This is a genomic window from Rhodoferax lacus (assembly GCF_003415675.1).
GTDB classification, from domain to species: Bacteria; Pseudomonadota; Gammaproteobacteria; order Burkholderiales; family Burkholderiaceae_C; genus Allorhodoferax; species Allorhodoferax lacus.
The window spans coordinates 1-96,682 of record NZ_QFZK01000013.1; the positions used below are offsets into that span (position 1 = coordinate 1).

The 96,682-nt window shown below is 63.2% G+C and carries 84 protein-coding genes and 3 pseudogenes; 38 read left to right on the forward strand and 49 right to left on the reverse strand.

Translation table 11 applies throughout. From position 1 onward, the window contains the following. Positions 1–126: 126 nt before the first annotated feature. The 3 genes and pseudogenes from DIC66_RS16825 to DIC66_RS16835 form a co-directional block, all read right to left on the reverse strand. Positions 127–423, reverse strand: a pseudogene (locus DIC66_RS16825) (response regulator); the annotation flags it as partial. 158 nt (positions 424–581) lie between these two features. Next, complete coding sequence (locus DIC66_RS16830; protein WP_117179262.1) at positions 582–1,334, reverse strand: NRDE family protein; 753 nt, start codon at positions 1,332–1,334, stop codon at positions 582–584. Between the two features lie 9 nt (positions 1,335–1,343). After that, positions 1,344–1,808 carry an Lrp/AsnC family transcriptional regulator gene (locus DIC66_RS16835; RefSeq protein ID WP_117179263.1) on the reverse strand — a complete coding sequence of 155 codons (465 nt, stop codon included), beginning with the start codon at positions 1,806–1,808 and terminating at the stop codon, positions 1,344–1,346. A 291-nt stretch (positions 1,809–2,099) separates the two neighbouring features. Here DIC66_RS16835 and DIC66_RS16840 point away from each other — a divergent pair, with 291 nt between their 5' ends. Then, positions 2,100–2,588 carry a HugZ family pyridoxamine 5'-phosphate oxidase gene (locus DIC66_RS16840; RefSeq protein WP_117179264.1) on the forward strand — a complete coding sequence of 163 codons (489 nt, stop codon included), beginning with the start codon at positions 2,100–2,102 and terminating at the stop codon, positions 2,586–2,588. Between the two features lies 1 nt (position 2,589). On the opposite strand, the gene DIC66_RS16845 is transcribed toward DIC66_RS16840, so the two are convergent. Continuing rightward, positions 2,590–3,312, reverse strand: a complete 723-nt coding sequence (locus DIC66_RS16845) for a glutamine amidotransferase-related protein (protein ID WP_117179265.1) — start codon at positions 3,310–3,312, stop codon at positions 2,590–2,592. Positions 3,313–3,621: 309 nt separating this feature from the next. On the opposite strand from DIC66_RS16845, the gene DIC66_RS16850 reads away from it, so the two are divergent. The 3 genes from DIC66_RS16850 to DIC66_RS16860 all read left to right on the forward strand — a co-directional run bounded on the left by DIC66_RS16850 (position 3,622) and on the right by DIC66_RS16860 (position 5,359). Then, positions 3,622–3,828 (forward strand): hypothetical protein, encoded by a 207-nt coding sequence (locus DIC66_RS16850; RefSeq protein WP_117179266.1) that lies wholly within the window; start codon positions 3,622–3,624, stop codon positions 3,826–3,828. Between the two features lie 33 nt (positions 3,829–3,861). Continuing rightward, the gene (infA, locus tag DIC66_RS16855; protein ID WP_117179267.1) at positions 3,862–4,116 is read left to right on the forward strand and encodes a translation initiation factor IF-1; all 255 of its coding nucleotides are present in this window, start codon (positions 3,862–3,864) and stop codon (positions 4,114–4,116) included. An 82-nt stretch (positions 4,117–4,198) separates the two neighbouring features. Next, positions 4,199–5,359, forward strand: coding sequence for a Gfo/Idh/MocA family protein (locus DIC66_RS16860; protein WP_117179268.1), 1,161 nt, complete (start codon positions 4,199–4,201; stop codon positions 5,357–5,359). 10 nt (positions 5,360–5,369) lie between these two features. Here DIC66_RS16860 and DIC66_RS16865 read toward each other — a convergent pair whose 3' ends face one another. Continuing rightward, on the reverse strand, positions 5,370–6,461 hold the full coding sequence (locus DIC66_RS16865) for a 3-deoxy-7-phosphoheptulonate synthase (protein ID WP_117179269.1): 1,092 nt from the start codon (positions 6,459–6,461) through the stop codon (positions 5,370–5,372). Positions 6,462–6,483: 22 nt separating this feature from the next. Further along, positions 6,484–6,861 carry a hypothetical protein gene (locus tag DIC66_RS16870; RefSeq protein WP_117179270.1) on the reverse strand — a complete coding sequence of 126 codons (378 nt, stop codon included), beginning with the start codon at positions 6,859–6,861 and terminating at the stop codon, positions 6,484–6,486. 240 nt (positions 6,862–7,101) lie between these two features. Here DIC66_RS16870 and DIC66_RS23495 point away from each other — a divergent pair, with 240 nt between their 5' ends. After that, entirely contained in the window at positions 7,102–7,755 is a 654-nt protein-coding gene (locus DIC66_RS23495) for a CDGSH iron-sulfur domain-containing protein (protein WP_117179271.1), read from the forward strand. Next, entirely contained in the window at positions 7,752–8,333 is a 582-nt protein-coding gene (locus DIC66_RS16880; protein ID WP_117179272.1) for a TMEM175 family protein, read from the forward strand. Before DIC66_RS23495 ends, DIC66_RS16880 begins: the two co-directional genes overlap by 4 nt. Positions 8,334–8,354: 21 nt before the next feature. Here the strand turns inward: DIC66_RS16880 and DIC66_RS16885 are convergent, their stop codons facing one another. Continuing rightward, positions 8,355–9,296 carry a GlxA family transcriptional regulator gene (locus tag DIC66_RS16885; protein WP_117179273.1) on the reverse strand — a complete coding sequence of 314 codons (942 nt, stop codon included), beginning with the start codon at positions 9,294–9,296 and terminating at the stop codon, positions 8,355–8,357. A 159-nt stretch (positions 9,297–9,455) separates the two neighbouring features. On the opposite strand from DIC66_RS16885, the gene ald reads away from it, so the two are divergent. Next, positions 9,456–10,568 carry an alanine dehydrogenase gene (gene ald, locus DIC66_RS16890; protein WP_117179274.1) on the forward strand — a complete coding sequence of 371 codons (1,113 nt, stop codon included), beginning with the start codon at positions 9,456–9,458 and terminating at the stop codon, positions 10,566–10,568. 10 nt (positions 10,569–10,578) lie between these two features. Here the strand turns inward: ald and DIC66_RS16895 are convergent, their stop codons facing one another. Next, positions 10,579–10,911, reverse strand: coding sequence for a rhodanese-like domain-containing protein (locus DIC66_RS16895; protein ID WP_199534782.1), 333 nt, complete (start codon positions 10,909–10,911; stop codon positions 10,579–10,581). A gap of 96 nt (positions 10,912–11,007) precedes the next feature. Beyond that, complete coding sequence (locus tag DIC66_RS16900) at positions 11,008–11,652, reverse strand: FMN-dependent NADH-azoreductase (protein ID WP_117179276.1); 645 nt, start codon at positions 11,650–11,652, stop codon at positions 11,008–11,010. Between the two features lie 175 nt (positions 11,653–11,827). Here DIC66_RS16900 and DIC66_RS16905 point away from each other — a divergent pair, with 175 nt between their 5' ends. Beyond that, complete coding sequence (locus DIC66_RS16905; RefSeq protein WP_420820501.1) at positions 11,828–12,955, forward strand: patatin-like phospholipase family protein; 1,128 nt, start codon at positions 11,828–11,830, stop codon at positions 12,953–12,955. Here the strand turns inward: DIC66_RS16905 and DIC66_RS16910 are convergent. Both DIC66_RS16910 and DIC66_RS16915 read right to left on the reverse strand, forming a co-directional pair. Further along, complete coding sequence (locus DIC66_RS16910; RefSeq protein ID WP_117179278.1) at positions 12,943–14,820, reverse strand: sensor histidine kinase; 1,878 nt, start codon at positions 14,818–14,820, stop codon at positions 12,943–12,945. The two genes, DIC66_RS16905 and DIC66_RS16910, sit on opposite strands and share 13 nt — an antisense overlap. Next, on the reverse strand, positions 14,820–15,497 hold the full coding sequence (locus tag DIC66_RS16915) for a LuxR C-terminal-related transcriptional regulator (protein WP_420820502.1): 678 nt from the start codon (positions 15,495–15,497) through the stop codon (positions 14,820–14,822). Before DIC66_RS16915 ends, DIC66_RS16910 begins: the two co-directional genes overlap by 1 nt. A 204-nt stretch (positions 15,498–15,701) precedes the next feature. Between DIC66_RS16915 and DIC66_RS16920 the strand changes: the two genes are divergently transcribed. Continuing rightward, positions 15,702–16,739, forward strand: coding sequence for an endonuclease/exonuclease/phosphatase family protein (locus DIC66_RS16920; RefSeq protein WP_158558933.1), 1,038 nt, complete (start codon positions 15,702–15,704; stop codon positions 16,737–16,739). Positions 16,740–16,926: 187 nt separating this feature from the next. Here the strand turns inward: DIC66_RS16920 and DIC66_RS16930 are convergent, their stop codons facing one another. Both DIC66_RS16930 and DIC66_RS16935 read right to left on the reverse strand, forming a co-directional pair. Next, a complete protein-coding gene (locus DIC66_RS16930) occupies positions 16,927–18,933 on the reverse strand; it encodes a GGDEF domain-containing response regulator (protein ID WP_117179281.1) in 2,007 nt (668 codons plus the stop codon). Continuing rightward, on the reverse strand, positions 18,875–24,013 hold the full coding sequence (locus DIC66_RS16935) for a CHASE domain-containing hybrid sensor histidine kinase/response regulator (protein ID WP_117179282.1): 5,139 nt from the start codon (positions 24,011–24,013) through the stop codon (positions 18,875–18,877). Before DIC66_RS16935 ends, DIC66_RS16930 begins: the two co-directional genes overlap by 59 nt. Positions 24,014–24,233: 220 nt before the next feature. On the opposite strand from DIC66_RS16935, the gene DIC66_RS16940 reads away from it, so the two are divergent. The 4 genes from DIC66_RS16940 to DIC66_RS16955 are packed head-to-tail and all read left to right on the forward strand — an operon-like array spanning position 24,234 to position 27,446. After that, on the forward strand, positions 24,234–25,208 hold the full coding sequence (locus DIC66_RS16940) for an ABC transporter substrate-binding protein (protein WP_117179283.1): 975 nt from the start codon (positions 24,234–24,236) through the stop codon (positions 25,206–25,208). Positions 25,209–25,214: 6 nt separating this feature from the next. Beyond that, positions 25,215–26,039, forward strand: a complete 825-nt coding sequence (locus DIC66_RS16945) for an ABC transporter permease (protein WP_117179284.1) — start codon at positions 25,215–25,217, stop codon at positions 26,037–26,039. Position 26,040: 1 nt separating this feature from the next. Further along, positions 26,041–26,835 carry an ABC transporter ATP-binding protein gene (locus DIC66_RS16950; RefSeq protein WP_117179285.1) on the forward strand — a complete coding sequence of 265 codons (795 nt, stop codon included), beginning with the start codon at positions 26,041–26,043 and terminating at the stop codon, positions 26,833–26,835. A 2-nt stretch (positions 26,836–26,837) separates the two neighbouring features. After that, a complete protein-coding gene (locus DIC66_RS16955; protein ID WP_117179286.1) occupies positions 26,838–27,446 on the forward strand; it encodes a carboxymuconolactone decarboxylase family protein in 609 nt (202 codons plus the stop codon). Here DIC66_RS16955 and DIC66_RS16960 read toward each other — a convergent pair. Together DIC66_RS16960 and DIC66_RS16965 are read right to left on the reverse strand one after the other, a co-directional pair. Then, positions 27,443–29,584, reverse strand: coding sequence for a putative bifunctional diguanylate cyclase/phosphodiesterase (locus DIC66_RS16960; protein ID WP_117179287.1), 2,142 nt, complete (start codon positions 29,582–29,584; stop codon positions 27,443–27,445). The genes DIC66_RS16955 and DIC66_RS16960 overlap by 4 nt on opposite strands. 78 nt (positions 29,585–29,662) lie before the next feature. After that, on the reverse strand, positions 29,663–30,088 hold the full coding sequence (locus tag DIC66_RS16965; RefSeq protein ID WP_117179288.1) for a hypothetical protein: 426 nt from the start codon (positions 30,086–30,088) through the stop codon (positions 29,663–29,665). A gap of 179 nt (positions 30,089–30,267) precedes the next feature. Between DIC66_RS16965 and DIC66_RS16970 the strand changes: the two genes are divergently transcribed. Both DIC66_RS16970 and DIC66_RS16975 read left to right on the forward strand, forming a co-directional pair. Further along, a complete protein-coding gene (locus DIC66_RS16970; protein ID WP_117179289.1) occupies positions 30,268–30,765 on the forward strand; it encodes a DUF3429 domain-containing protein in 498 nt (165 codons plus the stop codon). After that, on the forward strand, positions 30,758–31,984 hold the full coding sequence (locus tag DIC66_RS16975; RefSeq protein ID WP_233505971.1) for an FAD-binding domain-containing protein: 1,227 nt from the start codon (positions 30,758–30,760) through the stop codon (positions 31,982–31,984). The genes DIC66_RS16970 and DIC66_RS16975 overlap by 8 nt, the downstream gene beginning before the upstream one ends. A gap of 37 nt (positions 31,985–32,021) precedes the next feature. On the opposite strand, the gene DIC66_RS16980 is transcribed toward DIC66_RS16975, so the two are convergent. From DIC66_RS16980 to DIC66_RS17000, 5 genes are read right to left on the reverse strand one after another with little or no spacing between them, the layout of a single operon-like run. Next, on the reverse strand, positions 32,022–32,723 hold the full coding sequence (locus DIC66_RS16980) for an SDR family NAD(P)-dependent oxidoreductase (protein WP_117179290.1): 702 nt from the start codon (positions 32,721–32,723) through the stop codon (positions 32,022–32,024). A gap of 39 nt (positions 32,724–32,762) precedes the next feature. Continuing rightward, on the reverse strand, positions 32,763–33,584 hold the full coding sequence (gene iolB / locus DIC66_RS16985; RefSeq protein WP_117179291.1) for a 5-deoxy-glucuronate isomerase: 822 nt from the start codon (positions 33,582–33,584) through the stop codon (positions 32,763–32,765). Positions 33,585–33,595: 11 nt separating this feature from the next. Beyond that, a complete protein-coding gene (gene iolE / locus DIC66_RS16990; RefSeq protein WP_117179292.1) occupies positions 33,596–34,522 on the reverse strand; it encodes a myo-inosose-2 dehydratase in 927 nt (308 codons plus the stop codon). Between the two features lie 51 nt (positions 34,523–34,573). Continuing rightward, on the reverse strand, positions 34,574–36,445 hold the full coding sequence (iolD, locus tag DIC66_RS16995; RefSeq protein ID WP_117179293.1) for a 3D-(3,5/4)-trihydroxycyclohexane-1,2-dione acylhydrolase (decyclizing): 1,872 nt from the start codon (positions 36,443–36,445) through the stop codon (positions 34,574–34,576). 23 nt (positions 36,446–36,468) lie between these two features. Beyond that, positions 36,469–38,421, reverse strand: coding sequence for a bifunctional 5-dehydro-2-deoxygluconokinase/5-dehydro-2-deoxyphosphogluconate aldolase (locus tag DIC66_RS17000; RefSeq protein WP_117179294.1), 1,953 nt, complete (start codon positions 38,419–38,421; stop codon positions 36,469–36,471). Positions 38,422–38,774: 353 nt separating this feature from the next. On the opposite strand from DIC66_RS17000, the gene DIC66_RS17005 reads away from it, so the two are divergent. Beyond that, positions 38,775–39,599, forward strand: a complete 825-nt coding sequence (locus DIC66_RS17005; RefSeq protein ID WP_158558935.1) for an HDOD domain-containing protein — start codon at positions 38,775–38,777, stop codon at positions 39,597–39,599. 27 nt (positions 39,600–39,626) lie between these two features. Here DIC66_RS17005 and DIC66_RS17010 read toward each other — a convergent pair whose 3' ends face one another. Continuing rightward, complete coding sequence (locus tag DIC66_RS17010; protein WP_117179296.1) at positions 39,627–40,037, reverse strand: type II toxin-antitoxin system VapC family toxin; 411 nt, start codon at positions 40,035–40,037, stop codon at positions 39,627–39,629. A 13-nt stretch (positions 40,038–40,050) separates the two neighbouring features. Then, on the reverse strand, positions 40,051–40,290 hold the full coding sequence (locus DIC66_RS17015; protein ID WP_117179297.1) for an AbrB/MazE/SpoVT family DNA-binding domain-containing protein: 240 nt from the start codon (positions 40,288–40,290) through the stop codon (positions 40,051–40,053). A 167-nt stretch (positions 40,291–40,457) separates the two neighbouring features. Here DIC66_RS17015 and katG point away from each other — a divergent pair, with 167 nt between their 5' ends. After that, entirely contained in the window at positions 40,458–42,665 is a 2,208-nt protein-coding gene (gene katG, locus DIC66_RS17020) for a catalase/peroxidase HPI (protein WP_117179298.1), read from the forward strand. Positions 42,666–43,271: 606 nt separating this feature from the next. On the opposite strand, the gene DIC66_RS17025 is transcribed toward katG, so the two are convergent. The 10 genes from DIC66_RS17025 to DIC66_RS17070 all read right to left on the reverse strand — a co-directional run bounded on the left by DIC66_RS17025 (position 43,272) and on the right by DIC66_RS17070 (position 53,926). Next, complete coding sequence (locus DIC66_RS17025) at positions 43,272–44,225, reverse strand: ornithine cyclodeaminase family protein (protein ID WP_117179299.1); 954 nt, start codon at positions 44,223–44,225, stop codon at positions 43,272–43,274. 15 nt (positions 44,226–44,240) lie between these two features. After that, positions 44,241–45,293, reverse strand: coding sequence for a proline racemase family protein (locus DIC66_RS17030; protein WP_117179300.1), 1,053 nt, complete (start codon positions 45,291–45,293; stop codon positions 44,241–44,243). Positions 45,294–45,318: 25 nt separating this feature from the next. Next, positions 45,319–46,296: a GlxA family transcriptional regulator gene (locus DIC66_RS17035; protein WP_117179301.1), complete on the reverse strand. Its 978-nt coding sequence runs from the start codon at positions 46,294–46,296 to the stop codon at positions 45,319–45,321. 4 nt (positions 46,297–46,300) lie between these two features. After that, positions 46,301–47,128, reverse strand: coding sequence for an ABC transporter permease (locus tag DIC66_RS17040; RefSeq protein ID WP_117179302.1), 828 nt, complete (start codon positions 47,126–47,128; stop codon positions 46,301–46,303). Then, positions 47,125–47,973 (reverse strand): ABC transporter permease, encoded by an 849-nt coding sequence (locus DIC66_RS17045; RefSeq protein WP_117179303.1) that lies wholly within the window; start codon positions 47,971–47,973, stop codon positions 47,125–47,127. The genes DIC66_RS17040 and DIC66_RS17045 overlap by 4 nt, the downstream gene beginning before the upstream one ends. Before the next feature lie 3 nt (positions 47,974–47,976). Continuing rightward, positions 47,977–49,065, reverse strand: coding sequence for a quaternary amine ABC transporter ATP-binding protein (locus tag DIC66_RS17050; RefSeq protein ID WP_117179304.1), 1,089 nt, complete (start codon positions 49,063–49,065; stop codon positions 47,977–47,979). Between the two features lie 77 nt (positions 49,066–49,142). Continuing rightward, entirely contained in the window at positions 49,143–49,997 is an 855-nt protein-coding gene (locus DIC66_RS17055; protein ID WP_117179305.1) for a glycine betaine ABC transporter substrate-binding protein, read from the reverse strand. An 82-nt stretch (positions 49,998–50,079) separates the two neighbouring features. After that, positions 50,080–51,426, reverse strand: coding sequence for an NAD(P)/FAD-dependent oxidoreductase (locus DIC66_RS17060; protein ID WP_117179306.1), 1,347 nt, complete (start codon positions 51,424–51,426; stop codon positions 50,080–50,082). A gap of 5 nt (positions 51,427–51,431) precedes the next feature. Next, on the reverse strand, positions 51,432–52,937 hold the full coding sequence (locus tag DIC66_RS17065) for an aldehyde dehydrogenase (protein ID WP_117179307.1): 1,506 nt from the start codon (positions 52,935–52,937) through the stop codon (positions 51,432–51,434). A gap of 104 nt (positions 52,938–53,041) precedes the next feature. Next, entirely contained in the window at positions 53,042–53,926 is an 885-nt protein-coding gene (locus DIC66_RS17070) for a dihydrodipicolinate synthase family protein (RefSeq protein ID WP_117179308.1), read from the reverse strand. A 481-nt stretch (positions 53,927–54,407) separates the two neighbouring features. Here DIC66_RS17070 and DIC66_RS17075 point away from each other — a divergent pair, with 481 nt between their 5' ends. From DIC66_RS17075 to DIC66_RS17100, 6 genes are all read left to right on the forward strand, one after another. Then, positions 54,408–55,403 carry a 4-hydroxyproline epimerase gene (locus DIC66_RS17075; RefSeq protein WP_117179309.1) on the forward strand — a complete coding sequence of 332 codons (996 nt, stop codon included), beginning with the start codon at positions 54,408–54,410 and terminating at the stop codon, positions 55,401–55,403. Between the two features lie 13 nt (positions 55,404–55,416). After that, positions 55,417–56,292: a formyltetrahydrofolate deformylase gene (gene purU / locus DIC66_RS17080; protein ID WP_117179310.1), complete on the forward strand. Its 876-nt coding sequence runs from the start codon at positions 55,417–55,419 to the stop codon at positions 56,290–56,292. 52 nt (positions 56,293–56,344) lie between these two features. Beyond that, positions 56,345–57,268, forward strand: coding sequence for a LysR substrate-binding domain-containing protein (locus DIC66_RS17085; protein ID WP_117179311.1), 924 nt, complete (start codon positions 56,345–56,347; stop codon positions 57,266–57,268). A gap of 152 nt (positions 57,269–57,420) precedes the next feature. After that, a complete protein-coding gene (locus DIC66_RS17090; protein WP_117179312.1) occupies positions 57,421–58,677 on the forward strand; it encodes an aromatic ring-hydroxylating oxygenase subunit alpha in 1,257 nt (418 codons plus the stop codon). Positions 58,678–58,685: 8 nt separating this feature from the next. Next, positions 58,686–59,852: an FAD-binding oxidoreductase gene (locus DIC66_RS17095; protein WP_117179343.1), complete on the forward strand. Its 1,167-nt coding sequence runs from the start codon at positions 58,686–58,688 to the stop codon at positions 59,850–59,852. A 63-nt stretch (positions 59,853–59,915) separates the two neighbouring features. Continuing rightward, a complete protein-coding gene (locus DIC66_RS17100; protein ID WP_117179313.1) occupies positions 59,916–61,496 on the forward strand; it encodes a trimethylamine methyltransferase family protein in 1,581 nt (526 codons plus the stop codon). A gap of 118 nt (positions 61,497–61,614) precedes the next feature. Here the strand turns inward: DIC66_RS17100 and DIC66_RS17105 are convergent, their stop codons facing one another. Then, positions 61,615–62,565, reverse strand: coding sequence for a LysR substrate-binding domain-containing protein (locus DIC66_RS17105; protein WP_117179314.1), 951 nt, complete (start codon positions 62,563–62,565; stop codon positions 61,615–61,617). Positions 62,566–63,125: 560 nt separating this feature from the next. On the opposite strand from DIC66_RS17105, the gene DIC66_RS17115 reads away from it, so the two are divergent. The 3 genes from DIC66_RS17115 to DIC66_RS17125 all read left to right on the forward strand — a co-directional run bounded on the left by DIC66_RS17115 (position 63,126) and on the right by DIC66_RS17125 (position 66,407). Beyond that, complete coding sequence (locus DIC66_RS17115) at positions 63,126–63,749, forward strand: tyrosine-type recombinase/integrase (RefSeq protein ID WP_117179344.1); 624 nt, start codon at positions 63,126–63,128, stop codon at positions 63,747–63,749. A gap of 443 nt (positions 63,750–64,192) precedes the next feature. Beyond that, complete coding sequence (locus tag DIC66_RS17120) at positions 64,193–64,591, forward strand: hypothetical protein (protein ID WP_117179316.1); 399 nt, start codon at positions 64,193–64,195, stop codon at positions 64,589–64,591. A 55-nt stretch (positions 64,592–64,646) separates the two neighbouring features. Continuing rightward, on the forward strand, positions 64,647–66,407 hold the full coding sequence (locus DIC66_RS17125) for a methyl-accepting chemotaxis protein (RefSeq protein ID WP_117179317.1): 1,761 nt from the start codon (positions 64,647–64,649) through the stop codon (positions 66,405–66,407). A 351-nt stretch (positions 66,408–66,758) separates the two neighbouring features. Here the strand turns inward: DIC66_RS17125 and DIC66_RS17130 are convergent, their stop codons facing one another. The 10 genes from DIC66_RS17130 to DIC66_RS17175 all read right to left on the reverse strand — a co-directional run bounded on the left by DIC66_RS17130 (position 66,759) and on the right by DIC66_RS17175 (position 78,893). Then, positions 66,759–68,099 (reverse strand): M48 family metallopeptidase, encoded by a 1,341-nt coding sequence (locus DIC66_RS17130; RefSeq protein ID WP_117179318.1) that lies wholly within the window; start codon positions 68,097–68,099, stop codon positions 66,759–66,761. Positions 68,100–68,119: 20 nt separating this feature from the next. Next, on the reverse strand, positions 68,120–68,551 hold the full coding sequence (locus DIC66_RS17135) for a response regulator (RefSeq protein WP_117179319.1): 432 nt from the start codon (positions 68,549–68,551) through the stop codon (positions 68,120–68,122). Further along, positions 68,478–69,620, reverse strand: a complete 1,143-nt coding sequence (locus DIC66_RS17140) for a hypothetical protein (RefSeq protein ID WP_117179320.1) — start codon at positions 69,618–69,620, stop codon at positions 68,478–68,480. The genes DIC66_RS17135 and DIC66_RS17140 overlap by 74 nt, the downstream gene beginning before the upstream one ends. 10 nt (positions 69,621–69,630) lie before the next feature. Next, a complete protein-coding gene (gene cheB / locus DIC66_RS17145; protein WP_117179321.1) occupies positions 69,631–70,728 on the reverse strand; it encodes a chemotaxis-specific protein-glutamate methyltransferase CheB in 1,098 nt (365 codons plus the stop codon). 19 nt (positions 70,729–70,747) lie between these two features. Next, the gene (locus DIC66_RS17150; RefSeq protein WP_117179322.1) at positions 70,748–72,322 is read right to left on the reverse strand and encodes a chemotaxis protein CheW; all 1,575 of its coding nucleotides are present in this window, start codon (positions 72,320–72,322) and stop codon (positions 70,748–70,750) included. Further along, a complete protein-coding gene (locus tag DIC66_RS17155) occupies positions 72,319–74,232 on the reverse strand; it encodes a methyl-accepting chemotaxis protein (protein ID WP_117179323.1) in 1,914 nt (637 codons plus the stop codon). Before DIC66_RS17155 ends, DIC66_RS17150 begins: the two co-directional genes overlap by 4 nt. 169 nt (positions 74,233–74,401) lie before the next feature. Further along, on the reverse strand, positions 74,402–75,079 hold the full coding sequence (locus DIC66_RS17160; RefSeq protein ID WP_117179324.1) for a response regulator: 678 nt from the start codon (positions 75,077–75,079) through the stop codon (positions 74,402–74,404). A gap of 23 nt (positions 75,080–75,102) precedes the next feature. Then, complete coding sequence (locus tag DIC66_RS17165; protein ID WP_117179325.1) at positions 75,103–76,266, reverse strand: PAS domain-containing sensor histidine kinase; 1,164 nt, start codon at positions 76,264–76,266, stop codon at positions 75,103–75,105. 105 nt (positions 76,267–76,371) lie between these two features. Further along, positions 76,372–77,592: an MFS transporter gene (locus DIC66_RS17170; RefSeq protein WP_117179326.1), complete on the reverse strand. Its 1,221-nt coding sequence runs from the start codon at positions 77,590–77,592 to the stop codon at positions 76,372–76,374. A gap of 38 nt (positions 77,593–77,630) precedes the next feature. Then, positions 77,631–78,893 carry a D-alanyl-D-alanine carboxypeptidase family protein gene (locus DIC66_RS17175; RefSeq protein WP_117179327.1) on the reverse strand — a complete coding sequence of 421 codons (1,263 nt, stop codon included), beginning with the start codon at positions 78,891–78,893 and terminating at the stop codon, positions 77,631–77,633. Positions 78,894–79,089: 196 nt separating this feature from the next. Here DIC66_RS17175 and DIC66_RS17180 point away from each other — a divergent pair, with 196 nt between their 5' ends. The 9 genes and pseudogenes from DIC66_RS17180 to iolG all read left to right on the forward strand — a co-directional run bounded on the left by DIC66_RS17180 (position 79,090) and on the right by iolG (position 86,095). Further along, positions 79,090–79,485 (forward strand): DUF3592 domain-containing protein, encoded by a 396-nt coding sequence (locus DIC66_RS17180; RefSeq protein WP_117179328.1) that lies wholly within the window; start codon positions 79,090–79,092, stop codon positions 79,483–79,485. A gap of 243 nt (positions 79,486–79,728) precedes the next feature. Beyond that, a pseudogene (locus DIC66_RS23500) lies at positions 79,729–79,965 on the forward strand (hypothetical protein); the annotation flags it as partial. 148 nt (positions 79,966–80,113) lie between these two features. Next, positions 80,114–80,710: a virulence RhuM family protein gene (locus DIC66_RS17190; RefSeq protein ID WP_199534784.1), complete on the forward strand. Its 597-nt coding sequence runs from the start codon at positions 80,114–80,116 to the stop codon at positions 80,708–80,710. Positions 80,711–80,770: 60 nt separating this feature from the next. After that, positions 80,771–80,941, forward strand: a pseudogene (locus DIC66_RS17195) (type I restriction-modification system subunit M N-terminal domain-containing protein); the annotation flags it as partial. Between the two features lie 216 nt (positions 80,942–81,157). Next, positions 81,158–81,721 (forward strand): alkyl hydroperoxide reductase subunit C, encoded by a 564-nt coding sequence (ahpC, locus tag DIC66_RS17200; RefSeq protein ID WP_117179329.1) that lies wholly within the window; start codon positions 81,158–81,160, stop codon positions 81,719–81,721. Positions 81,722–81,887: 166 nt separating this feature from the next. Further along, positions 81,888–83,483: an alkyl hydroperoxide reductase subunit F gene (gene ahpF, locus DIC66_RS17205; RefSeq protein ID WP_117179330.1), complete on the forward strand. Its 1,596-nt coding sequence runs from the start codon at positions 81,888–81,890 to the stop codon at positions 83,481–83,483. Positions 83,484–83,620: 137 nt separating this feature from the next. Next, on the forward strand, positions 83,621–83,848 hold the full coding sequence (locus DIC66_RS17210; protein ID WP_117179331.1) for an addiction module protein: 228 nt from the start codon (positions 83,621–83,623) through the stop codon (positions 83,846–83,848). Between the two features lie 200 nt (positions 83,849–84,048). Beyond that, on the forward strand, positions 84,049–84,915 hold the full coding sequence (locus DIC66_RS17215) for a MurR/RpiR family transcriptional regulator (protein WP_117179332.1): 867 nt from the start codon (positions 84,049–84,051) through the stop codon (positions 84,913–84,915). A gap of 184 nt (positions 84,916–85,099) precedes the next feature. Then, positions 85,100–86,095 carry an inositol 2-dehydrogenase gene (iolG, locus tag DIC66_RS17220; RefSeq protein ID WP_117179333.1) on the forward strand — a complete coding sequence of 332 codons (996 nt, stop codon included), beginning with the start codon at positions 85,100–85,102 and terminating at the stop codon, positions 86,093–86,095. Positions 86,096–86,134: 39 nt separating this feature from the next. Here iolG and DIC66_RS17225 read toward each other — a convergent pair whose 3' ends face one another. From DIC66_RS17225 to DIC66_RS17235, 3 genes are all read right to left on the reverse strand, one after another. Further along, positions 86,135–88,729, reverse strand: a complete 2,595-nt coding sequence (locus tag DIC66_RS17225; protein WP_117179334.1) for a putative bifunctional diguanylate cyclase/phosphodiesterase — start codon at positions 88,727–88,729, stop codon at positions 86,135–86,137. A gap of 9 nt (positions 88,730–88,738) precedes the next feature. After that, entirely contained in the window at positions 88,739–89,893 is a 1,155-nt protein-coding gene (locus DIC66_RS17230; protein WP_117179335.1) for an FIST signal transduction protein, read from the reverse strand. Between the two features lie 171 nt (positions 89,894–90,064). Continuing rightward, positions 90,065–90,997 carry a LysR family transcriptional regulator gene (locus tag DIC66_RS17235; protein ID WP_117179336.1) on the reverse strand — a complete coding sequence of 311 codons (933 nt, stop codon included), beginning with the start codon at positions 90,995–90,997 and terminating at the stop codon, positions 90,065–90,067. Between the two features lie 73 nt (positions 90,998–91,070). Here DIC66_RS17235 and DIC66_RS17240 point away from each other — a divergent pair, with 73 nt between their 5' ends. Next, positions 91,071–92,321 (forward strand): MFS transporter, encoded by a 1,251-nt coding sequence (locus DIC66_RS17240; RefSeq protein ID WP_117179337.1) that lies wholly within the window; start codon positions 91,071–91,073, stop codon positions 92,319–92,321. 54 nt (positions 92,322–92,375) lie between these two features. Further along, positions 92,376–93,089 (forward strand): YebC/PmpR family DNA-binding transcriptional regulator, encoded by a 714-nt coding sequence (locus DIC66_RS17245; protein ID WP_117179338.1) that lies wholly within the window; start codon positions 92,376–92,378, stop codon positions 93,087–93,089. Between the two features lie 7 nt (positions 93,090–93,096). On the opposite strand, the gene DIC66_RS17250 is transcribed toward DIC66_RS17245, so the two are convergent. From DIC66_RS17250 to DIC66_RS17260, 3 genes are all read right to left on the reverse strand, one after another. Further along, on the reverse strand, positions 93,097–95,409 hold the full coding sequence (locus tag DIC66_RS17250; RefSeq protein ID WP_117179339.1) for a coiled-coil domain-containing protein: 2,313 nt from the start codon (positions 95,407–95,409) through the stop codon (positions 93,097–93,099). Positions 95,410–95,580: 171 nt separating this feature from the next. Next, a complete protein-coding gene (locus DIC66_RS17255; RefSeq protein WP_117179340.1) occupies positions 95,581–95,835 on the reverse strand; it encodes a GlsB/YeaQ/YmgE family stress response membrane protein in 255 nt (84 codons plus the stop codon). Between the two features lie 29 nt (positions 95,836–95,864). Further along, complete coding sequence (locus tag DIC66_RS17260; RefSeq protein WP_117179341.1) at positions 95,865–96,254, reverse strand: DUF3597 domain-containing protein; 390 nt, start codon at positions 96,252–96,254, stop codon at positions 95,865–95,867. 211 nt (positions 96,255–96,465) lie between these two features. Here DIC66_RS17260 and DIC66_RS17265 point away from each other — a divergent pair. After that, positions 96,466–96,682, forward strand: a 217-nt coding sequence (locus tag DIC66_RS17265; RefSeq protein WP_147321345.1) for a biotin carboxylase N-terminal domain-containing protein, incomplete at its 3' end; no start/stop codon positions are given.

Here is a 96,682-nt window from a genome sequence, read left to right on the forward strand (position 1 = left end):
CAGACCGGCTTCAACACGCTTCAAGGCAGCCATGATCTGGCTGTCGGTAAATCTTGACTTCTTCACGTAGAACTTCCTTCTTGGAAAATTCTACTTCTCGGACCTTTGGTTTATCGGGGGGATTACCCGTTCATCTTCCACCTCGGACTTGGCGGTGAGAAAAATAATGGGAATATGTTCAGTCAGCGGGTTGTTGCGAAGCTGCTGGCACACCTCGTAGCCGTCCATGACGGGCATCATCACATCCAGCAGAATCAGGTCGGGCGGGGTTTCTGACAGGGCGATCTTGAGTGCCTTTTCCCCACTGATGGCCACCCGGACCCGGTAATCCCTTTTGAGCAGGTTGCTGACCAAGGTGAGGTTGTCGGGGGTGTCATCCACCACCAGAACAGTTGGTTTTTCCCCTGTGTCAAAGGTACTCATTGCGTGGCCTTCATTTCTATAAAAGGTGCCTGGCAAGGGCACCCGTACTCCCAATTCACATGCATTCCCGAAAAGATTATTAGTCCCGGACTGCTCTTGGGCAACAAAAATGTATTTTTATTCGTACAAAACAGACCGCTTCAACAGGGTGACGGGGACTACAAAACAAAGGAATGCTGTGTGGCTTCAAGCCAGCCTGCTTCGCCATAGCCTTGTTCAAAAACCGAAACTGAATCCCGTTTCCACGTGACGATGCTGCTGGCCCGCGTTCCGTAACCGGGCGAAGCAATCCATGTGGCTGACAGCCGGCGTTCGACTTCCAGGGGTACACCGGTATGTGGCAGCAAGGCATCGGCCACGGTTGTAGTGTCCTGCAGCAGGGGCAACAGTTCCTGTGTTTGGAGCTTTGCTGTAAGGCATTGGTTTTGCAGACCGGTTTTGAGGCGTGTGAGTTTGGGCCAGGGTGTATCAAAATCGGCATTGGACACAGCGCCTATGCCCGGCAAAAGCGAGAACACCCGTCGCCTGCGACTCTCCAGCCCCAGCAAGTACTCGCCGTCAAACAACAACAGATTGAACGGGTTGTAGCAGTCGGCCTTCAGCGCCAGCGCATTCAAATAGTCGGATGCATTCCCATCACCCTTCAAAAAATCCGCCACCAAAGTACCGCGCGAGGGCCTGGGTGCCAGGTCATTCACCGGCATACGGTAGTTGGTGATGGCTGCCAGGCGCCCGCTGCGGCTCACCCCCAGCCAGGTGCCACCAGCCTGCAAATCCTGTCCCGCCAGCACCTGATCGCCAGTCCACCAGTGCACAGGCCGTGCCGCACGTGCGTAATATTCGTCGCGGTTGGCCAACAGCAGGAGCGGCGTCTCGCTGTCGGGCTGCCAGTTCCAGGCAATCAGGCACATGGAGTGCCTTCAGCCCAGCGACAGTGCGGTCTTGTCCACCACGCGGCGTAGCACAAAGCTGCTGTGCACGCCGGTCACGCCGGTGATGCGGGTCAGCTTGTCGAGCAGCAGGGTCTGGTAGTGGTCCATATCGCGCACCGCTACCTTGAGTTGGTAGTCGGCGTCCTGCCCGGTGATCAGCAAACACTCCAGCACCTCTGGCAAGACGGTGACAGAGGCCTCGAAGTTGGCAAAGCGCTCGGGCGTGTGCAGGTCCATGGAGATATGCACAAGCGCCATCAAGGTAAGGCCCAGCTTGCGCGCGTCCAGCAGGGCCCGGTAGCCCACAATCAGCCCGGACTCCTCCAGCGCCCGTACGCGGCGCAGGCAGGGCGAGGGCGACAGGCCGATGCGGTCGGCCAGGTCCTGGTTGTTGATGCGGCCATCGGTTTGTAAAATGTCCAGAATTTGCCGGTCATAGCGGTCTAGCGTCATGTGTGTATTCAGTAATTGGAAAATATTGGCAGAGTATGCCAAATCTACCTAAAACTTGCGCAATAACGCAATCGGCTGCCGGGCCTGTCACCCTACACTGAATGCATCTGTCATCCACAGCCCAAAGCAAGACAGGCCACAAGCCCCGCTTGCGCAACCCCGCCTCACAAGGGCAGGCCATGCACTACCAACCCCCGACGCAATATTTGCTTCGGGGGTTTGTCTTTTGGGGGGTTGAAACTGCGGGGGGTTGCACTGTAAGCTGTGCATTTTCCTGACAGTTTCCGCACCATGACCCACGAACCCCGACTCACTGCCGCCCTGCGCACGCTCCTGAACACGCAGCGCGTGGCCGCCCTGGGTACCCTGGGTGAGGACGGCCACGCCTTTGTCTCCATGGTTCCGTTTGCCATAGATGCAGGCAGTGGCCACTTGATCCTGCATGTGAGCGGCCTGGCCGCGCATGCACGCAATCTGGAACGTACGCCCCGCGTGTCCCTGCTGGTGCTGCAGGCAGAGGTGGCGGGCGAGCCTGTGCATGCCCTGCCGCGCGTCACCCTGGACGGCACCGCCTCGGTGCTGGAGGTGGACAGCCCTGCCTGGAACGCGGCGCGGGGAGCCTATCTGGCGCGCTTTCAGGACGTGGAATACATGACCCAGCTGGGAGACTTCCGTTTTGTGGCCATTGCGGTGAGCGGTGCGCGCCAGGTGGCTGGCTTTGGTGCCGCACGCTCGATTGATGCGCAGGAACTGGCGCAGGTCTTGCGCAGCGCGAACTAGCTTACTTGGCAGGAGCGAAGCTGCCTTCGACAAACGCCATCATCATGCGGGCCACGTCTGGCCCATCGTGCCTGTGCACCAGGCTTTTCACGCCTGCGCCATACAGGTCTTCACCCAGCGTCTCCCGGCGCTTGCCCATCAAAAAGGCGCTGTACTCCTCCACAAATTCCGGGTGCCCCTGTACACAAAACACTTCCTCGCCCACTGCGTAGCCTGCTACCGGGCAGTGCGCATTGCTGGCCAGCAGCACGGCGTTCTCGGGCAACTCCAGTACCTGGTCGCGGTGGCTGACCAGCAGCGACAGGGTCTTGTCTTCCGGTGCCAGCGGCAGGTCGGCGGCATGCCAGTCGTAGGACATGCGGCCCACGCCCCAGCCCTGGGGCGCGCGGCCCACCTTGGCGCCCAGGCAGATGGCAATCAGCTGGTGGCCAAAGCAGATGCCCAGCAGCTTCTTCTTTTGCTCCAGCAGTTCGGTGACGCGGCGGCGCAGTTCCACCACCCAGGGCTCGTCCGAGAACGAATCGGCCTTGCTGCCAGTCAGCAGCACCGCGTCGTAGCTGGCAAAGGACTCCGGGTATTCAAGCGCGGGCGTGTGGAACACATCAAACTGCCAGTCGGTGGCACCGGCATCGCGGAACAGGCGCTCAAACATGGCGCCGTAGCGCGTATAGGTGGACGCAATTTCCGGCGCCAAGTCGTCGTTTTCCAGGATGCAGATTTTCATAGCTGCCTATTTTCGCCGCATTTTGGTAACTGTGTTACATTAGCGAGTCGCTTCATGCGAACTGACTGTGCACATCTGCGGTTTGCCTCCCAGGCAAATGATCACACGCAACGCTGCACCGGCCCCTGGCAGAGGGGTCGTCCGTTTGGCAATTTCAAAGCACGCCGCACAGCACTCTCACGGCCCAGCGGTTATTTCTCCCTTATTTTTTTCTGCACGAAGTCCCTGCCAGCGACCCGTGCCACTGTGTTTTCTATGTGTTTTCCAATGATTCATAACAATAATTTCGCGCTCCTGTCCCCCGTGACCATGGGCAAATACCGCATTGCGGCCTGCCCCCGACCCCTGACCAGCGGCCGCTTTGAGGCCCAGGTTTCCATTGCCAGCGGCAGCGGCAGCGCCTCCACCGACCGCGTCATGCGCTTCTGCGATGACTTCTCTACCCACGATGCCGCAGCCCACTATGCGTTGGCGCAAGGCATCGATTGGGTATTTGAGAAGACACGCACCCACTAAACGTACGATAATCGAGAGCTTAAGGATCTAACCATGGCTAAAGAAGAACTGATTGAAATGATGGGCGTTGTCAACGAAGTGCTGCCAGACACGCGCTTTCGCGTGACCCTGGACAACGGGCACCAGTTGATCGCCTATTCGGCCGGCAAGATGCGCAAGAACCATATCCGCATCCTGGCGGGTGACCGTGTGTCTCTGGAGCTCTCGCCCTACGACCTGAGCAAGGGCCGCATCAATTTCCGCCACATCGAAGGCCGCGGGCCCATGACGCCGCGTCGCCCGCAGTAAACCCTGCCCCAAACGCCGCTCTTCTGGAGCGGCTTTTTTTTGTCCGAAATATGTGCTTCGCGTTGCGCCAGAAAGGCTCCCCATGTCTCTGAACCCCGTCATCGCCCTGCTGGGCCGCCGTCTGCGCCTGGCCGTTGTGGGCGGTGGACCCGGCTCCTTCATCGGTGCCATGCACCGCCAGGCCGCGCGTCTGGATGACCGCTACGAACTGGTGGCGGCCTGTCTGTCGTCGGACGCCGCCCGCGCAGTTCAGGCTGGGCGCGAACTGGGTTTGGCTGCGGAGCGCTGCTATGCCGATGGAGACGCCCTGGTGGCCGGTGAGGCCGCCCGAAGTGACGGCGCCGATGTGCTGGCCATCATGACCCCCAATGACAGCCATTTCCGCTTTTCGATGGCAGCCCTGAACGCAGGCATGGACGTCATCTGTGACAAGCCCATGACCAACACCCTGGACGAGGCATTGGCCCTGATCCAGAAGGTGCAGAGCAGTGGCCTGGTGTTTTGCCTGACCCACAACTACACCGGCTACCCCATGGTGCGCCAGGCGCGCGCCATGGTGGCAGCAGGCGACTTGGGCGACATCCGTCTGGTGCAGGTGGAGTATGTGCAGGGTGGACGTTCCCAGCCCGGTGTGTCGCGCTCGCCCTGGAAGGACGATGCTGCCCGCGGCGGCCCGTCCCTGGTGATGGGTGATATCGGCAGCCATGCCCACAACCTGCTGCGCTTTGTTACCGGCCTGGAAGTGGCCCAGGTGGCGGCCGAGGTGGGCACCGTGGTGCCCACGCGCACCACGCATGACTACGCAGGCGCCCTGCTGCGCCTGTCCAACGGGGCACGCGGCAGCTTCTGGGTCACGCAGGCCGCCGCCGGTGTGGAAAACGCCTTGCGCATCCGCGTCAGTGGTTCCTTGGGGACGCTGGAATGGCAGCAGGAAGTGCCGCAACTGCTGAGCTTCAAGCCGCACGGTGCACCGGCGCAGACGCGCACGCCCAACGGCCCTGGCACCCTGCCTCTGTCAGCGCATTCTTCGCGCATCGTGGCTGGCCACCCTGAAGGTTTTCATGAGGGCTTTGCCAACCTCTATTCGGACGCCGCGCAGGCCATTGCAGCGCGCCGCGCGGGCCAGGCCGCCGATCCACTGGCGCTGCATTTTCCGAATGCCACCGATGGCTTGCTGGGGCTGCAGTTTGTCGATGCGGTGATCCGCTCCAACGCCCAGGACGGCGCCTGGACCCGCGTGTAAAACGCCGCGCTTAGCGCGCGCGCCGTGTGCGCACGGCCGCTGCCAGCTGCTCCAGCACCGGCACGGTCTGCGTCATGCTGATGCAGGCGTCCGTCACCGACACACCGCGCTTGAGCGGCACGCCGGGCACTATGTCCTGGCGGCCTTCTTCCAGATGGCTCTCGATCATCAGGCCGGTGATGCGCGCATCACCCGCTGCAATCTGCGCAGCCACATCCGCAGCCACCGTGATCTGGCGCTGGTGCTGCTTGCTGCTGTTGGCGTGGCTCACATCAACCATCACCTGCTCGCGCAAGCCCGCGCCTTTTAACAGCGTGCAGGCCGCGTCCACATCGGCCTTGGCATAGTTGGTCTGCTTGCCGCCACGCAAAATCACGTGGCAGTCGCTGTTGCCGCGGGTCTCGAAAATCGCCACCTGGCCCATCTTGGTCATGCCCATGAAGGCATGCGCGGCCTGGGCCGCCTGGATCGCATCGCTGGCCACCTTCAGGCCGCCATCCGTGCCATTCTTGAAGCCCACCGGGCAACTCAGGCCGCTGGCCAACTGGCGGTGGCTCTGGCTCTCGGTGGTGCGCGCGCCAATGGCACCCCAGCTCACCAGCTCGCTGATGAACTGCGGGCTGAGCAAATCCAGAAACTCGGTGGCCACCGGCAGGCCCAGGCCCAGAATGTCGAGCATCAGGCGCCGGGCCATCTCCAGGCCTTCGTTGATGGCAAAGCTGCCGTCCAGATGCGGGTCGTTGATATAGCCCTTCCAGCCCACGGTGGTGCGCGGCTTCTCGAAGTACACACGCATGACGATCAGCAGATCATCCTTCAGCGCTTCGGCCTGCACCTGGAGCTGGCGCGCGTAGTCCATGGCCTGGTCGTGGTCGTGGATGGAGCAGGGGCCCACCACCACAATCAGGCGGTCGTCGGCGCCATGCAGCACTTTTGAAATAGCCGCACGGCTGCTCTCCACCAAGGCCTGCGCGGCCTGCGGCACGGGCAGTTTTTCTTCCAGCAGGGCCGGTGTGATCAGCGGCCGCACCGCACCGATGCGGGTGTCGTCAATGCGGGTGGAATCGTGGGTGGTGAGGGGGGCGGCAACAGAAGAGGTCATGCCACGAATTTTAGTGGCAAGGCTATTGTGTGCTGCGCGCCCTGGGCAGGCGCTTGCCGTGTGGCAGGCTCGACAGCTGCCGGAACATGCTGCCGCAGTAGCCCGTGATCTCCAGGCATTTGTTGATCTCATCCACCGGCAGCGGGCCAGAAACCACCACGATGTCATTGGCGCTGTCCAGCGCGCCAGCCGCACGCAGCCTGCGGCGCGTGGTGGTGGCCCAGGAGTGGATGCGCGTAGGCGTTCCGTGCTCATGCAGCAGGCCCGTGCTGGCATCGAAGGCGATGGCTACGGTGTCGGTCTTCAAACGCAAACGGTGCTCGCCGGTGGCCTTGCTGGCAGGCGTGCTGAGGTCGTACAAATGGTAGCTACCCTCTTTGAGTTGGTACTGCAAAGCCATGAAATCTTCTCCTGGTTCCGCAGGATTGTGGAGTTGCGGTCCGAAGCCAAGCCGCAGAACAGCGGGCGAAAAAGCGGCTAAACCGGTGCTTGGCAAGCGGGCTGCCTTTGCCGGCCTCCTCCTCCAATCCATGTGGTGTTTCATAATTCGCACAATTGGGTAACCAAGCTTTCCACATTACGATGAGAAAGCCGCAAAATACATGACCGAGCAGGGAGTGAATCTCATAAGGAAACAACCATGACCCTGGAAGTCGTTACTGGCAAAGAAGCCACCATCCATTTCGATGCGGGTAAATGCATTCACTCACGCACATGCGTACTCTCGCACCCGGACGTGTTCGTGCCCAATGTAGTGGGCGCCTGGATACACCCCGATGCGCAGCCGGTGGAGGAGCTGATCCGCATCGGTCAGAATTGCCCCTCGGGCGCTATCACCGTGGTGCGCATTGCGGCATCTCCCACGGCGTTTGCCGACTCCAATCAGCCGCCCTTGGTCAACACAGTGCGGGTGCGTGAGAACGGCCCGCTGGCCGTGGAGGCCGAGTTGCAGATCCAGGGCCAGCCCCAGGCCAATCCGCGTGCCACCTTGTGCCGCTGCGGACAGAGCCAGAACAAGCCCTATTGCGATGGCAGCCATGTGGCCGCCGGTTTTGTGGCCAGCGGTGAACCGGCCACGGCATCCTTTGAGGCCTTGGCGGTTCGCAACGGCCCGCTCAAGGTGCTGCCCCAGCCCAACGGGCCCTTGCGCCTGACGGGCAACCTGGAAGTGGTCAGCGGCACCGGACGCACCTGCAACAAGGTCACGGATACCTGGCTGTGTCGCTGCGGCCACAGCCAGAACAAGCCCTATTGCGACGGTAGCCACAAGGCTGCAGGGTTTGTTGCCGTATGAACAAGAGCCGCATTGAAGCCTTTAGCGATGGCGTCATCGCCATCATCATCACCATCATGGTGCTGGAGTTCAAGGTGCCGCATGGCGAGCAATGGGAGGACTTGTGGCCGCTGTGGCCGGTGTTTGTGAGCTATGTGCTGAGCTTTGCCAACGTGGGCATTTATTGGTCCAACCACCACCACCTGCTGCATACCGTCAAGCAGGTGAATGGCCCCATCCTGCTGGCCAATCTGAACCTGCTGTTCTGGCTCTCGCTCATGCCCTTCACCACTGCCTGGGTGGGGGAAAACCATTTCGCCGCCACCCCCATGGCTCTGTACGCGGTGGACCTGAGCCTGTGTGCCATCAGCTACACCGTCCTGCAGTTGCAGATCATCCGCAGCCATGGCCCTGAGTCGCTGATCTCGCAGGCCGTGGGCAGTGACACCAAGGGCAAGGTCTCTCTGGCGTCCTACGTGGCAGCAGTGCCGCTGGCCCTGCTGGGCTGGCCCCTGCTGTCGGGCCTGCTGATTTTTCTGGTGGCTTGCATCTGGTTGATACCGGACCGCCGCATCGAAAGAAAGCTCACGCAGGACTAAGGTGCTTCAGGGGACCAGCGCCTATTCCCTGCGGTCATCGCTGGGTGCTACGGCGTATTGGCGCCGGTAGGCGCGCGAGAACGCCGAGGCCGAGCCAAAGCCACACGCCAGCCCCACCTCGATTACGCCCATGCTGGTTTGCCGCAGCAAATGCCGGGCGCGCTCCAGGCGCAGGCGCAAATAAAGCTGCAGTGGGCTCACCGCCAGATGCTCCTGGAACAGGCGCTCGAGCTGGCGCCGGGTCACCCCCAGCGGCTCGGCCAGCGCGTCGCTGGACAGCGGGCTCTCCAGGTGCTGCTCCATGCGCCCAATCACCTGCACCACCTTGGCGTTGTGCACCTTGTAGCGCGCTGCAATCTGCAGGCGCTGGTGGTCGGCGCGCTCGCGCACCCAGCCGCTCACCAGTTGTTCGGACACCTGCAGCGCCAGCGCGTTGCCGTGGTCGCGGGTGATGACTTCGAGCATCAGGTCCACGCTGGCCATGGCGCCGGCCGAGGTCATCAGCGTGGGCGACAGGGTAAAGCGCGCCTCGCCCTGCACCGCAACCAGCGGGTAGCGCTCCTGGAAGGCGGGCACCGCCTCCCAGTGCAAAGTGATGCGCTCTCCCTTGAGCAGATGGGCCTCGGCCAGCACAAAGCAGCCGGTGTCGATGGCACCCAGTGTCATGCCCTGCTGCACGCGCTGCTGCAACTGGCGACCCAGCGCCGGGCTGTAGTCGGCCAGCGGGTTGAAGCTGGCAATGGCAAACACCACGCTGGCCGCACTGGCATCTGAAAGCCGGGCCTGCGGGTGCAGCGCAATGCCGTTGCTGGCAACCACTGGCAGGCCGTCCTGCGAGACCATGCGCCAGTCGTAGGCACCGGGCTTGAAGCGGTTGGCGATGCGCAGCGGCTCCACCAGGGCAGCAAAGCCGATGAAGGAAAACTCGGGCAGGAGCAGGAAATCAAAGACGTGGCACTTCATGCCCCAAGTAGGCCACGGCCGTGGCCGCCTTGTCGATGCAGGCCCACAGGCCTGTGTATTAGCGCCGCTACTGCGCAGCCAAACCGCCTCATCCCGATTGGCGTCTGGCCGCGCCGCGCGCGCACTGCGCTCCACCTAAAACCCCTTCAGGAGCACAGCATGCGCATCGGCCTACCCCAGGAAATCAAGAACCACGAATACCGCGTCGGCCTGACCCCGGCCAGCGTGCGCGAGCTCACCCACGCGGGCCACAGCGTGCTGGTGCAAAGCGGCGCGGGTGCGGCCATTGGCCTGTCGGACGAACAGTATCTGGCTGCAGGCGCTACCCTGGCTGCCGATGCCGCCGAGGTGTTTGCCAAGTCCGAGATGATCGTCAAGGTCAAGGAGCCGCAGCCCCAGGAATGCGCCATGCTGCGACCGGGCCAGATTCTCTACACCTATCTGCACCTGGCCCCCGACCCCGAACAGACCGAGGCGCTGATCCGCTCAGGCGCCATCTGCATTGCCTATGAAACCATTACCGGCCCCGGTGGCGGCCTGCCCCTGCTGGCACCCATGAGCGAGGTGGCCGGGCGCATGGCGGTGCAGGCGGGCGCCGCACACCTGGAAAAATCCAAGGGCGGCATGGGTGTGCTGCTGGGCGGTGTGCCCGGCGTGCCGGCCGGCCACTGCGTGATTCTGGGTGCCGGTGTGGTGGGAACCCATGCCCTGCAAATGGCCGTGGGCCTGGGCGCCCGTGTGACCGTGCTGGACAAAAACATCGACCGCCTGCGCCAGCTCGACCTGGTGTTTGGCAACCGCATCCACACCGTGTATTCGAACGTGCAAAGCGTGGAAGAAGCCGTGCTGGATGCTGACCTCGTCATTGGCGGTGTGCTGATTCCGGGTGCTGCCGCACCCAAGCTGGTCACACGTACCCTGGTGGGCCGGATGAAGAAAGGCGCGGTGCTGGTGGACGTGGCTATCGACCAGGGCGGCTGCTTCGAGACCTCGCACGCCACCACGCATGCCGAGCCCACTTTCATGGTGGACGGCGTGGTGCACTACTGCGTGGCCAATATGCCGGGCGCCGTGGCCCGCACCTCCACCTTTGCCTTGAACAACGCCACCATAGCCCACGCGCTCACGCTGGCCAACAAGGGCTGGAAGCAGGCGCTCAAGGACAATGCGCACCTGAAGAATGGCCTGAATGTGGCCGAAGGCAAAGTCACCTATGAGGCCGTGGCGCAGGCCCTGGGCCGGGCCTACGTGGGCGCTGACACGCTGCTGTGAACCGGCAGGCTTACTTGTCCGTGTGGACGGGCAGCTGCAGGCGCTTGCTGGCTTCTTCCAGGCCGCCGAAGTTTTCGACGTTGGAATAGCCCAGGCCCTTGAGGGTGTCAGAGGCCAGGGTCGCGCGCCGGCCCGATTTGCAATACACAATGAGGCGGTCGTCCTTGCTCACCCGGGCGTTGGCGATTTCCTCGCCTATCGACGTGTGCGGCATGTTGATAGCGCCTTGCAGGTGGCCGCTCTGGAACTCCTGCGCGGTTCGCACATCAATCAGCACATCACGGGCAAAGGCCGCACCGGCCAGCAGCATGGACAGGCCGGCCAGGATGAGTTTTCTTTTCAAATACAAAATAGGGCTCCGCAGATTTCCGGTGAGCCCTTTTGTACCACGTCGGCACCTGTGCCGCGATGACACAAGTCCGGCAAGGTGTAAAGAAGTTCAGGCGGCCTGGACCTTCACCGCTGCGTTGGCGGCTTCGGTCACGGTCTGGATGTCGGTGTGTGCCGAAGCCAGGGCCTGCGCCTTGCCCGCTTCACCCATGCTCAGGCCTTCGGCGCGCACGATGCGCACATCGCTGATACCAAAGAAGCCGAACACGGTTTGCAAATAGCTTTCCTGGTGTTCCATGGCGCGGCCCCCTTCGCTGGTGGAGTACATGCCGCCACGGGTGGAGGCCACGATCACCGTTTTGCCGCCAGCCAGGCCCACCGGGCCCTTGTCGGTGTACTTGAAGGTGCGGCCCACTTGCGCCACGCGGTCAATCCAGGCCTTGAGCTGGCTGGGGATGGAGAAGTTGTAGAGCGGCGCGCCCACCACGATCACATCGGCTGCCAGGAACTGCTGCACCAGCGCTTCGGAGATGGCGTTCTCGGACTTCTGTACCGCGCTCAGGTCGCTGCCTGCGGGCAGGCGAAAGCCCAGGGAGTCGGCCGACAGGTGGCTGGGCGCCTGTTGTGCCAGGTCCAGGTAGTCCACCGTGGTGCCGGGATGGTTGGCAACCCACTGGGCTACGGTCTTGGCAGTCAGGGCGCGCGATACCGAGCTGTCAGCCAGTACGCTGGAGTCAATGTGCAGGAGTTTCATGGTGGTGTTCCTCAAAAAGGGGGCAGGTTTGGGTGGCGCCTTGTGGTGCGCCTTACAGGTGCCCCAACTTTAAAATTTCTTATCCAATAGGGAAATGGTCCAAGGCACACTGATGCATTGCGCATGCAGCAATAATCAAAGCCTTGAATCTCCATAAAGTGTTGCCATGAGCCGTTTGAACCCTACCCCCACCGCAGGGCCAAGCCACGGTCCGGTGAATCTGGCCCTGCAAGGCGGCGGCTCCCATGGTGCCTTCACCTGGGGTGTTCTGGACGCCTTGCTGGAAGACGGACGGCTGGGCTTTGAGGGCATCAGCGGCACCAGCGCCGGTGCCATGAACGCGGTGGCCATGGCCCATGGCCTGGCCCATGCCGAGGGCCAGTCCAGCCTGGCCATGCGCGAATCGGCACGCGCCTCGCTCAAGGCCCTGTGGGACGGCGTGGTGTCCATGGGCGCCTTGCAAACCAGCCTGTCGCATGCCCAGCGCGTGCCCTTTGACCTGCTGTTTGGCGGCCTGGCTTCCATGGCCGGGCAGCAGTCGCCCGGGCAGATGGTGAGCGACGCGCTGACCGGCTTTTGGGCCAACTCGTTCTCGCCCTACCAGACCAATCCGCTGGACATCAACCCGCTGCAGGATTTTCTGGAGCGCCTGGTTGACTTTGACCGGCTGGCCGCCTTCCGTGGCGTGAAGGTGTTTGTGCTGGCCACCAAGGTCAGCACCGGCAAGGCGGAAATTTTTTCCGGCAAACGCCTCACGGCCAAGGCGGTGATGGCCTCGGCCTGCCTGCCCACGGTGTTCCGTGCGGTGGAAATCGAAGGCGAGCAATACTGGGACGGCGGCTATTCGGGCAACCCGGCCATTCATCCGCTGGTCTATGAATGCAAGAGCCGCGACGTGGTGCTGGTGCAGATCAACCCACTGCGGCGCAACACCGTGCCCACCACGGCGCCCGACATCCTGGACCGTCTCAACGAGATCACCTTCAACTCGGCCCTGATCGCCGAGATGCGCGCCATCGACTTCGTCAAACGCCTCTTGGCCGAGGGCAAGCTCGACCCCGCGCACTACAAGAACGTGCTGATGCACCGCATTGACGGTGGCCGCGAACTCGACGCCTACCCCGCCTCCAGCAAAGCCCAGACCGATGCCGGGCTGATCTACAAGCTGCGCGACCTGGGCCGCCAGTGCGCCAGCCACTGGCTGGGCAAGACCTTGCCGGAAGTGGGCGTGGTCTCCAGCATCAACATCGCGCATGACTACCTCGACGACATGCGCGTGCCGGTGGACCATCAAGCCAGCTGAATCTCCACCACCGTTCTGCCTGGCTGGCTGCTGATATGCAGCTGCGCACCAATCGCCATTGCCCGTTCGCGCATGGCCGACAGGCCTTTGCGCTGCAGCTGGGCCGCATCAAAGCCGCTTCCGTCATCCACCACCCGCACGCAGACGCGCTGGTCGTCAGTGCCCACATGCGCCTCCATGCGCACCTGGCTGGCGCGGGCATGCTGCACCACGTTGGACAGCGATTCAAACAGCATGAACTGCAGCTGCCGCATGGCAGCGGCGTCCAGCCCCCCCACCACCGGCAACAGGTCCACATCCCACACCAGCGCAATGCCCGAGGCCACCAGGCGCGGCTCCAGCCGGTAGCGCAAGTTGGCCAGCAGGGCCGTGATGTCGCCGGGCGGCAGGTGAATGGCATCGATGGTCAGCTTGAGCTGGTCGAGTGCATCGCCCAGCGTGTGCAGCACCTCGGAATGATCGGCCTCGGAGCGGCTTTGCACATCGGTCTGCAGCTGGCGAATCGCCAGGCTGATGTGCGAGCCCACTCCATCATGCATGTCACGCAGGATGCGTGAGCGCTCCGACATGCGTTCCTGCTCGCGCGCCTGCCGCTCCAGCAGGTTGTAGCTTGCGCGCAAGTCGGCTTCCCGTTCGGTGATGCGCTGCGAGAGGGTGGTCAGCATTCCGTTGGCCGCGTGGTTGGCCGTGCGGAAACGCGCAATCACAATGGCCGCCAGCGAAAGGCCGAACAGCAAAGACGAAAAGCGCAGCAGCGAGTTGTCGGGAAAGGTGGGGAAGATGCGGAAGTTGCACAAGTCCACGATGCCCACCAGCAGGTTGAGCAACAGCGCCAGCGCCACCAACCGGTGCGAGCGGCGGCGGGTGTGCAAGGCACTCCAGACAAAAACAGCACCAAAGCCCAGAAAGGTGATCGCCAGTGCGCCATGCCAGGCGGCCAGCGCCAGCGGCAATTCCCAGGCCGCAGCGGCCAGGGGCAGCACCGTGCTCAGGGCCATCAGCAACAGCAGCCAGCGCCTGAACCATCCGACAAAGGCGCGGTCGTGCCACTCTGCCACCTCAATGCAGAACAGCTGCATATTGCAGGCCCAGGCCGCAGCCGCGGCTGCTGGCACCGCACTCCACCAGGGCCAGGGCAAGGGTGGCGTCTCTATCAAGGCGTCACCCACCGCCAGTGTCCAGCACAACTCGGCCAGGGCGGCAAACAGGTACAGCGCATCGCGGCGCGGGCCGTCGCCGTGAAAGCGGTCAATCTGCGTGGCCCACAGCACCAGCGCCAGCAAACCCACCACGCCACTCAAGGCCGCCACCAGAAAGGAGCCATTGCCGCGCCACATGTAGCTGCGCTTGTAAGCGCCATAGGCCTGTTCCTGCGGCCCCACCTTCACCTCGGAGAGGCCACCACGGCGTGCAGCATCTGCGCGGATATGCACCTGCAGCAGATTGCTCTGGCGCAGCAATTGCGGCGGAATCACCACAAAGCGCGGCACCTTGGCATAGTCGGCACCGCCTTCTTGCAACAGGTCCCCCTGGCTTTGCAACAGCGTGCCGTTGAGCCAGACGTCATAGGCGTTGCCCACGCTGGGAATAAAGGCGCCCCAGATGTCCGTGGGTGTCTGGGCCAGTTCAAACGGCAGGTCAAAGCGGGCGTTGCCGTGCTGCGCGCGGTTTTGTATGTCCCAGTTATAGGGCAGCTGCAGATCACTCTCCTGCACCTGGTCACCAAGCTGCACCACGGCGTGGGCCTGGCGCAAGGTCAGCAACTCGGCCCGCGCCCATGTTGCAGGCAGTGCCCAGGCCAGCAGCAACAGCAGCAGCCAGCCAGCGCTGCGCGTGCCGCACATCCGCACGCAGCCGGGCAGCATCACTCGGCGGGGTGCAAGGGCAACTGCGGCAACAGCCCCATGCGGGTGGCCTCAAAGACCGCCTCGTTCTTGGAATGCACCGAGAGCTTGAGGTACATGCTCTTGATATGCGACTGCACGGTGTGCACGCTGACGCTTTGCAGCCGGGCGATCTCGGCATACGAGAAGCCGCGCGCAATCAGCTCCAGCACCCGCTGCTCGCGCGAAGACAGCGCGCCCTTGTCGTCCCCGGTGCTGCTGCGTGCAACCTTGACATACGGTGCCCGTTCGGCGGCAGACTGGCTGCGCAAATCAAAGTATTTGGAGAGTACGCGCCGGGCAATCATGGGCGAGATGGGTGAGGCCCCGGCCTTCATCTCCAGAATCGTGTGCGCGATGTCGTCAGGTGCTGCGTCCTTGTGGATATAGCCCAGGGCCCCGGCTTCGATGCTGGCCAGCACATTGTCCTCGTCGCCAAACATGGAGATCACCAGCGACTCGCACTCTGCATGGCGCAGCCTGGCATGGCGTATCACATCCAGTCCGCTGCCATCGGGCAGGCCCAGATCGGCCAGCAGCACGTCCACGCGGTGTGCCGGGTCATCCAGCCAGGCGCAGGCATCGGCCACCGTGCCCACATCAGTTGCCAGCTGCAGCTGCGCACAGGCGCGCACACTGGCGGCAAAAAATGCGCGCATCTGCGGGTCATCCTCGACGATCAGTACTTGCCACACGCTTGGGTTCCTCCTTGCCCCCGACTATGACCTATTGCGGGGTGAACCGGTAGCGGCACGGGGCTGGAAGTCGATGGTTTGCCTCCCATGAATATGGGATTCAATGCCAATTTCCCGCTGCATTTGAGGGTGTGCGGCATTTGGCACCGCCTCGCCGACAATGCAGCCATGAAAAGGAATCTAGGTAAAGCGCCCCTGCAACTGCTGGTGGGCGGCGCCATTGCCGCACACCTGGCCCTGATGGCCCTGCAGAACCTGGACCTGGCACCGCCCTGGCTGGCCGAGCTGTCGCGCTTCCTGCCCTTCTATTGGCTGCTGCTGCCGCTGGGTGTCTCGGTGCTGCTGGCCTTGTTCTTGCGCCCGCTCTGGGTGCTGGCCGCTGCGGCCAACTTGGCGCTGTTCGTGTTGGTCACCATGGATTTCCATTGGCAGCTGTGGCCGGACCACGACATGGCGGGCACGCACGTGCGGGTGCTGAGCTACAACATTAAGGCCCTGAATGCGCGGCACAGGGCCGGTGGCATTTCTGAGATTGAATTGGAGGTGCAGGAATATGCACCCGACATCGTGGCCCTGCAGGACGCCCAGAAGTGGCTGACTGAGAACGACGACACCGTGCCCAATGTGGCACGCCCGGTGTTTGGGCTGCCGCATGTCATCGCCTTTGACCAGTACGTGCTGGCCAGCCGCTATCCGCTTGGGGACTGCAAGACCGGCAGCCTGGGGCCGGGTGACAGGCTGGGCCACTACCTGCAATGCACGGCGCACATCGGGACCCAGGATGTGCAGCTGGTCACAGCGCACTTTGTCTCGCCGCGCAGCTCCCTGCTGGCCACCGAGCGGGAGTTTGCCGACGGGCTGCAGGACTGGCAGGCCAACCTGGCCCGGCGCATGACCCAAGCGCAGACCCTGCTGTCCGTGGTGTCGCGCCTGCCCAGGCCGCTGTTGGTGATGGGGGACTTCAACGCACCGGAACAGTCACCCGTGGTGCAGACCCTCAAGCGTGCTGGCCTGGCAGACGCCTTTGCCGAAGGCGGTACCGGCTGGGGCTACACGCATGGCCACGCACTGAGCCAGCATATAGACCTCTACCGCATCGACCACATTCTGCGCAGCGCCGGTGTGGCCGTGCAAAGCGCCGCCGTGGGCCGCAGTGATGCATCCGAACACAACCCCGTGATTGCCGACCTGCTGATCCTGCCCTGACCCATCGGGCAACCGTGGGGGCTACGTCCCGCCGCCGGGCCGCCCCAAGGCGGGACAGCCCCCTTTGGGGGCAGCGACCCACACGCAGTGGGGAGCGTGGGGGCCATGTCCCGCCGCCGGGCCGCCCCAAGGCGGGACAGCCCCCTTGGGGGGCAGCGACCCACACGCAGTGGGGGAGCGTGGGGGCCTACAGCTTGATGCAGCGCGCCACACCGCTCTTGAACACGGCCAGGGCGTTGCGGCCGCCGGCCTTGGCCGCGTAGAGCGCCTTGTCCACCTGGGCAATCAGCTCGTCCTGGTCAGTCAGCGCCTGGTCCCAGGAGGCCACGCCCACGCTGACACGGACCTGCAGGCTCCTGCCCTCCACGGTGACGACCAGGCCGGCCACGGCCTTCCTCAGCCGGTCACCGGCAAGCACGCCTTCGTTCAGGCTCAACTTGGGTGATATCACCAGAAACTCTTCACCACCCCAGCGGCACACCGTGTCCTGCGCGCGCGAGGCATTGCGCAGTGTCAGCGCCACCTGTTGCAGCACCAGATCGCCTGCGGCGTGGCCGTACGCGTCGTTGATGGCCTTGAAGTGGTCAATGTCAAAACTCAGCAGGGTGAGCGCGTCCGCATGCCGTGTGGCCGCACCCCAGGCCTGTGCCAGCGCCTGCAAACCGGCACGCCGGTTGGAGAGCTGGGTCAGCGGGTCGGTCAAGGCGGCGAGCTGCAGGCGGCGGTTGGTCAGCGCCAGTTCGGCCGCCATGTCGGTGAGCCGCTTGCTGTCCTGCTCGGCGTTTTCGCGCAGCCGCACATAGCGCCAGGCACCCTTGAGGCGCGCACCCAGGGCGCGCAAATTGGGCGGCTTGGAAACGTAGTCATCCACACCCGCCTCAAAGGCCTGCACCAGATCGTTTTCCAGTTCGGCACTGGTGAGCATCAGCACATACACGCTCTCGCCCCAGCGGCTCGAGCGCAGGGCCCGGCACAACTCCAGCCCGTCCATCTCGGGCATGCGCCAGTCGGTGATCACAATGTGCGGCGCAAAGTCGGTGGCCAGTTGCAAGGCCTCGCGCCCGTTGGTGGCCACGGCCACGGTGTGCTGGCACTCTTGCTCCAGCCAGGTTTGCAGCAGGCGGCGCACCACCGGGTCGTCCTCGACCACCATGATGCGCAGCCACAGCGATTCGGAAGTGATCTCGGGGCGCAGCGCGCCTTCGACGATCTTGTCAAAGCCGACATTGGGTTGCGAGCGCACCTGCATGCGCGTGGCCCAGGACTGCCACTGCGTGATGGCTGCGTCCACATGCTCGCCCATGTCACTGGCCTTGAGGCCCAGGTGGCTCGCGGTTTCGGTGAGCTGAGCAATCTGCGGGCCCTGTTCGGCCTTGCTGGCCAGACCGAAGTCCGCCAGCCGCAGGGCCAGATGCAGGCATTGGCACAGGTGCCAGGGCCTGCTGTGGCTTTGAAGCTGCGACTCGCTGGGGTCCTCGTGCCACTGCACCATGTCTACCAGCACGCGTGGCAGGCCCCAGCGCATCATCAGTTCGCGCGACAGGTGCAAATGGTCCAGGTGCAGCAGCTCGCGCTCCAGTAGCAGCAGCTTTTTGCCGCGTGTGCCGGTGGCCAGCAGGCGGCCATATTCCAACGGGTAGGCAGTGGCCAGGGCCAGTTGCCCCACCTGGGCCAGCAGGCCGCAGGTGAACAGCTCTTCAGGTGCGCCCAGTTTTTGCATGGCGCCAAACTGCTGCATGGCAACGCCCATGAGCAGGGAGTGGCTCCAGAAATGGCTGTAGTCGAAGAACTGGCACTTGCCTTTGGAATACTGGTCCACCAACGAAAAGCACAGGGCCATTTGCTTGACCGCCTGCAGCCCCAGGCGGTTGACCGCTTCGGTGATGGCAATCACCGGTCGCCCGCCGTTGGCGGCTGCGTTGGCACGCTCCAGCAGGCGCCCGCTCAGTGCCGGGTCACTTTGCACCAGACTCACTACCTCACCGAGGCTGACATCCTCGCGCGCGCAGGCCGTCATGATGGCCAAGGCCACACCTTGCGGACTCGGCAGCCTTTCGACGAGCTGCGCCTCCAGCGGTTGGTTGATCGGTTGGATGGGGTTCTCCGGTGCGACGGGTGCGTCAAGTATCAGGTATTTACACGGGGTGATTGGACAAGGCGTCCAGCCAGGCCCGCATGTTGCGGCAAGCCGCATGGGCCTGTTCCAGCTCCAGGTCCTGCAGCGATTCTTCCAGCGGCGTGAACAGCGTCTCGGGCACGGCCACCAGCGTCTCGCGCAGGGCGGCAAAGGTTTCCAATGCTGTCAGGTCGTTGGCTTCGAGTTGCGGTGTGAGCTGTTCCAGTGCCGCCCGGATGGCGGCATGCGCTGTCCCATCCTCTGCCCCTGGCGTGGTCGGCCTGGAAGCCGCTGACGCGGACCCTTGCGGGGCCAAATCTTCAGCGCCCTGCAGGCTCGACAGCACCTGCAGCAACTCGGCCTCTGTGGCCCGGGCCAGCACGTCCAGGCGCTCCAATGTGGTGGCAAGGATTGACGCGGCGGCCCCCGTGTTGCACTGCTTCTCCAGGTGCGATGCCACGTCCGACAGAGCCCCGGCGCCCAGCAGCGAGGCCGTGCCCTTGAGGGCGTGCGCCAGCCTGCCGCATTGGGCCGCATCGCTGACGGAGGCTGCTTGCAAGGCGCTCACCTGTTGTGGCAGTGTGCCCACAAAGTCCCTGGCCGAGCGCAGGTACAGCCGGGTCAATCCACCCATGCGGCCCAGTGCTGCGGCCATGTCCAGCACATCGCTGGTTGCAGAGGCGGGCAGCTCTGGCTGGGCAGTGGCCACTGGACTGCCGCGCACAGCGGCCGCGCCTTGTGGCGCCTGGTAGCCGGTGACATCCAGCAGCGTCTGCACCAGTGCCGTCAGGTCGAAGGGCTTGCCCACGTGCGCATCCATGCCGGCTGCCAGGCAGTCTTCGCGGTCAGAGGTCATGGCGTTGGCGGTCATGGCAATGATGGGCAAGGTGGGCAGGTGCAACTGCTCGCGTACACAGCGCGTGGCGGCAAAGCCGTCCATCACCGGCATCTGGATGTCCATCAGAACCGCATCGAATTGCGCGCCACCCCTGGCAGCTGCAATCGCATCCACCCCGAGCTGGCCATTGGCCGCCAGTGACACCAGGGCACCCTCGGACATCAGCAACTCCTCGGCCACCTGCTGGTTGATCAGGTTGTCCTCCACCACCAGAATGCGCATGCCCCGCAGGCTGCGCAGCTTGGCCGCCGAGCGCTGCGACTGGCGTATGCGCGCATTCGACGCGGCGGACTCCAGCGCCGCTTCGAGCAGCATGGAAGCCGTCACCGGTTTCACCAAAAATCCGTTGAGCATGCTTTGCTCTTCCTGGGTGCGCTGCTCCAGCGCTTCACGGCTGTTGCCAGACACCATGACCAGCACCGGCTGGCGTGCCTGGGCCGCCGTGCAGAGCTGGCGCAGCCGGGCTGCAGCGGCCCAGCCATCCATGCCGGTCATGTGCCAGTCCAAGTACACCACGTCGAAGGGGAATACACCCTCCTCCATCCGCTGCTCCACCAGTTCCAGCGCCGCCTCGCCGCTGTCGGCCACCTCGGCGGGCCAGCCCCAGGACTGCACCATGCGCGACAGCAGTTCGCGGGCCACCGGGTTGCTGTCCACCACCAGCACGCGGCGCAGCTCGGCGTGGGGCGGCAGGGACTCTTCCAGCTCGGGCGGAATGTGGGTCACACGGGGAAGGCGCAGGGTGAAGGCGAAGGTACTGCCCACACCCAGTTCGCTGCTCAGGTGCAGCGTGCCGCCCATCAGTTCCACCATGCGCTGGCTGATGGCCAGGCCCAGGCCCGTGCCGCCGAACTTGCGTGTGGTGGAGGCTTCGGCCTGCGAGAAGCCGGTGAATATATGGGCCTGGTTCTCCGGAGCAATGCCAATGCCGGAGTCCTGCACCGCAAACGTGATGTCGGCGCTGTCGGCCGCCAGTTGCCGCAGCTTGAGCGACACCACCACCTGGCCCTGCCGCGTGAACTTGACGGCGTTCCCGCCCAGGTTGATCAGCACCTGCTGCAGCCGCATGGAGTCACCCAGCAGCACATCGGGAATGGCGGGGTCTATGTCAAACAGCACTTCCACCGATTTGGCACCGAGGTTGCTCGACAGGATGACCGACAGGTTGCGCATCAGGCGGTTGACGCGGAAGGGCTGCGGGTCCAGCTCCATCTTGCCGGCCTCGACCTTCGAGAAGTCCAGGATGTCGTTGATCAGGCTCAGCAGCGACTTGGCCGCACCCTCGGTCTTGTCGGCATAGTCGCGCTGGCGGCTGTTGAGCTCGGTGTGGTGCAGCAGCTTGAGCATGCCCAGGATGGCGTTCATGGGGGTGCGGATCTCGTGGCTCATGTTGGCCAGGAACTGCCCCTTGCTCTGGGTGGCCAGTTCGGCCTTTTCGCGTGCTTCCTTGAGCGAGCGCTCGTACTGCTTGCGCTCGGTGATGTCCTGGAAGATGCCGCTGATGCGCACCACTTTGCCATTCTCCAGCGTGGCCTTGCAGGTGGTGCGCACATCAATGCGCCGGCCCTTGGTGGTCAGCGTCTCCAGCTCCAGGTCATAGCCCTGGCCTATGCTGGTGGCCAGTTCCAGGGCCGCGCTGATGCGCACGCGTGACTCGGGCAGGAAGTAGCCCACGCCGGCATCCACCGTCGGGTCAAATTCGTCCGGAGTGGTCTCGTGCAGGTGGTAGGTTTCGCGCGTCCAGTACAGGTTGCCCGAGACCACATCAAGCTCCCAGCCGCCCACCTTGGCCACCGACTGCGACTCCTCCATCAGCGCGTTGCTCAGGCCCAGCGCCTCTTCGGCCCGCTTGCGCGCTGTGATGTCCACGATCTGCGCAATCACAAACTCCGGCTTGCCGTCATCGGTGCGTACCACCGACATGCTGGCCAGTCCCCACAGGGGATGACCATCGCTGTGCAGGTAGCGCTTGGCGCGCTGGTAGACCGGAATCTCGCCCTCCAGCAGGCGCTTCATCTGCTCGTTGTCGGTGTCCCACTCGTCCGGATGGCTAGCGTCCAGCAGGGTCATTTCGTGCAGCTCGTCCTGCGTCAGGCCCAGGAAGCTGCACATGGCCGGGTTGGCCATCAGCCACTGGCCTCTGGGTGAGAGCATGGCCATGCCGGTGGCCGCATCCTGGAAGGCGGCGGCAAAGGTGGCTTCGCTCTGGCGCAGGCGTTCGGCAGACCGGTGCCGTTCGGTGATGTCGGTGCGGATGGAGATGTATTTTTCAATGCGGCCGTCCTCACCCACAAAGGGTGCAATCATGCTGTCCACCCAGTACAGCGAGCCGTCTTTGGCACGGTTGCAGATGTCGCCGCGCCAGGGTTTGCCGCTGCTGATGGTCTGCCACAGGCCGGTCCAGAAGGCCGGGCTTTGCACATCCGACTGCAAGATGCGGTGGTTTCTGCCGATGAGTTCCTCGCGCCTGTAGCCGCTGATGCGGCAAAAGGCGTCGTTCACCTGTGTAATAAAGCCTTCGGCGTCGGTGGCCGAGACAATCGCATGCATGTCTACCGTGGTGTGCAGGGCGCTGGCTTCACGCATGGCCGCCTCCAGCTGCAGTTGGGTGTTCTTCTGCTCGCTGATGTCGGTGCCGATTTCCATAAAGCCCACCAGCAGCCCCTGCTTGTCCAGCATGGGCTGCACTTCGGTGTTGGCCCAGTAGTCGTGGCCGTCGCGCGCCCGGTTGATGAGCTCGACCCGGCAGGCCACGCCACGCCGGGCGCCATCGAGCAGGGTTTGTATGGCCTCAGGCAGGCTCTTGCCCGAAGACAGCAGCTCACCCGGGGTTCTGCCCCGCGCCTCTTCCAGGCTGTAGCCGGTGATGCGCGAGAAGCCCTGGTTCACCCACTGGATGCGCATGTCGCGGTCCATGATGGTGACCGCGTTGTCGGTGTGCTGCACCACCTGCGCCATGCGGTCCAGCTCCGCGGTCATGGATTCGGCCAGGTCACGGGCGCGCTGTCGGCCTGACGCCAGCAGCCAGACCGAGATCGCCATCAGAAAGCTCACCAGCGTGCCACCGGCACCAATCAGTGTCAGGCTGGAACGGTCCAGTGCTGTGGCAAAGCGCGCACTGCCGCTGGCACGCAGTGTGAGCAGGCGGTTGCCCACATTCAACACGCTGACGTTGGAGAAGCTGGTGTCGGCAGGTGGGGCCGCACTACCGGGCTGCGGGAGATCCTTGGCCTGCCCTTGCGTGGAAAAGATGAGGTGGGCCGGGTCGGTCTCGGTCCCGTCATACAGGCCAAACTCCAGCTGGTTGTCGATCGCATGGTCAACCGACTCCAGCAGCTCGGAGGCCACAATCGGGGCCGACAGCACACCCAGCAGATCGCGCTGGCGCGCCTCCACGGTCTGCGGGTTGCTGCCCTTGCGGTACACCGGCAACAGGAACAGGAAGCCGGGCGACCGCTTGGCATCCTGCAGCAGGTTGATGCCAGCCAACAAGGTGGGCTGGCCCGTGTCTATGGCGTATTCAATGGCCTTGCGGCGGCGTGGGTCCTGCCCCAGGTCAGCGCCCCAGGCCGGGCGGTTGGCGGACAGCGGCGCGATGTACTTGACCACCAACAAGTCGGCGGCATTGCCGCCTGTGCGCACCGCAAAGTCCGGCGCGCCATCGGCACGGGCGGTGGTCACAAAATGGTCCAGGTCGCGGCGCTGCACCCGCTCAATCCAGCCAAAACCGCGTATGCCCGGGAATTCACTGGCGAGCTCACGCGACTCTACATAAGCATCAAAGGCCTCGCGGTTGAAGCGTGGTGTTGCCGCAACGGCGCCGCGCGCTCCCTTGAGGCCATAGACCGCCTGGTAGAGCCGACGCGTCACCTCGGTACCCAGGCGCTCGGTGTTTTGCTCAAAGCGGGATTGGCTTGAGCCCTCCAGGTTGCGGTGCTGCCACCACACACCGCCGGCGGTCAGCAGCAGTCCCAGGATCTGGGCGAAAGCTGCCAGCGCAATGGCATGGCGCGATTTGCCAAGACCCGCTTGTTGCTGCGCGGGGGCCTGCACGGGCCCGCCCTTCAAGGCCCGCTGAATGCGCCAATAGACCGCCGGTCCTGCCAGCAGGGTCAGCAGTGCCATATTCAGCAAGCCACCCGCCAGGGTGCCCAGGCCTGGAGCCAGGATGGGCAACACCAGCATCACCACCGTCTCGGCCAGAGCCATGAGCGACATGACCTCCAGCAACAAACGTTTTGGATGGATGGATGTTGTCATGCCGGAAATATTCCTGTTCCCGATGTGCTCCCTGTGCGGCGACCTCTCCCGGTCGATTTTTTGACTCTGGGACGCTTTTGCAGTTTACCGCCCTGACAAGGCCCCTCAGGGCAAGTCCCATGCGTATTTCTACAGATGCGCGGCAGCACACGGCATCGCACAATGGCCATAGAGCAGCAGGCACGTGCCTTGCCGCCACCTATTCCAAAGGAGACACACCATGTTCAAACCCCTGGCAATCGGCCTGTTGGCCTGCGCCACCCTCAGCAGTTTTACGGCCCACGCCGCCGATGACGTGATCCGCTTGGGCAACCTCAAGCTGGCCCACTTTGCCGCCGTCTCCTACATCAAGGAGATCGCGCCCAAGTGCGGCATCAAGGTCGAGGAGAGCACCTTTGCCAAGGGCCTCGATGTGATGCAGGCCATCATCGCCGGCGAGCTCGATGTGGGCGCCACCGCGTCCGAGGCCGCCATCTCCGGGCGTGCCAAGGGCATCCCTATCTATGTGGTGGCCGGCTTTGCCAAGGGCGGCGCGCGCCTGGTGGCTCGGCCCGACGCGGGCATCAAGACGGTCAAGGACCTCAAGGGCAAGAAGGTGGGTGTGACCCGCGGCAGCATCCAGGAGCTGCTGCTGGCCACCGAGCTGGCGCAAAACGGCCTCACCTCCGCCGACGCAACGGGCAAAGATGTGCAGCTGATCTACCTGAGCTACCCGGACCTGAACGCCGCCCTGATCGGCAAGAACCTGGACGCCATCATGCAGACCGAGCCACAGGCCTCGCAGGCGCTGAACAAGAACTTTGGCGTCGAAGTCATCAAGCCCTATGACACGCCGATTGGTGAGCCGGTGCGCACCCTGGTGATGACCGAAAAGTTCTACAAGGAGCGCCGCCCCCTGGCCGAGAAGTTCATGCGCTGCTTTGTGGAAGCCACCAAGACCTTTATCGACAACAAGTCGCTGGCAGAAAAATACGTCACGCAAACCGTGTTCAAGGGCCAGATCACCAAGGACGACTTTGATGACGCCATCGACAACTCGCCCTACTCCTTTGACATTACGCCCGCCCACATCCAGATCTCCACCGACCTGATGGTCAAGGCCGGCATTGGCAAGATGGACAAGCCGCCCGTGGCCACCGACTGGGTCAAGACGGACTTGCTGGACGCTGCCAAGAAATCGCTGGGCGTGAAGTAAGCCACCATGAGCAAACCCTTTCATTGGCGCCAGGCCGGCGCCGGTTTCATCGTGCCCATTGTGCTGATTGCCGTCTGGCAAAGCGTCTGCGCCCTGGGCTGGGTCAACGAGCATGTGCTGCCCTCGCCCTGGGCGGTGGTGACACGCTGGGTAGCCTACCTGCTGCCCGCCAAACCCTTCGCCGAATTTGAAGGCAGCTGGGTCGCCTGGGCCATCTCGGGTGAGCTGCTGCTGGATGCCAGCGGCAGCATGTACCGGGTGCTGGTGGGCTTTCTGGTGGGGGCCGGCTTGGCCCTGCCGCTGGGCCTGGTGATGGGGGCCAGCCCGCGTGTCTATGCGTGGCTGAACCCGCTGGCGCAGGTGCTGCGGCCCATCCCGCCGATTGCCTACATCCCGCTGGCCATTCTGTGGTTTGGCCTGGGCAATCCGCCGGCCATCTTCCTGATTGCCATTGGCGCCTTCTTCCCTGTGCTGATCAACACCATCGCCGGTGTGCGCCATGTGGACGGCATCTACCTGCGCGCTGCGCGCAACCTGGGTGCCAACCAGCGCACCCTGTTCCTGCGCGTCATCCTGCCAGCCAGCGTGCCCTACATCCTGTCGGGCGTGCGCATCGGCATCGGCACGGCCTTTATTGTGGTCATCGTGTCCGAGATGATTGCGGTGAACAACGGGCTGGGCTTTCGTATTCTGGAGGCGCGCGAGTACTTCTGGTCCGACAAAATCATCGCCGGCATGATCAGCATCGGCATGCTGGGCCTGGCCATCGACATTGGCGTGAATAAATTGAATAACTATTTGCTGCGCTGGCACCGTGGCCTGGAGCACTGAGATGAACGCAAGCCATATATCTGTGAACGGCGTCAACAAGGTCTTCGCCAGCGACCAGCGCGAAGTGGTGGCCTTGAAGGACATCACCCTCGACATCCCCCAAGGCCAGTTCGTCTGCCTGCTCGGGCCCTCGGGCTGCGGCAAGTCCACCCTGCTCAACGCCATTGCCGGCTTCTCGCTGCCCAGCAGCGGCAGCATCACGGCCGGCGGCAAACAGGTCAACGGCCCCGGCCCGGACCGCGGCATGGTGTTCCAGGAGTACGCCCTCTTCCCCTGGATGACGGTGGAAAAAAACATTGCGTTTGGCCTGGAGATCAAGGGCGTGGACGCGGCAAGCATCCAGAGCACCGTGGCCACGCTGTTGGCCAAGCTGGGCCTGAGTGACTTTCGCAACCGCTTCCCCAAGGACCTCTCGGGCGGCATGCGCCAGCGCGTGGCCATAGCCCGCATCCTGGCACTGGACTCGCCCATCATGCTGATGGACGAACCCTTTGGCGCGCTGGACGCACTCACCCGGCGCAACCTGCAGGACGAGCTGCTGCGCATCTGGGCCGAGCTGGGCAAGACCGTCATTTTTGTGACCCACAGCATCGAGGAAGCCATCTACTTGGCCGACCGCATCGTGGTCATGACCTACCGCCCCGGCACCGTCAAGCGCGACCTGCTGGTGGACCTGCCGCGCCTGCGTGACCCGTCATCGCCCGCCTTCAATACCCTCAAGCGCGAGCTGGGTCAGCTGGTGATGGAAGAGCAGCAGCGCCACCATGACGCTGAGCTGATCGCGGCGGTGGACTGAGCATGGCGGAACATAACGACAAGCACCAGAACGCTACGGCTGCACCACGCATTGCCACCGTGCCCGACAGCGCGCTGCAGCCCGCCGAGGTGGTGGAGGCCATCCGCAAGCGGCGCGGCGGCACCCTCCTCAACCTGGACCGCATGCTGCTCAACAGCCCGGCCTATGCCGTGGGCTGGAACACGTTTTTGGGCGCGGTGCGCAACGGCCTTTCGCTGGACCCCAAGCTGCGCGAACTGGCCATCTGCTATGTGGCCGTCTTGAACCGGGCGGACTACGAGCTGCTGCAGCACGCACCGGAGTTCCTGGCGGCGGGTGGCACGCAGGCGCAGCTCGATGCACTGCGGGATATGGACGCGGCCCTGGCCGACGCCGCGCTGAAAGACGTGGCATCGCGTGGACCCACCGTGTTCGACGCCACCGAGCGTGCCGTGTTGCAGCTCACCCTGGAGATGACGCGCCAGGTGCAGGTGAGTGAGGCCTGCTTTGCCCGCGTGCAGCAGGCTCTGGGCTCAGCGCAGCAGCAGGTGGAGCTGGTGGGCGTGATAGCCGCCTACAACATGGTGTCGCGCTTTCTGGAGGCCTTGCGCGTGGCACCCGAGGCCGGCTAAAAAATCGCGTTGTCGCCCAGCGCGCCAAAGGCGGTGACTTCCATGCCGCCGTGGCGCTGCACAAACTCCATGAACTGTGCCGCAGGCAGGGGCCGTGCAAACAGATAACCCTGCCCCACATCGCAGCCCAGGGTGCGCAGTGCGGCCAGTTGTTCGGGCGTCTCCACCCCTTCGGCAATCACCTTCAGGCCCAGCGCCTGGCCCATGGCAATGACGGCGGTGCAGATGGCCAGGTCGTCGTGGTCGTCGGGCAGGCCGCGCACAAAAGACTGGTCCAGCTTCAGGTTGGCCAGCGGCAGACCCTTGAGCTGGCTCAGCGATGAGTAGCCGGTGCCAAAGTCGTCCAGCGCCAGCACCACGCCCACCTCCGTGAGCCGGCGCATGGTCGCAATGGTGGCCACAGCGTCCTGCATGATGGAGCTCTCGGTGAGCTCCAGCTCCAGACAGTCGGCCCCGAGTGCATGGTCCTGCAGGGTGCGCTTCACATCCCGCAGCAGCGTGCTCAGCCTGAAATGCTGGGCCGACAGGTTGATGGCAATGGGCAGCTCGGCCATGCCGGCTTCCTGCCAGGCCTTGTTTTGCCGGCAGGCCTCCCGCATCACCCAATCCCCCAGGGCCACGATCAGGCCACGCTCCTCGGCCACCCGTATGAACTGGCCCGGCATGACCAGACCGCGCGTGGGATGCTGCCAGCGAATCAGCGCTTCGGCGCCGGTGATGCGGCCGTTGACCAGATCAATCTTGGGCTGGTAGTACAGCACAAACTGGTTTTCCTCCAGGGCCCGGCGCAGGTCACGATCCACCCACAGCGTTTCCAGTACGTGGTCGTTCATGCCCTGCGTGTGGAACTGGTAGCCATTGCGTCCATTGCGCTTGGCGTGGGTGAGCGCGGTGTCGGCAGCCTTGAGCAGTTCGGCCACCTGCTGGCCATCGTCCGGGTAAATGGCCACGCCCACGCAAGCGGTCAAGGACAGGTCGTTCCCATCGATCAGGATGGGCCGTCCGGCAATCGCTGTTTGCGCGCGCTCCAGTGCCTGCACGATGCGCTCCACCGCCAGGGCCTGGCTCAAATCGCCCAGGGCAATCACGAATTCATCGCCACCCAGGCGGGCAAGGATATGGGCATCCCCAAACAGCGCCTGCAGCCGCCGGCCAACTTCCACCAGCGCGGCATCACCGACCTGGTGGCCCACCGAATCATTGATCTCCTTGAAGCCGTCCAGGCCCAGGCACAGCAAGGCACATTTCTGCTGGCTGCTGCGGGCGGCTTCGAGCAGCGTGCCGACCTGCGGCGTCAGGCTCTCACGGTTGGGCAGACCGGTCAGCGGGTCATGCAGGGCCTGGTAGGCCAGCAGGGCCTCATGGGTCTGGGCCTCGTTGTGGGCCTGGCGGCGCAAGACCTGGTCGGCCCTGCGCATGATGGCGTACATGAACACATAGAAAACACCCAGGCTGCCCAGCACCACACCGATGATTTCCCAGGTGGTCTGCTTCAGTTCGACCATGTAGTCGGTGACATCCGAGTACACCTCAAACACCCCCTGGGGCGCCTGCCGCTCGTCCACCCGTATGGGGATGTAGCTGGAGACCAGGTTGCGGTCGTTGATCACTTTTTCGAAGGCATCGAAAGTGTTCTCAAAGGCAATTTCGCTGCTCACCCTGCCGGCGATGGCACCCTGCACGCCCTCGTCATCGCTCTTGTCTTCGCCAATCTGTCTGGCGTCGGTGGAAAAGACGGTCATGCCCCGCAGGTCGTAGATCTTGACCTTCACCACCGATAGCCCCTTCATTTGCTGCAGCACATCGGCGCGGATCAGCGCCACCTGGGGATGTTCGCGCAACTGCTGTGGGCCGAGCCCCGCGGCCGCTTGCATAAAGGCCGCATGCCGGGGCCAGAGCGTGCTGGCAAATACTTGCGCAACGACCACGTTGTCGTGGGTCTCATGCTGCTCCAGTGCCTCGGTGGCGAACTGGCGGTAGAAGTAGACCAGCGGCGCCAGCACCAGCAGCACGCCCAGCAGGCTGGTCAGTGCAAAGTAGCGCAGCAGCCGGAATTTTTTTCCGGGTGGCTGCATCGCCACCGTGGGCAGAAGGCGGTGCGCAACAGCATGGGTGGGGCGGGTGGGCGGCTCAATCATGGCGCAAATGGATTTGCATCAGATTTTGCACCGCCATCCGGAAATGTGCCTGACTTTTTACCGCCTGGGTGGCACCACTCAGCTGGCCTGTATGAAGCCGGTGGCCGCCAGCAACCACAGCGTGGCAAATACCGCAGGCAGCGCCTTGGCAGCCCAGTTGCCGCGGTGCCCCGTAGCACTTTGTGGCACCAGATGGCACAGCCGCTCCAGCCCCGCGCGGCGGTACTCCACCTCAATGGCGCGCGAGGAATCCAGCGCCGCAAAAATGCTGACACCAATCACCGCCGCCACCGCCATGCCAAACAGCGGAAAACCATAGACCAGCCAGCGGTGCTTGTCGATGGTCAGCGTGCCATAGGCGGTGAACAGCAGGCCCTGCGACAGGATCAGCCACATCAGCCGGTGGTTGACCAGGTTGTCCTCATGCGTCCACTGCTCACGCAGGGCGTGGTAGAGCTCCCAGTCGGGAAGGGTTTGGGGCGTTGTGGGTTCGGGGCTGTTCATACGGCAATTGTCTCCGAGCTGCGGATGCTGACTTCCAGCCTGTGGCCACCAATGCCCCTCAGCTGCACGCAGCCAGGCCGATTCAGAGAGAATTTGGAAAGCACTGTGCAGCCTCCTGCGCAGCTTGTGCTGGCGTGGCCAGCCACCTCAAAACACAAACATAACGGGCGGATGGAGCTATGCAAGAAGATGAACGCTGCGACGGCACTGCAGACGCCACCAGCAGCCGATTCCGATTGGGTGCGGCCCCCGCCTCTGCCCCACCGCCGTGGGCACAAGGCCTGGGCTATGCGGGCCTGCTGCCTTTTGTGCTGCTGGGCGCGGGCAGCTGGCTGGTGGACCCGGCCCACCGTCCTGTGTTGCTGCAGGCCTTGCTGGGCTATGGTGCCGTGATTGCCAGCTTTCTGGGCGCCATCCACTGGGGCCTGCTCATGCGCGATGCCTCCCCGCCATCGCCCGCCTTGCTGTGTTGGGGCGTGCTGCCCAGCCTCCTGGCCTGGGTGGCGCTCTTGATAAGTCCGGTGGCCGGCCTGGTGCTGGTTGCTGCCGTGTTGTGGGCCTGCTTTGCGGTGGACCGGGTGGTCTACCCCCGGTTCCAGGTGCAGGCCTGGTTGCCCATGCGCCTGCGCCTGACCTGCGTTGCCAGCGCCAGCTGCCTGGCTGCCGCCCTTGTTTGAGCCCACCCGGCAAGCGGCGCTCACGCGCCTGGCCGCTGTGCAGCCCGATGCCTATGCGCGTACCCGCAACGCGCTGGACGGCGCCGTCACCGGCCTGTCGCCCTACCTCACGCACGGCCTGCTGAGTCTGCGGGAGGTGTATGCCGCGGTGCATGCGCGCCAGCCGCTGGATGCCAAACACAAGTTCGTTTTCGAGCTGGGTTGGCGTGCCTACTACCGCCATGTGTGGGCGCATCTGGGCCCGGGTCTACACCAGTCCCTGCACCCTGGGCTCTTGCCCGACGCGGCGTACGTGGCGCAGATGCCCGCCGATGTGCTGGAGGCGCGCAGCGGTGTTGCGGCCATCGATCTGGCCGTGCGCACGCTCTACACCACGGGCTATTTGCACAACCACGCCCGCATGTGGCTGGCCAGCTACCTGGTGCACCTGCGCCGGGTCCACTGGCACACCGCGGCCCAATGGATGCTGGGGCATTTGCTGGATGGCGATGTGGCCAGCAACCACCTGAGCTGGCAGTGGGTGGCGGGCACCGGCAGCACCAAGCCCTATCTGTTCAACGCCGACAACGTGGCCAAGTACGCGCCCGCGCCCTGGCACAGCCCCGGCACGGTGATAGACACCAGCTACGAAGCCCTGGATCTGCTCGCACGCAGTGCCAGCGCCCCAGGGCATGGCGTCGATGGCCGTGCCGCAGATGGCTGCGCGCAAGGCCGCGCGGACGATCACCCCATGGGCGCCGGCCTCAGCCCGCCCGCCTTGCTGGCCACACCGCCGGATGCCCTGTGGTCGCCACCCGATGCGTCTGCGGTTGCGGGCCGTGACGTCTGGCTGCAGCACCCCTGGTCGCTGGGTGCCGTGCCGCAGGGCCTGGGGGACGATGCGCTGGTGGTGGGTGTGGGCCTGGCCGAATGCCATGCCCAGACCCCCTGGAGCACACGCCGCTGGGACTTCGTTGGCGCCGGTCTGCAGGCCCAGACGTCTGCGCTGTGGTGGGCCACTGCGCCGCAGCTGGCAGAGGCCTTGCGGGGGGCACGCGCGGTGGGCTGGCAGGCCGAGCCCCATGCCGATGCGGCCTTGGCCAGCGTGCAGGCGCTGCTGGCGGCAGGCAAGGGCGCTGCAGTCATCACCGCCCATGCCGTGCCCTGTCTGTTCGAGCCGGTGCCCAAGCACTGCCAGAGCTTTGCGCAGTGGTGGCGCCAGACCCGCATCGCGCTGTGAAGCTGCGCCACCACGCACCAGCACGCACCAGCACGCGCTACCAGGGAATCGGCTGGCCCTGGTAGTCCACAAAATGGGCGCCTGACGGGGGCTGCAGATTGCGCAGGGCCGCCAGCATGCCGGCCACGGAATCTGCGGGCTCCAGGAGCTTGGCCACACCGGCCGCAAAAGGCCGCGACAGTTCCGAGCGCACCGTGCCGGGCTGCAGGGCCACCACGCGCAACTGCGGGTTCTTGCGCTGCAGCTCAATGGCGGCCGTTTGCAGCAGCATGTTCAGGGCCGCCTTGGAGGCGCGGTAGCCATACCAGCCGCCCTTGTGGTTGTCGCTGATGCTGCCCACGCGGGCCGACAGCTTGGCATAGATGCAGGGCCCCGGGGCGAGCAGGGGCGCGAAGTGGCGCAGCAGCATGGCCGGGCCAATCGCATTGAGCGCAAAGGCTTTGGCCAATTGCCCGGGCTGCAGCGCGGCCAAGGACTTCTCGGGCCCCACCCCCTCAATGGTCAGGGCGCCGGTGGTATCCACCACCAGGTGGTAGGGGCCCGATGCGGCGCAGGCCGCCGCCTGCGCGGCCACGCTGCCCTCGTCAAGCAGGTCAAAACCGGGGCACAGGGCGCGTGATACCTGCTGCAGGTGCACGCACTTGCCATCGTTCTGCAGTGCGCTGACGAAGGCCTGGCCGATGGCGCCGCTGGCACCAATCACCAGGGCGCGGTAGTCGTTGTCAAAAAGGGTGGTCACAGCAGCGTCTCTCCGGGATCGCTGCGGTATGCAGCAAACCTATTGTGGCGCCAGCATCCACTCATGCGCCGGGTCGTTCTTGAAGACCCAGAAGCGGTTGGGGCCGGCCATCACATTGAGGTAGTACAGGTCATAGCCATGTGGCGCGGTCACCGGGTGGTAGCCGCGCGGCACCATCACCACGTCGTGGTCTTCCACGGCGCAGGCCTCGTCCAGGCTGCGGTCGTCGGTGTAGACGCGCTGGAAGGCAAAGCCCTGGGGCGGGTTGAGGCGGTGGTAGTAGGTCTCTTCCAGCTGCGTCTCTACTGGCGGTTGCTCCACATCGTGCTTGTGGGGCGGGTAGCTCGACGAATGGCTGGCCGGTGTAACCACTTCCACCACCAGCAGGTGGGCGGCGCGCGGGTCGTCGTGCGGCAGGATGTCGCACACATAGCGGGTGTTGCTGCCCTTGCCGCGCACGCTGCGGCGCATGCTGGCCGAGTCAATCACAAACACTTCGCCCGAGCCACCCTGGCCCGGTGACGTGCACAGGGCGACTTCGGCCACGCGGCTGGCGCCTGGCCCATTGCCCACCGTCACCGACTTGCCTGCGGGCACATACACGGCCGCTGGCGACACCTCTTCAAACACGCTGGTGCGCGTGCCCAGGTTGGCGTAGGTCACGCCGTCCACGGTGATGTCCACCGTGCCGGTCAGCACAACCAGGCACAGCTCCTGGGTGCCGGTGTCCACGGTTTCGCTTTCACCGGCGCCCAGACGCACGGCGCGAAAGCCCACATGCTTCCAGCCCGCGCGCTCGGGCGTGACGTTGACGATTTCGCGGCCCGTGGGGGCGGCCTTCACAAGCAGGGGGCTGACCATGGTGTGTTCTTTCAGCTCAGTTCGTTGACCAGGGCGCGCAGGGTGTCATAGCCCTTCTTCGCGTATTCGTAGCTGGGGGCTACGGCCGGGTCCTGCTCGGCCTCCACCACCAGCCAGCCTTCGTAGCCCGCGTTCTTCAGGGTGGAGAGGACAGCGCGGTAGTCAATGCTGCCGTCGCCGGGCACGGTGAAGATGCCGTTGATCACGCCGTTCAAAAAGCTCCAGCTGTCGTTGCGGGCCTGGGCAATCACGGGGGTGCGCACGTCCTTGCAGTGCACATGCACCACGCGGCTGATGTGCTTCTTCAGCAGCACCACCGGGTCCACGGCGCCGCCATAGTAGGCGTGGCCGGTGTCATACAGCAGGAAGACCTTGGTGGGGTCGGTCACGGCCATCAGATGGTCCACGTCAGAAGGCGACTCCACATAGGCGCCCATGTGGTGGTGGTAAGCCAGTTTGATGCCGTAGGTGGCAATCAGGTGTTCGCCAAAGGCGTTCAGGCGCTCGCCATAGGCCGTCCACTGCGCGTCATTGGCAAAGCTGGGGCGCTTGGAAACGGGGGTGTCGATCTGGCCCTGCACGGTGCCTGCGCACTCGCCATACACCACCACCTTCACACCGTTGTATTGCAGGCGGCTCATGTGCGCCTTGCAGCGTTCGATCTCGGCAGCCACAGACTCGGCATTGCTCTGGCCGGGCGCGGTCTCGGCCAGAAAGCCGGAGTACCAGCCCGACACGCAGGCCAGGTCGAACTCGGCCAGCTTGGCCTTCAGGCCGGGGCCGTCCTTGGGGAATTTGTTGCCCAGTTCAAAGCCTTCGTAGCCAATTTCCTTGCCCTCCTTCAGCGCCGTTTCCAGCAGGGTTTCGCCACCCAGCGAGGGCAGGTCGTCGTTCATCCAGGAGATGGGGTTGATGCCGATTTGTACGTTCCAGGTCATAGGGTTCTCTTCAAAAAAATAGGGGGTGGTATGTCAGTTTGCCTTGCGGGTTCAGATGCGCTGATGCTCTTTGGCGGCCACGAAACCGGCGTGGGCCGCGTTCACTGCGGGGCGTGCGGACACCTCGGGAATGCCCACCTCCCACCAGCAGCCACCCTCTGCGGTGGTGCGGGTGTGGGTGGTGTCAATCACCAGCACCTGGCTGCGCTTGGCCGCACGCGCTGTCACCATGGCGCTCTTGAGCCCGGCTACGTTTTTCACGTGCACCGCATCCGCCCCCATGGAGGCGGCGTGCATGGCAAAGTCGATGCGGCTGGCCTCGCCGCCTTCGGGGATGCAGTCATCGAGCATGTTGTTGAAGCTGGCATTGCCGGTGGCGTTTTGCAGCCGCTGTATGCAGCCGTAACCCCGGTTGTCCAGCACCACCACAATGAGTTTCTTGCCCAGCATGACCGAGGTGGCCAGCTCGGAGTTCATCATCATGTAGGAGCCGTCGCCCACCATCACGATGACTTCCTGGTGCGGCCGCGCCATCTTCACGCCCAGGGCACCGGCGATCTCGTAGCCCATGCACGAAAAACCGTATTCCATGTGGTAGTTGCCAGGCAGGCTGGCGCGCCAGAGCTTGTGCAGTTCGGCCGGCAGCGTGCCTGCGGCGCAGACCACCACGTCGTGGACGCCGCTGTTGCCGCCCGCATCGTTGAGCGAGTCGCGCACCGCGCCCATGACTTCGGCGTCGTAGGGCAAGGTGCCTTCTGCGGGGATGTGGGTGGTGAGCTCGGTGACCCGGGCCACCCAGCCTGCGGCCCCGGTTTTGGCGCGTGTGGTCCAGGCGGCATCGGCCGCCCAGCCGGTCAGCGCTGCGGTCAGTTGCGCCAGGCCCACTTTGGCATCGGCCACCAGGGCGACTCCGCTCCACTTGCCGGCATCAAAAGGTTGCACGTTCAGGCTGAGCAACTTCGCGTTGGCAAACAGCGCGTGCGAGCCGGTGGTGAAGTCCTGCAGGCGGGTGCCCACGGCCAACACCACATCGGCCTCGCGCGCCAGGGCGTTGGCGGCCGGGCCACCGTCCACGCCAATGGCGCCCAGGTTCAGGGCATGGTCCCAGGGCAGGGCACTTTTGCCGCCGTGCGATTCGACCACCGGAATGCCAAACGCTTCGGCGAAGGTCCGCAGGCTGTCACAGGCCTGGCTGTAGAGCACACCACCACCGGCCACGATGAGAGGCTGCCGGGCAGACTTGAGCAGGTCTGCCGCGCGTGAGAGTTCAAACGCGTCGGCGGGCGGGCGGCGAAAGCGAATGACCTCGGGTGTGAAGAAGCTGGTGGGGTAATCAAAGGCATGGGCCTGCACGTCCTGCGGCAGGGCCAGGCAGACCGGGCCGCAGCTTGCAGGGTCGGTCATGACCTGGATGGCGCGTGGCAGGGCGGTCAGCAACTGCTCGGGGCGGCTGATGCGGTCAAAGTACCGGGTCACAGGGCGGAAGCAGTCGTTGGCCGATACATCGCCCTGCTGGAAGTTTTCTACCTGCTGCAGCACCGGATCGGGCGCGCGCGTGGCAAAGGTGTCGCCGGGCAGCAGCAGCACGGGGATGCGGTTCACATGGGCCACAGCGGCGGCCGTCACCATGTTGGTGGCACCCGGGCCAATGCTGGTGCTCACCGCCATGATGCGCTGGCGCATGTGCGCCTTGGCATAGCCAATGGCGGCATGGGCCATGCCCTGTTCGTTGTGGGCACGAAAGGTGGGCAGGCGCTCACGCTCGGCATGCAGGGCCTCGCCCAGGCCGGCCACATTGCCGTGGCCGAAGATGGTGAAGACGCCGCCGCAATACGGCTCTACAGAGCCGTCGGCCATTTCCACGCGCAGGGCGGACAGGTATTTCACCAGGGCCTGGGCCATGGTCAGTCGGATGGTTGTCATGGGTTGGTCTTGGTTGGTTCTGTTCAGGACACGGCGCGCACCATGCTGCGCCGGTTGCGCCAGGCGTCCACCAGCACGGTGTAGTTGGCTGCCACCTTGGCCACAAATGTAGCGTCATCGGTCTGGCCGCGCAGCCACGCCAGCGACTCAGCCACCCACAGGCTGCGCCCCACCATAAAGCCCTTGACGATGGGGTTGGTGGCGTTGCGAAAGCTGTCTACCAAGTGCGCGATGGGCTGGTTCAGGCCCAGGATGACGGCGCCGCGGCAATGCGGATCACGCTCGTTCACCAACTGCTCCAGGCCACTCCAGCCCGCGGCGGTCATGGGGGCCAGCTTCCACCACTCGGGCTTCACGCCCAGGTTGTAGAAGCGCTTCACGGCGCGCAGCACGGCGGCGTCTTCCTGGCCGGGCACGCTCAGCGTCTTGGGCAGAATGATTTCCAGCAGCAGCTCGTTGCCGCTCTCGCGGGTGGCTTCCCACAGCTCCAGCACTTTTTGCTCCTGCTCCAGGCGCAGGCCATAGGCGTCGTCCGGGTGGTAGTGCACCAGGCACTTCACCACCTGCTCGGTGGGCCAGTGGATGAGTGCGCTGCCAATGGAGCGCGTGCCGTCAAAGCGCAGCGGGCGTGAGCCCGGCAGTTCCACCGGGCGACCCACCCACCAGCCGCGTCCGGTGGCGCTGGCCAGGGCGTCGCGGCCGTAGTCGCCACCATCAATCAGCACGCCGGTGTGGCCCTGCAACTGGCGCTCGGTTTCCACCTGGGCTGCGGCTTGCACCAGCAGTTTCTTGAGGGCGGGGATGCGGGAATCACTTGCGCCCGCTTCGCGCGCCAAATCGTAAAACTGGCTGCGGTGGTCAAAGGCCATGACACACAGGTCGTCCCACTGCGGGCGAGCGGTGGTGACGCGGTGCAGATGGGCCAGTTGCTGGTCGGCATCCACCTGGGGGTTGCGGCTGCCACTGAACCAGTGCGCCAGCTCCGTGGGTGTGGGCATCGCCGCCGAACACGCGTGGCGCGACACCACGATGGCGCCGCAGGCGTTGGCTACCTTGGTGGACTCGGCCCAGTCTTTGCCCTGCAGCAGCGTGGCCATCAGGCCGGACAAAAACGCGTCGCCAGCGCCCAGCACGTTGAGCACTTCTACGCGCTCGCCCTGGTAGGTGGTGGCGTCTTCAATGCGCGCGGGTATGGCGCCCTCGATCACGCAGCAGCCCAGGGCGCCGCGCTTGACCACCAGGGTGGCGGCACTCAGGGCACGCACCGCCTTCAGGCTGGCAATCAGGTCATCGGCCACGCCGCCGGCAATGAAGAACTCTTCCTCGGTGCCCACCAGCAAGTCAAAGTGCGGCAGCATGTCCTGCAGCTGCTGGGTCACCTGGGCATCGGCCACGTAGCGGTTTTCACCGGCGCCGCGGCTGGTCAGGCCCCACAGCACCGGACGGTAGTCGATGTCGAGCACGCGCACCACGCCGTGTTTGGCAGCAAAGTTGAGCGCGGTTTGCGAAGCGCGGCGTGTGGTGGGGGTGGACAGGTGCGTGCCGGTAATGGCCAGCGCGCGGCACCGGGCGATAAACGACTCATCAATCAGGTCCGCATCCACGGCCATGTCGGCGCAGTTCTCGCGCACAAACAGGAGCGGAAACGTGTCGCGGTCTTTGAGGCCCAACAGCACCAGGGCGGTGAGGCGTTCGGGGTCAATTTGCACCTGCGAGGTGTCGCAGCCCTCGGCCTGCAGGGACTCTGTGAGGAAGCGGCCCATCTGCTCGTCACCCACGCGGGCAATCATGGCGCTTTTGGCGCCTAAGCGCGCCACGCCAAAGGCCAGGTTGCCAGAGCTGCCGCCCAGGTACTTGGCCATGCTGCGGGCGTCTTCCAGTTTGGCGCCGAACTGCTGGGCGTACAGGTCCACCGCCAGGCGGCCCAGGCAGGCCAGGTCGATGCTGCGGCCTGTGGGGAAATTCAAGGTGCTCATTGCGCGTGTGTCCATCAGAAAAAGGGGTGAGTCGGCGGGCGTTGGGTTGAGGTTCAAACGCTGCGCCAGCGGCTTGCGACTGACGGCAAATTATAGGGAAATTACTTTTTTTGTGTATATTTTTTAGAAAATATTTTCGTTTTTTGGAAGGCCGGGCGAAGCCTGGCCCTGCCGGGGCAAGGTATTTTCAAAGTGGCCAACCCGCCTCAAAAAATATTTGCAGGCATTTGAATGCCTGTGCCTTCATTCGCACTGACTCACCAAAAGCCGGCAATTTATCGGTAAGAATGGGACGCAGAATGAGCTTGCAGGGCATTCGGCCCTGCGAACAAAGAGCGAGACGAGAAAACAAAGTGCAACTACCCATCCGGACTACCCAAGACCTGGCGCAAACCGTGGCCGGCTGCGACTTGCCCACCATGTCCGGCATTGCGGCGCAGTTGGTCGCCACCCTGTCGGACGAGCAGGCCGACCTGACCGACCTGCGGGACCTGATTGCGCAAGACCCTGTGCTCACCGCAGCCGTGCTGCGCTGGGCCAACAGCCCCATCTACGGCACCGCGCGCAGCGTCAACACCCTGGAAGCCGCCATCAGCGTGCTGGGCCTGTCCCGGGTCAGGGCGCGCGCCGTGGCCTTCTTCATCACCAACGCCTTTGAGCCGCCCCTGGGTGTGGAGCGCGAGGTGTTCTGGACCTCCTGCATGCACAGCGCGGGCTACGCCATGTGGCTGGCCATTGCGGCCGGGCTCAACGAGAGCGAGGCCTGGCTTGCCGCCCTGATGGTGCGCTTGGGCGAACTCATCATCGGCCGCATTGATGCGCCCACCGTGCAGGCCGTGGAGGCAGCAGCCCTGCCGGTGCAACAGCGCTGGCAGATGGAGCGCGAGCGCATCGGCTTTGACGAAGGCGAAGTGATGGCCGAAGCCGCACGGCAGTGGTTTTTCCCGGACGCGCTGGTGGATGCGCTGCAAAAGTGCTCCAAGCCCATGACCTACATGGCCTTCTCGCCGCTGGGCACGGTGGTGCACCTGGCCATGCTGCTGGCCGACATGGAAACGGTAGATGCGCAAAGCCTGCAGACCCTGCCGCCCGAAGCCGTGTCCGCGCTGGGGCTCTACATCGACTGGATGACGCTGCACATTCCTGAGCGCTCGAGCTTTACCGAGATCAGGGCCTGAGCCGGCTTGGCCCTTTCATGGGCTTTGTTATGCCGACGGCGGTGGCGCGATCAGCCTGACGGTTGGAAAGTACGCCGCGTAACGGCGTGTGTCCCGGGTCAAAACGGGCAAGTCGCTGACAGCGGCATGGGCACCAATGAAGAAGTCGCCCAGCACATTGCTTTTGGTTCCCCCTTGGCGGCGGTAACGGACAAATGCCTTGCCGGCCAGAAACAGGGCGGGCCGGGGTAGTTCAACCATGCGCAAGCCCAGGTTTGCAATCGTCTGGTCCAGGGCCTCAACCGTGGAGAAGGCCAGGGAGAGTTCGGAATAGATGATGGGGTTGATCACCAAGGGGTGAATCTTGGACTGCGCACGCAACTGCCCCAAGGACCAGTCCGCCCATTGGGGATCGTCTTCCAGGACATCCACCAGCACGTTGGTATCTACCAGCAGCATGGCTTTCCTGACCTCAGTCCTCGCCTCTGAGCAGGGACATCAGCGCATCGGTGCGCCATTTCACATCGGCCTTGCCACGCATGGCCTCAAAACGATCGGGCTTGCGGCTGGCGCGTGCGCCCACTTTGTGAATCACCACATCACCCTCTGCATTCACGGCGAAATTAACCCGGCTTCCGGGAAGCATGTTCAAGGCATCGCGAATCTGCTTGGGGATGGTGACCTGGCCCTTGCTGGTGAGTGTGGTCGACATGGTCGGTCTCCGGCTGTATTACGGTTGAATAAATTGTAATACCAGCGCCGGCTGCAGCCCCGCAACTGTTTCGCTATGCCCTTCATTGAACCAGCCAATTGGAAGGGCATTGCCTGAAGACATAGACTGCCTGTTCGGTTCATCCGCAACCGCCACAGGAGATCAACATGTCCACAGAAGCCAAGTGCCCCTTCCCCCACACCGCCACCCGCAATGCCGTGGCCGGTGCGCCAACCAATGCCGACTGGTGGCCCCAACAACTCAAGCTGGGCATGCTGCACCAGCATGCGCCCCAGTCCAACCCGCTGGGCGAAGCATTTGACTACGCCAAAGAGTTCGCGTCGCTGGACCTGGACGCTGTGGTCAAAGACCTGCATGCGCTCATGACCGACTCGCAGGACTGGTGGCCCGCCGACTGGGGCCACTACGGTGGCCTGATGGTGCGCATGGCCTGGCACTCGGCTGGCACCTACCGCACCAGTGACGGCCGCGGCGGCGCGGGCAGCGGCAACCAGCGCTTTGCCCCGCTCAACAGCTGGCCCGACAACGGCAACCTGGACAAGGCGCGCCGCCTGCTCTGGCCTGTCAAGCAGAAGTACGGCCGCAAGCTCTCGTGGGCTGACCTGATCATTCTTGCGGGCAACGTGGCACTGGAATCCATGGGCTTCAAGACCTTTGGCTTTGCCGGTGGCCGCGTCGACATCTGGGAGCCCGAGGAAGACATTTACTGGGGCGCAGAAAAAGCCTGGCTGGCCACCAGCGACCAGGCCAACAGCCGCTACAGCGGAGACCGCCAACTGGCCAGCCCGCTGGCCGCTGTGCAGATGGGCTTGATCTATGTGAACCCCGAAGGCCCGGACGGCAAGCCCGACCCGGTGGCCTCTGGCCGTGATGTGCGCGAAACCTTTGCCCGCATGGCCATGAACGACGAAGAGACCGTAGCCCTGGTGGCCGGCGGCCACACCTTTGGCAAGGCCCACGGCGCCGGTGACCCGGCCCTGGTGGGCCCCGAGCCGGAGGCTGCAGGCCTTGAAGAGCAGGGCCTGGGCTGGATCAACAAGTTCGGTAGCGGCCACGGCGTGCACACCACCACCAGTGGCATCGAAGGCGCCTGGAAGCCCCACCCCACCACCTGGGACAACGGCTACTTTGACATGCTGCTCGGCTACGAATGGGCGCTGACCAAAAGCCCCGCCGGTGCCCAGCAGTGGGTGGCCCAGAACGTCAAGCCCGAGCACCTGATTCCGGACGCGCATGATCCCAGCCTCAAGCACCCACCCATGATGACCACGGCCGACATGTCGCTGCGCATGGATCCGGCCTATGAAAAAATCTCGCGCCACTTTCACCAGAATCCGGCCGCCTTTGCCGATGCTTTTGCACGCGCCTGGTTCAAGCTGACCCACCGCGACATGGGCCCACGTGCGCGCTACCTGGGCAAGCTGGTTCCCAAAGAGGTGCTGCTCTGGCAAGACCCGGTGCCCGCCGTGCAAGGCGCGCTGGTGAATGCCGACGACATCGCCACACTCAAGGCCCAGGTGCTCTCCAGCGGCCTGAGCATTGCCCAGCTGGTGGGCACGGCCTGGGCATCGGCCTCCACCTTCCGCGGCAGCGACAAGCGCGGTGGCGCCAACGGTGCGCGCATCCGCCTGGCACCACAAAAAGACTGGGCCGCCAACCAGCCGACCCAGCTCGCGCAGGTGCTGCAAAAACTCGAAGCCATCCAGCACAGCTTCAATGCCGCGCAGACCGGCGGACGGGCCGTGTCACTGGCCGACCTGATCGTGCTGGCCGGCAACGCCGCCGTGGAAGCCGCCGCCCGCGCAGCCGGCCAGGACGTGACCGTGCCCTTCGCACCCGGCCGCACGGATGCCAGCCAGGCCGATACCGATGTGGAATCGTTCGAAGTGCTGGAACCCGTGGCTGACGGCTTTCGCAACTACGCGCACAAGGGCCTGGAAGGCGTGGCCGCCGAGCTGCTGCTGGACAAAGCCCAACTGCTGACCCTCAGCGCCCCGGAGATGACGGTGCTGGTAGGCGGCCTGCGCGCACTGGGCGCCAACGTGGGCAAGACCGCACACGGTGTGTTCACCACCCGGCCCGGCACCTTGAACAATGACTTCTTTGTGAACCTGCTGGACATGCGCACGCAGTGGCGCAAGTCCGCTTCTGATGGCGTGTTCGAAGGCCGCGACCGCAGTACCGGCACAGTCAAATGGACCGGCACCGTGGTGGACCTGGTCTTCGGGTCCAACGCGCAATTGCGCGCCGTGGCCGAGGTCTATGCCAGCAGCGATGCGCAGGGCAAGTTTGTCTGCGACTTTGTGTCGGCCTGGAACAAGGTGATGAACCTGGACCGGTTTGATTTGAAATAAGTGTTTGGTGTTCTGAGGGCCAAGTAACTGAAAAAGTTGCTTGCCTTCAGGCTAGCAGAAACAGTTATTTTGCTGCATTCATTGGAAGCAACAGGTCTTCTGTATTCATAAATCTATGTGTAGAACACCTGCAGGTTTGGTGAGCGCCTATGGAAAGCGAAACGTTTCCACGACGCCTTGGTTTTGATGCATCCCTTCTCCAGCGGCAATTGCCGCTATTCCCGTTTGATGGCCGACGCCGTGCTGGTTCAATACCTTGCAGCCTTGCAGCCTTGCGGGCTGCGGAAAAAAATTCTTTCATGGAATTGTTGGCCTTCGTGCGCAGCTAGAAAGATTCTCTTGGGCCTGGTACCGACCCAAAGCTGTCTTAGCGTCTCCCGATTTCAATGCCGGAAAGCCGACCTTCGCTGAACGTGACAATCACTCTCGCAACGTCTGCTTGCGGGTAGCCCAATCTTCAAAATGGACACCGGCCATCGACCATCAGCAGACATACGGGAATGGCAGCTATCTGCAGCCTGCAAATGGGACTACAGCGCTACACAGAAGATGCAAATCACCACCACTATGTGGGCAGGGCCAGCATCCCGAATGCACCTTTGCAGATCAATTCGACAACAAAGCACCCTGATGCAAATCCAATTTGTCAGCCACATACTGGCTGACAAACAGGTCCAGGTGCGCCCCCCCGGCATTTTTGTAAACCGTGCGGTCTTCAGGTGAACGCCGGAACGCTGGCATCTGACACAGGTCGAACAGGTCCGTTTCCATCTGATCTGTCCGAATCACCTGCTCGCGTAACGGGATCTGAATGTCACCGGACGCGGCAGCATTGCTCCGATCATCCACAAAGACACGGGCGCCTCTGAACACCTCGCAATCGGCCTCCTGCATATCGGGCCGATACCCTCCAACCAGATCCACATGGGTTCCCGGTCGAACGCATGCACCACGGATCACGGGGGTGGTTGCACTGGTGGCGGCCGTAATGATGTCTGCCCGGCCTACGGCAGCATCCAAGTCATCGACAATACGCACCTGGATATTCCTTGCCTCAAGGTCTTTGCGCGCTGATACCAATTTGGAGGAAGTGCGATTCCACAGCAAGACTTCACGGATGGAAGGTCGGATGTGCAGATAGGCATCCGTCAATGCCCTTGCCACGGGCCCTGACCCCAGCACGAGCAGCACTTCACTATCCTTTCGGCTCAATATGCTGGCCGCCAGTGCGGAATCGGCCGCTGTCTTCCAGCGTGTAATTTCCGGACCATCCAGGACGGCGGCGATGCCTTTGGTACGTTCGTCCAGAACCAGGAACAGGGCCTGCTCCATTGGCAGGGGCGGGCTTGCAAAGCTGTTTGCCGGATGGATGGAGGCAAGTTTGAACCCAGCGCCCCTGCCCGGAACGATGACACCCCGGCTGAACAAACCAAAAGCGTCATCCCCTACGTAGTAGCCGTCACCCATGGGTCGGGGACCCAGGTGTCCGTCGCGCATGGCGTTAAGGACACCATCCCAATGGAGTACCGATCTGATTTGCTGTGCGGAAATGATCTGCATGGGTTGCGCTGCTGGCTACGGCCAGATGTCTCCCAGGGTATAGCCCTCGGGGAAGGGGTCATCGTGGTCCAGAACGATGGTGTTAATGCCGTGGATCCAGCTGCTGCCCGCCAGCGTGGGCACGACCGCGGCTTTGTCGCCGATGCGGGCTTCTTCCACCAGACGGCCGGTGTAGACGGTGCCCAGGATGCCCTGGTGTCGGAAGTCCTGCTGCAGCGGCAACTCGCCCTTGGCGTGCAGTACTGCCATCTTCGCGCAAGTGCCGGTGCCGCAGGGGCAGCGGTCAATCGCACCGGTCCAGGTGGACGGATCATCCCAGGAGAGCGGACCGGTCGGCATGGTGACGGCATTTTTCCAGTCGGCGCGTGGGTCATCGCTCGGGCCGGAGAGTTGCGAGATGGTGATGCCCACGCCGGGGTAATCCGGATGCGCCACCGGCAGTTGCTCAATAGCCGCTTGCCGGATCATTGCCGAGACCCGCGTGATCTCGCGACCATGTTCAGGTTGGAGCTCCAGCCCCGGGAACTGACGGACATCGGCAATGGCGTAGAACATGCCACCCCAGCCCACGTCCACGCGCACCTTTCCCAGATGCGGCACGTCGATGACCGCATCCAGATGCGCCGCAAAGGCCGGAACGTTTTTGAACTTCACGCTCTTGACTTTGCCGTCTTTGCACTCGGCGCTGATGCGGATCAGCCCGGCAGGAGCCTCCAGCGTCAGCTCCGTGACTGGCTCCGTCATGGGCAGCATGCCCATCTCCAGCAGCACGGTGGCCACGGAGATGGTGTTGCCACCCGACATCATGGGGTACTCCACCTGCTCCAGGATGATGAAGCCGGCATCCGCTTCCGGGTGGCAGGGCGGCACGATGATGTTGCAGCAGTGCGCCGGGTAGCCACGCGGCTCACGCAGCAGCAGCTTGCGCAGGCCGTCATCATGGGCCTCCAGCCATTGCATCTTGGCGTAGACGGTGTCACCAGGAATATGCGGAATGCCGCCAGTGACCACACGCATGGGAATGCCCGAATGCGTTTCCACGGCGTGGATGGTTCTCTTGAATCCCATGTGTCGGGTCCTCGCAATAATGAATCTAGGGTGCCGCGCGCATGCTGCGCACCGCTGAAGGCGAGGTTCCATAGGTCTGCCTGAAGCGACTGGCGAAATGCGAGTGATTTTTGTAGCCACAACGCAGTGCAATCTGGAAGAGCGGCTCCTTGCCGGTTCGCAGGAGCTCATGCGCCTTGTCCAGGCGCAACTTTTCTGCGTAGGCTGAGGGCGACAGGCCCAGCTCCGATTTGAACAGTCGCTCCAGTTGCCGCACGCTCAATCGGACCTGGCATGCGATGAATTCGCAAGATATCGGGTTCTCTACGCTGCGCTCTATCAGCAGCATGGCCCGACGGATGCGGTCGTCCTTGGCGCGCTCGGACAGCGGCGGCGTGGGCTGGATAGCTGCACCTGGCTGCAATGTCTCCTCAATCAGGATGCGCAGAGCTTTGTTGGCCTGGGAGCGGCCAGCAAAGGTTTCAATGATGTGAGCGGCCAGATGCACCACGCTGGTACCGCCCGCACAGGTCAGGCGGTCATCCTCCACCACGTACAAGCCGTCCGAGCTGACCGGCACCTTGGGAAACTCAGCCACAAAGGCCTCGTGGTGGAACCAGCTCACGCAGGTGGTCGTGCCGTCCATCAAACCCAGTCGGGCCAGCACAAAGGAGCCTGTGCACAGGCCTACCAGCCGGACGCGTAGCGCGCCTGCACGTTGCAAAAAGTCGAGCGAGGCCCTGGGGCAACGTGACCCATTCAGCAGGCCGCCCACGACCACGATGTAGTCGAAATCAGAAGGGCTGGTCAGCAGCATGGTGGGCTTGACCTCGACTCCTGCACTGGATCGGATGGGGCTCATGTCGTGGCTCAGGATGTCCCACTTGCAATGAATCGGGCGACTGCGGTCGCCCTCATCAGCAGCCAGCCGCAAGGTGTCCAAAAATGCGGAGAACGCGACCAGGGTGAAGTCCGGGCACAAGATGAACCCGACCCGAAGGGTGCGCTGCGCATGAGCGTTCATGGCCTTAACGCCTGCCCTTTCCTTGCAGTGCCGCGCGCGTCAGACGGTCCAGCAGCAAGGCCACCGCCACGATGGACAGCCCGGCACGCAAGCCCAAGCCCATCTCCATGCGGGTCAAGCCGCGTGTCACTTCAGCCCCCAGCCCGCCGGCGCCCACCAGTCCGGCCAACACCACCATGGCCAGGCACATCAGAATGCACTGGTTCAGTCCCACCAGGATGGTGGGCATGGCAGCGGGCATTTCGATCTTGAACAAAATGGTCAGCGGCGGCGCACCCATAGCCTGGCCCAGTTCCAGCATTTCGTGGGGCACCTGCTTGAAGGCCAGCGTGGTGAGGCGCAGCATGGGCGGAATGCCGTAGATGATGGTGGCCATCATGGCTGGCACCCGGCCCAGGCTGAAGAAGATCACCGCCGGTATCAGGTACACCCACGGTGGCACGGTTTGCATGATGTCGAGCACCGGTCGCAGAGCAGCTTCCAGGCGCTTGCTGCGCGAGGCCAGCACACCCAGCGGAAAAGCAATCAGCACCGCAATCACCACCGACACCGTCACCAGGGCTAGGGTCTGCATGGTGGTTTCCCACTGGTTGTTGAGCACACAAAAGCCCAGCGTGCCCAGCACCAGCGCGGCGATGCGTAGCGAGAGCAGCAATGCAGCAGCCACTGCCACCACGCCGATCACGCCATACCAGGGCATGGCCATCAGCACGGCTTCCACCGCGTCCAGCGAGGTTTCCACCACCAGGCCAATGAGCTTGAAGACCGGATGCCAATTCGCGTTGAGCCAGTCCACCGCAGGGCTGAGCAAGGTACCAGGGGAAAAGTTCATCGGGTAGCTCCTGCCTTTTGGGTGCCCGCACTTTGGGTCAGGCGGTCCAGCACCATGGTTAATATGACGATGGCAATGGTGGCGTCAATCGACTTGGCAATGTCCAGCGTGCGGATGGCTTCGTAAATGGTTTGCCCCAGTCCGCCGGAGCCCACAATGCCAGCAATCACCACCATGCCAAAAGCCATCATCAGGCTCTGGTTGATACCGGCCATGATGCTGGGAACAGCAAAGGGCAAGCGGATCTTGAAGAACATCTGCAGCGGGGCAATGCCGTTGGCATGTCCCAGTTCGATGTACTCGTTGGGTGTGCGACGAATGCCCAGCGAGGTCAGGCGCAGTGCCGGAGCTATCGCCACCAACACCGTGGCCACCAGCGAGGTGGCAGGGCCATAACCCAGCAGCGCAATGGCCGGCAGCAGATAAATATACGGTGGCAGCGTTTGCAGCATGTCCAGCAACGGCTCGGCCAGCTGGTCGAGCTTGGGGTGGTAGCCGGCCAGGATGCCCAGCGGCAAGGCAAGGCACAGGCCGATGGCGGTTGCAGCAATCACCAGCGCCAGGGTGTCCATGGTCACACCCCATAGGCCCATGATGTTGCAGGCCAGCAGTCCCAGTCCGGCCAACAAACCGAAGCGCAGGCCCACCAGCCAAATGCCCAATCCCGCGAAAACGGCAACCACCAAGTACAGCGAGGGTGTGGTCAGCAGCCAGTTGGTGCCGTTGTAAAAACCCTCCAATCCGTGGCGTGTGGTGTCGAACACAAAGCCAGCGTTGTCGCGCAGCCAGTTCAGCGCGTCTTCCACATGCGCATCAAATACTTCAATCGCTTGGGTGCTGTCCATGGCTCAGGCCTCCGCAGCGGCCTGGGCCGGCTTTTCCTGCACGCTCTTGAGCAGTGCCTTGGAGGTTACGATGCCGAGCAGCGCGCCGCCCTCCCACACCGCAACGGCGTGGTCGGGGGCTTCCACCATGATGGCAATCAGCGCGTCCAGGTCAGCCTCGGGCGTGGCGCGCGGCAGGGCCTGCACGTCCACTTGCGGTGATGCCTTCTGGAACTCCGCCAGCGGGCGCAGCACCGAACGGGCGGTCACCAAATGCAGGTGCGAAATGCCGGCCACAAATTCGGCCACATAGGCATTGGCCGGGTTCAGCACAATGTCGGCGGCGGTGCCGGTCTGCACAATCACGCCATCCTTCATGATGGCAATGCGGTCGCCAATGCGCATCGCTTCGTCCAGGTCATGCGTGATGAACACGGCCGACTTGCCCAGCTCTTTGGCGAGCTGGCGGAATTCGTCCTGCAGTTGGCGGCGAATCAGTGGATCGAGCGCACTGAAGGGCTCGTCCATCAAAATGATTTCGGGGTCGGCGGCAATGGCGCGGGCCAGGCCTACCCGTTGCTGCATCCCGCCTGAGAGTTCGCGCGGCATCTTGTGGGTCCAGTCCGAAAGGCCTACTTTGGCCAACGCGGCAGTGGCTATTCTGTGGCGCTCAGCCTTGGGAACGCCCTGCACTTCCAGACCAAAGGCGGCATTCTCGAGCACGTTGCGGTGCGGCAGCAGGGCCACGGCCTGGAACACCATGCCGATGTGCTTGGCGCGCATGGCGCGAAGCTCGGCAGCATTCAGTTGCATCAGGTTCTGGCCCTTGATGTGGATCGCGCCGCCACTGGGTTCGATCAGGCGGTTGAGCAGGCGAATCAACGTAGACTTGCCACTGCCCGACAAGCCCATGATGCAGAAGATCTCGCCCTTGCGGACCTGGATGTCGGCGTTGGAAACGCCAACCACGCAATCAAACTCGCGCAGCACTTCCGTCTTGGACAAGCCCCGCTCCGCGATGGCCTTCATGGCCTGGTGCGACTTGTCGCCAAATACTTTCCAGACCGATTTGCAATCGATCAGAACTTCCTGCGCGTCTGTGCTGCTGCTCATCTCTGTTTTCTCCTTTATGGGGCCGCGCAAAGGTCGGCACATGCCAGCCCTTGCGCAACCATTTTTCCGACGACTACTTAGTCTTTCTTGATATTGGACCAGCGCTTCATCAGGTCGGCGTGGCTGCCGTACCAGTCCTTCATCAGGTCATCCAGCTTCTTGCCATCGGCCAGATCCAGGTTGATGTCATTGAGGTCTTCGAGGGGCAGGTAGACACCGGCAATCAGCTCACGCGCGACCGGGTACTTGGCCGAAAAGCCCTTGTTGGCCAGCCAGTAATAGGTCTGGGGTGGGGGGAACACGCCCTTGGGGTCTTTCAGGAACTTCAGGTCGTATTTCTTCATGAACTCCGAGGGTTCCCACACCGTGGTCACCACCCACTCCTTGCGGGCGGTGGCCGACTTCACAGCGGCCGACATGGCGGCGGTGCTGCCTTCGACCAGCTTGAGCTTGAGGCCGTAAGAGCCCACTGCCGTCTTGGCGTCGCGCATCAGGCCGGAGCCGGGCTCGATGCCCACGATCTTGCCGCCAAACTTGTCGGCATTGGCATTGAGCTGGTCAATGCTGTCAATGTTCACGTACTTGGGCACGGCAAACGACTGGTACAGACCGTGGGAGACAGCGGAGAGCTTTTCCAGGCGGCTCTTGTTCTTGTCCCAGTGGTCTTGCGAGATGTAGTTGACCTGGCTGGCCAGCAGCTGCACGTCACCCTTGGAGAGGGCGGCGAAGGCAATGCCCCACTCGGCAAAGGTGGTGACCTTGACGTTGTAGCCGGCATCCTCTAGCACCTTCTTGGTGACGGCCGTAATGGGCGTCAAGTCATCCCAGGACAGGGTGCCCATGGTGATGCTTTTCTCTTCGGCTGCGTGGGCCGAGAACATGGTCATGCCGGCCATGGCCACGGCGCATAGTGCTTTCACAAATTTCTTCATTTCGATTTACTCCTGTTGATGATGTCTAAAAACCCAAGAAGTTCTGCTGCCCGCAAACTCCTCACCATTGCAGCGCTGCGCTTTAGCTTTCGCGCCCCGCCCGCAATTCCTGCATTCGAATGACCGCGTTGATGCCCAGCCAAGCCACAGGCTCGGGCGGCAGACGGCGCGGTTTCGCTTGACTCTGTAATGCAGCCAGATGGGGTGACGGCGTGCCTGTTGCCAGGTCCGCCGCCAGTACACCGGCCAGGGTGCTTTTCACCGTGCCCAGACCGTTCTCCACACAGGCGGAGAAAAGACCGGGCTCGATTTCGCCAAACACCGACACGTTGTTGAGGGTCAGGCACAAGCGGCCCGCCCAGCTGTATTCCATTGGCACGGACTTCAACTCCGGAAAACGCGCGACAAAGGATTTGCCCTGGGCCACGCCAATGCGCGCCACCCGCGCATCGGACACCTGCATGCTGGGGTCATAGGTAAAGCGCGTACGCACGACGATCCGGCTCTTGCCATCGGTGGTGATCTTGCGCACCGTGGCACCCATGGGGTCTGCGGGCAGCAGTGCCCAGCGCGCAGCGCCACTGACCTTGCCGCCAAAGTCGGATTGCTTGAACGCGGCGCTCATGGACGCATAGGTAAACACATGCATCAGCCGCCCCTTGCAGTGGCCGAAGTCCTGCAACAAGCCGTTGACAGCCAGGATCACATTCGGCGCAGTGACCGAGCCCTTGGGTGTGCGAGCGCGCCAACTGCTGCCCTGTTTTTCCAGGGACTGCACCGGTGAGTTTTCAAACAGGTCGATCTGTTGGTGCAGGCCTGCGGCCAGTCCGTAGATGTAATCGGCCGGTTGGATCATCACCGCGCCAGGGGTGCGCAGTCCGCCCCGGTAGTAGTTGGTGCCGGTGAGTTCGCGCATGGCTTGGGCGTCCAGAATCTCGCGGGTCTCGCCAATGCCTTGCAGCGAGTCGGCATAACGGGCGTTGAGCTTCAGTCCGCGTTCGGTGGAAGCCGCATTGATCTTGCCCGAGGCATCGAAGGCCTCGCGGCTGATGCCGTACTCGGCGGCGGCGGACTTGGCGAAGTCAATCGCAAAACGGTTTTGCGTAATCTCCAGCGCGGTGGCCTCGGCACCGGCGGCGGAATATTCCCCGGAGCTGAGGTTGTGCGGTACGTCGATCATGTAGCCGGAGTTGCGCCCGGCCGGGCCTTGGGCCAACTGCCTGGCGTCCAGCACCACGATGCGATCTTTAGGCCGCAGCTGCAGCAGACGGCGCGCAGCAGACAGACCGCCGAAGCCGGCGCCGATGATGAGCCAGTCGGCCGTGCTATCGGCGTGCAATTCCTGCGGCGCAAACGGACGCGTGCTGATGGCCTCCCAGCCACTGCGACCGGTGTCCGCGGGTAAGGGCTTGACGACAATGCTGCGCATGGCTGTTACTCCGCGGCCGGCTCCGTGATGTCAATCCACACGGTCTTGAGCTCGGTGTACTGATCGTGGGCGTGGATGGATTTGTCACGGCCGCCAAAGCCCGACTCCTTGAAACCGCCAAACGGGGTGCTCACATCGCCCTCGCCAAAGCAGTTCACCGTGACGGTTCCGGCGCGGATCTCGCGCGCCAGCTTCATGGCATGACGCTGGTTGGCGGTATAGACCGAAGCGGCCAGACCGTAGACGGTGTCATTGGCCAGGGCCACGGCCTCTGGCACGGTGTCGAAGGTGGTGACGCACAGAATGGGACCAAAGATTTCTTCGCGGAACAAGCGGCTTTGCGGCGTCACGCCCTCCACCACCGTGGGCTCCACAAATGCGCCGCCGTAGGTCCTGCCGCCGAATGCAAACTTGCAGCCATCGGCCTTGGCCTGCTCCAGATAGGAATTTACTTTTTCGAAGTGCCCGCAGCTTACCAGCGCACCAATCTTGTTGGCAGGGTCCAGCGGGTCGCCGGTTTTCCAGGCCTCAAGGGCGCGGCCTACAGCCTCCAGCAGCTTGTCTTTGATGGAGGCCTGCACGATGAGGCGCGAGGTGGCCGAGCAGTTTTCACCCATGTTCCAGAACGCGCCATTCACTACGTGCGCAGCCACTGCGTCCAGGTCTTCGGCGTCACCCAGCACCACGGCCGGGTTCTTGCCACCGCACTCCAGCACGATGCGCTTGAGGTTGGAGTCTGCGGCGTAACGCAAGAAGCGTTTGCCGGTGACCGTGGAGCCGGTAAAGCTCACCATGTCCACTTCGGGGTGCAGGCCGATCGGCTCGCCCGCATCTTTGCCGCTGCCGGTGACCACATTGAAGACACCGGCGGGAATGCCGGCCTCTTGCGCCAACTCGGCCACGCGCAGGGTGGAGAGCGTGGTGAGTTCGGCGGGCTTGACGATCACCGAGCAACCGGCAGCCAGGGCCGGACCAATCTTCCAGGCCAGCATCAAGAGCGGAAAGTTCCAGGGCAGCACCAGGCCGACCACGCCAATCGCCTCGCGGCTCACCAGCGCCAGCACATTGGGGCCGGCGGGTGCGGTGGTGTCGTAAATCTTGTCGATCAGCTCGGCATGCCAGCGAATCGTCTTGATGGTCTCTGGAATGTCCACACCCACGCACTCGCCCACCGGCTTGCCGCTGTCCACGCTCTCCAACACCGAGAGTTCGGTGGCGTTGTCTTCCATCAGTTGCGCAAAACGCATCAGCACCGCTTTGCGATCGCTGGGGTGCAGGCGGCTCCAGCGGCCATCATCGAACGCGGCCTTGGCGGCTTGTACCGCCACATCCACATCCGCCTTGCCACAGGCCGCCACCTGGGCCAGCACCGCGCCGGTGGCCGGGTTGAGCGAGGCAAAGGTTTCACCCGACAGGGCATCGCAAAAGGCGCCATTGATAAAGGCGCGGCTCTGAAAATTCAGGTGCTTGGCAATGGCCGCATAGTCTTCAAAGGTGTGAACGTCGCTCATCTCGGGCTCCAGGTTGAATCAATAAATTCGGGCAAAGCCTTCCCCCCTGCGCAGAAATCTGCGCACTAAAAAGCCGGAAGGAAAGGCGGGTTGTGCGGTGCTGCTCAGGCAGCCATCAGGTCGTCGTAAACCAGCTTGAAGCGGTCTTTTTCGGCCTGGTTCAAGGGCAGCAAAGGCTTGCGGGTGTTGCCCACGGGCAGGCCCGAGAGTTCGCAGCCGTATTTGACGTACTGGCAGAACTTGCCGCCCTGCTCCAGCACGCTCAAGAGCGGCAGGAACTTGGCGGCCAGGGCGCGCGCGGCGCTCAGGTCTTTGTCCACCACGGCCTTCTGGTACAGGGCCACATGCTGCGCACCGCAGAAATTGGAAGCACCACCAACCCAGCAGCGCGCACCCCAGGCAAAGAACTCCAGAATCTGGTCGTCCATGCCGCAACCGGTTTGCAGCTGGTCGGCATATTCCGTGATGAGGCGATGCATGCGCTCCACCGAGCCAGTGCTTTCCTTGATGGCCTGGAAGTTGGGGCGGTTCTTGAGCGCGTCGATGTACTCAAAGCTCATTTCGGTTCCGGTCCGGGCAGGAAAGTTGTAGAGCATGGCCGGCAGGTTGATCGCATCGTCGATCGCCAGCGTGTGGGCCAGCAGTTCTTCCTGCGTGGGCTGGCAGTAGTAGGGTGCGGCCACCAGTATTGAGTCATAGCCAAGCCCTTTGGCGTACAGACCAATATCCAGACTCTCGTCGGTCGTAGTAGCGTTGATACCGGCCATCAAGGGGATACGCCCCTTGGTCAGTCCGGATACGCACTGCAACAAATCCTTGCGCTCCTGGTTGCTCAGAGCGTAATACTCGCCGGTGGTGCCACCCACAATCAGTCCGCTGATTTTTTGTTCAATCAGGCGCTCGACCAAAGGGCCAACCGCTGCCATATCCATCTGGCCATTGGCTGCAAAGGGGGTAACGATGGGGGTCCAGATGCCGTCGAAATTCATACTATGTCCTCGTGGTGTTGCCAAGCTGTCTGCGTTGGATTGGGACGAAGATTAAGTGAGTTATTGACGGGCCTCAAACGACAAATTCTGGCGGCAATTGATAACCTCAGGTAATGTGAAACAGCCTTTTGCACCACGCCGGTACGTGCTTTGCACTGGCCTGGCGCAGACTGCACCAGATTGGAATTCTCCTCTGAAAACGGCCCGCAATCAGGCGTTTTCAAGCTACCGTTTTACGTGCATTTTGAGGGGCCTCAGCGCACCTTCGCTGAACCCTTCAGATCACGCATGGGGCGCCGGGAGCATCACAAAACCGACATCCAGACAAACCCTAATGGGCGCCCCGCCGGCATCGCCGAGCGGCGAAATATGCACAGGATTTGACGGGTTCTGCGCGGTACACCATGGCAGTCGGCTCTATGGTGTGTGCGTTGCCATGGCAAACCATGCATCACGAAACCAACTCTGAAAGGCCCCCCTGGTGCGATATACCTTCTTCTGCATTGATGCGCATGCCTGTGGCAACCCGGTGCGCGTGGTGGCTGGGGGCTTCCCCATGTTGCCCCACCTGTCCATGGCCGATCGGCGTGAAATTTTTGTGCGCGATCACGACTGGATTCGCAAGGCGCTGATGTTTGAGCCGCGTGGCCACGATGCGATGTCGGGCGCAATCTTGTACCCATCCATACGGCCCGAATGCGATTTTGGCGTTCTGTTCATTGAGGTGAGCGGCTGCCTGCCCATGTGTGGTGCTGGCACGCTGGGCCTGGTCACCATTGCCATAGAAGAAGGCCTGGTGCAGCCACGCACGCCGGGGCGCCTTACCATTGAGACCCCGGCGGGGGTGATAGAGGTGCAATACGCCATGCAGGGCCATAAGGTGGCGTGGGTACAGTTCTTCAATGTGGCCAGTTTTCTCTCGCACCGCGATATGGAGGTGGACGTGCCGGGTCTGGGCCGCCTGACGGTGGATGTAGCCTATGGCGGAAACTACTACGCCATCGTCGATCCACAGGCCAACTGGAACGGGCTTGATGGCATGACGGCGAACGCCCTCATTGCACACAGCCAAAGCCTGCGCAGCGCACTGGCGCCACTGCTCAACCCCGTTCACCCAGACGACGCGCGCATCCAGGGCGTGCACCATGTTCTGTGGTGTGACAAGGGCGGCGCGCAATCCGACGGCCGTTCTGCCGTGTTCTATGGCGACAAGGCGATAGACCGCTCGCCGGGCGGCACCGGCACGTCCGCGCGGTTGGCGCAACTGCATGGAAAAGGTCTTTTGCAGGTCGGCGACAGCTACCGCAACGAGAGCCTGATTGGCACCATCTATGTGGGCGGTGTGGAAAGCACGGCCACTATTGGCAGCCTTACCGGCATCGTGCCGAGCGTGCGCGGCTGGGCGCAGGTGATTGGCCACAACACCATTTTTGTCGACGACAGCGACCCGCTGGCGTACGGTTTTCAATTGACCTAGAAGTATCCTGTTCATGCACATATCCATTTCCGGCAAACCCCACTACATCCTGACCGCGAGCTGTGATAGCCGCGTCGGTACGGTGGCCCGTGTATCGGGCTTTCTGGCCGCGCATGGTTGCTACATCGACGACATGCACCAGTTCGCAGATGGGGTTACCGGGCGCTTTTTTATACGCATCAGCTTCTATGGCGAGCCCGGGCGGACGCCTGCGCTGGACACATTGCGCTCCGACTTCCATGACGTGGCGCAGAGCGAGCAAATGGAGTGGGCCATTGTGGACGCAGCACTGCGGCCCCGGGTGCTCATCATGGTGTCCCGGTTTGACCACTGTCTGGTGGATTTGTTTTACCGCCAGCGCACCGGTGAGCTCAGGATGGACATCAGCGCCGTGGTATCCAACCACCCGGATCTGCAAGCCCTGGTGGAGGCTCAGGGCATACGTTTTGTGCACCTTCCGGTCACGCCGCAAACCAAAGCCGAGCAGGAGCTCAGGCTGATGGAGCTGGTGCACGAAACCCAAAGCGAGCTGGTGGTACTGGCGCGCTATATGCAGGTGCTGTCCGATGATCTGTGCCGCCGTCTGCGCGGACAGGCCATCAACATCCACCACAGCTTTCTGCCCGGATTCAAGGGTGCCAAGCCTTACCACCAGGCCCACGCGCGCGGCGTCAAGTTGACCGGTGCTACGGCCCACTATGTGACTGCGGACCTGGACGAAGGCCCAATCATCGAGCAAGTCGTGCTGCGCGTGGACCACAGCTACACCCCCGACAAACTGGCGGCTACCGGGCGAGACTCCGAATGCCGGGCGCTGGCCACCGCCGTGCGCTTACATGTGGAACGCCGGGTGTTGCTGAACGAGACCAAGACCGTGATTTTCGACTAAGGCGCCGGTTACCATGGGCCAAGGATCACCCGCACCAAGGCTCCATGTACCCATGAAAGCAGCAGAAGATAAGAAAGGCTACCGCCGACTCCTGCCCTCACTGACCGCTCTGGTCGAGTTCGAGGCGGCCGCACGCCTGGGCAGCTTTACCAAGGCCGCTGACGAATTGGGGGTGACCCAGCCGGCGGTAAGCCGGCAAGTGCGTGGCTTGGAAGAGATGCTGGGTGCACCTCTGTTCCACAGGCAGCACCGGGCCATCGTGCTGACCAGCGAGGGTGAGACCCTGTACGCGGTGGTGGCCGAATCAATGAAGCGCATTGCCGGCGCGTTTGACCGCATCTCCGGCGGCCAACATGTGCAGGAGCTGGTGCTGGCCACCACGGCGGCCTTCTCCCGCTTTCGGGTCATGCCCCGGCTCGGTGACCTGCGCCGCATGCTGCCGCAATTGCGCCTGCGCCTGACCACGCAAATGTTTACTGCCGACCTGCGCCACAACGAGGTGGACCTGGCCGTGCGCTATGGCAACGGCAAGTGGAGCGATGGCAGCGCCACTCTGCTCTATGACGAAGAAGTGTTTCCGGTCTGTTCGGCACGCTGGTTACAGGAGAACCCGGCACCGCAGTCGCTGGCCGAACTGGCCCGGGCACCGCTGATTGAGTCCCTCTCCACCTCGGAAGGCTGGATGGGCTGGGAGGAATGGTTTCTGCTGGCCGGTGCACTGCGGCAAAAGCTGGACTTCACGCTGCAATGCAGCCTCTACACCGATGCCGTGCAGGCCACCTTGTTGGGCCAAGGCGTCACGCTGGGCTGGTCGCGCCTGTTGCAGGAGCAGCTGCACAGTGGGGAGCTGGTGCGGCTTGGCACGGCCTCGGTGAAGACCCGCAACGCCTACTACGCCGTGGTGCCACACGGTCGCAGCCCCAACCACAGCGTCAGCCAGCTGATTGCGTGGCTGCAAAAAGACCGGCCGGACTGAGGCCAGGGCACCACTGGTTCGCATTACCCCATGTAATGCGAAAGGGAAAATATAGCGCGTTGACGCTCTTCTGGGTGCTTCAGATACTACTTCCATCCCTCCGGTGCCTGGCCAGCAAGCCAGCCCGGGCCCAGCGACGAAGAAGGAAGCCCATGAGCACCCATACCCTGCATTCCCACAGTGAACTGCTGCGCCAGCGCGAGACCGGCTGTACCCTGCCCGGCGCCCTCTATGGCCGCGACGACGTGTTTGATACCGACGTGAAGGTCTTTTTCCACAAGCACTGGATTCTGGTCGGCGTAACGGCCGATGTGCCGGAGCCCGGCGATGTCTGCACGGTGGACATTGGTAAAGCTTCGGTACTGATCGTGCGTGATGACAACGAGGACATCAGGGCCTGGCGAAATGTCTGCAGGCACCGCGGCGCGCGCCTGAAAGAAGCCGGCAAGTCCACCGTGGGCATGCTGGTCTGCCCCTACCACCAGTGGACCTACGACCTGGACGGCAGCCTGCGCCACACCACCCACATGGGCAGCGGCTTTGACGCCAGCTGCCGCAGCCTGTTGCCGGTGCACCTGCGCGTGGTGGGCAGCCTGATTTTTGTCTGCCTGGCCAAAGAGGCGCCCGCAGACATCGCTCTGCTGGAAGACAGCATGCGCCCGCGCCTGGCGCCCTACCAGCTGGACCAATGCAAGATTGCGTATGAGACCGAAATCATCGAGAACGGCAACTGGAAACTGGTGATTGAAAACAACCGCGAGTGCTACCACTGCGCCGGCACCCACCCTGAGCTGACCAACTCCTTTTTGCCGGAAGACTTCGGCTATTGCCCCGACGGTCTGAGTCCGGAGTCACAGCAGGCACTGGAGGCCTACCACGCCCGCAACGCCGCCTGCGCCGCCAGTTGGGCTGCCGACGGTTTGGTCTCGCATGCGGTGGAAGCACTGGGGTCTGAGAACACCACCCTGTTTCGCACCCAGCGGCTGGTGATTGCCGGCGCCGGTGAATCACAAACGCTGGATACGCAAGTAGCCTGCAAGCGCCTGCTGGGCGAGGTAACGCGACGCGACAGCGGCGACACGCATTTGTGGACGCACAGCTCCTGGTCGCATGTGATGAGCGACCACGCAGTCATCTCCTACATCATTCCGCTGGCACCCGACAAGACGCTGGTGCGCACCAAGTGGCTGGTACACCAGGACGCCATCGAAGGCGTGGACTACACCCTGTCCGGCCTGACCGAAGTCTGGGTCGCTACCAATGCGCAGGACGCAAGTCTGGTGGCCATCAACCACGCGGGCACCCAGGACCCGGGTTACCAGCCGGGCCCCCTGTCGCCGTTTACCGAGAGCTATGTGGACCAGTTCGCGCAGTGGTATGCCGCGCGCCTGCAGGCCCACGGTCTGTGAGCCAGGCCATGCGCTCGCCCGAATCCCCCGCCGCCTTGCCCGCTGGCCACCAGGCCGAAGCGCTGTTCAGCAACCCGGAAACCTGGGAGCGCCTGCCCCTCTGGCCCAGCACCGAAAGTCGGCTGCTGCAATGCTGCGCCGTGAGCGACGAGACGCATGACGTGAAGAGCTTCACCTTCCGCCAGCCGGATGCGGCACCCGCGGCCTTCATGCCCGGCCAGTTCATCACCGTGCGTGCCACGGTAGGCGGCCTGCCGCTGATGCGTTGCTACACCATTTCGTCGTCTCCGGCGCGACCCTTCACGATCAGCATCACAGTGAAAAAAGTGCCCGGCGGCATCCTGTCCAATTGGCTGCACGCCCACCTGCACGTCGGCGCCACACTGGAGGCCTTTGGCCCAGCCGGCATGTTCACACCGGCACCGGGGCAACGCAGCAAGCTGCTGTACCTGTCTGCCGGTTCCGGTGTCACCCCGCTGATGGCCATGACACGCGCCGGTCATGACCTCGGGCTGGACCGCGACATCGTCTTCGTCCACAGCGCGCGCACGCCGGCGGATATCGTGTTCAGGCAGGAGCTGATTGCCCTGCAGTCCCGGCTGCCGGGCCTGCAAGTCATGCAAGTGTGTGAGAGCAAGGGCGATGCGCCCGACTGGCAGGGGCCGGTGGGCCGCCTGAGCCTGGAGCTGTTGCAGCGGCTGGTGCCCGATTTCCCGCAGCGCGAGGTCTTCACCTGCGGACCGGCCGGCTATATGCAGGCGGCGCAAGAACTGTTGCTGCGTGGCGGCCACCCGGCAGAGCATTACCACCAGGAGAGTTTTGACCTGGGCAGTACGACCGCAGGGTCTGCCGAAGCCGTTGCCGAGTCACCGCCGTCGTCGACGGCCAGTGCAGCCCCTCCCATCGAAGCAGCCAGCTTCAGCGTCACCCTGGCCAAATCGAAAAAAACCATCACCGTCAGCGGTGCGCACATGCTGTTGGCCTCGCTGCGCCGTGCCGGTGTACCGGTGCCATCGTCCTGCGGCCAGGGCCTGTGCGGCACCTGCAAGACCCCGTTGTTGCAGGGCCAGGTCGCAATGACCCACCAAGGCGGCATCCGCCAGCGTGAGATCGACAAGGGCCTGCGCCTGCTGTGTTGCAGCCGCCCGGAGTCCGATCTGGTGCTGGAGCTTTAGCCCGATGCCCGCCGTCACCCTGCTTGTGTTTCCCCACCCCTTCACCTCACACAATACACCGCCATGACCGAATCTGTCGCCGCCCCCACTGCCTTTGAAACCGCCCCGGCACACCCCCGCCGCGGCGCGCGCGGCGCACGCCAGGCGCTGCGCAATACCAACGTCCAGGCCATGCTGCCCACGCTCAAGCGCCAGTTGCCGGTAGTGGATGCGATGACACCGGAGCAGGTGCTCAAGATTGACAATGCCTCCATGTCCATTCTGGAAGAAGTGGGCATTGTGTTTCGCGACCCCATCGCCCTGCAGGACTGGAAGAATGCCGGAGCCCGAGTGGACGGTGAACGCGTATACCCGGACCGCGCCCACATCCGTGAGCTGATCTCTTCGCTGCCCAGCGAAATCAAGTACCACGCGCGCAACCCGGCCAACAACGTGGAAATTGGGGGCGGCAATTCGGTGTTTGTACCCATGACGGGCGCACCCTTCCTGCGTGACCTGGATGACGTGCGCCGCCTGCCCACGCTGGCCGACCTGTCCATGTTCCACAAGCTGGCACACATGTCGCCCGCGCTGCATTCCACCGCCCACCACATCGTGGAGCCCATGGACATTGCCGTACCGTACCGCCACATGCACATCACCTACTCGTCAATGAAGCATTCCGACAAGATGTTCATGGGCATGACCACTTCCGGCAAGAACGCCGAAGACGTGATGCGCATGTGCGAGATCTTGTTTGGCGCGGACTACTTGCAAGACCACGCCGTGACCACCGGAAACGTCAACGGCAACTCGCCCCTGGTGTGGGACGAAACCATGCTGGGCGCACTGCGTGCCTTTGTGAAGCGCCGCCAGCCAGTGCTGTGCTCGCCCTTTGTGTTGGGAGGCGCCAACACGCCGGCCTCCACCGCGCCTGCCGTGGCCCAGCTGAACGCCGAAGCCCTGGCCGCCCTGGCCTACACCCAGATCGTCAACAAGGGCGCACCCGCCATATATGGCCACTACCTATCCACGGTGTCGATGCGGTCGGGCGCACCGATGGCAGGCACGCCAGAAATCTCGCTGATGAACTTCATGATCGGCCAGATGGCGCGCTACTACAACATTCCCTGGCGTACCTCCAACCAACTCGGCGGCGCCAAGACCTTTGATGCGCAAGCCGGCTACGAGAGCGCCACCACCTCCATGGCCGTGCAGATGGCCGGAGCCAACTACATCTGGCACTCGGCCGGCTGGAACGAAGCCGGCATGCACTGCTCAGTAGCCAAGTTCATGGTGGATGCCGAGCAATGCGCCATGGCGCATCGCATGGTGTCTGGCATCCAGTGGGATGACTTTGACGAGGCCATGGCCGCCGTGCGCGATGTCGGCCCCGGCGGCCACTACCTGGGTCATGCCCACACCCTGGCCAACTTCCAGCGCGCCTTCTTCATGCCCAAGCTGTTTGACAACAACTCCATTGAACAATGGGTGGCAGATGGCTCACAGGAGATCACCGAGCGCGCCCTCAAGCATGCCCGCAAGGTGTTGGACGAATACGTGGAACCCTCTCTGGATGCCGGCACCAATGAGGCGCTGCTGGACTTTATCGCCCGCCGCGAGCGCGAGATCCCGGACCATCTGGGTTTGAACGAAACGTATTGAACGCAGCCATGCCATCCTGGACCACGATCAGCGTGGATGGCCAGCCCGCCGCGGTAAGCTGTACGCGGCCCGCCAGTTGGTCGCGTGCTGCTGCAGTTGCAGTACGGATGCCCGGGATCTACAGCTGACCCACAATCCAGTCGCGAAAGCGCCTGCAGGCATCGCTCTCGGAACGGTCTTCACGTACGTTGAGGTAGTGGCAGCGGTCCTTGTGCACGATCTCGTCGGGTATGGGCCGCACCAGCGTGCCCTTGGCCACCAGATCACCCACCAGATGGTGCCAGCCCAGCGCGACGCCCTGGTCCGCAATCGCCAGCTGGATCACGGTGTTGTAGTCGTTGGAACTGAACGGCTGGTGAACCGGGTTGGCGCGTGAGCTCACATCCACATCGTGCAGGGACAGCCACACCTTCCAGTCCACATGCTCAGCCAGCTGCGAGCGGCCGTAGGGACTGAGGTCCAGCAGTATGGCATCACGCAGGTCTTCGGGCGTGGCAAGCGCGTGGCAGTTGCGCAAATATTTCTTTGTGCAAACAGGGTAGACCACGTCATGGAACAGCCGCGTGCTGGAATAGCCCTCGCGCACCCGGCTCATCTTGTTAATGAAGATGTCGGGCTGCACGCCCGCCTCCATGGACAAGAAGTCCTGGGTTGCAATCAGCGTGAGTTCGATGTCCGCGTTGGCCGCAAGAAAAGCCGGCAAACGCGGCTGAATCCACAGTGACGCAAAAGCCGGCGAACAGCAAATGACCAGCGGCTGGCGCAGCGGGTTCTTGATGCGGATGCGCTCAGCCGCCTGCGAAATATTGATGAAAGACAGCTGCGCCGCGTCATAGAAAACCGAGCCCTCGGGGCTGAGGGTGACGGTGCGACCCGAGCGGATAAAAAGCACGGTACCTAGGTAGTCTTCCAGCTCCCTTATCTGTCGGCTCACTGCAGCCTGGGTGACGCAGAGGGACTCGGCCGCACGGGTAAAGCTCTGGTACTTGGCCGCAGCCACAAACGACTTGACTGCCCTGAGAGAGGGCATCTTCATCAGGGTTTGATCGGGATCGGAATGCTTGGCCATGGGTACGGTGTGACTTGCTGCGAACAATGGGCTAGGTGCACTGTAGCGCAAGGGAGAGCGCGATTGCGCTTTCCCCTCGAACCCGCAGCCACGCCTTTATAGGGGACGGCGCTTTCACACCCGCCAACTGCAGCACGGCCGGGGCATCCGGGCACCCTGGATGTGAATAATCCGCCACGTCAGCATTGAGTTTCGTCAGTGCATACGCCGTCAAGGCAATGGCTGCCGCAGCCAGGTTCAATTCCATGTGGGCCATATCGGTCGTGCAGAGTAGTCGACAAGAATACAGGCGACTACTGATTACGACCTTGCCGGGATTGCGATCATTCATCCCATCCACAACGGAGACCCACACAACAACTTTTGTTCAGCCATCGGGGTCATTCATGAGTTTTGATGTCAGCTCTCTGGCAGCAAATCACGCCAAGTGGGCTTCCGCTTTGGGCACCCAAGTGCCATCGACCAACGTCCGCTCTCAGGCATTTCCAATGCAGATACGGAATTGACTATTGGCGTGGTCGGTCCACAGTTGCTCTCCCCTTCAACTTAAGGAGAGCATCATGGACAGCGAAAGTGCTTCACCCGTCAAAGTTCCGTGGAACAAAGGGAAAATTGTTGGCCAGAAGGCCCCGTTGAAACTTAAAGACATCTGGGCCATCCGCATACGACTTCAACTTGGCCATCGCACACGGGAGCTTGCGCTCTTTGATCTTGGGTTGGATAGCAAGCTCAGGGCCTGCGACTTGGTCCGTTTACGTGTGCGGGATATTTGCCATGGCGATCGCGTCTCAACGCGTGCGATCGTCATGCAGCAGAAGACGTCACAACCCGTGCAGTTTGAAATCACGCAGCCAACGAGAGATGCTGTAACTGAATGGATCAAGGAGGCGGAATTGGCAAATGACGATTACCTGTTTCCCAGCCGGGTTCATGATTCCCCACACTTGGGAACTAGGCAGTATGCGCGGATATTGGATTCCTGGATTGAGGAAATCGGGCTGGATCCAACAGCCTATGGCACTCACACCATGCGTCGTACCAAAGCGTCCTTGATCTACCGTCGCACCAAAAACATCCGTGCCGTGCAATTGCTTTTGGGACACACCAAGCTGGAAAGCACCGTGCGCTACCTCGGAATTGAGGTCGAGGATGCCTTAGAACTTTCGGAGCAAACGGAGATTTGAACGGAGAGGCCGGGCCGGCGACCTACGCCAATTTTGGCTTCCAGTTACCGGCCATTCGCAAGTGACTGCACCTGGCCCGTAACTGTTGCAGCTCTGTACCAATTGCGCTTTTGGCTTTAACGCGCATCAAGGACAGCATCATGAAAGTCAACCTCGCCGTTGGCTGTTAGGCAGCAGCATCTGTGCCAACCCGCAGTGCCGGATCCTTCTGGGGATAGAAAAGCTGAAATGGATTTCCCGGAGGAAATGCATTGAGTTATCCTGCCATAGGCAGTGATTAGACATTGATACAAATGATCAAGGAGCCCAATGTCTGAGACCATCCATTCATACATTTTCGGTCAAACCAATGCGATGTGTGCATGTTTGTCAAAAGTGGGCCTGGGTGTAATACATACTGTTAGTGTCGTTAAATAAATCACCGCTTTTCCGGTGCAACTGATATGAAAAAACTGCTTTCTGGTTTGGCCCTTTTCGTGTTCGCGCTGGTGGCTTCCGCCGGTGAGTTTGATGACTTGAGAACCGAAATGACGGCTGCCCGCGAATCGCTGGTTACGTTTGTCGTCAACAAGGACAAGCGCGGTGTAGACCAGCAAAAGATTGTCAAGGAATCTGCCGACAAAGTATCGGCCCATCTGGCAAAAATGAAGGCTCCAGCAGGCAAGGAAGCGCAATTCAAAGAACTGCAGGACACCTGGGCAGCATTCAAGAAGACGCGTGAAACCGAACTGGTTCCCGCAGTCTTGTCAGGCAAAGATGATGACGCAAAAAAGCTGGCCAACGGTATTCAAAAAGAACGTTACACGAAGTGTCAGCAGTTGCTAGGCGACCTCGGCACCTGAACTGCTCCAACCTCATACCTGGGCCACACCTTCGCAAGATGGTGTGGCTTTTTAAATGAATATTTTTGATATGAAAATTGGTGCCCGGGTTGCACTCGCCTTTGGCGTAGTGTTGGCCACCATCGGGTTGCTGGTGCTGGCGGCACAGATGGGACTGGCTCGTGTTGCTGCGAATTCCAACGCAATGGAAACAGGTGTCAACCTGCAATCCCAAGTGACGGAAATGCATCTTCTGGCCAAAGACAATGCCATCGCCAGCATGGTGATCCTGGTGTCCTCCAGCACAGATTTGCAGGCCAGACTCTCCAAAGAAGTCGCAGACAGGGATGTTCGCATACTCAAAAAACTTGAAGCCCTGGAGAAAGCCCTGGCCGCCAATGAAAAGGATGCGGCGATCGTGGCGGAAGTCAGAAAGCGCCACAGACTCTATGTGGCCGGTGTCCAGCGGATTGTTGGCATGATAAAAGACGGCAAGCAGGCCGAAGCCGCATTTGCAGCTGATGAAGAAATGATCCCCATGCTTGCTCCATTTCTGGTGGCATTGGAGAAACTCAGTGCAAGTCAGTTGGAAAATGTCAATGCGACAGGTGCTGCCAACACGGAGCAAATCAGTGCAACACGCGTGCTTACCATTGTGGCGGGATCGATTGCTGCGATTCTGGCTGCTGCTGCTGGTATTTGGCTGGTAAGAAGCATTACGGCGCCCCTGAAGTTCGCAGTCGCGGTGGCTGATGCGGTTTCACACGGCGACCTGACCTATCCGATAGATGTCAAGGGATCCGATGAGATCTCCTCACTCCTGAAGGCTTTGCGCGAAATGCAAAGAAGCCTCTTGTCCCTGGTTACTAAAGTTCGGCTGGGATCTGATGCGGTCGCGTCTGCCAGTGCAGAGATTGCGTCTGGCAATATGGACCTGTCCAACCGGACCGAAGCCCAGGCAGCAATTCTCGAAGAAACCGATGCGTCCATGTCTCAGCTCGGCGACGCCGTTCGTCATAACGCAGACAGCGCACGTCAAGCGAACCAATTGGCCCTGCAAGCCAGCTCGGTAGCGGCAAAAGGCGGCGAAGTGGTCGGCAGGGTCGTTGCAACCATGAAAGACATCAACGACTCCTCAAGGAGGATTGGCGACATCATCAGCGTCATCGATGGAATTGCTTTCCAGACCAACATCCTTGCGCTCAATGCCGCGGTGGAAGCCGCCCGTGCGGGCGAGCAGGGTCGGGGCTTTGCCGTGGTAGCTAGTGAAGTGCGCTCACTGGCCGGGCGCAGTGCCGATGCAGCCAAGGAAATAAAGAGCTTGATAAACGCCAGTGTGGAGCGCGTTGAGCAAGGCTCAGTCTTGGTCAATGAAGCTGGTACGACCATGACGGAAGTTGTTGGGTCGATTCGCAAGGTGAGCGATTTGGTTGGTGAAATCAGCTCAGCCAGCGACCAGCAGGCGACCAGTGTGGTGCAAATTGCCGAGGCTGTCACGCAGCTGGACCAGGCCACCCAACAGAATGCGGCCCTAGTTGAGCAGATGGCAGCTGCGGCCAGCAATATGAATTCGCAATCAGGGGAACTTGTTCAGACTGTCTCTGTATTCAAACTCGGTGCAGAAGAGAATATTGTCAGGACCGCGGTTCGCTCGTCAGGACATATGGATATGGCAAAAAGGGGCAATGAACTACGCACAAATTTTGCTGTAACTGCCAGGATAAATCCAGTGCCATCGAAACAGGCTGTGACCAAGGCGGTACGATTGCCGCAGCCGCTACCGACTTCCAAGGCAACAGTCGCGGCTGGCGCTGCAGATGAATGGGAGACGTTTTAATGGACCTCGGATCAGTGGGTTGCGCACCCAATCAACCCCTTTCAGCAATTCAGCCTCCACTATCGCAAAAAACCTATTTGTTGATTGCGCGACGCACACATTTTTTAATGTATGGGCACTCTTGAGATACCGCGACTGCGGCACGCTTTGGACCTTGTCGCGGGTTGAATTTGCAAAGCGAGGTTTCTTTGCCCTGGAATGGAGCCGTTACGCCCCGCTGCAACTGTTTGCGGCAAGCGGACCAGTGATCTACATACGGCACTTTCCGTGAACAGTCGTAAGTCTATTCAACCCCAGAAAGCCCCACCATCCCGACAGATCAACCACGCGACTCCATTGAATCGTTCCCCCTCATCGGCCCATCCTCCTGACTTCATTCGCCACATCAATACCGCTGCACGACAGCAGGCGCTTTTGTGCGCATGCGGTCCCTGCTTCAGCAGCCAGCTCTTCTGCTGTGCTTGCGTAGACTCTGGCTGCCTTGGGATAGCCTAGTGCAGCCGCAGCGCTTGCCAGGTAGAAGTAGCCCAGGTCCCATCGGTAATTGCTTGCGCTTACGCCCAAGGCGAGGTCGCGCCAGTGCTGTTCCTGGTAGGCCTTTGCCAAGTCCCTTTGCTTCAAGACAAGGCTTACCTGGTTCTCTCCAGAGAGGGACGTGGAGCCTGCCTTGAACGCTTCCCACTCTTCAGAGTAGAAGGCAATGGCATCTTTCTCGGAATACGTGGGGCGGCTGTATTTCGCTCCATGAAGCCAGTCATACGGCATCGCTGCACTTTTGCCATACGCGTAAAGCGGCTGCATCAACACGCTCAGGCGTCTGAGGTTTTCCTGGCGCTTCTCGGGCGACGGATGGGTGCTCATGAAGTCGCCCTTGCCCTTGCTATGGGTGGCCGTTGCCATTTTTTCCCACAGGCTCACCGAGGCCGCTGGATCGTAGCCTGCACGTGCGGCGAGCTCGATCCCGAGCTTGTCGGCCTCGACTTCCGTTGTGCGGCTATTGGGCAGGTTGATAAAAGCCAGTGCGCCTGCCGCCAGTGCGGTGTTGGTTGTCTGGTAGTCCTTGTTGTCCTTGGCAATCAGGATGGACAGTATTGCCACACCCGTATTGCTTGCCATCTGCATGGACATCTTCTCGGCGCCATGGCCTGCCAGAGCGTGGCCGATTTCATGCCCCATCACGTTGGCTATCTCATCATCGGTAGCCCGCAAGCTGCTGATGAGTCCGGTGTAGATCGCCATGAGGCCGCCTGGCATGCAGAAGGCATTGATGGTTTTTTCGTCATCTATGACAGACACCTTCCAGTCCCACTGTGCGGACTTTGGATGGTACAAGACAGCTTGCTGTATGAGCCGGTTGGTGATGGTGTCAATGCGCGTGTTGAGTGCGGTGCCTTCGATTAGCTTGTTCTTCTTGTCGAAGTCTCCCATCATGGATGTGTATGAACTGACACTTTGTTGGGAAACAGATGCTTCGCTAACAAGCGCAAGCTGGTTTCTGCCGGTCATCGTATTGGTAGCGCATCCACCCAGGCAGAGGAGTACCGCTGTGGCGCTCAGTGAAACGAGCCCTCGAATTCGCATGGAGTCCTGTCCTTTATTTTGTCTGTTGTTCGAATCAAATACAGCCCCATCCTGCTTGAAACTGCGTCGGCGGTACATCCCCCATACGGGTGAAATCAGCACGCGCTTCATTCGTACTGTCTGGGGCCCAGCTACGCCTCAGCCACCAGCCCCATCGCCTCCCCCAGCGCCTGCTTCAGCAGCGGCTTGACGAACACCCCGCGCAGGTTCAGTCCGCTCAGGGTGGCAATCTCGCGGGCCACGTCCAGCATGTCGTTGTTGCTGCCGGTCACCAGAATCAGGCCGCCCTGGTAATGCTGGCGCGCCAGTGCGCCCACAAACTCGATGCCATCCATGTCGGGCATGAAGATGTCGCAGATCAGGAAGTCGGGCGGCGGGTTCAGACCGGCCAGCACCTGCATGCCTTCGCGTCCGTCACCGGCGGTGTGGATGTGGCGGATGCCCCAGTGGGTCAATGATTTGCGGAACACTTCCTGGCTGAAGGCGTCATCATCCACGACCAGTACCGACAGTGCGGCGCCTGGCTGTCCGGCTGTTGTAGTTGTTGTTGGGTCTTGCTGCATGGTGGGGTCCGGTGTTGGGGTCAGGCGACGGCGTGCGCGATGCGTTCAATGGCGCTTTGGGCCTGGCCCAGGGCAAGGTCCAGTTGCTCAAGCGCCCGCGTGGATTCGGACGTGCCGCACAGCACCAGTTCCAGCGCTGCGGCACGGTCACCACCACCTGCGGCCACACCGGTGCGGCAAAGCTGCGCAGCGATTCGATCACCGCCTGCAGGCCGGGGCGCTGGTCGCCCGGGCATTCCAGCAACAGCAGCAACCAGCGCAGGGCCGAGGCCAGCCACAGGCCCGAGGACGAGAGCTCCAGCATGGAGCGCACGGCGCGCTCCAGCCCGGCCAGGTCACCGCGCCCCAGCAGGGCCAGGGCCGCCACCACAAAGTCTTCGTACACCGCGCCGCCATTGGCATCGCCCACGGGCAACACCAGCTGGTGCAGGGGCAGAGCCACCGTGCTTACCTGCTCGGGCACATAGCGAAAGTGTTCCTGCAGCTGCGCCAGGGGCGCGTTGCTGATGAACGCAAAGCGCAGCTGGCAGCGGTAGGCATCGAGTTCGTTCAGCGGGGCCCAGGCCTCGCCACTGTCCACGTGTTGCCACAGCAGGCCGGGCAGTTGGCGCGCCTGGTAGAAGGGGTCTTCGCCCTTGAAGAAGCATTCGGGCTCGGGCGTGTAGGCCAGCCACAGCAAGTCTGCTGCCGGCCCGCCAGTGGTCTCGGCACAAGCCGCGCGGTACCAGTCCATGCGCAGGGCTTCGGGCACACCCGCGAGTGACTGCATGCAGGCAACCAGGTCATGCGCGGCAGTGCTGACCGTGGGCGTGGCCTGGGCCGTTGCACTGTCTGTGTCCTGGCCTGCATCTCGTGCTGCCGGAATCAGGTGGCGCAGGGCCTGGGCCAGGGCGGCGGATTCGCTGCTGTGTGCCGAGAGCTGGCTGTCGCCGGACTCGATGCGGTCCAGCAGGCGGCTGACAAAGTCCATGGCTTCGAGCAGCTGGTCGGCCAGGTCCTGGCTGAAGTCCAGGTCACCATCGCGCACCACCACCATCAGGTCTTCCGCGGCATGCAGCACGCGTGACATTTCCGGAAAGTCAAACAGCCCGCTGTTGGGCGATGTCTTCGGCGCCCAGGACGACCGAGGCGCCGCCGCGCTTGATGAGTTCTGCAGGCATTCCAAACACCACGCAGGAGTCTTCCGACTCGGCAATCGTGCGGCCGCCCTGTTGTTTGATCTGGGCGAAGGCTTCAGCGCCATCGCTGCCCATGCCGGTGAGCATCACGCCCAGCACCTGCGCGGGCTCGAAGTGCTCCAGCGCCGAGCGGCCCAAGAGCTCCACCGAGGGGTGCCAGAGGTGGCTGGCGCTCTCGGGTTTGGCAATCACCATGGGGTGGCCCCCCCGGTGCACCACCTGCATGTCGGCTCCTCCCTTGGCGATGTAGACCGTGCCGCGCTCCAGTGCCATGGGGCTGCTCACCTCCACCACCTTGAGGGCGCACAGGCCGTTCATGCGTTCGGCAAACGACAGGGTAAAACTGGCCGGCATGTGCTGCGCCACCAGCACCGGCCAGGGCAGGTCGGCCGGCAGTTTGGGAAGAATCATCTCCAGCGTGCGCGGCCCGCCGGTGGACACGCCAATCAGCACCACGCCTGCTCGGCTGGCCGTGTTGCGCGGGCCTGGCGTGCTGCTGGCGGGCACCAGACGGGCCGGGCTGGAAGGGGCCAGCCTGGCCGGTGCAGGCCGCGCCGCACGTGCAGTGCTTGAGGGCGCCATGCGGGCTGCCACGGGTGGCTTGAGCCGGGCCCGTGCGGCCGTGCGCACCTTGCTGATGACGCTCTCGCGGATGGTGTCTATGGACAGCGAGATCGTGCCGCCGGGCTTGACCACATAGTCCACCGCGCCCAGGTTGAGCGCCTCCAGCGTGGCCAGGGCGCCCTTCTGTGTGAGCGAGGACACCATCACCACCGGCACCGGGCGCTCCAGCATGATGAGCGAGAGCGCGGTCAGCCCGTCCATCTCCGGCATGTTGATGTCCAGGGTGACCACGTCGGGCTCGAAAGCCTTGTTCTCCAGCACCGCCTCGCGGCCGTTGCGGGCCAGGCGGATGTCAAAGTCCGGCTCGGCCTCGAAGAGCGCAGAGAGCTGCCGGCGCATCAGGGCCGAGTCGTCCACGATCAGCAGCTTGATCATCCGGTGCGTCCTTTTCCGCTCAGGCCGCTGTGAGTTCAGCCAGCTCGGCCAGGTCGGCGCGGTCCTGGGTTTCGAACAGGTGGGAGGGTTCGATGAGCTGCACCATGCGATGCTGCTTCTCTAGATTGGCCATGCGCGAGAGCAGGCCACTGAGCTCGCCCGAGAGGCGGGGCGCGGCCTCGATGTCGGACTTGTGGATCTTGAGCACCTCCACCACCGAGTCGACGATAAAGCCGGTGCGCGCACCGTCAATCAGGAACACCATGATGCGCTGGCGGTCGCTGCGCTCTATCTGCTCCAGGCCCAGGCGGCGGCGCAGGTCCAGCACCGGCAGCACGGCGCCGCGCAGGTTGATCACACCTTCCACCGCAGCCGGTGCCTTGGGTACGCGGGTGAGCTGTTCGGCCACGCGCACGATTTCCTGCACGCTCTCGATCGGCACGCCAAACTCTTCGCGGCCCAGCAGGAAGACCACCACCTGCTCTTCGTCATCGCGCTGGCCGTCGTTCTGCGTTGCGGCCTGGGCGGGGGTGTCTGTGTTGTTCATGGTGTCCACCGTGCTGAGTGCGGCCTTCACGGCGGAGTGCCGGAACATATGGGCCACCGACAAAATCGAGACCATGCGTTTGCCGTCATCGAGGCGGCAGATCTGTGCAATCTCGGACAGGTCGCCGTCCTTGGCCAGCAGCCCCGGCATGGCGTCCACCGCCGAGCGGGCCACGCGCAGCACTTCGTTGACGCTGTCCATCACCACGCCCACGGCGGCACTGCCCAGCGACACCACCACGATGCGGCTGTTCTCGTCGGCCGCGCGCTCGGGCAGGCCGAACATGCGGCGCAGCGACACCAGCGGCAGCAGGCGGTTGCGCAGGGTCATCACACCCAGCACATGGGCCGGCGCGTGCGGCACCTGCACGATGGTGTCGGGCAGCTGCACGATTTCCTGCACGTCGTCGATGGCAATCGCGTACTCCTGTTGCGCTACTTCAAAGCTCACCAGATGCAACTCGTCGCTGATGGCTTCCTGCGCTGCCGCCGGCGGGCCTGAGGACTCCAGCGCACTACCGGCCTGGTTGCGGCTGGCATCGAGCGCGCCGGCAAACTCGGTGGCAATCAGCTTGGCAAAGTCCAGCACCATGATCATGGGATAGCCGCCCACGTCCTTGAGCAGGCCCGAGACCAACTCGGTGTTCACCGTGGCGTTGATGGAGCCCACGCCCTCGATCTGGCGCGGGTCCACACCCACCACGCTGACCACGCGGTCCACCACAAAGCCCAGGGGCTGGCCCTGGTCAATCACCACGGCGCGGGTGGCGTCGTCGTAGGCGCGCTCTTCAAAGCCGAAGATGCGGCGCAGGCTGACAATGGGCAGCACCTTGCCGCGCAGGTTCGCCAGGCCATCGAGCGAGCGCGGTGCCAGCGGCACCTTGACCACACCGGGCACGCGGATGATTTCCTGCACCGGCGCCATGTCCACCGCGAACACCTCGGTGCCCACGAAGAAGGTGACGTACTGCCGCGTGTCCGAGGTTTTCAGGGCGGCATCGATCTCTTGCGCGGTCTCGCTGCGCGTGGTGGGGGTGGCGGTGTTCATGCGCTTTGCAGCTCGTCGGCGAGCGATGCGATTTCTTCCACGGCGGCCGAGAGCTGCTCGGCGGCCTGCGACTGCTGGCGCGCCACGGCTGCGGCCTCGCCGGCAGACTTGTCGGCCTGCTGTGCGGCGGCGGCAATCTGGTCCACCCCGGTCTTGACCTGGGTGATGGCCGCGGCAATGTCGTTGGCGGCGGCCAGGATCTCGCTGGTGCCGGTGTCCACCGCATTCATGTCGGTCTCAATCAGCACCAGGCTGGTGGTGATGGTCTTGGCCTTGTCGGCCGCGCCCGAGGCGGTGGCCATGATTTCGCCCAGGTCGCGCCCCACAATGCTGATCTGGTCCTGCACCGAGCGCACCAGGTCCTTGATGCGGTCGGCATTCTCGGCCGAGTCATGCGCCAGATTGCGGATGTCGGTGGCCACCACCACAAAGCCCTTGCCGAACTCACCGGCGCGGGCCGCTTCGATCGAGCCGTTCACGGCCAGCATATTGGTCTGGATGGAGACAGTGGTGATGGCGTCCACGATCTTGTCGATGCGACGCGACACCAGCTCCAGCTCCTTGATCTGCTTGAGGCTCACGCGCGAAGCGTCCACCGACGATGAAATGCCGGTGATCAGGCTGTCGATACTGGTCTTGTTGGTGTCCAGCAGGCTCTTGATGGCGCCGACTTTTTCGCCGCTGGCACGGCCCAGCTTCTGCGCCATCTCCACGCCTTTTTCAATTTGCGAGATCGCAGCGGCCACCTCTTCGGTGCCGCTGGACTGCACCTGCGCGCCCTTGAGGATCTGGTCAATGGCCGACAGGATCTGCGTGCCCGAGCGGGTGATTTCCTGCACGGCGGAGGACAGCTGCTCGGCGGCCGAGGCCACCTCTTCGGCGCTCTTGGCCACGTCGGTGCTGTTCTTCAGGTCTTCGGACAGCTCGGCCAGGCTTTGCGCACCGGCTTCGCACTCGGCCAGGGCCTGGCTTTGCTGGGCCACGGTCTTGGCCGACTCTTCGGCAGCGGCCGACTGCTCTTCGGCAGCGGCGGCAATTTCCTCTGACCCCTTGAGGGCCTGCTTGGCTGCACTGGTGGACTGCTGGGCGCCCACGGCAATCTCGCGCACGCCGCGCACGATCTCGATGGCATCCACACGGATCTGTTCGAGCTGCAAGGTCACCTTCTTGCCGTTCTCGACTTCGCTGAGCACGCGCTCCACCGAGGTGCCCATGCCCTCGGCGATGACTTTGACTTCCTGCTGGATCTGGCCCACCAGGTCCTGGATCTGCTTGGCGCTTTTCTCGGAGGTCTCGGCCAGGGTGCGCACCTCGTCGGCCACCACCGCAAAGCCCTTGCCGTGCTGACCGGCGCGTGCGGCTTCAATGGCGGCGTTGAGGGCCAGCAGGTTGGTCTGGTCGGCAATGCGGGCCACGGCCTTGACGATTTCGCCGATGTTGGCGGCCTGTTTTTCCAGCTCCACCACCATGGTGACCGAGGCGCCCTGGCGCTCGGCTGCCACGCTGACGTTTTGCACCAGGCTGGCCACTTCGCCACTGATCTGTGCCACCAGGGTCTGGATGGCTTCGGACTTGGTCTGGCTGATGTCGGCGTTCTGCAGCTGGCGCGCAATCGCACCTTCCACCTGGGTCAGCGCGGCCAGTGACTCTTGCGCTGCACCCGAGGCTTCTTCGGCGCCGGTGGCGATCTGGTCGGAGGCGCGCTTCATCTCTTCGGCCGAAGCGGCGGCGCTGTTGATGCCCGAGGACAGTTCGGCCGTGGCTGCGGCAATGCGCTCGGCGGCTTGCTGCTGCTTGGCCAGGGTGCGGGCGCGTTTGCGTTGGGCGTCAGACTCGCGGGCGGCCGCTGCGCTGGGCTTGCCGGCGTCCATGGAAGAGGATACGGGAGAGAACTTCTTGATCAGCGCCATGGTGCGCTCCTTTTGCAGTGAATGTGTCGGTCGGACCTTTCAGCCTGGAGGGGCTGAAATGCTCGACAGGTATCGAACATGCATTCAATGTAGAAGGGGCGTTTGCCCGGGCACTACCCTGGCACCGGTAGCGCCACTACCTAAATCTAGGTAGTCAACCGGACTTTCGTTACAAAGTATTGTCCGGTACAGGAGACTGCGACAGGGGGCGCTCGCCACGCTCGTTGTCCACCACATAGCGTGTCAGGGCAGCCACGCTGTGGCGGTCGAGCTTGCGCATGATGTTGCGCCGGTGCACGTCCACGGTGGAGGTGGCAATCGACAGCGCTTCGGCAATCTGCGCCGAGGTGTAGCCAGTGGTCACCAACTTAAGGACCTGGCGTTCGCGCTCGCCCAGCACCACCTGGGGCGTGCTGCGCCGGCCCTGCTCCACCAGGGCACCGGCCATCTCGCCCGACACGTCCGGGCACAGGTAGGTGCGGCCACCCAGCACGGCGCGTATGGCGCGCAGCAGCTCGTCGCTGGCCTCCATCTTGGTGACAAAGCCGCTGGCACCGGCCCCCAGCATCTCCATCACATGGCGCTGGTCCGAATAGGCCGACAGGGCCACCACCTTCACCATGGGCAGTGCGCGCTTGAGGTCACGGGTGACATCGATGCCATTCATGCCCGGCATGGTGATGTCCATGCACACCACGTGCGGCGCGCATGCCGCCACCTGTTCCATCACCTGCGTGCCGTCGCCGGTTTGCCCCACCACCACCATGTCGGGCTGGGCCGCCAGAAGGCCGCACTGGGCTTCGCGGAAGATGTGGTGGTCGTCAGCCAGGAAGACGCGGATTTTCATGGTCTGCCTTCGTTAGGGTTTGCTCATAGCTGCACGAGGGCGCGCGTGCCCTTGCCGGGCACCGAGCTCAGGGTGAACCTGCCGCCTATGAACTCGGCGGTTTCTTTCATGTTGCGCAGGCCGTGGCCGCCCTTTTCGCCAGGGGCGGTCAGCTCCACGCTGTTCTGGTTGAAGCCTATGCCGTTGTCATGCACCGACATCAGCATGGGCACCACGTCAAGCTGCAGATTCACCAGCACCACCGTGGCACTGGCGTGCTTGGCGCAGTTGGTCAGGGCTTCTTGCAGGATGCGAAACAGCGAGATCTCCAGATCGGGCTTGAGCCGCATGTCGCCATGCGGGCAGTGCAGGTGCACCTGCAGCCCGAAGCGCCGCGAGAACTGCAGCACATAGTTCTGCACCACGCTGAGCAGGCCGCCGGCGTCCAGCACCGGCGGGTGCAGTTCGGAGCAGATGTCGCGCACGCTCACGGTGGTGTCTTCCAGCAGGGCGCGCGTGTCCTCGATGCGGTCGGCATAGGCGCGCGAGGCCCGCTCTTGCGGTGTGGCGGTGGTGATCAGGTCCAGGTTGATGCGCAGTGCCGCCAGGTTGGGGCTGGTGCGGTCATGCAGTTCGCGCGAGAAACGCCTGCGCGCTTCTTCCTGCCCCAGCACCAGGCTGTGGGAGAGTTCTTCCACCCGCAGCGACAGCGCCAGGCGCATGGTCTCCATGCGCTTGCGCTCGCCCACATCGCTGAGCACGGTGCGCAGCATGGGGTGGCCCGCCGCGTCCTGCGAGAGCACCAGGGTGATGTTGGCCCACCAGTCGTCGCCTGCGGCATGCGTCATGCGCAGGTCGCAGGACTGCGAGGTCTCCAGCTCCAGCGCCCGCAGGCGCATGAGCTGGAAGCTGTCCTTGTCTTCGCGGCACACCAGCTCGGGCAGCTTGCGCCCCAGCAGGGCCTGGCGCGGTATGCCCAGCAGGGTGGCGGTGGTGAGGTTGGCTTCGAGGATCTGGCCGGTGGGTGACAGCGTCACATGGCCCACGGGTGCGCATTCGTAGTAAGCCAGGTAGCGGGCCTGGCTGGTCTCCAGGTCAGTGGCCTGGGTGCGCAGCGCAGCGTTCTGTGTTTGCAACGCCTCTTGCTGTGCCCGCAGGTGGACAAGCGCGGGCTCGTTGCGCGCGCACTGGCTGGGCATGGCATCCATCGTGACCTTTCTGGTTCTGGCTGCAATGCGCCTCCCTCAAGGCCGAGCAAAACCCATTCTAGGGCTGCTGCTGCTGCGAAGTGTGCTCTCCTGAGTACATCTGGTTCAGATGCGCCACACCCGCCACCACCACAGGCCGCTCAACACGGCCAGCAGCGTGCTGGCGGCATAGATGGCGCCATAGCCCAGGGTGGCGATAACCCAGCTGGCAGCGGCAAAGCTCGCGGCCGCCGTCAACGCGCGTGCTGCCGCCTCGGTGGCGTAGCGGGCGTGGAAGAAGCCGTCTCCATAGCTGTGCTTGAGCCAGATGAGGGAGGCCGGGTAAAAGAAGCCAAAGCTGAAGGCATGCAGCGATTGCAGTGGCACAGCGCACCACAGCTCCGTGCAAAACGGCGTGGCCAGCCAGCGCGCCGCCGACACTGCGCAGCAGGCCAGCATCAGGGCTGGGGCGCTGTAGCGTGCCAGTATCCTGCCGCCTTGCCACAGGGCCAGAAATTCGGCGGCCACTGGCAATGCGCACAGCAGGCCGGTCTGCAGCGGGCCGTGCCCGGTGGACAGCCACCAGGCGCCAAACCAGGTGGTGGAGATGGCCTCGGCCAGGCGCATGCCGGACACCGCCGCCGCGCCCGGCCAGCGCTGTCCTGTGCTGGTGCTGGTGCTGGTCTGGGCAGCGCTGTCAGGGGTACCCAGGTGCAGCGCTGGTGTGGAAAGGGACTGGCCTGCGGGATCGTCCCGCAGCGCAGGGGCCGCGTTGGCCATGCCCTGCGTGCCGCGGGTGCCCTCCGTCGCCGCGTGGCTGGCCCTTGCCAGCGCGATGCAGCAGGCCAGATAGGCCAGTCCGCACAGGCCCAGCGCCAGGGTAAAGGCGCGCCCCACGCCGCCCAGTGAAAACACCGCGCCCCCGACGGCAGCAGCGGCCAGAAAGCCAAACGAGCCCCACTTGCGCGCCCGCCCAAAGGCGTGGCCCTGGCCGGCTTGCGCCAGGTCTTCGAGCATTTTGGTTTCGCACAGGGTGTAGGAGCCCGAGCCAAAGAAAAACGCCAGTGGCACGCACCAGGCCAGCCACTGCGGCGCAACCGCTGCGGTGCACAGCGCCAGGCAGACCCCGCCACCCATCAGCACCACGGTGCGGGCAAAGCCCAGGCGCATCCACAGCAGGCGCACAAAGGGCGTGGCCACGAAATAGGCCAGGGTGATGCAGGCCAGCGCCAGGGGTGCGGCCTGTGGGCTGGACGCCATCAGCGTGCTGGGGCCAAACGCCGTCCACAAGCCCATGAAGGTGAAGTAGGAAGCGAATGCTGCGCTCCACTGGCGGTAGTGGGTCATCGGCGGGCAGCGCAATCAGGCGGTTGGCCTGACAGGCATCACTTCCCGAACAACTTGCCCACGTGCTGCCACATGCGCAGCAGCAGGCCCGCGCGCTCCACATCGACGGCCGCGACCAGCGGGGCTTCGCCCACGGGCTTGCCGTTGGAGGTGGCGATCACTTTGCCGACCACAGCGCCCTTGGCCACCGGCGCCTCCAGGCCCGGCGTGAGCTCTACCGTGGTCTGCACCTGCTGGCCGCGCGGCACGGTCAACAGCCACGGTGCGCCCAACACCGCGTCCACCTTGTCGGCCTTGCCAAAGCTGATCTTGGCCGTGCCGACCACTGCGTTGGGCTGAATCGGGGTGGCCTTCTCGAAGCTGCTGAAGCCCCAACCGAGCAGGGTGCGCGTCTCATCCGCCCGCGCCTGCGCGCTGCTGGTGTTGAGGATGACCGTGATCAGGCGCATGTCGCTGCGCTTGGAGGAGGTGACCAGGCAGTAGCCTGCGTCTTCGGTGTGGCCGGTCTTGAGTCCGTCCACGGTCGGGTCGGTGTACAGCAGGGCATTGCGGTTGCCTTGCTTGATGCCGTTGTACTTGAAATCGCGTTCGGCGTAGATCGGGTAATAGTCCGCGCTGTCATGGATGATGGCGCGCGCCAGGATGGCGAGGTCACGCGCAGACGACTTGTGCGCCGGGTCGGGCAGGCCCGTGGGGTTCACAAAATTCGTGTGCGTCATGCCCAGGCGCTGGGCCTCGGCGTTCATCAGCTTGGCAAAGCCCGCTTCCGAGCCGGCCATGTGCTCGGCAATCGCCTTGGAGGCGTCGTTGCCCGACTGGATGATGATGCCGCGCAGGATGTCGATGACCGTGGCCTGGCTGTTGAGCGGCAGGTACATGCACGACTCGGTGCTCGAACCCCGGCACCAGGCGTTCTCGCTCACAGAGACCAGGTCGGTTTGCTTGAGCTTGCCCGAGCGCAGCGCCTGCTCGATCAGGTAGCTGGTCATCATCTTGGTAAGAGACGCCGGCGGCAGCGGCTCATCCGGGTTGGCCGCAGCGAGCACCTCGCCGGAGTCAAAGTCCATCAGCAGCCAGGCTTTGGCGGGCAAGGCCGGCGGGTTGCCCGCCAGGGCGGTCTGGGCGGCCAGTGCCGGCAAGGTGCTCACGGCGGCTGCGGCTTTCTTGGGAGTGACGGCCTTCTTGGCCTTTGCGGGCTTGTTTTCTTTGTGTGCGGCCGCAAAGGATGGCGCGCTGGGAACCAATGTGCTCGCGGCGATGGCGAAGAGGACGGGGAGAAGGGAGATATTTTTGGTTTGCATGAAGTTCTCTGGCTAAGCCTTGATTGTCGCGTATCGGCCAGAAGCCCTGACTGCCCTGTGTGCCCTGCACCGCTGTGACGGCTTTGGTGTCATTTAGTACAGAATGGGTTGCAAAACTCCCATCCGATGCGTTGACGACGGCGAAGCATCGGCGCTCAACCCTCGCCCCGTTTTCTACTCTTGGGAATTAAACGACATGCAAACTGCCACGGCGATAACCGGACTGCTGCTTTGTCTCGCCATGCTCTGGAACCTGTTGCGCGAAGACCTGCGCCGCTTGGGCGGGGAGCAGACCGCAATCGGAAAGATCGTCGACATTCAAACTTCTGTCGACAGTGACAGAGTCAGCACCTACACGGCGGTCGTTCGGTTCGAGTCCGAGAACGGACCCATGCAGTTTGTCGATGGTTTCAGCGGAACAAGTCGACCGCGCGAAGGCAGCAGCGTGACGGTGCGGTATCCCAACGGCCAGCCCCACCTCGCACAGATCCCGCGACCGCTATTCAGGCTCCTGGCCTATGTCGTGACGACAGGTCTGGCCGTGTTCACGATCGCGATTCTTACCGGTGTGCTTACTGTCCCTGCGGGGTAGACGGTTCAGATTGGCAACGGTGCACCCTGTGGGTGTACAAGTGGGTGCCTTGACGGCAGATTTCGGCAAGGGGATTTCCTGAGCAGGAGATCGTCTACACGTTGTGTAGAGAATTGAGCTGAAGCCCTCCCGCCTCATAATCGAGGCATCAAGACACGTAACTGCATAGGCCAAGCGTCACAATGAATAGCAACCCGCCACCTGCATTGCCTTTCTGTCCGTAGCCAACGCACTTTCTCCTCCATGCCTTCATCCAAGTTCACCTACGATCTGCCGCCTGGAGCGACTAGCCACGCCGTCAAAGAAGAGCACATCTAATACGGCTTCATTGGCAAGCTTCAGAACCTGAAGTACGAATACCGCGTCGATATCCGCGACCGCGCCGCGCTGGAAAAGAACTTTCGGGAGAAGTTCGAGGCCCTCAACCGCGTCAAGCTGACCGAAGCCGAGTTCTCCAGGCTGCTGGATGAAATCGTCACCCCGAGATCGATGAGCAACAACGTATCGTCTCGTGCCTGAGCAGCCTCGACGAGTTGATCACCTTGGAGTCACAAAAGTTCGCAGCCCTCAAGACCCACAAGAAAGGTCTGATGCAGCAGCTTTCCCCATCCCCGGAGGCAGTTGAAGTATGAGCGCCCTGATCCTTTACACCGCCGAAGACGGCCGCAGCCAGATCAAGCTGCGGGCTAAAGACCAAACGGTCTGGCTGACGCAGCGTGAAATGGCCGAGCTCTTTGACGTGAGCACTGACAACGTGGGGCTGCACCTCAAGAACATCTTCAAGGACGGGGAGCTGGAGGAGAAATCAGTTACCGAGGAATCCTCGGTAACTGCCGCCGACGGCAAAAACTACCTGACCAAGCTCTACAAGCTCGACGCCATCCTCGCTGTCGGCTACCGCGTGCGCTCACCGCGTGGCGTGCAGTTCCGCCGCTGGGCGTCCACTGTCCTGAAGGAGTACCTGGTCGAGGGCTTCGTGATGGACGACGAGCGGATGAAGAACCCCGACGGCCGTCCGGATTACTTCGACGCGATGCTGGCGCGCATTCGGGACTCCGAGAAGCGCTTTTTGCCAAAAGGTGCGCGATCAGATCATCTCGTCCAACGGCTTCCCGCTACTCACCCACACCGGCACCATCAGCCATGGGCAGATGGAAGCGCGCACGGGGGAGCTTTACACCCGGTTCGACCAAGACCGCAAACGGGCGGACGCCAACGCGGCTGATCAGCAGGACGCAGCCGACCTCCAAGCGCTGGAAACCAAGATCAAACGACGCCCCAAAAAATGACCGAGACCAATCAAAGGCAACTGGGCAACACGCTCTGGAGCATCGCCGACCAACTGCGCGGGGCCATGGATGCGGACGACTTCCGTGATTGCATGCTGTCCTTTCTGTTCCTGCGCTACCTCTCCGACAACTACGAAACGGCCGCAAAGAAGGAACTGGGTAAGGACTAGCTGGCAACGGGAGAAGTCGACGATGTGTATGTGCATTTGGATGGCACCTGGCTATTCCCAGTCAAGCCATTGCCTATGCACCCCATTGAAACAAACCATGGCCCGGGGGGTGCAGGGCAGCATAAATCGCGGTATTCTCGCTACCAGTGAATAGCTAGCGTCAATCGAAAGTCTTCACTCCATCGTCATTTAACCTCTTTAGGAGATTCAACCATGTCCCTGATCAACACCCCCGTCCAGCCCTTTGCCACCACGGCCTTTCACAACGGCAAGTTCGTCCCCGTGACGCAAGACTCCTTCAAGGGCAAGTGGTCCGTCGTGATCTTCATGCCGGCAGCCTTCACCTTCAACTGCCCCACCGAAGTGGAAGACGCGGCCAACAACTACGCTGAATTCCAGAAGGCCGGTGCCGAGGTCTACATCGTCACCACCGACACGCATTTCTCGCACAAGGTCTGGCACGAGACTTCGCCTGCCGTGGGCAAGGCCAAGTTCCCTCTGGTGGGCGACCCCACCCATACCCTGACCCGCGCGTTTGACGTGCATATTGAAGAAGAAGGCCTGGCACTGCGCGGCACCTTCGTGATCAACCCCGACGGCATCATCAAGACCCTGGAAATCCACTCCAACGAAATCGCCCGTGACGTGGGTGAAACCCTGCGCAAGCTGAAAGCTGCCCAGTACACCGCCGCTCACCCCGGTGAAGTCTGCCCCGCCAAGTGGAAAGAGGGCGAGAAGACCCTGGCTCCTTCCCTGGACCTGGTTGGCAAGATCTAAGTAGTAGCTCAGAAATAGCTCAGCAGTCGCTCAGCTCGAAGGGGTGCGCCAACAGGGGCGCCCCTTCCGTCAGAGCCATTGCCCCACCCGTATTGCTCCCGTCCGCGCGCCATCCGCGCATTGCGTCCCACCGCGCCACAAGCGCGAAACCCTAGAAGGAAACACCATGCTTGAATCCACCATGAAGACCCAGTTGCAGACGTATCTGGGCATGCTGCGCCAGCCCATCCGCCTGATCGCCACGCTGGACGACAGCGCGCGCTCTGCCGAACTGCGCGAGCTGCTGGTGGAAATCGCCAGCCTGTCCGACAAGGTGAGCCTGGATGAGTCGGGCACCGATGCGCGCACCCCCTCGTTTGTGATTGCCCGCGAAGGCGAGACCACCGGCGTGCGCTTTGCCGCCATCCCGCTGGGCCATGAGTTCACCTCGCTGGTGCTGGCGCTCTTGTGGACCGGTGGCCACCCACCCAAGGTGGAGCCCGAAGTGCTGGAGCAGATCAAGGCCCTGGACGGCGACTTCAATTTTGAAGTCTATATGTCCCTGTCCTGCCACAACTGCCCGGACGTGGTGCAGGCAGCCACCCTGATGGCCGTGTTCAACCCCCGCGTGCACACCACCGTGATTGACGGCGCGCTCAACCAGGCCGAGGTGGACCGCCGCCAGGTCATGGCCGTGCCCATGGTGTTCCTGAACGACGCGCTGTTTGGCTCGGGCCGCATGCTGCTGGAAGAAATGGTGGCCAAGCTCGACGTGCACTCCGAGCAGCGCGAAGCCGCCAAGCTCACGGCCAAGGCACCCTTCGATGTGCTCATCGTGGGTGGTGGCCCCGCCGGTGCCGCAGCCGCCGTGTACGCCGCGCGCAAGGGCATCCGCGTGGGCGTGGCCGCCGAGCGCTTTGGCGGCCAGACCAATGACACCATGGCCATCGAGAACTACATCTCGGTGCTGGAGACTGACGGCCCCAAGTTCGCCGCCGCACTGGAAGCGCAGGTGCGCCACTACGAGGTGGACATCATGAACCTGCAGCGCGCCGACAAAATCATCCCCGCAAGTGAGGCCGGTGGCTTGATCAGCGTGCAGATGGCCAATGGCGCCAGCCTGCAGGCCAAGAGCGTGATCCTGTCTACGGGTGCGCGTTGGCGCAATGTGAATGTGCCGGGAGAGTCCCAGTACAAGAACAAGGGCGTGGCCTATTGCCCGCATTGCGACGGCCCGCTGTTCAAGGGCAAGCATGTGGCCGTGATTGGCGGCGGCAACTCCGGTGTGGAAGCCGCCATCGACCTGGCTGGTGTGGTCAAGCACGTCACCCTGGTGGAGTTTGCCGATGCGCTCAAGGCCGATGCGGTGCTGGTCAACAAACTCAAGAGCCTGCCCAACGTCACCATCCACGTGAACGCGCAGACCACCGAGATCACCGGCGACGGCCAAAAGGTCAACGGCCTGCGCTTCAAGGACCGGGCCTCGGAAGCCGAACACCATGTGGAACTTGAAGGTGTGTTCGTGCAAATCGGCCTGGTGCCCAACACCGAGTTCCTGAAGGGCACCGTGGAGCTCAGCCGCTTTGGCGAGATCGTCATCGATGCCAAGGGCCACACCAATGTGCCCGGCGTGTTTGCCGCTGGTGACTGCACCACCGTGCCCTACAAGCAGATCGTGATCGCGGCCGGCGACGGCGCCAAGGCGGCCTTGAGCGCCTTTGACTTCCTGATCCGCTCGCCGCTGGTGGCCAGCAGCCCGGCCAAGGAACTGGCAACGGCATAAGAAAACAGGGTGCAGGCAGTTCCGGGCACCGGCGCTGCCTGCGAACAGGCCAGTGAATTCAGATGACCGGCTTGCGTTCGACTTAAGGAGTTTTGAGCGCTAGTATTGCCCCATCGCCACCCAACGGAATCCAGACCATGAACACTCAGCTCTTGCAGCAAGCGCGTGTGCTCGACATTGACGAGCAAATCGAACTGGTAGAGGCTATTTGGGATGGCATCGTTAGTCGTGGTGCCGTGCCGTCTTTGACGCCAGCCCAGAAGATGGAACTCGACCGCCGCCTTGCAGACCATCTTGCCAATCCTGATGACGTTGTACCCTGGAGTGAAGTAAAGGCAGCGGCTATTGCCAACACCAGGCAATGAGTTTGCAGGTTACTTTTCTTCGTGCTGCCAGTGCGGAGTTCATTGAAGCAAGCGGGTGGTATGAGTCTAAGCGCGTAGGTCTTGCACTTGAGTTCATGGCAGCAGGGACCCTCGCATTTGGCAAGCAAGGGTCTGAACTTCCCCATGGCGACCTATCTGAGCGAAAATTCTTTCTAACAACAACATCCAGATAGAACACCATGGCAACTGCGACCTCTGCTACCCCCCCGCGCCCCAGCGCGGACCAAACCATCAAGCGCATCTCGGCCGAGTACGAATCCTTAAGCAAGCAGCTCAAGGTGATCGCCCTGCACATCGAGAAGAACCGCGACCATGTGGGCATAGAAGGCATTCAGGAGCTGGCCCGCCAGTGCGGCGTGCAGCCCTCGGCGGTGGTGCGCTTTGCCAAGCACTTTGGCTTCTCGGGTTTCAGTGAGTTGCAGGCCATCTTCCGCGACAACCTCTCGCGCCAGCTCGCCCCCAGCCGCAACTACAAGGCGCGCATCCGCGACCTGATCGAGTCCGGCAGCAACACCCTCTCCAGCATCGACATTGCCAAGGAGTTTCTGGCGGGCAGTGTGGCGGGCATGCATGAGCTCCAAAGCAGCCTGGACGCCGCCGCATTGAAGAAGGCGGTGGACCTGCTGGCAGCCAGCGACTGCATCTGGGTGGCGGCCTCGCGCCGCTCCTTCCCCGTCGCCGCCTATCTGGAGTACGCCCTGCAGCACACCGACAAGCGCATCTGCCTGGTCAGTGGCCTGGGCAGCATGCACCAGGGGCAGGTGCGCTCGGTGCGCCGGGGCGATGTGATGATTGCCATCTCGTTTTCGCCCTACGCCGAGGAAACCCTTGCCGTGGCCAAAGCGGCCACCGAACGCGGTGCCAAGCTGGTGGCCATATCGGACAGCCGCATGAGCCCGTTGGCCAAGCTGGCCCATGTGACGCTGGTGGTGCAGGACAACTCCACGCTGGGGTTTCGCTCACTCTCAAGCACCATGGGCCTGGCGCAAAGCCTGTTCATTGCCCTGGCCTACACGCTGGAGCTGCCTTACAAACCGACTGTATAAGAGCCCCCACGCTTGTCACTGCGTGTACTGTGCTGCCCCCTCAGGGGGCTAATCCCGCTTGGGGCGGCCCGGCGCGGGATTGTCGAGAGCCCCCACAGTTGCGCACTGCGTGTCTGTTTGAAACCATATTCAAATATAATCCACATTAGAAATTTCTTTCCAAACCTCCGACCAGAGAATTCCCATGAAAAACGTTGCAGTATTTGGCGCAGGCCGCATTGGCCGCATCCACGCTTCCAACCTGGCGGCCCTTCCGGGCGTGCAGCTGAAATACGTGTTTGACCCAGTGCCCGCGGCCGCTGCCGAACTGGCGCAAAAGCATGGCGCGCAGGTGGCCACCATTGAGGCCGCGCTGGCCGACAAGAGTGTGGATGCCGTGGCCATCTGCTCCTCCACCGACACCCACAGCGACCTGATCACCCGTGCGGCCGCTGCGGGAAAGCACATCTTCTGCGAAAAGCCGGTAGACCTGTCCGTGGCCCGCGCGGTGGCCTGCGGCGAAGCCGTCAAGGCGGCAGGCGTGTCTTGCATGATCGGCTTCCAGCGCCGTTTCGACCCCACCTTCAACGACGCCAGCCGCCGTCTGGCTGCCGGTGAAATCGGCGCGCCCGAGAGCCTCATCATCACCAGCCGCGACCCCGGCGCCCCACCGGTGGAATACATCAAGGCGTCTGGCGGCATCTTTCGCGATATGCTGATCCATGACTTCGATGTGTTCCGCTGGATTCTCTGCGCCGACGGCGACGAAGCCGCCTGGCTGAGCGCCACCGCCTCCGTGCTGACCGACCCGGCCATTGGCGCGGCCGGTGATTACGACAGCACCGCCGTCACCATCCGCACCCAGAAGGGCCGCCTGTGCCAGATCAACACCACGCGCCGCGCGGCGTATGGCTACGACCAGCGCTTTGAGGTGCTGGGCTCGTTGGGCCTGCTGCAATGTGGCAACCACACACCCACCGAGGTGGTGCAGTGGAATGCGGCTGGCATCCATGCCGACAAGCCCGAGGCCTTCTTCCTGCAGCGCTACGCTGCCGCCTACCGTCTGGAGATCGAGCACTTCTTTGAATGCCTGCAGTCCGGTGCGCCCTTCAAGACCACCGTGGCCGACGGCGTGGCTGCGCAAAAGCTGGCCGATGCCGCAACGCTGAGCGCCCAAAGCGGACAGCCGGTCCTGTTCTAAGCCCAGGGCCAAGCAGGCCGCGGCACGCCCCGGCCTGCGCTATTTGCCTACATCTGCCTCAAACTGCGCCACCGGCATGGGCCTGCCAAAGAAATAGCCCTGGAAGGTGTGGCAGCCGCGCTGCTCCAGGAAGTCCTGCTGCTCGCGCGTCTCCACGCCCTCGGCAATCACGTTCAGGCCCAGGGCTTCCGTCATGGCGATGATGGTTTGCACGATGGCGGCGTCGTTGGGGTCGGTGGTGATGTCGCGCACAAAGCCCTGGTCGATCTTGAGCTGGTCCAGCGGCAGTCTCTTGAGGTACTGCAGTGACGAGTAGCCGGTGCCGAAGTCGTCCATCGAAAAGCTGATGCCAAGCAGTTTGAGTTCGCGCATCTTGGCAATGGTGTCCTCGGCCTGCTCCAGCACCACGCTTTCGGTAAGTTCGAGTTTCAGCTGCGCAGGCTTGGCAGCGGTTTGCAGCAGCACGCGGCGCACCTGGTCCACAAAATCAGGCTGGTGGAACTGCTTGGCGCTGACGTTAACGGCCAGTGTCAGCTCGCGCAGGCCGGGATGTGCCTGCCAGGTCTTGAGTTGCCTGCAGGCGGTCTGAATCACCCACAGGCCAATCGGAATGATGGCGCCGGTTTCTTCTGCCAACGGAATGAACTGCGCCGGAGACACCAGCCCGCGCTCGGGATGTGCCCAGCGCAGCAGCACCTCGGCGCCCAGGCAGTGGCCCTGGGCATTCACCTGTTTCTGGAAATACAGCAGCAGCTGCTGCCGGTCCAGGGCTTGGCCCAGGTCGGCCACCAGAATCAGGCGTGCTTCCAGCTCGGACTGCATCTTGGGGTCGTAAAAGCGGATGGTGTTGCGCCCGGCATTCTTGGCCTGGTACATGGCGGCGTCGGCGTGCTTGAGCAGCGAGTCCACCGTCACCGCATGCTCCCTGAACAGCACGATGCCGATGCTGCCCGTGATCAGCGCCTTGCTGCCTTCTTGCAGGTAGGGCTGGGCCAGCGCCGTGCGGATCTTCTCTGCCACCAGCTCGGCTTGTGCCGCTGCTTCCTTGGGCAGCTCATGCAGGCCTTCGAGCAGGAGGATGAACTCGTCGCCTCCGTGCCTGGCCACCATGCCGCCCTCGCGTACGCAGCCGCGCAGGCGCTGGGCCACCTCATCGAGCAACTGGTCGCCCTGGGCCGGGCCCCGGCTGTCGTTGAAGGACTTGAAGTTATCCAGGTCCAGAAACAGCAGGGCGCCATGGCGATGCGTGTTGGCGCTCACCGCCATGGCCTTGTGCAGGGCGTCCTGCAGGAACTGGCGGTTGGGCAGGCCGGTAAGCGAGTCAAAGTGTTCCAGCTGGTGGATGTGCTCCTGCGCCTGCTTTTGCGCGGTGATGTCGTCATACACACCGAGCAGGCCCACCTTCTCTCCGTGCGGCCCCATCAGCGGAACCTTGGAGGTGCGCAGCCAGATGTGCTGCCCATCGGGCGTGGTCTGGGGTTCTTCAAAGTTGAGTTTCGGGGTCTGGCTGCGCAGCACCCGCAGGTCATCGGCGCGGTACAGCTCGGCCTGCTCGTGCCAGCCCAGGTCGGTGTCGAATTTGCCCACCAGTTCCTCCGGGTTCTGAAACCCGGCATCGCGTGCAAACGCCTGGTTGCAGCCCAGGTAGCGCAACTCGCTGTCCTTCCAGAAGATGCGCAGCGGCGCTGTCTCGATTACCTGGCGCATCATGGTGTTGATGGAGCGCAGTTGTTGCTCGGCGGCCTTTTGTTCGGTCAGGTCAATGAAGTAGGAAAAGGTTCTGGGCCCCAGATCCGTCTCGACCCGCCGGGACGAGACCAGGAACGAAAAGGTGGAGCCATCCCGGCGCAGCCCGGTGGTCTCGTAGGTGGCCTCCGACGCCTGGCCCAGGGTCCGCAGCCTGGCGCGTTCCGCAATTGCGGCACGCTGCTCGGGCGCAATGCAGTTGGTGAGTGGCTGGCCGCGCAATTCGTCAATGCTGTCGTAGCCAAACAGGGTCAGAAAAGACCGGTTGGCATCGACCACAATGCCGTCACAGGACAGGCCCACGCCAATCGGGCTGAGCTCGATGAGGGTCTTGAACTGGCTCTCGATCTGCTGCAGGGAGTTCTTGAGTTTGTCCTGTTCGGCCTGGGCCGCGGCCTGCTGCGCGTCCTGGGCCCGGCACAGCACGATGGCTTTGGCCAGTTGCGCCAGCACCGGTTGCAGCACCTGCTCCAGCTTGAACGGTGATTCGGGCGCCTGCACGGCCAGCAGCATCAGCACACCGTTGTTCTCCAGTGGCAGCCTCAGATACGACTGGTAGCTGGTGCGTGTGGTGCCCAGATGCGCCAGCAGTTCTGCGGGCAGGCTGGCGTGTTCGGCGCAGCCATAGAGCAGCTCGCAGGGCAGCTCCATGGGCTTGTCAAGCTGTGCAATCAGCTCGAAATCACCCACGGCTGCGCTCAAACGCACTGGCACGTTGGCACCCGAACCTTGGCAGCTCGGCATGTCCAGGCAGACAAAGCCGGCCGAATAGGAGGTGTGGTACAGCAGGCGCTGCAGGGTGCGGGTGAGCAGGGAATGCAGCTTGACCTCGCCGCCAATCGTGACGGCCAGGTCGTACAGGACCAGCAGAATCTGTTGTTGCGGCATGGCGTGCGGCTACCAGTGGGCCGCCACCAGCGTGGCGTTGTGGAACAGGGGATAGTCGTGCTGGCGGGAACCACCAATCTCGCCTAGCGACAAGGCGCCGGCCACCTGGACCGACGGCAGGCGTTGCCCCAAGGCCTGCAGTTCGGCGGTGGCACTTTCCAGCCCCAGGTGCATGCGCCGCCCGGCGCAGTAAAACAGCAGCAGCTCAGTGGCCCCGGGGCCGGCGTCCATGGCGGCAAGGCCGGTGCACAGCACCTGCAGGGTTTCGGTGCTGTCCACGGCCGGGCTGGCCAGCAGGGTGAGCACGGAGTTGGCCGGCACCTCGCCCACGCAGAACAGCGAGCCGTCCGGGTTGAGCATCACCGGAATGCGTACCACCACATGGTGGTTGGCGCGCACGATGCCAAAGGGGAAGTGCACCGCATGTTCGTAAAAATTGGCGGCGTTGATCTGCACGCCGTACTGGTTTTCCACCAGCTCCTGGTACACCTCAAAGGCGGGCCGCCAGTCAATCTGCGTGACGCAGTTGCCATGGGTGCTGGTGGCGCACACGGTGCGCTCGGGCGCGTGGTAGCCGTGCTCGAGCACAGCGCCCTGGTGGTCGGGCAAGAGCACCAGCAGTACGCCGTTGCTCACCAGGCGTTCCCCATCAAACAGGCAGGGCATGGGGGTGAAGGTCTCGCTGCCGGCGTTGGCGCCGGCATAGTGCACGCGGTTGGCCAGACGCAAATAGAGGGCATCGAGCAAGCTGCCGGTGTTGGGCACCATGGAATCAAACAGCATGAACAGCGTGGCCTCCGGGTGGCCCACCAGATGCGGGGTCAGTTGCTGCGCAATGGATTGCACCAGCTGCTCGACGCCGTCTGCATCCTGTGGCAGATCGGCATGCAGTGTGTAGTGGGGCATCACGTCAAAACGCAGCAGCCACAGCCCGTCGGTGTGAAAGGCCCCTTGGTGGACCAGAGCCGGAAAAATGCCGCCCACCAGAGGAATGTGGCGTTGTGCGCACTGCGTCTGCAGCAGGCCCAGCTGGTCTTTGCGGGCTTCCGGCAGAAAGGCACACACCCCCATGTGCGGGAAGGCCGCTTGCCAGCTGGACAGGGTTTGCTCCAGCAGCTGCGGGTCCACGCCTGGAACAAAACACAACTTGGTCAGCTTGTTCATCTCACATCCCCTCGTTTGCCAGTACTGGCTTTGTATTGGAATGAATTATGCGAAGCATTCAGCCGCGTGAGGCCCTTATTTGGGGAAAAAGGTTCAATGGGCGCCGGGCCTGCGGGACCACAGGCGCAGTTTGTGGCCCCAGACGCACGTCCACTTCAGGCCCGCTGGCGCCTAGCAGGCGTTGCAGGCCAGGGTGGCCGCGTTCACCTGGAAGCGCGTCTGCTCGATCAGGTAGTCCAGAAACACCCGGCTGCGCTCGGGGATGAACTGGCGGCTGGGCAGGGCGGCGTACAGGGTCAGGCGCCCGGCGATCCAGGGCCGCAGCACGCGCAGCAACTCGCCGCGCATCAGGTAGGGCGCCACCAGGTCCAGCGCCACCGAGGTGATGCCTGCGCCGTCCAGTGTGGCGCGCAGCAGGGTGTCGCTGTGGTTCACCCACAGGCCGGGGTCGACGGCCACGTCCACGGCCAGGTCGTTCTGGTCTGTATTGAACAGGCGCCAATGGCGCGGCTGGCCGCCTGCGGTCTTGAGGCGCAGCACGTCGTGCTGGGTCAGGTCCTCCGGCTTGAAGGGCTGCATGCGGCCCAACAGGTAGCTCGGGGCGCAGACCAGGATGGCCTCGGTGGTCGAGACCTTGCGCGCCACCACCTCCCCATTGAACTGGTCATCGGTGGGCAGCAGGGTGATGTCGTAGTCCTCCACCGGCGGCTCTTTGTAGGCGGCCACCTCAATGTCCAGCAGGATCTTGGGGTGCAGCTGGCGAAAGCCCGCAATCAGCGGCGCCAGCACGTGGGTGGCCAGCACGGGCGGCGCCAGGATGCGCAGCACACCGGCGAGTTCATGGGTGTGGGAGCTTACGGCCTGGTCGGCCTCGTCAATGTCCTGCAGGATCAGGCGCAGGCGCTCCAGGTAGGCCTCGCCTGCCACGCTCAGCGAGAGGCGGCGCGTGCTGCGGTGGAGCAGCCGGGTGCCCAAATGCGCTTCCAGATCGGCCACCAGGCGGGTCACCACGGCGGGCGACAGGTCCAGGGCGCGGGCGGCCGCGGCAAAGCCACCTTCGTCTATGACCTTTTGAAACACCCGCATTGACATCAAACGGTCCATAGACTCTTTCCAAAGCTGGCCTGGATTATTGCTGATGGTGCAATGTCCGGCGCGGTAGCATCACCCTCTGCGCATGTCCCCATCCCCTCCGTCTACTTCTGCAACGCCTGCCTCCCTGTGGGCCCGGTTGCGCCTGCTGGTGCTGGGCGACGGCGTACAGGCCTCTCGCCCGGTGGTCTGGGTGATTGGCTTTTTTGCCTTCCTGAATGTGTACTCCATGCAGGCTGTGCTGCCCCTCTTGATGCGCGACTTTGCGGCCACACCGTTGCAGGCCGGGGCCACCGTGGGTGCCACCGTGCTGGCCATTGCCCTGGTGTCGCCCTTCATCGGCATGCTGTCCGACGCACTGGGGCGCAAGCGCATTCTGTGCAGCGCGCTGTTTGCCCTGTGCCTGCCCACCGGCCTGATTGCCCTGGCGGGCGACCTGCACACCATCGTGCTGCTGCGCTTTTTGCAGGGCCTGGTGGTGCCCGGCATTGTGGTGGTGATGATTGCCTACCTGTCGGAAGAGTTCCGCTCCGGTGGGGTGGCGCGCATGACCAGCACCTATGTGGGCGGCACCGTCATGGGCGGTTTTTGCGGGCGCTTCATCACCGGGCACCTCAGCGATGTGATGGGCTGGCGCAGTGCCTATGTGGCTCTGGCCGTGCTCAACCTGCTGGGCGCCATCTGGGTGCTGCGGGCCCTGCCCGCCTCGCGCCACTTCGTGGCCAACCGCAATTTCCCCGTGGCGCTGCAGACGCTGGCGCGGCACCTGCGCAACCGGCGCTTTGTGGCCATCTGCGGCCTGGGCTTTTGCGTGCTGTTTTCGCTGGTGGGCAGCTTCACCTATGTGAATCTGTACCTGGCCGAGGCGCCTTTTCACCTGTCGAGCGCCGGGCTGGCCAATGTGTTTGCGGTGTATCTGCTGGGCGTGGTGGTTACGCCGCAGGCCGGGCGCTTCATCGTGCGCCATGGGTTTTTGCGCACGGTGCTGAGCATGCTGGCGCTGTCGGCCTGCGCCCTGCTGCTGACCTTGCTGCCGGTGCTCCTGGCGGTGATCGCCGGGCTGGCGCTGAGTTCCTGCGGCGTCTTCATCTGCCAGTCGGCCACCATCAGCCACATTGCCGACACCGTCACCGAGGGCCGCTCACTGGCCACCGGCATCTATTACCTGAGCTATTACGCCGGAGGTGCGGCCGGGGCCTGGATCGCCGGGCTGGCCTTTGAGGGCTGGGGCTGGAGTGGATCGGTGCTGTCCATCATCCTGTTCCAGGGGCTGGCGGCAGCCATTGCGCTGTGCTTCCTGCGCCCGCGCGCGGGCGCCGTGCAGGCGGGGTCTTAGAATCCCCCCACCTACCGGTGCCAGCAGGCGCCACCAATTAAAGGAATATCCGTCATGGGCGCGCAGTGGAAAGCAAAGGGTAAAGATCTGGCAGCCAATGCCAGAGGCAAGATGTTCACCAAGCTGGTGAAGGAAATCACCGTGGCCGCGCGCAATGGCGCCGACCCCGCCAGCAACGCGCGCCTGCGCCTGGTGGTGGAGCAGGCCCGCAAGGTCTCCATGCCCAAGGACACGCTGGACCGGGCCCTGAAAAAGGGCTCCGGTGTGGGTGATGATGCCACCCAGTACGAGCGCGTGATGTACGAGGGCTATGCCCCGCACCAGGTGGCCGTGATGGTGGAATGCCTGACCGACAACGTCAAGCGCACGGCGCCCGAAATGCGCGTGCTGTTCCGCAAGGGCCAGCTCGGCACCAGCGGCTCGGTGGCCTGGGACTTTGACCATCTGGGCATGATCGAGGCTGCACCCGCCACCCCCGGCGCAGACGCCGAAACCGCCGCCATCGAGGCCGGTGCAGAAGACCTGGAGCCCGGCGAGGACGCAGGCAACACCCTGTTCCTCACCGCCCCGGCCGACCTGGACCTGGTGAGCCGCGCCCTGCCCGCGCAAGGCTTCAACGTGCTGTCCATGAAGCTCGGTTACAAGCCCAAGAACCCGGTAGACCCCACATCCCTGAGCGCCGAAGCGCTGGAAGAGGTAGAAGCTTTCCTGGCCGCCATCGACGCGCACGATGACGTGCAAGAGGTGTACGTGGGACTCGCGGGGTAGCCTCCCATCACCGGCCGGTTTTGGTCAGGCGCAAGCCATTGCCAAAGGTCCATAGCCGGGTGACTTCCACCACGTCGTAGTCCAGCGCCAGATCGGCCGGTATGCGCCGGTAGGGCGCCAGTGACTTGATGATGATTTCAATCGCGGCGTCAATTGCTGGTGTGCCGCTGGAGCGCTTGAACGCCACGCTCTCCACACTGCCGTCCTTGTTCAGGGTCACTGTGACGATGGGGTTGGTGTAGGGGCCGCTCTTGGCGGCTTCCAGAAACTCGAACTCCGCGTTCATCTGCACCCGCTGGCTCCAGCTCTCGGCATACACGGCCAGACGGTCGTCCTGGTCGGCGCGGCCAATCAGGGTGCGCTTGCGCGGCTTTTCAGCCGGGGCTTCGGTGGGCAGGTCGGGCACGCGTGCGGCCTGCTGACGCTGCAGGGCGGCTGCCTGTTCGGCCGCTGTACGCGCGGCCTGTTGCCGTGCTGCTTCCTGGCGGGCCTGGTCCTGGCGCAGCGCGTCTTGCCGTGCCGCTTCGGCACGCGCGGCCTCCTGCTGCAGGGCGGCCTGGCGTGCGCCCTCTCTTTGCGCTGCAGCCTGGCGTTCGCCTTCCTGGCGCAGTCCCTCCTGTCGGCTGGCCTCCTGCCGGGCCGCTTCCTGTGCTGCCGCTTGTTGGGCCACAGCCTGGCGTGCGGCTTCCTGTTGTGCCGCATTGGCAGCCGCTGTTGCAGCCGCTTGGCGTGCAGCCGCCTGTTGGCGTTCAGCGGCTGCGGCCGTTGCCGCCGCTGCAGCAGCCGATGCCGCGCGGTCGGCCTCTTGGCGTGCAGCTTCCCGCTGTGCAGCGGCCACGCGGCTGGCTTCCTGCTTCAGTGCGTCCTGGCGCGCGGCTTCCTGTTTGTTCTGCTCCTGCTGCCGGGCCTCGGCCCGTTGGGCGTCCTGGCGGGCAGCTTCTTGCGCAGCAGCTACGCGGTTGGCTTCCTGCTTCAACGCCTCCTGGCGGGCAGCTTCCTGTGCTGCGGCCACGCGGCTGGCCTCCTGCCTCAGCGCTTCCTGGCGCGCGGCTTCCTGTTTGCTCAGTTCCTGCTGCCGGGCCTCGGCTTGCCTGCTGGCCTCGGCCCGTTGGGCATCCTGGCGTGCGGCCTCTTGGGCAGCAGCCACACGGCTGGCTTCCAGCTTCAGCGCTTCCTGGCGAGTGGCTTCCTGCAGTGCTACCGCTGCCGCACGGGCCGCTTCCGCGCGCTGGGCAGCCTGGCGGGCAGCCTCTTGCTGCAACTCTTCGAGTCGGGTGGCTTCCTGTTGCGCTAGCGCCAGGCGCGCCACCTCGCGGCGCTGGGCCTCCAGCCGCGTGGCTTCCTGCTGCGCAGCTGCCACGCGCGCAGCTTCCTGGCGCGCGGCTTCCACACGCAGGGCGTCTTGCCGGGCGACTTCCTGCTTGAGCACGTCCTGGCGAATCACTTCGGCGCGCTGGCTCTCCAGTCGCGCGGCTTCCTGCTGGACGGCGGCTTGGCGGGCGCTCTCCAGACGGGTGGCTTCCTGCTGCGCGGCGGCCAGCCTCGCAGCCTCCTGTTGCGCGGTGGCCACCCGTGCAGCCTCCTGTTGGGCGGCGGCCAGTCGTGCAGCCTCCTGTTGCGCGGCGGCAGCACGTGCAGCTTCCAGTTGGGCTGCGGCCACCCGCGCCGCTTCCTGCTGCGCAGCCGCTTGCCGTTGGGCCTCCTGCCTGGCCTGTTCCAGCCTGCGCAGCTCCTGCCTGGCCACTTCCAGTTGTGCTGCGGCCTGGCGTGCGGCCTCCTGGCGCAGTGCCTCTTGCCGGGCGGCCTCCAGTCTGGCGGCCTCTTGTTGCGCGGCCTTGTCTGCCGCCTGCTGCTGTGCCAGTTCGGCGCGCTGTGCCTCGGCCACTTGCGCATCTTCCGTGGGGGGCGCGTCGGTCGGCTCCTGTGCCACCTCTGCCACGGGCTTGGGTTTGGCAGCGGGCTTGACCGGTCGCACCGGCGCGGCTTTGGGTAGGGGTGGAGCCTGGACGGGCGGCAGAACCACCATTTCAGCAGACGTTTTCTCGGCAGCTTTCGGACTGGGCGCTGGCTCTGGCAGGGGGTCGAGCTTGATGGCGATGGGGGCTTCCACGCCGCGGCGCCCGGTATCGTTGAACAGGCTGTCGGGCAATCCCAGGCCGGCCATATCAAACTGCAAGGTCAGCAGCAGGCCGTGCACCACCAGAGATAGCAGCACGCCGCCAAGCAAACGCGACTCGGGCCAGCGCCAGGGCGTTTTGCTTTGGCCCCAGACATGCGGGCGCGGTGTTTTGTTGTTAAGAGTCGCTGCTTCGGAATTCATGCGTGGGTGCCATGCTAAGGCCAGGCCTTGGCCCTCCCGGCGTCGGCACCCGCAACTATCGGTCCGAATCGGTCAAATTCACGTTTGTGGGACCGGCAATTTCCGCTCGCCGGTCGGATATTTGTAAGTGATTGTGTGCCCCGGTGGCTTAAGCACCCATTACAAACCCGCTCAGCCCTTGCGGAAGATACCCAGCATACCCAGGACAAAGATCAGCAGCGCCGCCCCCGCCACCGCAACCACAAAGCGCACCACCCCATCCGTGGCGCTGATGCCTACCAGACCGGCCAGCCAATAGCCCAACAGCGAGCCCACCACGCCAATCACCACGTTGGCAATCCAGCCCATTTGCGCGTTGGTCTTCATGACGATGCTGGCCAGCCAGCCCACGACGCCACCAATTACCAAGGTAATGATCCAGTGCATAGCTATTTCCTTCTTGTTGTGGCGCAGGCCTAAGCCAGCAATTCCGCAGGCACATTGCCACCGTTGGCGGCGATGCGCGCCAGCACCTCTTTGCGCAGCCAGGTGTTCATGCTGGCCGAGTCCTCCATCAGGCTTTTGGCACAGCCCAGCTCGGTGGCCAGTTCCTTGCGTGCCGCCAGGCTGCTGTCCATGTCCAGCAGCTTCAACAAGTCCACGATGGAGGTCTGCCAGTTCAGCTTTTGCGGGTTGGCCGCTGCACGCTGCGCCAAGTGCGCCACCACGTCCACCGCCGCCATGGGCGTGGGCGCCGCTGGCGTGCCAGGCGTGGCCGTGACACTGGCGGGCACATCGGCGCTTGCCGCGGCAGCAGATGCCTTGCCCATGCCCAGCTTTTCAAGAATGGTGCTGAAAAATCCCATGAAGCGCTCCTTGGACGAGATCGTGGATGCAGGAAAATACCGATGCATGCTAGTGAGCGCATTCAGAGCACCCGTTGCGAAAGCGCAAGTTCACGCGGACCCTGGTACGCAGGTACAAGGCACGGAATTTGCGTGCCTTGTACCTGCGTACCAAACGCCTGCTGAGCCAGACGAGACAAACCCTCTTTCCAACCCTTCACCCTGATTTGCCATGAAAAAAATCAAAAGCATATTGGTCGCCAACCGCAGCGAAATCGCCATCCGCGTGCTCCGTGCCGCCTCCGAAATGGGGATACGCACTGTGGCCATCTACAGCAACGAAGACCGCTTCGCCCTGCACCGCTTCAAGGCCGATGAGTCGTACCTGGTGGGTGCGGGCAAGAAGCCGATCTCGGCCTACCTGGACATTGCCGACATCATCCGCATTG

Bases quoted from the DNA above. Each gene is read 5' to 3' on its own strand.
- DIC66_RS17040 (WP_117179302.1), bottom strand. From the start codon at position 47,128: ATGAACTTTTCCCCTGGTACCTTGCTCAGCCCTGCGGTGGACTGGCTC.
- DIC66_RS17065 (WP_117179307.1), bottom strand. From the start codon at position 52,937: ATGAGCGACGTTCACACCTTTGAAGACTATGCGGCCATTGCCAAGCAC.
- DIC66_RS16950 (WP_117179285.1), top strand. From the start codon at position 26,041: ATGAACGCAAGCCATATATCTGTGAACGGCGTCAACAAGGTCTTCGCC.
- DIC66_RS17180 (WP_117179328.1), top strand. From the start codon at position 79,090: ATGCAAACTGCCACGGCGATAACCGGACTGCTGCTTTGTCTCGCCATG.
- cheB (WP_117179321.1), bottom strand. From the start codon at position 70,728: ATGATCAAGCTGCTGATCGTGGACGACTCGGCCCTGATGCGCCGGCAG.
- ahpF (WP_117179330.1), top strand. From the start codon at position 81,888: ATGCTTGAATCCACCATGAAGACCCAGTTGCAGACGTATCTGGGCATG.
- DIC66_RS17125 (WP_117179317.1), top strand. From the start codon at position 64,647: ATGAATATTTTTGATATGAAAATTGGTGCCCGGGTTGCACTCGCCTTT.
- DIC66_RS16945 (WP_117179284.1), top strand. From the start codon at position 25,215: ATGAGCAAACCCTTTCATTGGCGCCAGGCCGGCGCCGGTTTCATCGTG.
- DIC66_RS17260 (WP_117179341.1), bottom strand. From the start codon at position 96,254: ATGGGATTTTTCAGCACCATTCTTGAAAAGCTGGGCATGGGCAAGGCA.
- DIC66_RS17030 (WP_117179300.1), bottom strand. From the start codon at position 45,293: ATGGGATTCAAGAGAACCATCCACGCCGTGGAAACGCATTCGGGCATT.
- DIC66_RS16840 (WP_117179264.1), top strand. From the start codon at position 2,100: ATGACCCACGAACCCCGACTCACTGCCGCCCTGCGCACGCTCCTGAAC.
- DIC66_RS16935 (WP_117179282.1), bottom strand. From the start codon at position 24,013: ATGACAACATCCATCCATCCAAAACGTTTGTTGCTGGAGGTCATGTCG.
- DIC66_RS17235 (WP_117179336.1), bottom strand. From the start codon at position 90,997: ATGGACCGTTTGATGTCAATGCGGGTGTTTCAAAAGGTCATAGACGAA.
- DIC66_RS16830 (WP_117179262.1), bottom strand. From the start codon at position 1,334: ATGTGCCTGATTGCCTGGAACTGGCAGCCCGACAGCGAGACGCCGCTC.
- DIC66_RS17210 (WP_117179331.1), top strand. From the start codon at position 83,621: ATGAACACTCAGCTCTTGCAGCAAGCGCGTGTGCTCGACATTGACGAG.
- DIC66_RS17135 (WP_117179319.1), bottom strand. From the start codon at position 68,551: ATGCAGCAAGACCCAACAACAACTACAACAGCCGGACAGCCAGGCGCC.
- DIC66_RS17095 (WP_117179343.1), top strand. From the start codon at position 58,686: ATGCGCTCGCCCGAATCCCCCGCCGCCTTGCCCGCTGGCCACCAGGCC.
- DIC66_RS17140 (WP_117179320.1), bottom strand. From the start codon at position 69,620: ATGTCACGCGTGCTGCATGCCGCGGAAGACCTGATGGTGGTGGTGCGC.
- DIC66_RS17045 (WP_117179303.1), bottom strand. From the start codon at position 47,973: ATGGACAGCACCCAAGCGATTGAAGTATTTGATGCGCATGTGGAAGAC.
- DIC66_RS16955 (WP_117179286.1), top strand. From the start codon at position 26,838: ATGGCGGAACATAACGACAAGCACCAGAACGCTACGGCTGCACCACGC.
- infA (WP_117179267.1), top strand. From the start codon at position 3,862: ATGGCTAAAGAAGAACTGATTGAAATGATGGGCGTTGTCAACGAAGTG.
- DIC66_RS17250 (WP_117179339.1), bottom strand. From the start codon at position 95,409: ATGAATTCCGAAGCAGCGACTCTTAACAACAAAACACCGCGCCCGCAT.
- DIC66_RS17120 (WP_117179316.1), top strand. From the start codon at position 64,193: ATGAAAAAACTGCTTTCTGGTTTGGCCCTTTTCGTGTTCGCGCTGGTG.
- iolD (WP_117179293.1), bottom strand. From the start codon at position 36,445: ATGACAACCATCCGACTGACCATGGCCCAGGCCCTGGTGAAATACCTG.
- DIC66_RS17255 (WP_117179340.1), bottom strand. From the start codon at position 95,835: ATGCACTGGATCATTACCTTGGTAATTGGTGGCGTCGTGGGCTGGCTG.
- DIC66_RS16965 (WP_117179288.1), bottom strand. From the start codon at position 30,088: ATGAACAGCCCCGAACCCACAACGCCCCAAACCCTTCCCGACTGGGAG.
- DIC66_RS17035 (WP_117179301.1), bottom strand. From the start codon at position 46,296: ATGAACGCTCATGCGCAGCGCACCCTTCGGGTCGGGTTCATCTTGTGC.
- DIC66_RS17175 (WP_117179327.1), bottom strand. From the start codon at position 78,893: ATGCAAACCAAAAATATCTCCCTTCTCCCCGTCCTCTTCGCCATCGCC.
- DIC66_RS17230 (WP_117179335.1), bottom strand. From the start codon at position 89,893: ATGAACAAGCTGACCAAGTTGTGTTTTGTTCCAGGCGTGGACCCGCAG.
- DIC66_RS17160 (WP_117179324.1), bottom strand. From the start codon at position 75,079: ATGAAAATCCGCGTCTTCCTGGCTGACGACCACCACATCTTCCGCGAA.
- DIC66_RS17190 (WP_199534784.1), top strand. From the start codon at position 80,114: ATGAGCGCCCTGATCCTTTACACCGCCGAAGACGGCCGCAGCCAGATC.
- DIC66_RS16850 (WP_117179266.1), top strand. From the start codon at position 3,622: ATGGGCAAATACCGCATTGCGGCCTGCCCCCGACCCCTGACCAGCGGC.
- DIC66_RS17070 (WP_117179308.1), bottom strand. From the start codon at position 53,926: ATGAATTTCGACGGCATCTGGACCCCCATCGTTACCCCCTTTGCAGCC.
- DIC66_RS17015 (WP_117179297.1), bottom strand. From the start codon at position 40,290: ATGTCGACCACACTCACCAGCAAGGGCCAGGTCACCATCCCCAAGCAG.
- DIC66_RS16865 (WP_117179269.1), bottom strand. From the start codon at position 6,461: ATGACCTCTTCTGTTGCCGCCCCCCTCACCACCCACGATTCCACCCGC.
- DIC66_RS16845 (WP_117179265.1), bottom strand. From the start codon at position 3,312: ATGAAAATCTGCATCCTGGAAAACGACGACTTGGCGCCGGAAATTGCG.
- DIC66_RS17000 (WP_117179294.1), bottom strand. From the start codon at position 38,421: ATGAGCACCTTGAATTTCCCCACAGGCCGCAGCATCGACCTGGCCTGC.
- DIC66_RS17245 (WP_117179338.1), top strand. From the start codon at position 92,376: ATGGGCGCGCAGTGGAAAGCAAAGGGTAAAGATCTGGCAGCCAATGCC.
- DIC66_RS16880 (WP_117179272.1), top strand. From the start codon at position 7,752: ATGAACAAGAGCCGCATTGAAGCCTTTAGCGATGGCGTCATCGCCATC.
- DIC66_RS17085 (WP_117179311.1), top strand. From the start codon at position 56,345: ATGAAAGCAGCAGAAGATAAGAAAGGCTACCGCCGACTCCTGCCCTCA.
- DIC66_RS17055 (WP_117179305.1), bottom strand. From the start codon at position 49,997: ATGAAGAAATTTGTGAAAGCACTATGCGCCGTGGCCATGGCCGGCATG.
- DIC66_RS17090 (WP_117179312.1), top strand. From the start codon at position 57,421: ATGAGCACCCATACCCTGCATTCCCACAGTGAACTGCTGCGCCAGCGC.
- katG (WP_117179298.1), top strand. From the start codon at position 40,458: ATGTCCACAGAAGCCAAGTGCCCCTTCCCCCACACCGCCACCCGCAAT.
- iolG (WP_117179333.1), top strand. From the start codon at position 85,100: ATGAAAAACGTTGCAGTATTTGGCGCAGGCCGCATTGGCCGCATCCAC.
- DIC66_RS16885 (WP_117179273.1), bottom strand. From the start codon at position 9,296: ATGAAGTGCCACGTCTTTGATTTCCTGCTCCTGCCCGAGTTTTCCTTC.
- DIC66_RS16930 (WP_117179281.1), bottom strand. From the start codon at position 18,933: ATGCGGCTTGCCGCAACATGCGGGCCTGGCTGGACGCCTTGTCCAATC.
- DIC66_RS17165 (WP_117179325.1), bottom strand. From the start codon at position 76,266: ATGGATGCCATGCCCAGCCAGTGCGCGCGCAACGAGCCCGCGCTTGTC.
- DIC66_RS16860 (WP_117179268.1), top strand. From the start codon at position 4,199: ATGTCTCTGAACCCCGTCATCGCCCTGCTGGGCCGCCGTCTGCGCCTG.
- DIC66_RS16915 (WP_420820502.1), bottom strand. From the start codon at position 15,497: ATGCGCGCATTTTTTGCCGCCAGTGTGCGCGCCTGTGCGCAGCTGCAG.
- DIC66_RS17225 (WP_117179334.1), bottom strand. From the start codon at position 88,729: ATGCCGCAACAACAGATTCTGCTGGTCCTGTACGACCTGGCCGTCACG.
- DIC66_RS16910 (WP_117179278.1), bottom strand. From the start codon at position 14,820: ATGCTGCCCGGCTGCGTGCGGATGTGCGGCACGCGCAGCGCTGGCTGG.
- DIC66_RS17115 (WP_117179344.1), top strand. From the start codon at position 63,126: ATGGACAGCGAAAGTGCTTCACCCGTCAAAGTTCCGTGGAACAAAGGG.
- DIC66_RS17155 (WP_117179323.1), bottom strand. From the start codon at position 74,232: ATGGCGCTGATCAAGAAGTTCTCTCCCGTATCCTCTTCCATGGACGCC.
- DIC66_RS16940 (WP_117179283.1), top strand. From the start codon at position 24,234: ATGTTCAAACCCCTGGCAATCGGCCTGTTGGCCTGCGCCACCCTCAGC.
- DIC66_RS16870 (WP_117179270.1), bottom strand. From the start codon at position 6,861: ATGGCTTTGCAGTACCAACTCAAAGAGGGTAGCTACCATTTGTACGAC.
- DIC66_RS17025 (WP_117179299.1), bottom strand. From the start codon at position 44,225: ATGCAGATCATTTCCGCACAGCAAATCAGATCGGTACTCCATTGGGAT.
- DIC66_RS17050 (WP_117179304.1), bottom strand. From the start codon at position 49,065: ATGAGCAGCAGCACAGACGCGCAGGAAGTTCTGATCGATTGCAAATCG.
- DIC66_RS17150 (WP_117179322.1), bottom strand. From the start codon at position 72,322: ATGAACACCGCCACCCCCACCACGCGCAGCGAGACCGCGCAAGAGATC.
- ald (WP_117179274.1), top strand. From the start codon at position 9,456: ATGCGCATCGGCCTACCCCAGGAAATCAAGAACCACGAATACCGCGTC.
- iolB (WP_117179291.1), bottom strand. From the start codon at position 33,584: ATGGTCAGCCCCCTGCTTGTGAAGGCCGCCCCCACGGGCCGCGAAATC.
- iolE (WP_117179292.1), bottom strand. From the start codon at position 34,522: ATGACCTGGAACGTACAAATCGGCATCAACCCCATCTCCTGGATGAAC.
- DIC66_RS23495 (WP_117179271.1), top strand. From the start codon at position 7,102: ATGACCCTGGAAGTCGTTACTGGCAAAGAAGCCACCATCCATTTCGAT.
- ahpC (WP_117179329.1), top strand. From the start codon at position 81,158: ATGTCCCTGATCAACACCCCCGTCCAGCCCTTTGCCACCACGGCCTTT.
- DIC66_RS16960 (WP_117179287.1), bottom strand. From the start codon at position 29,584: ATGATTGAGCCGCCCACCCGCCCCACCCATGCTGTTGCGCACCGCCTT.
- DIC66_RS17060 (WP_117179306.1), bottom strand. From the start codon at position 51,426: ATGCGCAGCATTGTCGTCAAGCCCTTACCCGCGGACACCGGTCGCAGT.
- DIC66_RS16970 (WP_117179289.1), top strand. From the start codon at position 30,268: ATGCAAGAAGATGAACGCTGCGACGGCACTGCAGACGCCACCAGCAGC.
- DIC66_RS16900 (WP_117179276.1), bottom strand. From the start codon at position 11,652: ATGAAACTCCTGCACATTGACTCCAGCGTACTGGCTGACAGCTCGGTA.
- DIC66_RS17170 (WP_117179326.1), bottom strand. From the start codon at position 77,592: ATGACCCACTACCGCCAGTGGAGCGCAGCATTCGCTTCCTACTTCACC.
- DIC66_RS16835 (WP_117179263.1), bottom strand. From the start codon at position 1,808: ATGACGCTAGACCGCTATGACCGGCAAATTCTGGACATTTTACAAACC.
- DIC66_RS17105 (WP_117179314.1), bottom strand. From the start codon at position 62,565: ATGGCCAAGCATTCCGATCCCGATCAAACCCTGATGAAGATGCCCTCT.
- DIC66_RS17010 (WP_117179296.1), bottom strand. From the start codon at position 40,037: ATGCTGCTGGTAGATACCAACGTGCTGGTGGATGTCCTGGAAGACGAT.
- DIC66_RS17240 (WP_117179337.1), top strand. From the start codon at position 91,071: ATGTCCCCATCCCCTCCGTCTACTTCTGCAACGCCTGCCTCCCTGTGG.
- DIC66_RS17100 (WP_117179313.1), top strand. From the start codon at position 59,916: ATGACCGAATCTGTCGCCGCCCCCACTGCCTTTGAAACCGCCCCGGCA.
- DIC66_RS16920 (WP_158558933.1), top strand. From the start codon at position 15,702: ATGAAAAGGAATCTAGGTAAAGCGCCCCTGCAACTGCTGGTGGGCGGC.
- purU (WP_117179310.1), top strand. From the start codon at position 55,417: ATGCACATATCCATTTCCGGCAAACCCCACTACATCCTGACCGCGAGC.
- DIC66_RS17215 (WP_117179332.1), top strand. From the start codon at position 84,049: ATGGCAACTGCGACCTCTGCTACCCCCCCGCGCCCCAGCGCGGACCAA.
- DIC66_RS17130 (WP_117179318.1), bottom strand. From the start codon at position 68,099: ATGAAGCGCGTGCTGATTTCACCCGTATGGGGGATGTACCGCCGACGC.